At 71.8% G+C, this 91,929-nt stretch carries 74 protein-coding genes, 1 tRNA gene and 1 pseudogene (1 of these 76 only partly in view); 33 read left to right on the forward strand and 43 right to left on the reverse strand.

Features of this window, described 5'->3' with window-relative positions; genetic code table 11:
* From ACIP82_RS14465 to metH, 3 genes are all read right to left on the reverse strand, one after another.
* Positions 1-1,019 carry the 5' portion of an ABC transporter substrate-binding protein gene (locus ACIP82_RS14465; RefSeq protein ID WP_363608786.1) on the reverse strand. 592 nt of this gene lie to the left of the window's left edge, so 1,019 of the gene's 1,611 nt are visible here — the first part of the coding sequence; the start codon lies at positions 1,017-1,019; its stop codon lies beyond the left edge, outside the window.
* Positions 1,020-1,378: 359 nt separating this feature from the next.
* A complete protein-coding gene (locus ACIP82_RS14470; RefSeq protein WP_363608787.1) occupies positions 1,379-2,077 on the reverse strand; it encodes an HAD family phosphatase in 699 nt (232 codons plus the stop codon).
* 144 nt (positions 2,078-2,221) lie between these two features.
* Positions 2,222-5,725, reverse strand: coding sequence for a methionine synthase (gene metH, locus ACIP82_RS14475; RefSeq protein ID WP_400653616.1), 3,504 nt, complete (start codon positions 5,723-5,725; stop codon positions 2,222-2,224).
* A 258-nt stretch (positions 5,726-5,983) separates the two neighbouring features.
* Here metH and ACIP82_RS14480 point away from each other — a divergent pair, with 258 nt between their 5' ends.
* The 3 genes from ACIP82_RS14480 to ACIP82_RS14490 all read left to right on the forward strand — a co-directional run bounded on the left by ACIP82_RS14480 (position 5,984) and on the right by ACIP82_RS14490 (position 9,146).
* Entirely contained in the window at positions 5,984-6,958 is a 975-nt protein-coding gene (locus ACIP82_RS14480) for a hypothetical protein (RefSeq protein WP_400653617.1), read from the forward strand.
* A gap of 157 nt (positions 6,959-7,115) precedes the next feature.
* Entirely contained in the window at positions 7,116-7,943 is an 828-nt protein-coding gene (locus ACIP82_RS14485) for an SGNH/GDSL hydrolase family protein (protein WP_400653618.1), read from the forward strand.
* 249 nt (positions 7,944-8,192) lie between these two features.
* Positions 8,193-9,146, forward strand: a complete 954-nt coding sequence (locus ACIP82_RS14490) for a PAC2 family protein (RefSeq protein ID WP_363608795.1) — start codon at positions 8,193-8,195, stop codon at positions 9,144-9,146.
* A 123-nt stretch (positions 9,147-9,269) separates the two neighbouring features.
* Here ACIP82_RS14490 and mshC read toward each other — a convergent pair whose 3' ends face one another.
* The 6 genes from mshC to ACIP82_RS14520 all read right to left on the reverse strand — a co-directional run bounded on the left by mshC (position 9,270) and on the right by ACIP82_RS14520 (position 15,140).
* Positions 9,270-10,499, reverse strand: coding sequence for a cysteine--1-D-myo-inosityl 2-amino-2-deoxy-alpha-D-glucopyranoside ligase (mshC, locus tag ACIP82_RS14495; RefSeq protein WP_363608797.1), 1,230 nt, complete (start codon positions 10,497-10,499; stop codon positions 9,270-9,272).
* 211 nt (positions 10,500-10,710) lie between these two features.
* On the reverse strand, positions 10,711-11,583 hold the full coding sequence (locus tag ACIP82_RS14500; RefSeq protein ID WP_400653619.1) for a carbohydrate-binding protein: 873 nt from the start codon (positions 11,581-11,583) through the stop codon (positions 10,711-10,713).
* A 129-nt stretch (positions 11,584-11,712) separates the two neighbouring features.
* Positions 11,713-12,621: a helix-turn-helix domain-containing protein gene (locus ACIP82_RS14505; RefSeq protein WP_400653620.1), complete on the reverse strand. Its 909-nt coding sequence runs from the start codon at positions 12,619-12,621 to the stop codon at positions 11,713-11,715.
* A gap of 203 nt (positions 12,622-12,824) precedes the next feature.
* Positions 12,825-13,622 (reverse strand): SCO1664 family protein, encoded by a 798-nt coding sequence (locus ACIP82_RS14510; protein ID WP_363608851.1) that lies wholly within the window; start codon positions 13,620-13,622, stop codon positions 12,825-12,827.
* A 44-nt stretch (positions 13,623-13,666) separates the two neighbouring features.
* Positions 13,667-14,242: a DUF3090 domain-containing protein gene (locus tag ACIP82_RS14515; RefSeq protein WP_363608803.1), complete on the reverse strand. Its 576-nt coding sequence runs from the start codon at positions 14,240-14,242 to the stop codon at positions 13,667-13,669.
* 196 nt (positions 14,243-14,438) lie between these two features.
* Positions 14,439-15,140, reverse strand: a complete 702-nt coding sequence (locus tag ACIP82_RS14520) for an MSMEG_4193 family putative phosphomutase (protein WP_400653621.1) — start codon at positions 15,138-15,140, stop codon at positions 14,439-14,441.
* A 133-nt stretch (positions 15,141-15,273) separates the two neighbouring features.
* Here ACIP82_RS14520 and ACIP82_RS14525 point away from each other — a divergent pair, with 133 nt between their 5' ends.
* Positions 15,274-16,266, forward strand: a complete 993-nt coding sequence (locus tag ACIP82_RS14525; RefSeq protein ID WP_363608807.1) for a magnesium and cobalt transport protein CorA — start codon at positions 15,274-15,276, stop codon at positions 16,264-16,266.
* 67 nt (positions 16,267-16,333) lie between these two features.
* Here ACIP82_RS14525 and ACIP82_RS14530 read toward each other — a convergent pair whose 3' ends face one another.
* Positions 16,334-17,380, reverse strand: a complete 1,047-nt coding sequence (locus ACIP82_RS14530) for an LLM class F420-dependent oxidoreductase (protein ID WP_363608809.1) — start codon at positions 17,378-17,380, stop codon at positions 16,334-16,336.
* 221 nt (positions 17,381-17,601) lie between these two features.
* On the opposite strand from ACIP82_RS14530, the gene ACIP82_RS14535 reads away from it, so the two are divergent.
* Together ACIP82_RS14535 and ACIP82_RS14540 are read left to right on the forward strand one after the other, a co-directional pair.
* Positions 17,602-18,582 carry an aldo/keto reductase gene (locus ACIP82_RS14535; protein ID WP_363608811.1) on the forward strand — a complete coding sequence of 327 codons (981 nt, stop codon included), beginning with the start codon at positions 17,602-17,604 and terminating at the stop codon, positions 18,580-18,582.
* A 175-nt stretch (positions 18,583-18,757) separates the two neighbouring features.
* The gene (locus ACIP82_RS14540) at positions 18,758-21,025 is read left to right on the forward strand and encodes an ATP-binding domain-containing protein (RefSeq protein WP_400653622.1); all 2,268 of its coding nucleotides are present in this window, start codon (positions 18,758-18,760) and stop codon (positions 21,023-21,025) included.
* A 488-nt stretch (positions 21,026-21,513) separates the two neighbouring features.
* On the opposite strand, the gene ACIP82_RS14545 is transcribed toward ACIP82_RS14540, so the two are convergent.
* On the reverse strand, positions 21,514-22,119 hold the full coding sequence (locus ACIP82_RS14545; RefSeq protein WP_363608815.1) for a hypothetical protein: 606 nt from the start codon (positions 22,117-22,119) through the stop codon (positions 21,514-21,516).
* A gap of 418 nt (positions 22,120-22,537) precedes the next feature.
* Between ACIP82_RS14545 and ACIP82_RS14550 the strand changes: the two genes are divergently transcribed.
* Complete coding sequence (locus ACIP82_RS14550; RefSeq protein WP_363608817.1) at positions 22,538-22,747, forward strand: DUF5703 family protein; 210 nt, start codon at positions 22,538-22,540, stop codon at positions 22,745-22,747.
* A 243-nt stretch (positions 22,748-22,990) separates the two neighbouring features.
* Here the strand turns inward: ACIP82_RS14550 and ACIP82_RS14555 are convergent, their stop codons facing one another.
* From ACIP82_RS14555 to ACIP82_RS14565, 3 genes are all read right to left on the reverse strand, one after another.
* Complete coding sequence (locus tag ACIP82_RS14555) at positions 22,991-23,884, reverse strand: chaplin (RefSeq protein ID WP_400653623.1); 894 nt, start codon at positions 23,882-23,884, stop codon at positions 22,991-22,993.
* A gap of 295 nt (positions 23,885-24,179) precedes the next feature.
* Positions 24,180-24,422 carry a chaplin gene (locus tag ACIP82_RS14560; RefSeq protein ID WP_400653624.1) on the reverse strand — a complete coding sequence of 81 codons (243 nt, stop codon included), beginning with the start codon at positions 24,420-24,422 and terminating at the stop codon, positions 24,180-24,182.
* Between the two features lie 278 nt (positions 24,423-24,700).
* Complete coding sequence (locus ACIP82_RS14565; protein ID WP_363608823.1) at positions 24,701-26,044, reverse strand: M20/M25/M40 family metallo-hydrolase; 1,344 nt, start codon at positions 26,042-26,044, stop codon at positions 24,701-24,703.
* A 292-nt stretch (positions 26,045-26,336) separates the two neighbouring features.
* Between ACIP82_RS14565 and ACIP82_RS14570 the strand changes: the two genes are divergently transcribed.
* A tRNA-Leu gene (locus ACIP82_RS14570) sits at positions 26,337-26,424 on the forward strand.
* Positions 26,425-26,512: 88 nt separating this feature from the next.
* On the opposite strand, the gene ACIP82_RS14575 is transcribed toward ACIP82_RS14570, so the two are convergent.
* Both ACIP82_RS14575 and ACIP82_RS14580 read right to left on the reverse strand, forming a co-directional pair.
* Positions 26,513-27,793 carry a tyrosine-type recombinase/integrase gene (locus ACIP82_RS14575; protein ID WP_400653625.1) on the reverse strand — a complete coding sequence of 427 codons (1,281 nt, stop codon included), beginning with the start codon at positions 27,791-27,793 and terminating at the stop codon, positions 26,513-26,515.
* 5 nt (positions 27,794-27,798) lie between these two features.
* Positions 27,799-28,365, reverse strand: coding sequence for a hypothetical protein (locus tag ACIP82_RS14580; RefSeq protein ID WP_400653626.1), 567 nt, complete (start codon positions 28,363-28,365; stop codon positions 27,799-27,801).
* 180 nt (positions 28,366-28,545) lie between these two features.
* On the opposite strand from ACIP82_RS14580, the gene ACIP82_RS14585 reads away from it, so the two are divergent.
* The 6 genes from ACIP82_RS14585 (at position 28,546) to ACIP82_RS14610 (ending at position 33,824) form a co-directional block, all read left to right on the forward strand.
* A complete protein-coding gene (locus ACIP82_RS14585) occupies positions 28,546-28,701 on the forward strand; it encodes a helix-turn-helix domain-containing protein (RefSeq protein ID WP_400653627.1) in 156 nt (51 codons plus the stop codon).
* Between the two features lie 921 nt (positions 28,702-29,622).
* Positions 29,623-29,976, forward strand: coding sequence for a hypothetical protein (locus ACIP82_RS14590; protein WP_400653628.1), 354 nt, complete (start codon positions 29,623-29,625; stop codon positions 29,974-29,976).
* A gap of 15 nt (positions 29,977-29,991) precedes the next feature.
* The gene (locus ACIP82_RS14595; protein WP_400653629.1) at positions 29,992-30,252 is read left to right on the forward strand and encodes a hypothetical protein; all 261 of its coding nucleotides are present in this window, start codon (positions 29,992-29,994) and stop codon (positions 30,250-30,252) included.
* Between the two features lie 39 nt (positions 30,253-30,291).
* Positions 30,292-31,200, forward strand: coding sequence for a hypothetical protein (locus ACIP82_RS14600; protein WP_400653630.1), 909 nt, complete (start codon positions 30,292-30,294; stop codon positions 31,198-31,200).
* A 482-nt stretch (positions 31,201-31,682) separates the two neighbouring features.
* Positions 31,683-32,402, forward strand: a complete 720-nt coding sequence (locus ACIP82_RS14605) for a histone-like nucleoid-structuring protein Lsr2 (protein WP_400653631.1) — start codon at positions 31,683-31,685, stop codon at positions 32,400-32,402.
* A gap of 72 nt (positions 32,403-32,474) precedes the next feature.
* Positions 32,475-33,824 carry a DUF3987 domain-containing protein gene (locus ACIP82_RS14610; RefSeq protein ID WP_400653632.1) on the forward strand — a complete coding sequence of 450 codons (1,350 nt, stop codon included), beginning with the start codon at positions 32,475-32,477 and terminating at the stop codon, positions 33,822-33,824.
* A 65-nt stretch (positions 33,825-33,889) separates the two neighbouring features.
* On the opposite strand, the gene ACIP82_RS14615 is transcribed toward ACIP82_RS14610, so the two are convergent.
* Positions 33,890-34,093, reverse strand: a complete 204-nt coding sequence (locus tag ACIP82_RS14615) for a DUF397 domain-containing protein (RefSeq protein ID WP_400653633.1) — start codon at positions 34,091-34,093, stop codon at positions 33,890-33,892.
* The gene (locus ACIP82_RS14620; RefSeq protein ID WP_400653634.1) at positions 34,086-34,919 is read right to left on the reverse strand and encodes a Scr1 family TA system antitoxin-like transcriptional regulator; all 834 of its coding nucleotides are present in this window, start codon (positions 34,917-34,919) and stop codon (positions 34,086-34,088) included. The genes ACIP82_RS14615 and ACIP82_RS14620 overlap by 8 nt, the downstream gene beginning before the upstream one ends.
* 256 nt (positions 34,920-35,175) lie before the next feature.
* Here ACIP82_RS14620 and ACIP82_RS14625 point away from each other — a divergent pair, with 256 nt between their 5' ends.
* From ACIP82_RS14625 to lysS, 4 genes are all read left to right on the forward strand, one after another.
* The gene (locus ACIP82_RS14625; RefSeq protein WP_400653635.1) at positions 35,176-35,508 is read left to right on the forward strand and encodes a hypothetical protein; all 333 of its coding nucleotides are present in this window, start codon (positions 35,176-35,178) and stop codon (positions 35,506-35,508) included.
* A gap of 748 nt (positions 35,509-36,256) precedes the next feature.
* On the forward strand, positions 36,257-36,724 hold the full coding sequence (locus tag ACIP82_RS14630) for an NUDIX domain-containing protein (protein WP_400653636.1): 468 nt from the start codon (positions 36,257-36,259) through the stop codon (positions 36,722-36,724).
* Between the two features lies 1 nt (position 36,725).
* Positions 36,726-37,694, forward strand: a complete 969-nt coding sequence (hemC, locus tag ACIP82_RS14635; protein ID WP_400653637.1) for a hydroxymethylbilane synthase — start codon at positions 36,726-36,728, stop codon at positions 37,692-37,694.
* Positions 37,695-38,634: 940 nt separating this feature from the next.
* Positions 38,635-40,308, forward strand: coding sequence for a lysine--tRNA ligase (lysS, locus tag ACIP82_RS14640; RefSeq protein ID WP_400653638.1), 1,674 nt, complete (start codon positions 38,635-38,637; stop codon positions 40,306-40,308).
* A 439-nt stretch (positions 40,309-40,747) separates the two neighbouring features.
* Here lysS and ACIP82_RS14645 read toward each other — a convergent pair whose 3' ends face one another.
* The 6 genes and pseudogenes from ACIP82_RS14645 to ACIP82_RS14670 form a co-directional block, all read right to left on the reverse strand.
* Positions 40,748-42,025 carry a TIGR02679 family protein gene (locus ACIP82_RS14645; RefSeq protein ID WP_363608825.1) on the reverse strand — a complete coding sequence of 426 codons (1,278 nt, stop codon included), beginning with the start codon at positions 42,023-42,025 and terminating at the stop codon, positions 40,748-40,750.
* A complete protein-coding gene (locus ACIP82_RS14650) occupies positions 42,022-46,254 on the reverse strand; it encodes a TIGR02680 family protein (RefSeq protein ID WP_400653639.1) in 4,233 nt (1,410 codons plus the stop codon). The genes ACIP82_RS14645 and ACIP82_RS14650 overlap by 4 nt, the downstream gene beginning before the upstream one ends.
* Positions 46,251-47,594: a TIGR02678 family protein gene (locus ACIP82_RS14655; RefSeq protein ID WP_363608829.1), complete on the reverse strand. Its 1,344-nt coding sequence runs from the start codon at positions 47,592-47,594 to the stop codon at positions 46,251-46,253. The genes ACIP82_RS14650 and ACIP82_RS14655 overlap by 4 nt, the downstream gene beginning before the upstream one ends.
* Positions 47,594-49,336, reverse strand: a complete 1,743-nt coding sequence (locus ACIP82_RS14660) for a TIGR02677 family protein (protein WP_400653640.1) — start codon at positions 49,334-49,336, stop codon at positions 47,594-47,596. Before ACIP82_RS14660 ends, ACIP82_RS14655 begins: the two co-directional genes overlap by 1 nt.
* Before the next feature lie 133 nt (positions 49,337-49,469).
* A complete protein-coding gene (locus tag ACIP82_RS14665) occupies positions 49,470-52,214 on the reverse strand; it encodes an AAA family ATPase (RefSeq protein ID WP_400653641.1) in 2,745 nt (914 codons plus the stop codon).
* A 70-nt stretch (positions 52,215-52,284) separates the two neighbouring features.
* Positions 52,285-53,394, reverse strand: a pseudogene (locus ACIP82_RS14670) (2-isopropylmalate synthase); the annotation flags it as partial.
* Positions 53,395-53,706: 312 nt separating this feature from the next.
* Here ACIP82_RS14670 and ACIP82_RS14675 point away from each other — a divergent pair.
* The 4 genes from ACIP82_RS14675 to ACIP82_RS14690 all read left to right on the forward strand — a co-directional run bounded on the left by ACIP82_RS14675 (position 53,707) and on the right by ACIP82_RS14690 (position 57,019).
* Complete coding sequence (locus ACIP82_RS14675) at positions 53,707-54,597, forward strand: UbiA family prenyltransferase (protein ID WP_400653642.1); 891 nt, start codon at positions 53,707-53,709, stop codon at positions 54,595-54,597.
* 147 nt (positions 54,598-54,744) lie between these two features.
* Positions 54,745-55,839 (forward strand): sensor histidine kinase, encoded by a 1,095-nt coding sequence (locus ACIP82_RS14680; RefSeq protein WP_363608837.1) that lies wholly within the window; start codon positions 54,745-54,747, stop codon positions 55,837-55,839.
* Entirely contained in the window at positions 55,811-56,512 is a 702-nt protein-coding gene (locus tag ACIP82_RS14685; RefSeq protein ID WP_363608839.1) for a response regulator transcription factor, read from the forward strand. The genes ACIP82_RS14680 and ACIP82_RS14685 overlap by 29 nt, the downstream gene beginning before the upstream one ends.
* 144 nt (positions 56,513-56,656) lie before the next feature.
* Positions 56,657-57,019, forward strand: coding sequence for a zinc ribbon domain-containing protein YjdM (locus ACIP82_RS14690; RefSeq protein ID WP_363608841.1), 363 nt, complete (start codon positions 56,657-56,659; stop codon positions 57,017-57,019).
* A 341-nt stretch (positions 57,020-57,360) separates the two neighbouring features.
* On the opposite strand, the gene ACIP82_RS14695 is transcribed toward ACIP82_RS14690, so the two are convergent.
* The 3 genes from ACIP82_RS14695 to ACIP82_RS14705 all read right to left on the reverse strand — a co-directional run bounded on the left by ACIP82_RS14695 (position 57,361) and on the right by ACIP82_RS14705 (position 60,259).
* Entirely contained in the window at positions 57,361-58,068 is a 708-nt protein-coding gene (locus ACIP82_RS14695; RefSeq protein WP_400653643.1) for a DUF2278 family protein, read from the reverse strand.
* A gap of 214 nt (positions 58,069-58,282) precedes the next feature.
* Positions 58,283-58,975 (reverse strand): TetR family transcriptional regulator, encoded by a 693-nt coding sequence (locus ACIP82_RS14700; RefSeq protein WP_363608853.1) that lies wholly within the window; start codon positions 58,973-58,975, stop codon positions 58,283-58,285.
* Positions 58,976-59,107: 132 nt separating this feature from the next.
* Entirely contained in the window at positions 59,108-60,259 is a 1,152-nt protein-coding gene (locus tag ACIP82_RS14705) for an acyl-CoA dehydrogenase family protein (RefSeq protein ID WP_363608845.1), read from the reverse strand.
* 234 nt (positions 60,260-60,493) lie between these two features.
* On the opposite strand from ACIP82_RS14705, the gene ACIP82_RS14710 reads away from it, so the two are divergent.
* Entirely contained in the window at positions 60,494-60,928 is a 435-nt protein-coding gene (locus tag ACIP82_RS14710; RefSeq protein ID WP_363608847.1) for a hypothetical protein, read from the forward strand.
* Positions 60,929-61,007: 79 nt separating this feature from the next.
* Here the strand turns inward: ACIP82_RS14710 and ACIP82_RS14715 are convergent, their stop codons facing one another.
* Both ACIP82_RS14715 and ACIP82_RS14720 read right to left on the reverse strand, forming a co-directional pair.
* Positions 61,008-61,970, reverse strand: a complete 963-nt coding sequence (locus tag ACIP82_RS14715) for an electron transfer flavoprotein subunit alpha/FixB family protein (RefSeq protein WP_400653644.1) — start codon at positions 61,968-61,970, stop codon at positions 61,008-61,010.
* 83 nt (positions 61,971-62,053) lie between these two features.
* Complete coding sequence (locus ACIP82_RS14720) at positions 62,054-62,839, reverse strand: electron transfer flavoprotein subunit beta/FixA family protein (RefSeq protein ID WP_400653645.1); 786 nt, start codon at positions 62,837-62,839, stop codon at positions 62,054-62,056.
* A gap of 355 nt (positions 62,840-63,194) precedes the next feature.
* On the opposite strand from ACIP82_RS14720, the gene ACIP82_RS14725 reads away from it, so the two are divergent.
* On the forward strand, positions 63,195-64,439 hold the full coding sequence (locus ACIP82_RS14725; protein ID WP_400653646.1) for a hypothetical protein: 1,245 nt from the start codon (positions 63,195-63,197) through the stop codon (positions 64,437-64,439).
* Complete coding sequence (locus ACIP82_RS14730; protein ID WP_363614186.1) at positions 64,436-65,074, forward strand: hypothetical protein; 639 nt, start codon at positions 64,436-64,438, stop codon at positions 65,072-65,074. Before ACIP82_RS14725 ends, ACIP82_RS14730 begins: the two co-directional genes overlap by 4 nt.
* On the opposite strand, the gene ACIP82_RS14735 is transcribed toward ACIP82_RS14730, so the two are convergent.
* A complete protein-coding gene (locus tag ACIP82_RS14735) occupies positions 64,989-67,208 on the reverse strand; it encodes an ATP-binding protein (protein ID WP_400653647.1) in 2,220 nt (739 codons plus the stop codon). The genes ACIP82_RS14730 and ACIP82_RS14735 overlap by 86 nt on opposite strands.
* Before the next feature lie 274 nt (positions 67,209-67,482).
* Between ACIP82_RS14735 and ACIP82_RS14740 the strand changes: the two genes are divergently transcribed.
* Together ACIP82_RS14740 and ACIP82_RS14745 are read left to right on the forward strand one after the other, a co-directional pair.
* The gene (locus ACIP82_RS14740) at positions 67,483-70,689 is read left to right on the forward strand and encodes an AfsR/SARP family transcriptional regulator (protein ID WP_400653648.1); all 3,207 of its coding nucleotides are present in this window, start codon (positions 67,483-67,485) and stop codon (positions 70,687-70,689) included.
* A gap of 131 nt (positions 70,690-70,820) precedes the next feature.
* Positions 70,821-70,985, forward strand: a complete 165-nt coding sequence (locus ACIP82_RS14745; protein WP_400653649.1) for a hypothetical protein — start codon at positions 70,821-70,823, stop codon at positions 70,983-70,985.
* Positions 70,986-71,028: 43 nt separating this feature from the next.
* On the opposite strand, the gene ACIP82_RS14750 is transcribed toward ACIP82_RS14745, so the two are convergent.
* The 4 genes from ACIP82_RS14750 to ACIP82_RS14765 all read right to left on the reverse strand — a co-directional run bounded on the left by ACIP82_RS14750 (position 71,029) and on the right by ACIP82_RS14765 (position 75,097).
* Complete coding sequence (locus tag ACIP82_RS14750) at positions 71,029-71,838, reverse strand: family 1 encapsulin nanocompartment shell protein (RefSeq protein WP_363614178.1); 810 nt, start codon at positions 71,836-71,838, stop codon at positions 71,029-71,031.
* A complete protein-coding gene (locus tag ACIP82_RS14755; RefSeq protein ID WP_400653650.1) occupies positions 71,835-72,953 on the reverse strand; it encodes a Dyp-type peroxidase in 1,119 nt (372 codons plus the stop codon). Before ACIP82_RS14755 ends, ACIP82_RS14750 begins: the two co-directional genes overlap by 4 nt.
* Positions 72,954-73,325: 372 nt before the next feature.
* Positions 73,326-73,988 (reverse strand): FMN reductase, encoded by a 663-nt coding sequence (locus tag ACIP82_RS14760; protein ID WP_400653651.1) that lies wholly within the window; start codon positions 73,986-73,988, stop codon positions 73,326-73,328.
* Positions 73,985-75,097, reverse strand: a complete 1,113-nt coding sequence (locus tag ACIP82_RS14765) for an LLM class flavin-dependent oxidoreductase (RefSeq protein ID WP_400653652.1) — start codon at positions 75,095-75,097, stop codon at positions 73,985-73,987. Before ACIP82_RS14765 ends, ACIP82_RS14760 begins: the two co-directional genes overlap by 4 nt.
* Before the next feature lie 272 nt (positions 75,098-75,369).
* Between ACIP82_RS14765 and ACIP82_RS14770 the strand changes: the two genes are divergently transcribed.
* A complete protein-coding gene (locus ACIP82_RS14770; RefSeq protein WP_363614170.1) occupies positions 75,370-76,131 on the forward strand; it encodes a PP2C family serine/threonine-protein phosphatase in 762 nt (253 codons plus the stop codon).
* Between the two features lie 124 nt (positions 76,132-76,255).
* On the opposite strand, the gene ACIP82_RS14775 is transcribed toward ACIP82_RS14770, so the two are convergent.
* The 3 genes from ACIP82_RS14775 to ACIP82_RS14785 all read right to left on the reverse strand — a co-directional run bounded on the left by ACIP82_RS14775 (position 76,256) and on the right by ACIP82_RS14785 (position 80,499).
* Positions 76,256-78,742 (reverse strand): collagenase, encoded by a 2,487-nt coding sequence (locus tag ACIP82_RS14775; RefSeq protein ID WP_400653664.1) that lies wholly within the window; start codon positions 78,740-78,742, stop codon positions 76,256-76,258.
* A gap of 321 nt (positions 78,743-79,063) precedes the next feature.
* Positions 79,064-79,564: an RNHCP domain-containing protein gene (locus ACIP82_RS14780; RefSeq protein ID WP_363614168.1), complete on the reverse strand. Its 501-nt coding sequence runs from the start codon at positions 79,562-79,564 to the stop codon at positions 79,064-79,066.
* 368 nt (positions 79,565-79,932) lie between these two features.
* Positions 79,933-80,499: a DoxX family membrane protein gene (locus tag ACIP82_RS14785; protein WP_400653653.1), complete on the reverse strand. Its 567-nt coding sequence runs from the start codon at positions 80,497-80,499 to the stop codon at positions 79,933-79,935.
* A gap of 179 nt (positions 80,500-80,678) precedes the next feature.
* On the opposite strand from ACIP82_RS14785, the gene ACIP82_RS14790 reads away from it, so the two are divergent.
* Together ACIP82_RS14790 and ACIP82_RS14795 are read left to right on the forward strand one after the other, a co-directional pair.
* Positions 80,679-81,275, forward strand: coding sequence for a TIGR03086 family metal-binding protein (locus tag ACIP82_RS14790; RefSeq protein ID WP_400653654.1), 597 nt, complete (start codon positions 80,679-80,681; stop codon positions 81,273-81,275).
* Between the two features lie 95 nt (positions 81,276-81,370).
* Positions 81,371-81,832 (forward strand): hemerythrin domain-containing protein, encoded by a 462-nt coding sequence (locus ACIP82_RS14795; protein ID WP_363614162.1) that lies wholly within the window; start codon positions 81,371-81,373, stop codon positions 81,830-81,832.
* 90 nt (positions 81,833-81,922) lie between these two features.
* On the opposite strand, the gene ACIP82_RS14800 is transcribed toward ACIP82_RS14795, so the two are convergent.
* The 6 genes from ACIP82_RS14800 to ACIP82_RS14825 form a co-directional block, all read right to left on the reverse strand.
* A complete protein-coding gene (locus ACIP82_RS14800; RefSeq protein ID WP_400653655.1) occupies positions 81,923-82,711 on the reverse strand; it encodes a VOC family protein in 789 nt (262 codons plus the stop codon).
* A 229-nt stretch (positions 82,712-82,940) separates the two neighbouring features.
* Entirely contained in the window at positions 82,941-83,933 is a 993-nt protein-coding gene (locus ACIP82_RS14805) for a class I SAM-dependent methyltransferase (RefSeq protein WP_400653656.1), read from the reverse strand.
* Between the two features lie 85 nt (positions 83,934-84,018).
* Positions 84,019-85,074, reverse strand: a complete 1,056-nt coding sequence (locus ACIP82_RS14810) for a dipeptide epimerase (RefSeq protein ID WP_400653657.1) — start codon at positions 85,072-85,074, stop codon at positions 84,019-84,021.
* Positions 85,071-86,147, reverse strand: a complete 1,077-nt coding sequence (locus tag ACIP82_RS14815; protein WP_363614154.1) for a pyridoxal-phosphate dependent enzyme — start codon at positions 86,145-86,147, stop codon at positions 85,071-85,073. Before ACIP82_RS14815 ends, ACIP82_RS14810 begins: the two co-directional genes overlap by 4 nt.
* The gene (locus tag ACIP82_RS14820) at positions 86,144-86,965 is read right to left on the reverse strand and encodes a Rossmann-like domain-containing protein (RefSeq protein WP_363614152.1); all 822 of its coding nucleotides are present in this window, start codon (positions 86,963-86,965) and stop codon (positions 86,144-86,146) included. Before ACIP82_RS14820 ends, ACIP82_RS14815 begins: the two co-directional genes overlap by 4 nt.
* Positions 86,962-88,248: an ATP-grasp domain-containing protein gene (locus ACIP82_RS14825; protein WP_363614150.1), complete on the reverse strand. Its 1,287-nt coding sequence runs from the start codon at positions 88,246-88,248 to the stop codon at positions 86,962-86,964. Before ACIP82_RS14825 ends, ACIP82_RS14820 begins: the two co-directional genes overlap by 4 nt.
* A 181-nt stretch (positions 88,249-88,429) precedes the next feature.
* On the opposite strand from ACIP82_RS14825, the gene ACIP82_RS14830 reads away from it, so the two are divergent.
* From ACIP82_RS14830 to ACIP82_RS14840, 3 genes are all read left to right on the forward strand, one after another.
* Positions 88,430-89,014, forward strand: a complete 585-nt coding sequence (locus ACIP82_RS14830) for a GNAT family N-acetyltransferase (RefSeq protein WP_400653658.1) — start codon at positions 88,430-88,432, stop codon at positions 89,012-89,014.
* A gap of 155 nt (positions 89,015-89,169) precedes the next feature.
* A complete protein-coding gene (locus tag ACIP82_RS14835) occupies positions 89,170-89,838 on the forward strand; it encodes a TetR/AcrR family transcriptional regulator (RefSeq protein ID WP_363614148.1) in 669 nt (222 codons plus the stop codon).
* 193 nt (positions 89,839-90,031) lie between these two features.
* A complete protein-coding gene (locus ACIP82_RS14840; protein ID WP_400653659.1) occupies positions 90,032-91,570 on the forward strand; it encodes an MFS transporter in 1,539 nt (512 codons plus the stop codon).
* Positions 91,571-91,929: the final 359 nt, after the last annotated feature.

Consider the following 91,929-nt stretch of genomic DNA (forward strand, 5'->3'; position numbering starts at 1 on the left):
GGGACCATCGAGTACAGCGGCTGGACGGTACGCGCGAAGACGTCGCGGGCGAGCGCCTTGCGGTCGATCAGCTGGGCGGCGGCCTGCCGGACGGCGACGTTGCCGCCGGTCGCGTCCTTGGTGTTGAAGACCAGGTAACGGGTGTCGGTGCTGTCGCCCTCGACGACCTGGAGGTCGGTCTTGCCGCCCTGCTGCTCGGACCGGACCTGGGCCGCGGTGTTGGGCTCCAGGCTGTTGTCGGTCAGGTCGATCTCGCCCTTGTCCAGCGCGTCCTTCAGCTCGCCCGTCTTGTCGAAGTAGCGCAGGGTGAACTTCGTGTTCCGGACCTTGGCGTCGCCGCTGTACTTGTCGTTGGGCGACAGCACGACCTTGCCCGGGATCTTCGGGCCGCCCTCGATGGACATGGTCTCGATCGAGTCGATCTTGTACGGGCCGGAGCCGACCAGCTTGTCGTTGGGCAGCGCCTTGTCGGCCGGGTAGACCTGGTGGTCGACGATGGCGCCGGCCGGGCCGGCCAGTTTGGCCGGGAGCGTGGCATCGGCCTTGGTGAGCTGGAAGACGACCTCGTTGTCGCCCTTGGCCTCGACCGACTTGATCGAGTCCAGCAGCCCGGCCGGGCCGTTCTCCGCGGCGATCTTCCGGGTGCGCTCGATGGAGTACACCACGTCGGCGGCGGTGAGCGGGTGGCCGTTGGAGAACTTCAGCCCGGGGCGCAGGGTGCAGTGGTACTGGACCGCGTCGTTGCCGGTGAACTCGCAGGACTGCGCGGCGTCCGGGCTGGGCGCGCTGGAGGCGGCCGGGTAGGACAGCAGCGACTGGAAGGTGTTGCGCAGCAGCAGCCAGGAGCCCAGGTCGTAGGCGACGGCCGGGTCCAGCGCACTGGTGACCGAGGTGGTGCCCATGGTGATCGCCTTGCCGCCGTCCCCCTTGACCGCTTCGGTGACCGAGCCGCAGCCGGTCACCGAGACGGCGACCAGGCCGGCGCAGCCGAGCACTGCCAGTCGTTCAGCTGAAGTCATCACGGATCGCGTCCTTCTGGGTGCGGTCCGGCCGAGGGGGCCGGTGGCCCGCGATGGGGTGCGCCTCCGGGGTTGCTGAAGGCACGCGGGCCGGGCGCCGTGCCACCGCGGGCAGGACGGGGTTGCCCGTCAGCGGCGGTGGCAGGGCTCGGGGTGGGGAACGAACTGGAGTAGCGTGCCATATCGAACACACCCCACCGATACCCGCACAGGTGACAGTTGGGACACGAGGGGACGGTGCGGGACGGGTCCACCGACGAGTTGTCAGTCAATGACCGTTTTCTCCCCGGACACCCGGGTCGACTGGCCGGTTCCGATCGCTTACCGGCCGGTAAGCCCCATGTGCAATGAGACGACAATCACACTCGCGAGGTGACCAGCGAGCGGAGCAGTTCAAGATCGATGTGCTCCAGCGAGGGCAGCACCAGCCGCCCGGGGGCGGGCTCGATCACCGCCACCGAGGGCACCGCGATCACCGGGCAGCCGGCCGCCTCGGCCGAGCGCACCCCGGTCGGCGCGTCCTCGACCACCACACAGCGGCCCGGCTCCGCGCCGAACCGCCGCGCCGCCTCCAGGTACGGGTCCGGGTACGGCTTGGTGCGCGGCACCTCGTCCCCGGCGACCGTGAAGGCGAAGTGGTGGGCGCCCAGCGACCGCAGCACGATGTCGATGATGTGCCGCTGCGAGGCCGACACCAGGGCGGCCGGAACCCCGTGCGCGGCAAGGGTGTTGAGAAGCCGTTCGGCGCCGGGCATGAGCGGTACGCCGCCCGCCAGCAGATCCACGAAGCGCTGGTTGATCAGGACGGTCAGGTCGGCCGGCGAGAGGTCCACGCCGGTGGCGGCCAGCAGGTAGTCGATCACCCGGGTCATCGGGCCGCCGACCACATGGGCGCGGTCGTTCTCGTCCAGCGCGTAGCCCAGCTCGGCGAAGAGCGAGGCCTCGGCCTGCCACCAGAAGTCCTCGGTGTCCACCAGGGTCCCGTCCATGTCCAGCAGCACCGCCTGCAGGCCCCGGCCGTGGTCGAGGGCGCGGGTGGTGGTGGAGATGGTCGTCATGGCGGGGATCCTTCCGTCCGTGCCCCGGGGCAGGCCCCTGGGGATGGCACGGGCCGGCCCGCTGGTGAGCGGACCGGCCCGTTCAGGATGATCCAGGATACGCCCCGCCCACCCGAAAAGAGCGAACGCTGCGCAGCCTCCGGGTTACCGGGCGTTGAAGTACTTGGCCTCGGGGTGGTGGATCACGATCGCGTCGGTGGACTGCTCCGGGTGCAGCTGGAACTCCTCGGAGAGCACCACGCCGATCCGCTCCGGCCGCAGCAGCTCGGCGATCTTGGCGCGGTCCTCCAGCTCCGGGCAGGCCCCGTAGCCGAGCGAGAACCGGGCGCCCCGGTACTTCAGCGCGAACATGTCCTTGACGTCCTGCGGGTCCTCGCCGGAGAAGCCCAGCTCGTAGCGGACCCGGGCGTGCCAGAACTCGGCCAGCGCCTCGGCCAGCTGCACGGAGAGGCCGTGCAGCTCCAGGTAGTCCCGGTAGGAGTTGTTGGCGAACAGCTCGTTCGCCGCCTCGGAGATCCGGTTGCCCATGGTGACCACCTGCAGGCCCACCACGTCCTTGACGCCCGACTCCTCGGGGCGGAAGAAGTCCGCCAGGCAGAGCCGCCGCCCGCGCCGCTGGCGCGGGAAGGTGAAGCGGGTGCGCTCGCTGCCGTCCTCGTTGAAGACGATCAGGTCGTCGCCCTTGGAGTTGGCCGGGTAGTAGCCGTAGACCACGGCCGCCTCCAGCCAGCCCTCGGTCTGCAGCCGGTCCAGCCACATCCGCAGCCGCGGCCGGCCCTCGGTCTCCACCAGCTCCTCGTACGAGGGCCCTTCGCCGCTGCGCGCCGCCTTGAGGCCCCACTGGCCCTTGAACAGCGCGTCCTCGTCCAGCCAGGAGGCGTAGTCGGCGAACGGCACGCCCTTGACGATCCGGTCGCCCCAGAACGGCGGGGTGGGGACGGTGTTGTCGACGGCGACGTCCGAGCGGACCTGGCCGAGGTTGGTCTCGGGCTCCTCCACGACCTCGGTGCGGGCGTGCCGGCGCTGCTTGAGCTCCGGCAGGGTCGCGCCGGGCACACCGCGCTTGACCGCGATCAGCGCGTCCATCAGCCGCAGGCCCTCGAAGGCGTCCCGGGCGTAGCGGACCTCGCCCTCGTAGATCTCGTGCAGGTCCTGCTCGACGTAGGCGCGGGTGAGCGCGGCGCCGCCGAGGATCACCGGGTAGTCGGCCGCCAGCTTGCGCTGGTTCAGCTCCTCCAGGTTCTCCTTCATGATCACGGTGGACTTCACCAGCAGGCCGGACATCCCGATCACGTCCGCCCGGTGCTCCTGGGCGGCGTCCAGGATCGCCGAGACCGGCTGCTTGATGCCCAGGTTGACCACGTTGTAGCCGTTGTTGGACAGGATGATGTCGACCAGGTTCTTGCCGATGTCGTGGACGTCGCCCTTGACGGTGGCCAGCACGATGGTGCCCTTGCCCTCGTCGTCGGACTTCTCCATGTGCGGCTCCAGGTGGGCCACCGCGGTCTTCATCACCTCGGCGGACTGCAGCACGAACGGCAGCTGCATCTGGCCGGAGCCGAACAGCTCGCCGACCACCTTCATGCCGGCCAGCAGCGTGCTGTTGACGATCTCCAGCGCCGGACGCTCCGTCAGCGCCTCGTCCAGGTCGGTCTCCAGGCCGTTGCGCTCGCCGTCGATGATCCGGCGCTGGAGGCGCTCCTCCAGCGGCAGCGCCGCCAGCTCCTCCGCCTTGGACGCCTTCATCGAGGTCGAGGAGACGCCCTCGAAGAGCTGGAGCAGCTTCTGCAGCGGGTCGTAGCCCTCGCTGCGGCGGTCGTAGACCAGGTCGAGGGCGACCTCGCGCTGGTCCTCGGGGATCCGGGCCATCGGCAGGATCTTGGAGGCGTGCACGATCGCGGAGTCCAGGCCCGCCTCGACGCACTCGTTCAGGAAGACCGAGTTGATCACCATGCGGGCGGCCGGGCTCAGCCCGAAGGAGATGTTGGACAGGCCCAGGGTGGTCTGCACGTCCGGGTGGCGGCGCTTGAGCTCACGGATCGCCTCGATGGTCTCGACGCCGTCCCGGCGGGACTCCTCCTGGCCGGTGCCCAGGGTGAAGGCCAGGCAGTCGACCAGGATCGAGCCCTCGTCGATGCCGTACTCGGTGGTGAGCTGGGCGATCAGCCGCTCGGCGATGGCGACCTTGGTCTCGGCGGTGCGGGCCTGGCCCTCCTCGTCGATGGTGAGGGCGATCAGGCCCGCACCGTGCTCGCGGGCCAGCGAGGCGATCCGCCCGAACCGGGTGTCCGGGCCGTCGCCGTCCTCGTAGTTGACCGAGTTGAGCAGGGCGCGGCCGCCGAGCGCCTCCAGGCCCGCGCGCAGCACGTCCGGCTCGGTGGAGTCCAGCACGATCGGCAGGGTGGAGGCGGTGGCCAGCCGGCCGGCGATCTCCTTCATGTCGGCGACGCCGTCGCGGCCGACGTAGTCCACGCAGAGGTCCAGCAGGTGGGAGCCGTCGCGGATCTGGTCGCGGGCGATCTCCACACAGGCCTGCCAGTCGCCGGCCAGCATCGACTCGCGGAACTTCTTCGAGCCGTTGGCGTTGGTCCGCTCGCCGATCGCCAGGTACGAGGTGTCCTGGCGGAACGGCACCGCCTGGTACAGCGAGGCCGCCGAGGGCTCCGGGCGCGGGTCGCGCGAGGCGATCGGACGGCCCTGGACCCGCTCGACCACCTGGCGCAGGTGCTCGGGCGTGGTGCCGCAGCAGCCGCCGACCAGCGAGAGGCCGTACTCGCGGGTGAAGACGTCGTGCGCCTCGGCCAGCTCGGCCGGGGACAGCGGGTAGTGGGCGCCGTCCTTGCCCAGCACCGGCAGGCCCGCGTTCGGCATGCAGGAGAGGCCGATCTTCGCGTTCTTGGCCAGGTAGCGCAGGTGCTCGCTCATCTCGGCCGGGCCGGTGGCGCAGTTCAGGCCGATGTAGTCCACGCCGAGCGGCTCCAGCGCGGTCAGCGCGGCGCCGATCTCCGAGCCCAGCAGCATGGTGCCGGTGGTCTCCACGGTCACCTGGACCAGCACCGGCAGATCGAGGCCGGCCTCGGCGAGCGCCCGCTTGGAGCCGAGGATGGCGGCCTTGGTCTGGAGCAGGTCCTGGCTGGTCTCCACCAGCAGCGCGTCGGCACCGCCGGCGATCAGGCCGGCCGCGTTCAGCTGGAAACCGTCCCGCAGCGTCTCGTACGGGGCGTGGCCGAGCGTCGGCAGCTTGGTGCCGGGGCCGATCGAGCCGAGCACCCAGCGGACCCGGCCGTCGGTGTGCGCGTCGGCGGCCTCACGGGCGATCCTGGCGCCGGACTCGGACAGCTCGAAGATCCGGTCGGGGATGTCGTACTCGCCGAGCGCCGAGAAGTTGGCGCCGAAGGTGTTGGTCTCCACGCAGTCCACGCCGACCGCGAAGTACGCGTCGTGGACCGAGCGCACGATGTCGGGGCGGGTGACGTTCAGGACTTCGTTGCAGCCTTCCAGGTTCTGGAAGTCCTCCAGGCTCGGGTCCTGCGCCTGGAGCATGGTGCCCATCGCTCCGTCGGCTACCACCACCCGGGTGGCGAGCGCCTCGCGCAGCGCGTTCGCGCGGCTCTGCTGAGTGATGGACGGGTCGGCTGCAGTGGCCATGGGGCTTCTCCCTGGGTGCGACGGCTGTCGGCTTTGCGGCCCCGCTGACTCGGGGACGCACGTGGCCAGGGTATCCGGCCCACGGCGCGAGCCGGTGGGCATTCCGTATCCTGAGCGCTCTGCCGCAAGGGGGGGAGCAACTGCATGGCCAAGTTCCGGACAGGCATTCGGCGGGCGGGAACAATCCTGGGGGTACCGTTCCGGGCCCTCCGGACCAGGTGGCGCGGCTGGTCGCGGTGGCGCAGATCACTCGCGGTGGTGCTGGTCGCGCTGACCGTACCGGTGGCGTCGATCGGCGCGGGGGCGCTGGCCCTGCGGCTGCAGTACACCGGGGACGCCTCCCCCGAGGCCCGCACCCGGGGCCGGGACGCGGTCTGGCTGGGGCACGCCTGGGTGGACGGCCGCAAGACCGAGGAGGACATCACCGCACTCGCCGCCCGGCTCGCCGGCACCGGCATCCGCGACCTGTACGTCCACACCGGCCCGCTGGAGCACGACGGCACGCTGCCGCCGTCCGTCCACCCGAGGGCCCGCTGGTTCACCGACGCCGTGCACCGGGCGATGCCGCGGATCCGGCTGCAGAGCTGGCTCGGCGACGAGGTCAAGCCCGAGAAGGACGCCCTGGACCTGGAGGACGCCGCCACCCGGGACCGGGTCACCGCCTCCGCCCGCCAGGTGCTCGACCTCGGCTTCGACGGGGTGCACTTCGACATGGAGCCGATCCGCCCCGGCTCGGCCGGCTGGCTCTCGCTGCTCGACCAGGTCGGCGAGGTGACCTCCGGGCGCGGCGCGCAGCTGTCGGTCGCCGCCCCGCAGATCGACCCGGTACCCGGGCTGCACACCGCCGGGATCCTGCTCACCGACCACGGCAAGTGGTGGGACCGGGCCTACTTCGCCGAGACCGCCCGCCGGGTCGACCAGATCGCGGTGATGACCTACGACTCCAGCATGCCGACCGAGCCCCTGTTCGGCGGCTACGTCGCCCTGCAGACCGAGCTCGCGCTGGAGGCCACCCCGGAGGACGTGGACCTGCTGATGGGCCTGCCGTTCTTCTGGGAGGACAAGTGGGGCCACTGGGGCAAGGCCGAGACGGTCGACGCCGCCGTGCGCGGCGTCCGGCTCGGCCTCGGCCGGCAGGACCTGCGGCGGCAGAACTTCGGCGTCGCGCTGTACGTGGACTTCGCCGCCACCCCGGAGCACTGGGACTCCTACCGGCGCGGCTGGGTGCGCTGAACCGCGCCCGCCCCGGCCGGCGGTGGATCGTGGCGCCCCCGACCGGGAGGTAGCACCACCAGGGCGGGATGTGGCGATGCGTCATGGTTCGGCTACGATCCGTGCCTGACGGGTCGAGGCGGACCGCGCCCGGCCGTCGGACCCCCGGAGAACCGCCGTGCAGCGCCACCGCCCGCCGGCCGCCCTGGCCGCCGCCCCGCTCCTCGCCCTCTGTGTCGCCGTGCCCGCCCACGCGGCCGACGGGTACACCGTCGACACCCCGCCCCGGTACGCCGCACTGGGCGACTCCTACGCCGCCGGGGTCGCGGCCGGCCCCTACGAACAGGACAGCGGCGACTGCCACCGCAGCGCCCGCGCCTACCCCGCGCTCTGGGCCGCCGACCACGGTGCCACCGACGTCCTGGCCGCCGCGTGCGCCGGGGCCACCACGGCGGACGTCCAGCGCGACCAGCTGCCGAAGGTCGGGGCCGACACCACCGTGGTGACCCTCACCGTCGGCGGCAACGACCTCGGTTTCGCCGACGCCGCCGGGAGCTGCCTGCAGCCGCTCACCACCGACGGCCGCTGCGACAAGGCGCTGGACGAGTCCGAGCGCCGGCTGCGCGAGGAGCTGCCCGACCGGCTCTCCGCCCTCTACGACGGCGTCCGGGCCGCCGCCCCGGCCGCCCGGGTGGTGGTCACCGGCTACCCGCACCTGCTGCGGACCGGCACCACCTGCCTGATCGGCACCGACGCCCGCCGGCAGCGGTTCAACGCGCTCACCGACGGGCTCGATGAGCTGATCAACCGTCAGGCCGAAGCCCGGGGCTTCGCCTTCGCGGACGTCCGGGCACCGTTCGAGGGCCACGGCGTCTGCGCGGGCGCGGGGCGGGAGTGGATCACCGGAATCGTGCTGACCAGGCTCTGGGAGTCCTTCCACCCCACCTCCGAGGGCCAGTCCCTCGGCTATCTCCCGGCCGTCACGGCCGCCACCGGGCCCCGGTAGACACGGCGGCCGGCGGCTGCCGTCGGCGCCCTGCGGATATCCGCTGGATCATGGCGCCCCGCTCCCCCAGACTGTCCCGGTGCCCGGCCGTGCCGCGCATCAAAGCCCGTAGGCTGGGCAGGTAGGGACCATGGAGCGAGGCGTTCCATCGGTGACGAGAGGTTCGACAGTCGGCAGCTGGCCCGTCGGCGCCCCGGCAGGCCAGCCGGGGCGGTGCACGGCCGTCCGCCGACCGGAGGGAGACACTGGGTGATCGAGCTGGAAGATGTTCCCGAGTTGATCGACCCGGTGATGGTCTGCGCCTTCGAGGGCTGGAACGACGCGGGCGACGCCGCCTCCGCGGCTCTGGCACATCTGGACGAGACCTGGGGCGGCAAGGTGTTCGCCGCCCTGGACGCGGAGGACTACTACGACTTCCAGGTCAACCGGCCGACGGTCTGGCTGGACGGCGGCATCCGCCGGATCACCTGGCCCACCACCCGGCTCTCGGTGATCCGGGTGACGGAGCCCAAGACCCGGGACATCGTCCTGGTGCGCGGTATCGAGCCCAGCATGCGCTGGCGCTCGTTCTGCAACGAGCTGCTCGGCTTCGCGCACGAGCTGGGCGCCGAGCTGGTGGTGATCCTGGGCGCGCTGCTCGGCGACACCCCGCACAGCCGCCCGGTGCCGGTCAGCGGGGTGACCTCCGACCCGGAGCTGGCCCGCCGGCTGGACCTGGAGGAGAGCCGCTACGAGGGGCCCACCGGGATCGTCGGGGTGCTGCAGGAGGCCTGCGCGCACGCCGGTGTGCCGGCCGTCACGCTCTGGGCGGCGGTGCCGCACTACGTCGCGCAGCCGCCGAACCCCAAGGCGACCCTGGCGCTGATCAACAAGCTGGAGGACCTGCTGGACCTGCGCATCCCGCCGGGCGAGCTCGGCGAGGACGCCCGGGCCTGGCAGCTCGGCGTGGACCAGCTGGCCGCCGAGGACAGCGAGGTGGCCGAGTACGTCCAGCAGCTGGAGGAGGCGCAGGACACCGCCGAGCTGCCGGAGGCCTCGGGCGACGCGATCGCCCGGGAGTTCGAGCGCTATCTGCGCCGCCGGGAGAACGTCGGCCCGACGGGCGAGAAGCCCATCGCCGGGCACGCGACCACGGCGGAACGGCCGAACGACCCCGAGGCGCCGGGCGCCCGGGAGAGCCAGGACGGCGGCGAGGACGACTGACGCGTCCGCCCGGGTGGACGGGTGGACGGGCTTACGGCATGCCGAAGGGGCGTCAGGACCAGTGGTCCTGACGCCCCTTCGACCGTCGCGGCCGGGCCGCGCCTACGGCTTGTCCGGCACGCCTCAGAGCGCGACGCCGAGCAGGGCGTCCACGGTGCGCGAGACCAGGCCGGGCGCGCCGATGTCCGTCCCGCCCTCGGCGTCCTGGAGGGCGGCCCAGCGGTCGACGGCGGCCAGCGCGGCGGGCGCGTCCAGGTCGTGCGCGAGCGCCTCGCGGACCGCGGCGAGCAGCGCCTCCGCCGGCGGGCCGTCCGGGCGGGAGACCGCCGCGCGCCAGCGGGCCAGGCGCTCCACGGCCTCGTCCAGGGTGCCCTTCGTCCACTCCCAGTCCTCGCGGTAGTGGTGCGAGAGCAGGGCGAGGCGGATCGCCGCCGGGTCGACGCCCTCACGGCGCAGCGCCGAGACGAAGACCAGGTTGCCGCGGGACTTGGACATCTTGTGCCCGTCCAGGCCGACCATGCCGGCGTGCACGTACGCCTTGGCGTACGGGTGGTGGCCTGTGGCGACCTGGGCGTGGGCGGCGCCCATCTCGTGGTGCGGGAAGGAGAGGTCGCTGCCGCCGCCCTGGATGTCGAAGGACATGCCGAGGTAGCGCAGGGCGATGGCGACGCACTCGATGTGCCAGCCGGGGCGGCCGTGGCCGAGCTCGGTGTCCCAGGCGGGCTCGCCCGGGCGGGCGGAGAGCCAGAGCAGGGCGTCGAGCGGGTTGCGCTTGCCCGGGCGGTCCGGGTCGCCGCCGCGTTCGGCGAAGACCGGCCGCATGGCCTCGGGGGTGAGGCCGGAGACCTCGCCGAAGTGCGGGTCGGACTCGACCGAGAAGTAGATGTCGCCGTCCACCTCGTAGGCGGCTCCGCTCGCCAGCAGCTTCTGGACCAGCGGGACGATCCACGGGATCGACTCCACGGCGCCGATGTAGTGGGCCGGCGGGAGCAGCCGCAGGGCGGTCATGTCCTCGCGGAACAGGGCCGTCTCGCGCTCGGCGAGCTCCGTCCAGTCCTGGCCGGTGGCGACGGCGCGCTCCAGCAGCGGGTCGTCCACGTCGGTGACGTTCTGCACGTACAGGACGTCGTGGCCGGCGTCCTTCCACACTCGCTGCGCCAGGTCGAAGGCGTTGTAGGTGGCGGCGTGGCCCATGTGGGTCGCGTCGTAGGGCGTGATGCCGCAGACGTAGATCCGGGCGGTGCCGTCCTGCGGCACGACCTCCCGGATACAGCCCGCTGCGGTGTCGTGGATACGAAGGGGGAGCCCCTGACCAGGCAGGGCGGGAACCTCGGAGGCGGGCCAGGCATGCATGGAACTGACTTTAACCTCGCGAACATTTGAAAGCCTAACCAGTACGCAAGATCGACTGGATTCGCTTCCAGGCGTTGCCTGAGCGCTTCCCGACTGATACGGACCGGCTCTTGACCCGGTCCGAACGGGGCCGTACACCCCGGCGGTGAGCGCCCGGCCGACCCTGCCGCCGACCGGGCGCCCGGCTCCTCGGGGGAGGCGGCCGGAGCCGCTACAGCCGCTTCCAGAGGGCCGGCACGTTCGGCGGCTCCCAGCCGGTGACGGCGGTGTGCCCCTGGAGGCACTGGTAGGAGACGCCGGAGTAGGTGACGCGGTCGCCCGCGCTGTAGAGCGTGCCCACGGTCCAGCTGCCGCCGGGCGGGGTGGTCGGGGGCGTGGTGGGCGTGGTGCTGGGGCCCGGGCTGGTCGGCGGGGTGGTGGGTGTCTGCGGGACGTTCAGGACGAAGTCGTAGGTGCCCTCCTTCGCCGAGCCGACCTGGCGGACGTTCATCAGCAGCCGCGCGTCGTAGATGGTGTCGGTGCTGTTGCGCGGCTCACCCGGGAAGTAGAGCTGGGTGGTGAGCACCGGGCGGCCGGGCGCCTGGAGCTTCACGTGGATGTGCCGGGTGCGGCCCGGGTAGAGGCCGGGGACGATGGTGGTGAGGCTGAACGCGCCCTGGGCGTCGGTGAACTGGTGGCCGCGGAAGGTGAACCCGACGTTGTCGTAGGCGCCGTTGACGTCGGCCTGCCAGAAGTCGAGCAGGACGCCCGCGATCGGCAGGCAGGCCCGGCCGAAGACGTAGCCGCTGACGGTCAGCCGGGTGCCGGGGGTGCTGTTGGTGATCAGCGAGGTCCGCAGCGGGGAGTTGGGCTTGAAGTAGGGGCCCTCGGTCTGCTCGATGGTGGGATCGTCGCCGTCGTGGCAGGCGGGGGTGAGGCCGGGCGCCTCGCCGGTGCCGGCCCGGTCGCGGGCCAGCGCGGCCCCGCCGCCGACCAGTAGCGGGGCGGTGCCGAGCACCGCGGCGGCCCTGAGGACCGTCTTGCGGCTGATCCGGCGGTCGATCAGGCCCTCCGGCCCGGGGGTGGGCTCTTCGGATGCGGGCATGCGCCGACTCCTTCGTGGGGGTGGGACTGGAGATGGGTGGGCGGTCCTTGCCATGGTGGGGGCATGACAAGGACCGGGCCGGCGGTCGCCCGGACTGACCGGGCCGGCCACCGGCGGCCAGCAGTCAACCTACGGGGCGTCCGGGGCCGCGGCGATGGACGCGATCCGGGGATCGTGGTGATTTCCTCCGACCCGGGCCCGGAACTCCCCCGGCGTCATCCCGGTCTCCCGGCGGAAGAAACGGCAGAAGTAGGCCGGATCACCGAAGCCGGCCTCCCGAGCGACCTGACGAATCGTCAAATCGGTGCAGGCCAGCAGCCGTTTGACCTCCAGGGTCTGCTGCTGGCGGATCAGCCGGCCCGGCGTCCGGCCGGTGACCTGCTTGACCAGAGTCTGCAGATGGCCGGGCGAGACGCCCAACTCCTGCGCACAGGAGGCCACCGAGCGCTGCTCCCCGCCCGGCAGACCGATCAACCGGGTGAAGGCGGACGCCAGTTCGGCCGACCGGCCGGGCGCCGCACCGCCCTCGCCGGGGACCGCGGCCCGCAGCGCGCGGACGATCAGGATGTGCAGGCTCGCCCGCAGCACACCCGCGTAACCGGGCGCCCTGGTCCGGTACTCGTGCTCCATGTCGGCCAGCAGCGCGCCGATGGCGCCGGCCTGTTCACCGAGCCGCAGACCGGGCCGGGCGGCCAGGGTGCGCAGCGCGGTGAGGTCCTTCGGCTGCGAGAACAGGAAGTCCTCGTTGAACAGCACGACCTGTCCGGTGAGACCATCCGCGTCCGCCCAGTAGTGCACCTGGCCGGGCGCGATCACGCACAACTGGGGCGGCCGCAGCGGCCGGTGGACCAGGTCGAGCACGTGGGCACCGCGGCCTCCGGTGACGAGGACGATCTCGTAGAAGGAATGCCGGTGGGGGAAGCCCGCGCGGGAGAGCGGGCCGATGGTGTCGAAGCTGCCGATCGCGAAGGGCAGCAGGTGCGGCAGCGGGACCTGGAGACGGTGCATCGGCAGGTCCAGCGTGCGGGTGTCGCTCATCGGCCGGTCCGGTGGGGCGCGGTCGGCGGGTTGGGGGTGGTCCGTCGCTCGTCCATCGGAGCAGTCTGCGGCCGCTCGCGCCACCGGTCCAGACCACTGGGGTGCCGTCCGGCCGGTCGTGCGCCCGGCGGCACCGGCCTGGCCGGGCCCGGGAGATCATGCGCCCGGCGGGACGGGCCGGACCGGGCCCGGGGCACGGGCGGTCAGATCGGCGGCCAGGGGATGGACGGCCACTCCTCGGACGGCAGCGGGTGCCGGCCGGTGCGACGGAGTTCGGCCACCCGGGCGCGGGCGGCGGCGAGTTCGGCCGCGGTCAGGTGCGGGGCGAGCCGCTCGCCGAGGGCACCGTCCAGCTGCTCGGCGAGCCCGGCCAGCACCTCCAGCGCCTCGTCGGGCAGCGGCTGCCCGGCCCAGCCCCAGAGCAGGGTACGCAGCTTGCCCTCGGTGTTGAAGGTGACGCCGTGGTCGATGCCGTAGATCCGGCCGTCGGCGGCGGCGATCAGATGACCGCCCTTGCGGTCGGCGTTGTTGAGGACGGCGTCCAGCACCGCCATCCGGCGCAGCCGCCGGTCGTCGGGGTGGACCAGCAGCGCGGTCCGGCCGTCGCCGACCTCCGCGCGGACGATCGGCAGCCAGCCGGCCTCCGGGCCCCGCGGATCCTGGAGGGCGAGCAGCGGATCGGCGCCCGGGTCCGGCTCGACCCAGAGCTGCACCATGCCCGTCCCGTACGGGCCCTCGCGCAGCACCGTGGGCGGTATCAGCGCCCAGCCGGTGGCGGCGGCGAGCTCGTACGCGGCGACCTCGCGGCCGGCCAGCGTGCCGTCCGGGAAGTCCCAGAGCGGGCGTTCACCGGCGACCGGCTTGTAGACGGCCTGCGCGGTCAGCGAGTCCAGCGTGACGCTGCAGTAGAGCGCCGCGTTGGAGGCGTCGGTGAGCCTGCCGTGGACGGTCAGCTCGCCCTCGCGCAGCAGCAGCAGAGCGGTGGGCACGTCGGCGGCCAGGGCCGCGGCGGCGGCCGGGTCGGCCTCGGGCGGGGTCTCGGTGTTCAGCGCCGGTAACCGTTCGCGCGCGGGCACAGATGGCCCTCCGGGTCGAGCGGCAGGTTGCAGAACGGGCAGGGCTTGCGGCCGGCCGCGACCAGGTCCAGCGCCCGCTTGGCGAACACCCGGGCCATCGCGCCGGAGAGCCGCACCCGCAGCATGTCGGGGCCTTTCTCGTCGTCCTCGAAGACCGCCTCGGCGGCGTCCCCGCCGTCCTCCTCCTCGTCCTCGATCACCGCCTGCGCCTCGACCACCAGGCAGCCGTCGATGCTGTCCCAGGCCAGGGCCATGGTGCCGACCCGGAACTCCTGCTCCAGCGGCAGGTCGAGCGGCGCGGTGTCGAGCAGGTCCTGCGGGGCGGCGGCCGGGATGGCGGCGTCGCCGCCGCTGCGCCGCAGGGCCTCGTCGAGGACCTCCTCGATCCGCTCCGCGAGCGCGGCGACCTGGGTCTTCTCCAGCAGCACGCTGGTGATCCGCCCCCGGGCGCTGGCCTGCAGGTAGAACGCCCGGGCGCCGGGCTGGCCGACGGTGCCGGCCACGAACCGTTCGGGCTGGTCGTAGAAGAAGACCTGACGGGGCACGCTCTCGCTCCGGATCGTGTCGATCGTATGGATCGTTATGACGTCATGGGTTGGGCTGTGGCGGGGCTCGCTAGTCACCCTACGACCTCCCGGCCGGGGCCGGGGAGCCGAGTCGGTGACCGGCGGGTGGCCGGGCGGTGGCGGCCGGGTCGCCGCGGGCGGACCCGGCCACGGCGGGCCGGCCGCGGGACCGGCCTCAGGCGGTGCCGGTGGCGCCGCCGACCACCGCGTCCCCGGCCGGAGTGCCCTGGCCGCCGCCCGTTCCGGGGGCGAGCGAGGAGAGGTCGCCGGTGTCGCCCATTCTCAGCACGAAGGGCCGCTGCGGGGTGTAGCGGATCGCGGTGACCGAGCAGGGCTCGACGCTGATCCGCTGGAAGTGGTCGAGGTGCAGGCCGAGGGCGTCGGCCACCACGGCCTTGATCACGTCGCCGTGCGAGCAGGCGATCCAGACCGCGTCCCCGCCGTGGTCGGCGGCGATCTTCTCGTTCCACTCGCGGACGGCGCTCACCGTACGGTGGCTCAGCTCACGCAGCGACTCCCCGCCGGGGAAGGCGGCCGCGGCAGCGTGGTCCTGGACGGTGCGCCAGAGCGGCTCCCCGGCCAGCTCGGCGAGCGGGCGGCCGGTCCACTCCCCGTAGTGGCACTCGCCGAGGCGGTCGTCCTCGGTGGGCGCGCCCAGCTCGGGCCGGGCGGCGAGCAGCGGCTCCAGGGTCTGCCGGCAGCGGTCCAGCGGGCTGCTGACCGCCCGGGCCAGCGGGATGCCGGCGAGCCGGCCGGCCAGCGCGGCGGCCTGGGCGCGCCCGGTGTCGTCGAGGTCCACCCCGGGCGTCCAACCGGCCAGGATTCCGGCGGTGTTCGCGGTGGAGCGGCCGTGGCGGACGAGCAGCAGGGTGGGCATGGGGCCTAGCGTACGACCTCCCGGCCGGGATCCGCTCCGGGCCCGGACCGGTACGACGGGCGGGGACGGCCGGGGCCGGACCGGTACGACGGCCGGGGCGAGGTGGCCCCACGACGGCCGTGCAGGGGTCAGAATGTCCCGCATGATCGTCCACTGCGCCATCTACCGCGACGGCCTCCGGATCGAGGCGCCCGCCGACCACACCGGCGCCCTGGCCGCCGCGCGGGCGGCCGGCCGGGGCAGCTTCGTCTGGATAGGCCTGTTCGAGCCGACCGCCGAGGAACTCGACCAGGTCAGCAAGGAGTTCTCGCTGCACCCGCTGGCCGTCGAGGACGCCGTCAGCGCGCACCAGCGCCCCAAGATCGAGGCCTACCAGGGCTCGCTGTTCGTGGCGCTCAAGACGCTCGGCTACCACCCCGGCGGGCACGCGGTGACCAGCGGCGAGGTGATGGTCTTCGTCGGCGAGGACTTCGTGATGACGGTCCGCCACGGCACCGACAGCCCGCTCAGCGGCCTGCGGGCCCGTCTGGAGGAGCAGCCTGAGCTGCTGCGGTACGGCCCGAGCGCGGTGCTGCACTCGGTCTGCGACACGGTGGTGGACGGGTACGCCGACGTCGCCACCGGGCTCCAGGCCGACCTGGACGAGCTGGAGGCCGACGTCTTCGCCCCCGGCCGGGTCGGCCGCGACAACGCCGGGCGGATCTACGGCTACAAGCGCCAGCTGATGACGGTCCGCCGGGCCACCGGCCCGCTGCTGGAGCCGATGCTGCGGCTGGAACGCGGCGGGGTGCCGTTCATCACCCCCCGGGCGCTGCCGTACCTGCGGGACGTCGCCGACCACCTGGCCCGGGCCAACGACCAGGTGGACGGCATGGACCGGCTGCTGTCGGACATCCTGAGCGCCAACCTGGCGCAGGTCAGCGTGCAGCAGAACAACGACATGCGGAAGATCTCGGCCTGGGCGGCGCTGGCCGCCGTGCCGACCATGATCGCGGGTGTGTACGGGATGAACTTCGCCGACATGCCCGAGCTGCGCCAGCCCTGGGGGTACCCGGCGGCGCTGTCGCTGATGGTGGCGGTCTGCGTGGTGCTGCACCGGGTGTTCAAGCGGCACGACTGGCTGTAGCGCGCGGCCGGCCGGGCCCGCCCCGAGTCCCCGGGGCGGGCCCCGGCCGGCGCCGGGGCGGTCGGGCTCAGGCCAGCCCGGCGCGCTCCAGGGCCGCGACGCCGGTGCGCAGCGCCGTGATCCGCTCGTCCAGGCCGAACCCGGACGGGGCCAGGGTGAGCGTGGTGACGCCCGCGTCGGCGTAGGCCTGCATCCGGTCCGCGATCCGGGCGGTGTCGCCGATCAGCGAGGTGGCGTCGATCAGGTCGTGCGGGACGGCCGCGGCGGCGCCCGCGTAGTCCTTGGCGAGGTACCTCTGCTGGATCTCGTCCGCCGCCTGCTCGTAGCCCATCCGCCGGGCGAGCTGGTTGTAGAAGTTCTTCTCCTTGCTGCCCATGCCGCCGATGTAGAGCGCGGCGTACGAACGCTGGGCGTCGACGCCCGCGGCGACGTCCTCGCCGACCGCGATGGTGACGGTCGGGCAGAGGTCGAAGCCGTCCAGGCTCTGACCGGTCCTGGCGCGGCCGGCCCGCAGCGGGTCGACGGAGAGCGCGGCGTGCTCGGGCGAGAAGAAGATGCCGAGCCAGCCGTCGGCGATCTCGCCGGTCTGCTCCAGGTTCTTCGGGCCGATCGCGGCGATGTACAGCGGGATGTGCTCGCGCACCGGGTGCACGGTGAGCTTGATCGGCTTGCCGGGCCCGCCGGGCAGCGGCAGCGTCCAGTGGGCGCCCTCGTGGACCAGGCGCTCACGGGACATCGCCTTGCGGATGATCTCGACGTACTCGCGGGTGCGGGCCAGCGGCTTGTCGAACTTCACGCCGTACCAGCCCTCGGAGACCTGCGGCCCGGAGACGCCCAGGCCGAGCCGGAACCGGCCGCCGGAGAGGGTGTCCAGGGTGGCCGCCGTCATCGCGGTCATCGCCGGGGTGCGGGCCGGGATCTGGAAGATGGCCGAGCCGACGTCGATCCGTTCGGTCCTGGCCGCGACGAACGACAGCACGGTGGCGGCGTCCGAGCCGTACGCCTCGGCCGCCCAGCAGACCGAGTAGCCCAGCCGGTCGGCCTCTTCGGCGACCGCGATGTTGTCGGCGTCCATGCCGAGTCCCCAGTAGCCGAGGTTGATGCCCAGTCGCATGTGCCATGCCTTCCAGTCGGGTTGTCCGCGAGGGTAGCCGTGCGCCCGGCGGTCATGCTACTGGCCGGTAGTCGTGGGCCTGGTCACATTCGGGCGAGCCGGGCGAGTAGTGATCGTTCTGCGGGTCGGCCCATCTGTCCGGGCACCGGCCGCTACGCTCAGCCGACGTGGAGAAGCCTCTCCCCACCTGCACGTTTACCGGCCAGTGGAGGGCCCGTCCGATGGAAAAGCGTCACCTCGGCCGTACCGGGCTGCAGGTCTCCCGGCTCGGCCTCGGCACCATGGCCTGGGGCCGCGACACCGACGAGCACGAGGCCGCCGAGCAGCTCAAGGAGTTCGTGGACGCCGGCGGCAACCTGGTCGACACCGCCGATGTGTACGCCGACGGGGGCGCCGAGTACCTGCTCTCCCGGCTCACCGAGAACCTGATCCCCCGCTCCGAGCTGATCATCGCCACCAAGGCGGGCAGCGTCCCGGAGTCCGGCCGCCGCTTCGACGGCTCCCGCGGCCACCTGCTCACCGCCCTGGACGCCTCGCTCCGCCGCCTCGGCACCGACTACGTGGACCTCCTCCAGGTGCACGCCTTCGACCCGGCGACGCCGATGGAGGAGACGCTCAGCGCCCTCGACATCGCCGTGGCCTCCGGGCGCGCCCGGTACGTCGGCGTCTGCGACTACAGCGGCTGGCAGCTCGCCAAGGCCGCCACCTGGCAGCACGCCCACCACGGCCGCACGCCGCTGGCCGGGGCGCAGCTGGAGTACTCGCTGCTCCAGCGGGGCATCGAGCGCGAGGCACTGCCCGCGGCCCGGGACGCGGGCGTGGGCGTGCTCGCCTCCTCGCCGCTCGGGCGGGGCGTGCTCACCGGCAAGTACCGGCACGGCGTGCCGCAGGACTCGCGCGGCGCCTCGCCGTACCTGTCCGGCTTCGTCCAGCCGTACCTCGGGGAGCGCTCGCGGCGGATCGTGGACGCCGTCGCCACCGCCGCCGACGGGCTGGCCAGCAGCCCGCTCGCGGTGGCCCTGGCCTGGGTCCGGGACCGGCCCGGGGTGGCCAGCGCGCTGGTCGGCGCCCGGACGGTGGCGCAACTGCAGGCGGCACTGTCGGTGGAGGCGCTTACGCTTCCGGGTGAGATCCGTGGTGCGCTCGACGACATCTCGTCGCCGGTGCACCGGTACCCGGACCAGGGGTGGACCGAGCTGTAGAACGGCCCGGGTGCGGTCCGCCTGTTCCCGGCCGCTCACCGACCAACTGAATCGACCGATCGACCGACCTGACCGACCGGGCCGCCGCGCGCGGCACGGCCGGCCCGACCACGCCGGCCGCGCCTGCGGCGGAGGCCCGGCGCCAGCAGTGGAGTGACCTTTCTTGGAGCGAACGATGAGTGACACGGAGAACGGCGCTCAGGAGGAGACCTCGGCGGGCGTGGACGGCGGCGACCAGGCGGGCGCGGACCGCGGCGACAAGGCGGCCGCCGTCGCGGCGGTGGCGGCGGCGATCCGGGCGATCGGGGCGACCGGGAAGCAGCAGATCGGCCCGGCGTCCGGAATCCCGGCACCGCAGGCCCCGGCACCGCAGGCCTCCTCCTCGCAGGCCCCGTCCTCGCCGAGCGCGGCGCCGCAGAGCACGGCGGCCCAGGGCACGGCGGCCCAGGGCCCGTCGTCCCCGACTCCGGTGGCGGCGGCCCCGGCCCCGGCCGGTGGAACCGCGCCGGCGGAGGCGGCCGGGCCGACGCCGCCCCGGGCGCACGCCGTGACGGACGAGCAGCGGGCACAGGCCCTGCGGGCCACCGCCGAGGTGCTGACCGCGGGCGGCGCACCCGCCGATCTCGCGTCCGCCGCCGTGGCCGAGTTCGGCGACGGCGCCGCCGAACAGCTGCGTGCCGATCCGTGGGCGGTGCTGTCCCTGCCCGGTGTCCGCCCCGAGCACGCGGACGGCTTCGCCCGCGGCCTGCTCGGCCCCGCCGCCGGCCCTGGCGACCCCCGCCGGGCCCAGGCGCTGGTGCCCTGGCTGCTGGAGCAGTCGGCGCTGCGCGGCCACTCCGCCGTGGAGATCGGCGAGGTCGCGGCCGGGCTCGACCGGCTCGGTCTGCCGGACTCCGCCACCGCGCTGCAGTCGGCGGTGGTGGACGGCCGGGCGATGGCCTTCCAGGAGGAGCTGACCGGGCCCGAGGCGCAGGCCGCCGTCGGCGGCGACGAGGACGACGAACCGCCGACCCGGACGCTGCTCACCCTGGAGCGGCTGGCGCTGGCGGAGGAGAGCCTGGCGGACGGGCTGGTCCGGCTGATGTCCACCTTCGCCCCCGGGGAGGACGTCGACGTCGAGGCGGAGGCGGGCGAGGCGGAGGCGGAGGCGGGCGAGGCAGCGGAGGCCCACGAGGTGGCGGAGGACGCGCCCGAGGAGGGCGCGCCGGAGCCCGTCGCCCCCGGCCCGGCCGCCTGGGAGGCGGCCGCCGAGGCGGCGCCCTCGTCCTCCGCGACCGCCCTGATCCGCGCGGCGGCCGAAAGCGCCCTGGTCACCCACACCGGCGGCGAGGCCGCCCGGGCCGAACCCGCCGCCCTGCTGAACGCCGCCACCGGCCTCGGGCTGCGCGCCTGGGCCGCCACCTGGACCGACCAGGGCCGGGACAGCTTCGCCGCGCTCGTCACCGCGACGGGCGGCACGGCCGACGGCGCGGCCGACCACCCGCCGGTGCCGGTCGCCACCCTGGCCGAGCTGCTCTCCGGGGTGTCCGGCCCCGGCCGCTCCTCGGACGGCGCGCTCGCCCTGGACGTACTCGTCGTCCTGGACGCGCCGCTGCTGGACGTCGAGCTGGCCGCCACCCTGCTGGAGTCGCTGGCCGACGGCACCCGTCTGGTCCTCAGCGGTGACCCGGGTCAGCTCTGGTCGGCCGGCCCGGGCCGCTTCTTCGCCGATCTGCTGGCCGCCCGGGTCTGCCCCTCGACGGCCTCCCGCACCCCGGACTTCGGCCCGATCGGCGAGCTGGTCTCCGGCGTCGGCATCGGTGAACTCCAGCCGGTGGAGGCGCCCGACAAGGAGGTGGTCATCCTGACCGCCAAGGACGGCGGCGAGGCCGTCCATCGCGCCGTCCAGCTGCTCACCGACTCCATTCCGCGCGCGCTCGGCATCCCCGCCGAGCAGGTGGTGCTGCTCACCCCCGGCCACGGCGGCACCGCCGGCACCCGGGCGCTCAACGCCGCCGCGAAGGCCCGGCTCAACCCCGGCCCCGGCCGCTTCGGAGGCTTCGACCCGGGCGACCGGGTGGTCGACTCCCCCGCCCCCGGCATCACCCGCCCGGCCCGGGTGCTCGACGGCGACGCCGCCGGCCTGCACCTGGAGTACGCCGACGGCGCCCGGCGCACCGTCCCGCCCGCGGAGGCCGGCCGGCTGCGGCACGGTTGGGCGCTGACCGTCCACCAGGCGGCCGGCCGCCGCTGGCCGGGCGCCGTGGTCGTGCTGCCCGACGACGCGGCCCAGGCGCTCACCCGGCAGTGGGTCTACACCGCCTTCGGTCGCGGCGAGCGCCATCTCTCCGTGGTCCACGCGGCCGGTCCGGCGCTCCCGCAGGCCGTCGCCGAGCGCCCGGCGCTGCCCCGGACGACCCGCCTGCGCGCGATCCTCGCCGAGAACGCCGCCCAGACGTACTGACCGTCGCTCACCACACCACGGGCGGGGCCCACGCGGGCCCCGCCCGTCGGCATGCCCGCCCCGGATGCGGGCCGGGGCGGGACTGTCGCCGGGGCGGGACTGTCGCCGGGCCGGGGCTCGGGGCTCGGGGCTCGCCATAAAGCAGGCTCATGGCAACGGTGGATCGAACCTTGGACGCATGACCCAGACCGGCGGAGCACTGCGCCGGCTCTGACGCCGCCCGCGTTGCGAAAGAAACGTCCGAAACCACGCGCCCCCGCAGAAACGTTCGGGCACCATCGCGGCCGGCCTCGCCGGTCTGCTCGTCGCCGGAGCTGTCGTCGGCACCGCCCGAGCCGCCGCCGCGTCGCGTGCCTTCCGCTTCGAACGCCTTGTCGGATCCTGGCCGCGCGCTGTCGGACGAACGGCCGGGGGCGGTACCCGGACCTTCCGTCCCGGTACCGCCCCCGACCGTGTGGCAGGCGCAGGCGCACCCGCGCCCGCCCCGGTCAGTCGTCGGGGTCCTCGTCGTCGTAGACCTCGCTGACGTCGAACCGGCAGATCAGCAGCTGCGGGTCGGCGTGCTCGAACGGCTCCGGCAGCCACTCCCCCGGCTCGGTCGGCTCGGCGGCGGCGACCCAGAGCGTCGAATCGGCCTCCTCCAGGCCGAACTCCTCGCTTCGGGCGGCGATCTCGTCCGGCTCGTACTCGCCGAACAGCACACCGATCGCGGCGTTCACCCCGCTCGTCCCGCCCCCGCCCGGGGTCAGCGAGTCGTCCAGCCGCTCGGCCTGGGCGCGCAGCCGCTTCGAGTCGACGATGTGGTAGTCGCGGCGGATCAGCACGCTGATCGCCTCGGGCTGTTCGGGGCCATGGAAGCCGCCCGGGCCCTCGTCACCGGGGACCTCGAAGGGGGTCACCTCGTCGTAGACCTCGTAGAGGAGTTGGTCGTAGGCGATGGCCGCCGTCGCGAGCTGCTCGTAGGCGGCGAACACAGCGGGATCGTCCGCTGCGCTGGGGCTTGACACCGCTTCCAGATGACGGTCGATGGCGGCCTTGACCGCCTCGGCGGCGGCGCGTACCTCGGCAATGGTGGGCTGCGCGGCATCAGACATGGTGCAGACGCTATCTCCCCTCGGCGTCACCACGCACAGCGGTTGTCACCTACACCCGCGATTTCACCGCAACTTCCCCCCTGATGTCCGATCCGCGTGCTTCTGTGCCCGCGCACGCCCTGTGCGAGGGGCGCGAAACGGCACTGCGGGGTCCGCCCGGTGCCGCTTCGCGAGCCGTGTTCCGGGTATCCCGTCAGCAGGAGAAGCAAAGCTGACGAACAGTCAGGCGGGCGGGTGGCCGACGGACGGAAAGCGGCCGGCAGCGGGCCGGCCCACGGACGGCTGCGGGCCCGCTGCGGGCCGACGGGCTCCGGAGGGAGCGCGCGAGGGGCGCGTGGGGAGCGAGGCCGAAAATACCCGGCCGGTTGTCGGAGGCAGGCCGTAGGCTTGCCCGCAGGTGTCCCTCAGGAGGAGCGTTTTGACCCCACCGAAGCCGGTCCGGCAGCCGGAGTACGAGTACCAGTCGCTGCGCATGCCGCGCGGCACCAGCCGCAACGCGGCACGCCAACTGCTCACCGAGCACGCCGAGTACGGGCACTGGGAGCTGGACAGACTACGCCTGTTCCCCGACGGCAGCCGGACGGTGCTGCTGCGGCGGCGGATCATCCGGCAGGTCAGGAGCTGGTGACGGGCGCACCGCCCCGAACCTTTCCCACCCCGGGCACTCCCCCCGGGCGTTCACGGTCTGGGTGTCACTGCCCGGCCGCCCTGCCCCAACCCTTCCGGCCCCGGCCCGTCCGACGCCGACTTCCCAGGTGCCGAGCCCGTCCTGAGGGCTCCCTGAGCATTCACGCGCCCTGCGGCCGTCCGTTCTGTCCGACGGCCGCGGGGCGCGCGACATCGACCGCCGCCTCCGATCGAGGCGCCCGGCTCAGCGCGCGCCGGCGCGGGAACGGCGGTAGAGGACGCCACCACCGAGCAGCAGCGCCAGACCGGCCGCGCCGAGCAGCTCGGTGCTGCCCGCGCCGGTCGCCGCCAGCTGGCCACCACCGGGCGTGGAGCCCTTGGTGACGCCCGAGACCGGAGTCGCCGAGCCGCTCGGGCTACTGGCCGGGGTCGTGCGCGTGCCAGGGGTCACCGGCGGGGTGGGAGTGGGGGTGACCGACCGCGGAGTGGGCGGCGGGGTCTCCCCGGTGGGCGGAGAGGTCGGCGTGCACGGCTGGCCGGGGCAGGGCGTCGGCGAGGGCGAGACGCACTCCTCGGAGCACTCGTGGTGCGGCGGGGCCACCGGGGCACTCACATTGCCGCAGCCGTTGCCGAACGCGGGGTTGCCGACGCCGACCACGTCGACGGTGTTGCCGCAGGCGTTGACCGGGATGTCCACGGGCGCCTGGACGCTGTTCCCGGAGAGCACACCGGGCGAGCCGGCCGCCGTTCCGGAGGCCGACGCCCCGGAGGCGGTCTGGCCGGAGGAGGCCTGGCCCGCGCCCGCGCTGCCCGAACCCGCGTGACCGGAGCCCGCGTTGCCCGAACCCGCGGTGCCCGAACCCGCGTGGCCGGATCCGGCCCCACCGGGGTGCCCGCTGACGTTGGCGCAGTGGTTGCCGTACGCCGGGTTCAGCAGGCCGATCACGTCGACGGTGTTGCCGCAGGCGTTGATCGGCACCTCGATCGGCACCTGCACCGAGTTCCCGGAGGCCACGCCCGGCGAACCGGCCGCGACCCCCTGCGCGTCGGCGCCCGCATAGGCGTAGCCGGCGGCCGAGGCCAGAACGCCACCGGCGGCCACAGCCGTGAGGAGCCCCTTCTTGGCTACATTCCTCATATTTTCCCCTGACATATTGAGACGACAGGACGACCTGCTGAAAGTCGGAATTTCCGAATGGATAGCAAGGTCTCCGCGTGCACACGGAATAACGAAGGTCCGGCGGAGAAGTTGGGAGAAACAAACCTCTTTCACCCGATCGAGGGATGACCCCGACCACCCCTGAGGGAACCCCGCCCGGCCCTGAGCAGGCAAGCGCCCCCGGTGCGGCGTTTCCGCCACCCGGGGGCCGAGCGAGTCGATCCGATGATCAGCCGATCATGCGGTCAATCGGGCGCTCAGAAGCCTGCGCGACTCAGAAGTTGGCGCAGTGGTTGCCGAACGCCGGGTTCAGCACACCGATCACGTCGATGGTGTTGCCGCAGAGGTTCACGGGGATGTGCACCGGGACCTGGATCTGGTTGCCCGAGACGACGCCCGGGGAGCCGGCGGCCACACCGTTGGCGGCGGCGCCACCGTGAGCGGACGCGATACCGGCGGCGGCCAGCACCAGGCCGCCGGTGGCGGCGGCAACGGCGGCGATCTTCTTGACCTTCATCATTCCTCCTGTATGGATAACGCGACCCGTTCGGCGGGCTGCATAGGAGTGAACGAGAGTGTGGCAAACGGGGTACGGAGCGCTCCGCCCATTCACCCGCAACGGTGATTCACCGCACAGATGATCGACCCGAATAGTCAAGCAGAATCGTTTCTGTCGATCTCCTCCTCGCTGTCCCAAATCATTAGCTCGGACAATGCGGTCGGCCCGCCCCCGGCACTCCGGGAACGGGCCGTCCGGTCACTGCGCCCGGCTCGCGCCGGCCCGGCGGACCTCGGTCAGCAGGCGTCGATGAACCGGTCCAGCACCCGAACGCCGAACTTCAGACCGTCCACCGGCACCCGCTCGTCGACACCGTGGAACATCCCCGCGAAGTCCAGCTCCGGCGGCAGCTGGAGCGGCGCGAAGCCGAAGCAGCGGATGCCGAGGTCCTGGAACGACTTGGCGTCCGTGCCGCCGGAGAGGCAGTACGGCACGGCCCGCGCGATCGGGTCCTCCGCCCGCAGCGCGGTCTGCATCGCCTCGACCAGCGCCCCGTCGAAGCTGGTCTCGATCGCCTTGTCCGAGTGCAGGCTCTCGCGCTTCACCCGCGGGCCGAGCACGCTGTCCAGCTCGGCCAGGAACTCCTCCTCGTAGCCGGGCAGGAAGCGCCCGTCCACGTGCGCCGTCGCCTGCCCGGGGATCACGTTCACCTTGTAGCCGGCGCCGAGCATGGTCGGCTGGGCGGTGTTGCGCAGCGTGGTGCCGATCATCTTGGCGATGCCGCCCAGCACCCGCAGCGTCTCGTCCATGTTCTCCGGGTCGAGCTTGACGCCGAGCGCGTCCGACAGCTCGTCCAGGAAAGCCCGGACGGTCTTGGTGATCCGCAGCGGGAAGGTGTGCCGCCCGAGGCGGGCCACCGCCTCGCACAGCTCGGTGATGGCGTTGTCGTCGTTCTCCATCGACCCGTGCCCGGCCCGGCCCTCGACCGTGAGCCGCATCCAGTGCATGCCCTTCTCGGCCGTCTCCACCAGGTACAGCCGGACCTGGTCGTTGACGGTGAAGGAGAAGCCGCCGACCTCGCCGATGCCCTCGGTCACGCCCTCGAACAGGTCCGGGTGCTTGTCCACCAGGTACCGGGCGCCGTACGTGCCGCCCGCCTCCTCGTCCGCGACGAAGGCCAGCACCAGGTCACGCGGGGGCTTGCGGCCGGTGCGCAGGCGGTCGCGGACCACCGCCAGCGTCATCGCGTCCATGTCCTTCATGTCGACCGCGCCGCGCCCCCAGACACAGCCGTCCGCGATCTCGCCCGCGAACGGGTCGTACGTCCAGTCCGCGGCATTGGCCGGCACCACGTCGGTGTGGCCGTGGATCAGCAGACCCGGGCGCGAGCGGTCCTCCCCCTCGATCCGGACGACGGTCGAGGCGCGGCCCTTGGCCGACTCGAAGATCTGCGGTTCGATCCCGAACTCGGCAAGCTGCTCGGCCACGTACTCGGCGGCCTTCCGCTCCCCCGGCCCGGAACCGTCACCGTAGTTGCTGGTGTCGATCCGGATCAGATCGCGGCAGATCCCGGCGACCTCCGACTCGGCCGTCACCTTCGGCGCCGCCGCCCGCTCCGTCGACTCGCTCCGCTCGCTCACGGTCACTCCTCGTCTCTGCCCGCACGGACGCGACAGCGCGCCACCCCCAGGACCTGCACCCAGGTCGTACGAGCACGTCCGCCCATCCTCCCCCAGCCCCCCACCCGGATCCACCCCGCGAAGCCCGCGGACACCTCCCGAAACCCCCTGGTCACACCCCCGCCACACGCCACCACCAGCCCCCGTCACCGGCCCCGCACTCCCACCCCCGGCCGTTTTGGGACCGCCAGCCGATCTTTGCTACAGTTACATCTGTCAGCGCGACCGACAAGGCCGCAAAGACAAACACCCGGTCCGGGTGGCGGAATGGCAGACGCGCTAGCTTGAGGTGCTAGTGCCCTTTATCGGGCGTGGGGGTTCAAGTCCCCCCTCGGACACCAGCTAAGACCCCTGTTTATCAGGGGTTTTTTGCTTTTCTAGGCCGTGGCGTGACCAACCACGTGACCAACAGACCTAGAGATTGCCTGGTCAGACCAGGGACGAGAGGCCGATCCGGCTGGCACTCGAAGCAGCCAGCTTCTTAGCTCCCTCAGCACGACGGCGGCCATAGCGGGACATCGTGTAGCCCGGCGAGTGATGCCGAGCATTGGCAGAGACCTCTACAGGGTTCTCGTGATTGTCGAGATCGTTCGTAATCTTCGACCCCCGCCAGTCATGCAGCCGGAAGTTCTCCGGCAGGTGCAGCCGGTTCCGGGCCGTCCGCCACCGGGCGGACACCTTCTCCGGGTCCTGGGGCCCACCGGCCTTGGCGGCCTTCTGGAGCTTGAACCCGTCCCGGGCGAACACGAGACCGTGATCGACCCACCCGGGCCCGAGAAGGGCTCTCTCCGCGTCCTGCCGGGCCTTCTGCCACTTGAGGACGTTCAGCAGGGCTTGATCAACGTAGATGACCGCGTTGTCGTCTCCGTCCTTCGTGAGCTTCCGCAGCCGGAACGTGTTGCCTTCCTCGACAACCACCCAGGCAAGTTCGATCGAACCCTCGTCCCAATTGATCAGGTCCCACATCCACCCCAGCACCTCACTACGACGGCAGGACGTAGCCGCGTACGACGTCCACAGCGGAGCGTCCCTCAGGCAGTGATGGGTGAGGCCGCCGTCGCAGGCCCGGTTGCCGCACGGCTTCCAGATCTCACCGAGGAAGTGAGACGTCTCCTGATCATTCAGGGTCGGAAAGTCGGGTTCGGCCGCCCTGATCTGGCGCTCGGTCGGAGGGGTGGCCGTCACGGCCGGGTTGACCTTGAGCAGCCGCCGGGGGCCGGTGACGGTCTCGAAGGCCGCCGAGATGGCGTTGTGGATGTGCCGGACGCTCTTCGGCCCCAGGGGCCTACCCCCGTTGGTCTGGCACGGCGTGGTCTCCAGCAGCCGGTAGAGATCGTTCAACCGGTCGTCGGTGACCTCCACGACCTTCTCTGAACCGATGTGGGGCTTGATGTGCAGCCTGACCTTCGGCTCGTATCCCCGCTTGGTGGTGTCCTCTCCCCGATGCTGGCTCAGCCACCGGTCCATGAGGTCGCCGACGGTCATGTCCGAGCGCGGGGTGAGCTCCCCTTCGTCGTGCTCGTTGTGCCACTTGCGAAGCGCCTTCTCCGCCTCGGTCTTGCTGGCGTACTCCCGGCCTATCCAGTACCGCTCCCGCTTACCGGTAGCGGGGTTGAAGTGGAGGGGCGTGCGGACGCCCCAGGTGTTCGGTCGACCCTTGCGGACGATCTCCGTCGGGCTCCCACCGAGCCCGTTACCGCGCTTTGCCACTGGTGCTACCGCTCCTCTCGTTCGTTCTTCCACTCGGCCAGCAGCTCAGATGCTTTGTTCGTGAGCTGCTTCCCGTCCCACAGTCCGAGTGCCTTGGCCCGCTTCACCCGCTCGGACAAGGTCGCCTTGCCGATCCCCAAGCGGTCCGCGAGCCCCTGTTGCGGCGCCGTGGTTCCCGTCGCCCTCATCCGGACCAGTTCGGCCACCAGCAGGGCGTAGTCCAGGTCGGTCCGGCAGCGTGCCGGTACCGGCCACGGCTCGGCCGGCGCCTGGTCCTGCGCCTGGGCCAGCACGGCGCGGGCCTGGGCCTTGATCTCAGCGAAGGGAAGCTGTCGGAGCAGGCTGGCCGGAATGCCGTCCGTCTCCAGAGCCGCGGCCATCCCCTCCTCGACCTCTTCGACGCTGCTGCCCACGGCGAGGTGGATGGTCAGTTCCGAGGGACCGGTGAAGGGCGCGCCGGAGGGGCACCGGGCCTTGACGAGCCACGGCCCGTAGGACCGTGCCCAGACCAGCGAGTCACCCTCGTGATGCCAGCCCGGAGGAAGTCCAGGTTCGTTCGTTTGTGAGGTCATGGCACGACCATAGCTCAAGTCGAACATGCTGCGTCAAGTTCGGAAACGTGTCGGGGATCACTTAATTTGAACTTGCTGCCACATGTTCGGGCATGTTGTTCTGGAAACAGGCCGGACAGCAACGGGCAGAAACGCCGCCCACCGGACCGCAGCAGGGGACAACATTTGAACCGAATCCTCATGACGGTGGACGACGTAGCCAACTACCTTCACAAGCCAAGGAGTTGGGTCTACTCCCAATGGAGAAGTGAAGGCATCCCGTTCCGGAAGGTCGGCCAGTCCCTCCGGTGCCGACCTGGAGACCTGGAGAGGTGGCTGGACCAGCAGGCGCATTAGTTCTTTCGAACCACCCAGACGGCCCCCGAGGCACTTCGGGGGCCGTCTTCATTCCAGGAGAAGAACCTGACCACACCAGCCGTGAAGCGAGTAAAGCTCGTATGCGCGACATGTCGTGAGCCGTACGTCCATGAACGTCCGATTGGTATGCGAGGGCCGAATCCAGCTGCGAATCCAGCCCATCCCCAGTGCCGACGGAGGCGGGAAAACGTGGGCCGCGCGCAGTCGCGGCAGCGCAAGCGGGACGGCCTGCAACCCAAGCGCCGGCCTGACAGGGCGGACGCCCTCGATATCGCCTGGCGCGCCGGGGTCCATACCGAAGACGTCTTGCAGTTCGAAACCCCACCCATGGCCCATGACAGCCGATCCGAACGGGAACGACGTGTTCACCCTGACCTCCGGTACTCCAACAGCGAAGACCGCCGTACGGTCCAGCTGTGGTTCCGGGACGCCAGGGAGGCAAAGACCGGGCCGGAAACGGGCCGGACCAATACCCGGCTGTCAGTGATCGGATCGGCCCGGCCCTGGTGGCATGCAGAGCCCCTGTGCACCCGGGGCCCAGTGCCCGCCATGGAACCGTTCACCATGGGTGCGTCCGTTAATTCTTATAGGTGAGGGAAGTTCTCCCTTGGAGTCAAGACCACTGGGCGGTGGTCCTCTGACGCGGACGAGAGTCCGGGCCCGTTCGAAGTCCAGAGCACGTTGTGAAGATGCTCGAATGCGGCTCTGCGGATACCTGCCTGTGAGACCACAGCACACAACCGGAGAGTGTCCCTATCCCCTGTGAAGTTAAATTCCTGGGGGAAGGGGCCCGTCTTCTCCACGTTGTCCTGTTGTGAGATATAGCCGCCCCTTAAGGCGGCTTACTTCTCTTACTCTCTCTTCTCTCTTGATATTTAGTTCTGACTAGGAGGTGTCGCCATGAGCGACGAACAGACTCTCGCTGGTGATTCCGGTTCTCCGGAGGCAGTGCCGGCTGACCCTGCCCAGGCCATCCGGGCAGAGATTCAGCGCGAGTACGCGGGCAAGCTTGCACTGGCTGAGCTGAGGACCCAGGCCGCCATTGCGGGCGTGACCGTTCTGGCCGAGTACTACGACCCGAACTGCTTCCTTTCCGAGGACGGCACTACGAATACCGAGGCCGTCCATGAGGCGATCGAGAAGGAACGTGCGAATCAGGCAGCCAAGGCCTTTCCGGTTCTTCAGGGCGCCGGATACCACCGTGGAACCGCCCCAAATCCTCCTGCCCCGTCTCTCGATGCCCGTCACCGCTAATCCTCTGGAGTCCTCATGACTGACACTGCTACAAATTCCTGCCCCACAGGCTTCGGCAGCGGGAGCGTTCTGGCGATGATCAGGGACCAGGCCGCCCAGGCTGGCGCTGTATTCCCTGAGGCTGTATTTGAGTTCCTGGATGCCTCCAGGCTGCTCGGCAAGGACGGCCTACCGTCCCCGGAGATCATCAGCGAGGCAATCGCACCATTCCTGAAGGCCGCGGAGCCCCAGCACCCATGGCAGGACTACACCATCCCTGTTCTCCGCAACTCGTAGTCCCTCCCTCTTCAGCACCGCTAATCATTAGGAGTCACTTTGGCACACAGCTACCAGAATCAGCTTTCCGGAACCTTCGTTAGCGAGGAGTGGACGTCTGGCCTTCTCACGCAGTTTGACCCGCTGCTCGTCTGGGGTTCCCGTATCGTCAGTAATCGTTCCTACGAGGGCGATATTCGCCAGCGCGGCGACGCGGTCCACATCAACAGCCTGACCCGCCCGACCGTGGGTGACTACAAGCTCCCTGAGGGCATGACCGCCCAGCGGCCGGAAACGGTGGACCAGCTCCTCCACATCACCGAGGCGAAGTTTCTCCAGCTGCTCGTTGAGAACATCGAGCGGGTGCAGGTGGCCGGGGCTATGGAGTCCCCGATCAACAAGGAAATGGTGCGAGCCCTGGCTCGTGAGGCAGACAGCTTCATGGGTCGTGTGATCGCCGCTGGCGCCACTGCCGTGCCGAATGTCAAGGTGACCGCTGGAAACGCCCCCCAGGCCCTCTACAGTGCCATCCTGGACCTCATGCTGGCCCTGGACAGCAACGACATTCCAGAGGGCCGCTACGTGGTCGTTTCGCCCCGCGTGAAGCGGTACCTGATTGAGCATCCGGCGATTGCCAACGCCGGTGCCTATGGCGAGGCCGGAGCGACCAAGAATGGTGTGGTTGCCCGCCTGGCTGGCTTCACCGTCCTGTCCACCACGGCCATGCCGGCCGGAGTAGACATCGTCGCCGGGCACTCGGATTTCAGCACCTACGCGTCTCAGTTCACGGGCTTCCGTCAGGGCCAGTCGGAGAAGTACCGGGCCGACTACATCGATAATCTCCACCTCTACGGCGGAAAGGTCGTTCGATTCCCTGGACTGGATACGGTGAAGCCGGATCAGACCTTCGATGAGACCAAGCCGTCCAAGGGTATTCTTCGCGCCGCTGTGGACTGGCCTACTTCCTAACCCACTTCCTTCGCGGGCCCTCGCCTTCTCGGCGGGGGCCCGCTTATTTGCTTTGAAAACCGGAACAGTATGTGTCCAGGAGCGACTTTCCGGGCGCCGGGAAGCCAATTAGGGCAAAGAGCACCCATCCAGGGGCCACTTGCAGTCGCTTCGGACCCGAGAAGATGCCTCAGGCGGTGAAACTGGCCCAGATCCGCCCGGATAGCGGCCTGCCGGCCGAAGACTTGAAACCCGTACACGACGAGAGGAACCCACCCCCGGTGGGTCCTCTCTCTTTCGAATAAGGCATTACCCCCTATGTATTTATCATACAGTTACCTAGAAGAAATGTAGTCGTGATGCACACATAGGGCCCTCCTTGGGTTATGGGTGGCAGAATTAAGGCGTTCGCCGGTCGGGCCGGTGGGCGGGAATGGCAGCCGTAAGAAGCAAGGCTCCGGCTGAACCACTGGAACTCACTCCACTAAGGATCGAAAGAACCCATGCGCACGACTGTCCTGGTACCTGTTGAGCGTGTTTTCTGTGATGCCCACCTTGCCAAGGACGGCGGGGAGGAAGAGGCCACGGAGACTCTGACCATCGCCGGTCACGCATGGGATCTGTGCTTGGAGCACGGGGTTGTCTTCACTCGTCACCTGATGGATGCGCTTGGTGTCCCTGGCCAGCCTCAGGCTGCGCCGGTTGCTGTTGCGCCGACCGTAACCGTCGCAGAGGTCGACCACGACCCCGAAGAGGATCACGAGACCGAGGCTGAGCCGGAGGTCCGTCCCACTGTGATGGTGTCCGGCGAGATCCCGGGGTACGAGTGGGACGACGCCAGGGAGGCCGTCCGCCGCATGGGTTACGAGGTTGTGGGGCGGGCAGACAGCAGCACCGTTCTGATCATCTGCGGTGAGGGTGCGGAGCGGGCAACTAAGAAGCTGCAAGACGCAGTTGGGTTCGGCATCCCCTGCTTCGACGCTGCCAGGCCCGGGGCCTTCCGAGACGCAGTGTGCGCCGGAGAGTTCAAGGGTGGTGACCCGCTTCCCGAACCGGTGAGGAAGGACGCTCAGGCGGTACGGGCGGACCGTTCCACGGTCAAGACCGAAGCACAGGCCATACGCGACTGGGCCAAGGCTCAGGGCGTCACGGTGAGCGCCAAGGGCCCCATTCCCTCCTCCGTCCGCCACGCCTACCGCGTGGCCACCAAGCAAGCGGCCTGACCAGCAGCGCGCATCTGGGGTGGCCGGGCCGACCCGGCCACCCGATCCCAACCAGTCTCAGGAGAAGAGAAGTTGAGCACCATCACGTTGTACGGGCCCATCGGCCGGGCCGTCGAAGAGGTGAGCCCGTACGTTGAGTGCGATCCGGTCGGCATCTACGTGGCCGCGCTCAGCATGTGGAGTGCAGCCATCGGCCAGACCGTCAAGGTGTCCAGCCGGGGTAACGCCCGTCCGGCGCTTTTGTGGTCCGCACTGGTCGGAGGTACCGGCAGGGGTAAGGGCACGGCACTGCGGGCTGCTCAGCACATCATGAAGCCTGCCCTTGGCCGCTTCCTTGAGACTCACACCACGTCCGGCATCACGTCCGGTGCAAGCCTCGTGAACTATCTCGCCGAACAGGTGGAAGCCACGGAGGAGACGGAGGCCGGGCGCGACGTCCGGGCCCTGGTGTGTGAGGAAGAGTGGTCCGAAGTACTGCGCAGGGTGAAGCGCGACCCCTCGTTCACGGCCAAGCTACGTAGCGCGTGGGACGGCGCCCCGATCCGCAACACAACCAAGGAAGGCGCACAGGCCGTCGAAGATCCCGCGCTCGTGATGCACACGCACATCACCCCTTCCGACTGGATCAAGTACATCGGTGCCACGGAGGCGGCCGGAGGGTCCTACAACAGGATCATGCCCTTCAGTCTGGGGTCCGTGCCGATGTTGGATGACGACGCGGTCACTCTGCCTGAGGTGGACGGTCGGGACATCACACAGGCCTACTACTGGGCAGCAGGCGACAGGCACGTAATTAGCCTTGGAGACGACGCCCGGCCACTGTGGAAGACCGTCCGCCGGTACGCCCGCGTCATATCGGAGAACCTTCCCGAGGCACAGGCCGTGTACGTCGAGCGGACGGCCGAACAAACGATCCGGGTGGCCGCCTGCCTGGCCGCCTCTGAGCGGTCCGATGTGATCGACCACGCCTGTCTGTCGGCCGCCTTCTCCCTGGTGCGCTACAGCGTCCGGTGCGCGGTGGGGATCACCGGGGTCACAGAGGCGGCCAAGCCCGTCCGCCGGGTGCCGACGCTGGCGGAGAAGGTCCGGGCCCGGATCGAGATGCACGGAGGCAAGGTGAGGTCTTCAGACCTTCTGCCGTACGTGGGTGCCTCCGCTGATGAGGTCAAGGCACTGCCCGGGGTCAAGGTCACTCTCGACCGCTCCGGCCTCGGCCGCCCGGCCACGGTCTACACCCTGACCGAAGAAGAGTCCAGTCACGCTCCGAACAGCCGGCCACGAACCCAGCGTGACGAACGCCCGGCCACCGTGGTCCGCATGGACACCTACCGTCCGGCCAAGGTCAACATCCCTGCCCCGGCTCCGCTGCCCGCACGGACACCGACGTCTGCAACCGAGAACCCGTTCCTCGCACTGCTCTGATCGTTCGAAGCAAAGCAAACCGCCCCGGCCTACAGGTCGGGGCGGTTCTTTCGTTTGGCCGGACCTCAGACGTCGCCGAACTCATCAGCCTGAATGGCAGCCACGAAGGCCGACCAGGCGGCGGCAGGGAACACCAGTGCCGGGCCCTCAGGGTCCTTGGAGTCACGGACGGGGACGGCGCCAGGCAGGCTGGGCGATACCTCGATGCACTGTCCTGCCTGGGCGCTGTAGGAGCTCTTGTACCAAGTGGCGTTGCGTAGATCATCCATGCTCAAAGCCTTTCCGCACGTCTCGAATGAACTCTCGGCTCGCCGCTCGGGGCAACGCCTCGGCCTGGAGGTGATCGTACTCACTGGTCCAGTCCGCCAACGTCTTGGCGTCGCGTTCAAGGAAGCCCCGTCGTTCCGTCTCGCCATAGCCAACGATGGACCTGTTCGACGTGGTCAGCAACGTAATTGGGTGCGCAAACGGCCGGCTCTCCCCCGCCGAGAACGGGCTCACTTGCACCAGGAACCTGGGTTGTGCGGCAAGGGACTCCAGATACTTGAGTTGCGAGATCATGACGTCGCGGCCCCCGATAGGTCGTCGCAACGCTCCCTCATCTATGACCGCTTGGACGAGGGGCGCCGGGTCCTGAACGAGGGACCGTTGCCTGTCGAGCAGCCGCTCGGTTCGTTCGTCAGCCTGCCGTTGAGTCGCAACCCCTCTCAGTACGGGTGCCTCCTGGTAGGCCCGGATGTACTCAGGGGTTTGGAGCAGGCTCGGAACGATGTTGATCTCGAACAAGCGCAGCACCGCGGCTTCCGACTCGTGGCGTAGGTACTCGTCAAAGCCTTCGAACAGGACGCCGTGACCGGCTTCTCGCCACTTGCTCAGAAACTGCTCTCCCGAACCAAACGCTCTGTCAAGTGCTGTTGAGATGCGTTGGTTTGGTTTCCTTCGGCCAATTTCGAGAGCCGAGATGTACGACGACGTGACACCAGCGAGTGCGGCGAGATGCTCCTGAGTCCAACCTCGTTGTTCGCGTGACGTGCGTAGAAGAGCTCCGAACTTGGCGGCCGGGGAGCTCTCCGGATCAAGCTCACGTTTGTTCACAGGGGTTCGCCCTACCAATCAAACAAAGTCGACGAGTTGAACAGATGCAGAGCCTAGAGGACAGTTGGCGCCCCCGGTAGTCATCGCACTACGGAACGGAGCGGACATTGGCACGGCGGAAGAACCCCCCGGAACCCCTCTACGTACCGCAGCTCGGCGAGATCGTTCGTGACATGGCCCACAACGGCATCCACGGTGCCTACATGGCCACCGAGTCCGGGCAGGTCTACCTGCGACCGGAACATGGTGGCATCGAGTGGACGACGAAACCCGCATCGGTTCAACCCGTCTCGGACAAGCCGAAGTTGATCCCCGTCATGGTCCCGTCGAAACCTCGCGGGCGGGGTATCCAGTCGGCCGGCGAGGCCGCATGAACCGCCGGGTGCGCCTGTGGGCGCATCGCATCACTCATCCGGCGGTCAGTGCCCGGATGGCTTGGGGCTTGCACCTTCAGTTCGTCTGGCCTGTGACGGTGTTCAGTCCCAGGCGGCGCCAGATCATCCGTGACGAGCGTGCTCAGATGACCCCCCGGCATCTGAGGCTTCGGGCGGAGTTGGACCGGCAGATCTTCGGGCTCTCGAAGGAGTGACCGCGTGTCGTGGATCAGCGGTGAATCATTCGGTGACGGAGAGCTTGAGCACTGGCTCGAAGACCCCGCCGACCCTCAGGAAGCCCCGAAGAAGCCCCCGGAGACAACGGCCGACGAGTAGGCCGTTCTAGAGCCCTGCGGCCTGCCCTGGGGCTGTGAAGTAGGCAGGCCGCGGGAAGGGGTCTCGTCCGCCATGTGGGCACCCCCGGCATGGCGGGCGGGGCCGTCCAACAGGACCACCCTTCGGGGCCCCCGCCCCGGTCGTCAACCACACCATCAGGAAAGACCAGAATGATGCCCCGGAAGCAGAAGCGAGTCGAAGCCGTTGGTGCCGGGTACGTACCGGTTCCGGACGGCCGACCCGTCTTCGACTCGGATGCCGAGGCGCTGACGCTCGCGGGAGCGCCCGGCTGTGACTGCCCACGTAGGTCCGAGGGCGGGTGCGTTGACGACCTGAAGCTCCCCGCGTTGCTGCGGCTCTACGAGCACCCCGACGGGCGCCGGGGCATCTTCCTCGGACGGCAGCGCACCGGCGACCCGATCAGCGGGTTGGTGCGATGCACCGTCGTGACGTTCCGGGACATCAACTCACAGGGACGGCCAATCTACTGGTCCCTCAAGTGCGCGGGACCGCCTCATATCGAAAACCGCTTCGAGGCGACCCGATCTGACCGCCCGCCACGGGCTCACAGACTCCCGTTCCAGCCGGCGAATTAGGCAAGGGTGGACCTAACAGGAAGGAACCGCTGTGCCCAGGGCCGCACCCGGACACCCCGTTACGTCGTACGTACTGTTCACGGACCCGGCGTCTCGGTTGATGATCGTGCAAGCCGCAGGACTCGACACGTGGCACTTGCCGGGCGGTGTCGTTGAGCCTGGGGAATCCCCGTTGGACGCCGCGTTGCGGGAAACCTGGGAAGAGCTGGGGTTCCGTCCCGACCTCCGGGACGACGACCTGTTCGCCGTGGAGTGGGCGCAAGCCCGTCGCCCTGGCGCTCGTGATCGACTCGTCTTTCTGTGGTCCGGACCGGTGCTCAGCAGTGTCGACACGGATCGCATCTCCCTTCAGGCCCGGGAGCTTTCGGCATGGCGCTGGGCGACCCGCGACGAAGCGAAGGCCCTGCTGCATCCGGCCGTCGCTGCCCGCATCAGGGCGCCCCTTCAGCTTCCTGGCAGCGTTACCTATCGAGAGACACGACACGAAAGGATGGACTGACATGGTCGACTTCCCGGAGCGGACCCTTCGGATCGGAACCCGTAGCTCCCCGCTCGCTCTCACTCAGACCGACATGGTGATTGCCGCTCTGCGGCAGTACGAGCCGGAACTTCAAACTGAGGTGGTACCGGTCACGACCGAAGCCGACAAGTGGCAGGGGGACCTTGCCCAGCTCGGCGGCAAGGGGCTCTATGTCCGCGAGATCGACACCATGCTTCAGCGTGGCGACATCGACGCGGCGGTGCACTGCGTCAAGGACGTGCCGGGCGATGTGCCGTTGCCCAGGGGACTCATCTTCGCCGCGTACATGGAGCGGCCGGATGTCCGAGATGTGTTGCTCTTCCCGGAGGGTTCCGAGCACACGTCGCTTGCCGACCTTCCGCCCGGCGCAATCATCCTGTCTTCGGCGGTCCGCCGAAAGGCGCAGGTCCTCCGGGCCCGCCCCGACCTCAAGGTCGTCAGGGTGCGTGGCGCGATCGGCAGCCGACTCGAAAAGCTGGACGGGAAGAAGAAGCTCGACGGCGTGAAGCCGGACGGCATGATCCTGGCCGTGGCCGGTCTCGCCCGCCTGGGCATCGAGCGCCCCGGCTACGTGCTGAGCATGGACGAGATGTTGCCGCCCGTCGGTGCCGGTGTTCTCGGTCTGGAGTGCAGGCAGGACGACCACGCCGTTGGTGCGCTGCTGGAACAGGTCAACCACAAGCAGACGCAGCAGGAAGTGACGGCCGAACGCGTCATGCTCCACGGGCTCCGTGGACACTGCAACAGCCCGATCGCCGGGTACTGCACCACCGAGGGAGACGGGCAGCTCTCCCTTCGTGGCATGGTCTTCGACCGCGAGGGTTCGAAGTTCGCCAACGTGATGGTCTGGGACGAGCACCAGGGAGACCCGGCCGTCCTCGGCGCCCGGGCGTGCGCCGAACTCCTCCGACAGGGAGCGCGGGACATCATCGGGGGCATCCCGCACTGACGGCTGTGACCTTCACACTGCCTGCAAGAGGCGACGCCCGCCGTGACCAACGCATGACCAACAGCGGTCCCTAACAGCCGGAAACGGGCAGGAAGCATGGGTAGGGACGGCCGTCAACCAGACGCCGTGTCATGCATGTTTCCGCAGGTCAGAACTAACAAACGCTGGTGCCCGAGAGGAGAGTTCAAGTCCCCCCTCGGACACCAGCAAGGCCCCTGTTTATCAGGGGCCTTTTGCTTTTCCTGGCTGCGGCGTGACCACCCGCGCGACCAACCGCCCGGCGAATCCCCTGTGAGACCGGGGCAGACAGGTCAACCCTGCCAGCATTGCTCGCGACCGGCTTTCCGGCCCCGTCCTCACGACAGTGCCCGCACCGGGCCATCGTGTAGCCCGGCGAGCAATGCCGAACGTTCGCCGACACCTCCCAGCCGCAGATGTCTCTCGGACCCACGCCATCAGGTCGAAGTCCTCGGCTTCATCGGCCAGCTCGCGCACCCCGGCGCAAGAGGCCTTGGCCGCGGTGGACCTGTCGGCGTTCACCGCCTTGCGGAGGAGCCGCGCGAAGGGTGCCGACGTCCCAACCCGCCACGGTCTCGACGATCCGGGCGTCCTGTCAGAGCGCCTCCTCGACCCGCACCTGCCCGAGACATGCAGAGCATCGTTCTCCGGAGTTGTACCGGCTCAACAGCGCCCGGCACCCCCCGCAGTGGCGTCCACTCATCTCGGCCACCACCCAACCCCCTTCGGAACGAATCTTGCTCAGGCCGGCATGCCACCGCCTTGCGGGTCATGCGTTCCGCTCGGGAACTCCAATTATGTTGCTGCTGACAGATTCTGACGGCCAGAATGGTCAAGAGCCGTCCGAGTGGCGGGCGGTTCGCCGAACCCCTGGCAGCCCGTATTCTTCTGGTTGTTCATGCAGCACATATCGACAGGAGGCATGACAGTGGCCGGCGTCAAGCAGGGCGATTGGGTGGTCGGTGCAGCGGACCAGGTCGTCGCCGAGGGCAAACGCCGCGGCCCTGGTACGCCCCTGGTGTGCGCCTCCGGGATCAGCCCGTCAGGCCCGATCCACCTGGGCAACCTGCGGGAGATCATGGTTCCGCACTTCGTCGCCGATGAGATCCGACGGCGCGGGTTGGAGTGCGAGCACATTCTCTCGTGGGACGACTACGACCGGCTCCGCAAGGTCCCGGCGGGTCTTCCGGCCTCGTTCGCCGAGCACATCGGGCGGCCCCTGACGGCCGTGCCGGACCCCTGCGGTGAGCACGAGAACTGGGCGGAACACTTCAAGAGTCCGTTCCGGGCAGCGCTCGCGGACCTAGGCGTCGAAGTCACCGAGATCAGCCAGACGCAGATGTACACCTCAGGCGCCTATCGCGAGCAGATCCTGCACGCGATGCGGAACCGGGAGAAGATCGATGCCGTCCTCGGCCGCTACCGCACCAAGCAGGCGCAGGCCGCAGAAGCCGAGGTGGACGAGGACGAAAGCGACGAGGGAGCCACCGACAGTGGTTACTACCCGTACAAGCCGTACTGCGCGGCATGCGGGCGGGACACCACGGCCATCAGCTCCTTCGACGAGGACAGCACCGAGATCCGCTACACCTGCCAGTGCGGCCACAGCGACGGCTCCGCGCTCTCCGAGGGCAATGGCGGCAAGCTGGTCTGGAAGGTCGACTGGCCGATGCGCTGGGCGCACGAAGGCGTCACCTTCGAGGCCGGCGGGGTCGACCACTCCTCCCCCGGTTCAAGCTTCACCGTCGGCTCCCAGCTGGTGCGGGAGGTCTTCAGCGGCCATCCCCCCACCTACCTCGGATACTCCTTCGTCGGCATCAGCGGTGCCGCCAAGCTGAGCGGATCGGCCGGCGGTGCTCCGACGCCCACCAACGCCCTGCAGATCCTCGAAGCACCGCTGCTTCGGTGGCTGTACGCCCGGCGGAAGCCGAACCAGGCGATCACCGTGGCCTTCGATCAGGAGGTCAACCGGCTGTACGACGAGTGGGACGCACTCGGTCGTAAGGCCGCCGCCGGGCAAGCCGAGCCGACGGAACTGGCGGTGAGGGAGCGGTCGATCGGTTCCGCGACTCGGACACTGCCTACCACCGAGTTGGTCCTGCCGTTCCGGACACTCGCCTCGGTGGTGGACATCACCACCGGCGACGAGGAGCAGACGCTCCGCATCCTCCGGGACTTCGCTGCGGAGACGCCGCTGGCAGACCTGGACCAGGCCCGACCTCGGCTCGACCGCGCACAGGCCTGGGTGACCGGCTATGTTCCGGCCGAAGAGCGCACGCAGGTTCGGACAGAGCCCGACCTCGCGAGGCTGGAGCAGTTGTCGCCGGCCGAACGCGAGGCGCTGAAGCTCCTGATCGACGGGCTGGACGAGCACTGGTCACTGCCCGGGCTGACTGCCCTCGTCTACGGGGTGCCGAAGCTGCAGGCCGGCCTGGAGCTGGACGTACCCGCGACGCCGGAACTGAAGACGGCTCAGCGTGCGCTCTTCTCGTTGCTGTACACGCTGCTGGTCGGGCGGGACACCGGTCCGCGGCTTCCCACGCTCCTGCTGGCCCTCGGCGCGGAACGCATCAGGTCGCTGCTGACCGTCGCATGATTCGATGGGGCGGGGTCCGACATGGCCCCGCCCCGTCTCCACTCGCTCCTACGCCACAGTGCCGGGGGACCGGCGGAGGCCGGTGAGGCTGAGGATCTCGTCTGCTACGGCCCGGGCGCTGCGTTCTGCGGTCTCCAGGTGCGTCGCGAAGAGGGGCTCGGAGAGAGCGGCAAGGCAGCGTTCGACCTGCAGGCCCTCCCAGCTGAGTTCACCCCACTTGTCCGGGCCTTCGCCCCGGGCGCGGAGGCGGTCCCGGATGGTTGCGGCGTCGGCGAGCAGGGTGAAGTGGTGTACCTCTTGGCCCTGTTCGCGCAGCGTCCCGACAACCTGGGCGAAGACGGTAGTGCGGCATCACCTCTGGGGCATCGCTGGTCGACTACCTCGCCGAGCAGGTGGAGGCCACGGAGGAGACAGAGGCCGGACGGGCTGTCAGGTCAGGTCAGGTCAGGTCGTCGAGGAGCAGGTGCAGGGCGGACTCCTCGTGCAGGGCGGTGCCGAGGGTGGTCATCGCGGGAGCGAGGGAGTGGTCCCAGGTCGCGGGCACGGGTGGGCCGGACAGTGGGAGGGGCGGGCTGCCCTGGGCGCGGGTGTGGGCGGCGAGGTGGGTGTAGTCGGCGGCGGTCATGCGCCAGGGGTGGGCGCGGTAGCGCTGGATGAGGCGGTTGGCGAGGGCGATGCCCGGCCAGTCGAAGTCTCCGTGGTAGGCGAGTTCGCAGCCGGCGGCGGCGAGCGCGTCGAGGAGTTCGAGGACGACGGTGGCCGCGCTCCCGGAGGTGCAGACCAGTGGTGCCGTGCGGGCGGCGTCGGCGGCGGCTTCGACGACCCGCGGGTTCTCGCAGATGTGGATCCGCGTGCCCGGTGCGGGTGCGGGGTCGAGGGAGCGGAGTTCCCGCAGGGTGAGGTGGGTCTCGGTGTGGTGGTCCGCCCGCTCGCGCAGGGCCCGTTCGCGCCAGCCGTTGGAGACGGGGCGCAGGCCGTAGGTGAGGACGGTGCTGGACACCTCGTCGGGCGAGACGGACACGAGGCGCCAGAGGGAGCGGCGGCTCGGGGCGTCGGGGGGCGGCGGTTCGTCGTGAGCGAGAGCGATGCCACGCAGGACGAACCGGGAGAGCAGGGTGTCGTCGTCGAGACCGTGTGCGGTGCCGGTGACGAGGGAGGCGAGTTCGCCTCGCCCGCGGGGCTGGTCCGCGGCGTCCCCGCCGGTCAGGAGCAGACCCAGGACGTGGATCGCCTGCCGGAGGAGGTCCTTGGCGTCCTCGTGCCCGAGACGGCCCGGGGTGCCGCCGCGGCGGATGTCGGTCAGCCAGCGGTCCGCCCACTCCTGGCCGGCGAGGGGGGAGGAGGCCAGCGTGCCCGCCGCCGACTCCCAGAGGTCGGCGCGCTGCGCGTGGACGGTGGCGCGGGCGGCGCGACGGTCGGTGAGGGGGCCGCCGAGTTCGCCGGCCGCGTGAACCAGGCCGCACTGGGCCGCCGTGACGCGCAGGCGGGTGTCCAGGTCGGCGAGCCGTACGGTGGCCTCGGTGCGGGTGACCGGACGGCCGAGCAGCAGGGAGAGCGCCTCGCGTTCCGACGGGTCGAGCCCGGTGAGGCGGATGCTTCCGGTGGCCTGGAGGCCGTTGCGTTCCAGCCGGGCGCGGACGGCGGCCCACAGCCGCGCGAGGCCGGGCCTCGACAGCCAGTCCCTCACCTCCGCGGGCAGCGCGCGGGGGCTGTTCACACGTCCACCAGTCGGCGGCTGCGGCCGTTCCAGGTGTAGTGGAGGGTCGCGACGCCCCGGTGGTGCGGGTCCCGCAGGCATTCGTAGATGTGCAGGGACGGCACGTCGGGCCAGTTGCCCATCAGCCGCTCGCTGGTGAGGACGAAGTCCAGGTCGAGGTCGACGAGGATGCGGCCGAGCCGGGCGTGGGTCGGCTCGTCGACCTTGGCGAAGGCGTCGTCGAGCAGTATGAGGCGCGGGGCCTGGGGGGCCGACTCCGCGAGGGTGGTGAAGTGGGCCGCCGCCGCGGCGAACAGCACCAGATAGGACAGGACGCGCTGCTCGCCCTGGCTCAGGCCGGTGCGCCCGGTGAACTTGCGTCTGCGGACGGCCGCGGAGTCGTCGATGACCCACGGCTGGAAGGTGAACCAGGAGCGGTAGTCGAGCGCGGTCCGCAGGTGGGCGGCGTACCCGGCGGCGGGGTCGGCCCGGCGGGCGTCCTCGATGCGCCGCTGAAGCACCTCGCGCAGTTGCTCGGACTGCTCACGGGTCCGCAGACCGGACGGGCCGCGCAGCAGTTCCACCGCCGCCCGGACGTCGGCGTCCACGGTGTCGGCCAGCCGCCAGTCGAGTTCGACGCCGAGGCCGTGCGAGGTGCGGACCGAACGAAGGGTGTCGTTCAGGGCGTTGACGAGGGCTCCGGCGGCCAGCACCTGGCTGGAGAGGTTGTCGCCGAGCTCTCCGGTGAGGAAGCGCTGGAAGACGTCGCGTTCGCGCTCGGTGAGCCGGGCCCGGGCCTCGCTCGCCTGCGCGGCGATGCGTTCACCGACCAGCGCGACGTCGTGCTGCCCCGTGTCGTCGACGAGGCGGCAGACCTTGACTCCGTCGGGTTCCTCCAGCGCGGCGTCGTAGCCGCCGGCGAGTTGGTCGCGCAGGTCGTTGAAGCGGTTGAGCAGCGTGGTGTCCGAGATGTCGCGTCGTTCGGGATCGAGTGAGCCGCGGAGGTGGTCGAGGAGTCCGCGCAGCGCCTTGAGCCGGGTGCGCGCGTCGTCGTGTGCCGGGTCGGGTGTCGTCAGTTCGGCGGTGCGGTCGGCCAGGCCGGCGCCGCGCAGGACTTCGGGGGCCGCGAGCGCGGTGCGCAGTTCCCGGCCGCGGTGGATCACGGCCGTCTCCTGGGTCGCGAGGTCGCTGCGGCGGACGTGTTCGTCCTGTTCGGCCCGCACCCGCTCGTCGTGGAGGTCCGCCGCTTTGGCCTCGGCCCTGGGCAGTTGGTCGGCGGCGGCCACGAGGCGGCGGCGGATCGTGTCCTCGGCAGCGAGGAGCTGTTGTTCGGAGGCGCCGACGGTCTCCTCGAGCGTGCGGATCTCGCGCCGGGCCTCGGTCAGGTCGGCACGGCGCCCCGCATAGGCGGAGTCCGCGGCCGAGCGACGGGTACGGGCTTCTTCGAAGCCGTCGCGTTCCGCCCGGTGGTCGGTCACGGTCCGCGCCGCGGCGAGGAGGTCGCGGCGCAGGCGCACCGTGCCGGCCGTCAGGTCGCGGAGGGCGTCGCGCACGGTGTCCAGCAGGGCCGGGTCGACCGGCAGGGCGTGTGCGGTGGCGGTCGCCTCGGCTTGCCGCCGGGCCGCCACGCTCGCGGCCCGGGCCTCGGCCGCCTTCGTCGCCGCCCTGGCCGTGGCCTGGACGAGAACGTCCTCGGCGAGTTCGGCCGCGGCCAGGTGGGCCCAGGCATCGGTGAGCGGCCGGGTTCGCGGCAGGTCACGGAGGGCGGTCGTCAGCGCGCCGAGCCGTTCCGACAGCTCGTTGAGGCGGGCTTCCTCCTCGGCCAGCGCGTCCTGTGCGGCCGCGATGCGGTCGGCGAGTTCGGCGATGTGCCGGCGGCGGGTGGCGGCCCGCTGCTCCGCGCCGACGTACTCGGCCCGCGCCTTCGTGTACGCGCCCTGTGCGACGCCGAGCCGCCACCGGCCGTCGGGGCTGATCGCGCTGTGAGCGGTCGCGTCGAAGGGCGTGCCGGCCGGTACCAGGTGGATGGAGGCCAGCAGGGCCTCGATCCGGCCGGCCGTCACGGCGCTGCCGGGTGCGACGACCGGGCGCAGCGCCGCGGCGAGGGTCGGCCCTTCGGTGACCTCGGCGCCGGGGCGGAGCAGGGTGTCCTGGGTGAGCGGGTCGAGCAGGGCGCCCTCGGCGGTGATCCAGGCGTCGAGAAGCCCGCCGGCTTCGAGTGCCGCCTCCAGTCCGGCCTGGTCCGGTGCGGTCAGGCCGTCCGCGAAGTCGACGGCCCGGTACAGCGGTGCTCCGGTCGGCCCGGACCGGGCGGAGCCCCGGTGCGCGGGGCGCGGCGGTTCCGGGTCCGTCCGCTGTTCCCACTCGCGCTTCTCACGGACCAGGGCGTCGAGCGTGAGGGACAGGTTGTGAACCCGGGGGGTCGTCCGGTCGCGTTCCCCCGCGAGCCTGTCCAGGACGGGGTTGACGCTCCGCTCGGCGGTCTGTGCCACGTCCTCCCAGACCTCGGCGGGGAGCGCGCGGTCGGCGAAGGACCCGTCGCCGGACCCGTCGCTGGACTCATCGCGCGCGACCACCGCGCGGACATCGTCCAGAGGCACCCCGGCCAGGCGCTCCAGGCGCTCCGCCCAGGCGGAGACCTGCGCCGCGTACCCGTCGCCGGCTGCGAGCACCGCCCGGCGGCGCTGCCCGGCCCGCTCGGTGGCCTGCTCGGCCTGCTCGCCCAGGCGTTCGCGTTCCACATCCGCGTCGCGCGCCGCGACGGCGGCGTTACGGGACTCGGCCAGCAGACCGGCGAGCTCGCCGACCGTTCTCATCCTGGCCTTGGCGACCGGTTCCGCGGCCGCCAGCGACGCGTCCCACCGCCGCAGCTCCCCTGCCAGCGCCACCGTGTCGTACGCCGCCACCCGGTCCCGGCCGACCGGATGGGCGACGCCGTCGGGATCGAGGATCTCCTCCTCGCCGGCGGGTGTGAGGACGACCGGCGGGACCGCGGCCGGCTCTCCCAGGTGAGCCGGACCGATGCCGGACCTCTCCGCCGCGTCGCGCAGCTCCCGGTGTGACTCGCCCAGTCGGCGCAGCCCGGTGCCGACCCGTTCCGCTCCGGCGGACACGGCGGCGCCGGCGGCATGCTCCCCTTCGTGGGCCACCCGCAGCATCTCGAACGCCGTCCAGGCCGCGACGCGCACGGCCTCCACCGTCCGGCGGCGCTCGCCGAGTTCCTGCAGGCTGCGGTAGCCGGTGCTCTGGCGCAGGGCGGCGAGGTCGGCCCTGGCCTCCTCCTGCTCCGTGCGCAGCTGGTTCCGGATCTCCGTGGCCGCGGTCTCCTCGGCCCTCAGCCCGCCGACGAGTTGAGCCGCTTCGCCGGCCGCTCTACGCCGGGCGGCGAGGGTGTCCAGCTCACTGTCGACGGCGCCGGCACGCCGGCGCAGCACCCCGTGCAGGTAGCCCCGGTAGCCGCCGAGGAAGTGCCGCAGCGCGGCGTCGGTCTTCTCCAGCCGTCCGAGGTCGTCGCGGACGCTGTCGAGGTCGTCGAGGTTGCGGGCGACCTTCTCGACCACGTCCTCGTCGAGTGCGGGGAGGGTCTCGCTGAGGACGGTGACCAGGCCGCCGGACTCGATGCGGTCGCCGATCGTGGGGCGGCGGAGCCGGTGGAGCAGCTGGGTGAGGTTGCGGTAGCGCGCGCTGTCGGTGAGGCCGAAGAGGTCCCGGGCCACTCTCGCCCGGTGGTCGGCGGGCCGTTCCAGGACGTTCTCCGCGCCGACGGCGGCGCGCAGCCGGTCGAGCGGCAGCGGCTGCCCGGCCTCGGCGAGGAGCAGTTCCTCGCCCACGCGTCGGGTGGTGGTGAAGAAGTGCGGCTTGGCGGTGCCGGTGGATTTCGAGGCGCGGACGGCGGCACCGACGGTGAGGAACCGCTCGGTGCCCTCGTCGTCGGTGCGGCGGAACTCGACCCACAGATAACCCATGCGGTTGGTCTGTTCGAAGCCGTCGAGCATCAGCCAGGCGAGGGTGGTGCGGCCCGTTCCGGTGGCGTCCAGGGCCCGGGCGTCGCCGTCGAGGAGATAGGGCAGCAGCATCTCCAGGGCTTTGGACTTCCCTGCGCCGTTCTTGCCGCGCAGCAGCAGCCGTCCGTCGCCGAAGCGGAACTCCTGTTCGTCGTACTGCCAGACGTTGCGGATGCCGGCCCGGTGCAGCCGGAAGCGGTGGGTGGCGTGGTCGTGCGGTGCGGCGGGCGCGGACTGGCGGCTCACGAGGTCGGGTCTTCCTGAATCGGTGCTGTCTTCGGGCCGGTGCCGGCCGGCGGGCGTTCGGTCTGCCGGACCGAGACGGTTGTGGCGTAGCGTGCGGCCGCGGCGAGCAGCACCTGGCCGCCGGCGGGGTGGCCGCGTGCGGCCAGTACCTCCGTGACGGGTCTGCCGTCCGACGAGCCGGTCCCGTAGTCCTCCGGGACTCCGTGGCCGTCGGAGCGGAGCGGGCCCGCGGGAGCGACCAGCCGCATCCGGGTGAGCAGGTCGAGCGCGTCGGCGCGCAGTGCGGCCGGGTCGTCCAGGTAGCCGCGCTGCCAGTTGCCGCGCCGCCCGTACTCCTCGATCAGATCGCGGAGGATCTCGTCGGGGAGCCCCGGCGGGATGGGCACGCCGATGGCCAGCCGGCCGCCGACGGCCGGGTGGCCGGCGTGCTCGGGCCGGAGGTGGCGGACGAGCCGTTCCACGAGCAGGAGCGCGGCCTGGGCGACCGTCCCGGTGCCGGGGAAGGGGAGGTCCGTCAACTCGTCGTCCGCGTCGACCAGGGCGACTCCTTCGGCCCGGATCTCGGCCTCCAGGCCCAGCAGTTCGGAGAAGGCCTGTGCCTCCCTGCGCTGTCGGGTGCGGAGCCACTCGCGCTCACCGTCGGTGAGATCGTCGAGGTAGACGACCGGTGTCTCGACCAGGCGCCGCCGCACATAGGTGCGTGGTCCGCCGAACCCGGGATCGGCGGCGCGCCGGATCAGGTCGGCGCCGTCGCGGCTGCGCGCCAGCGGGCCGGCGGTGATCGACCTCGCGATCTCGCGGTCCACCGTCAGCAGTGCCTCGCCCCCGAGCTCCTCCGTCACCGACCCGACGCTGCCCTCGGTCTCGGTCAGCACGCCCCAGTCGACCAGTTGTCGCAGCGCGGCGGCGAGAGTCCGCTTCTCGGCCTGCCGGCCGGTGTCGGCGAGTTCCAGGCCCGCGTCCACCGCTGCCGCGCGCAGGTCCGCCACCAGGTGCGACAGCAGGATCTGCTCGGGTGCGGTCACCAGGACCGCGAGGGCGAGGGTGAGGTAGGCGTAGGTGCGGGGGGTGAACGGCGTACCGGTGGAACGGACCAGGCGGTGGCCGGCTCCGGGGCCGAGCCCGGCTTTGAACAGGCGGGCGAACGAGGCCTCCACCAGCAGCCGGTATCCCAGCACCTGTTGGAAGCGCTGGGAGAGCCAGTCCGCGTGCCGCCGGATCAGGGGGAAGGTGTCGGAGTGGGGTCCGTCGGCCGTCACCAGCGGGTGAGCGAGGAGCAGCCGGGCGGCGGCCCGGCGCTCGGCGGCCAGGGCGACATCGTGTGCGGAGGGCAGGACCATCAGGCGCCCACCTCCGCCGCGGCGGTCGGCCGGGCTGCGTCCGGGAAGGCGGGACCCGGCAGGGCGGAGCCCGGGAAGGCGGGGCCCGGCAGGGCGGGAACGCCGTACCCGGTGACCGCGATCTCCAGATCGTCCACCGTCAGATCGCCGTCCACGGAGTACAGCACCGAAGCGGCGCCGGTGACCCGCCGGGCGGTCAGCCCGATGTCCAGTTCGGCGTCGCCCGCGGAGATGTCGTCCAGTGCGAAGTCGGGCGCCCCACCGGCTCCGTGAACGGATCGGCGCAGCTGGGCGTTGCCGAGGGCGGAGGCCAGCAGCTCCAGCAGCAGCGCCATCGCGGCGGCCGTCAGCCGGACCTGCCCGAACCGGCCGGAGGCGCTGCGCAGTTCGTCGGCCGCGGCCTGCCGGGCGGCCGCCCGGGCCTGGGCCTCCTCCAGCAGACGCCGCTTCTGCGCGGAGTGGTCCTCGACGGCGGCGGTACGGCCGCGCTGGGCACGGCTCCCCCGCTCGCGCAGGGCCACCGGCACGTCGGCGACCGGCCCGCTCCACCAGCTGACGTAGGCGGGCACGGCCCCGTCCGGGTCCGGTGCCACCCCCAGGTGGCGGGCCCCGTAGAGGCCGAACGCGGCGACCGCGAGATCGTGCGCGCCGTCCGGGTCGGCGGCGTCGAACCAGGCCGCGAGCCGGAGCAGGTCCCGGCGCCTCGACATCTCTCCCGACGCCGAGCGCAGCATGCGCTTGGCATTGGCCAGGAGGGACTGAAGGGCCCGGAGCGTGGCGTCCCGGAGCTGGTCGACCTGGCTGCCCTGGCCGTCGGCGGCGACGAACCAGCCGCGCAGGCCTTCCCAGTCCGCGAGCTCCCGCCCGCGACTGCGCTGGACCTTCGTCGCCGCCGGCCCCGGGGCTCCGGACGGTCCCGGGGCTCCGGACTGGCCCGACGGGAGCCCGGTCAGGCCGACCGCGTGCTCGTCGATCCGCTGGAGCAGCCCCGGCAGAGCGGGCCAGAGCTCCGCCAGGCTCGCCGCGATCCTCGGTGACCGGAAGGACACGTCCTCGGTGATGGCCTCCACGTAGTCGAGCAGCAGGCCCTTGAATCCCTGGTACTCGCCTCCGTCCAGGTCGTAGCGGGTCAGCACCTGACCGAGGTACGCGTAGAAGTCCCGTACGGACTCGGCGAACTCCGCGAACTGCACGAACAGGGTGCTGACCTGCTCCAGCGCCTCCTGCGGATCGGCCCCGCCCGGCCGCCGCACGGCGGAGACGAGCTCGCGCAGCCCCCGGTCCACCAGTGCGAGCAGCTCACTGCTCACCTCACGGGCGGCATCCGCTCCCGCGAGCACCTCGTCGGCGTCCCGCTGTACCCGCTCGCCGAGCTTCGAGAGCTGGTACCGCGCCCGCGAGCGCTGGTACTCGGTGATGCTGGCCGCCTTGACGGCGTGCGTGCTGCGCAGCAGGTTGCCCCACTTCACCAGCTGTTCCAGCCTGGCGGTGACCGTCTCGGAGTCGAGCGGCCCGGTCGGGGCGCCGTCCGCCGCGAGCTTGGTCAGGACGTCCGGGACCGCCAGATCGGCGAGCAGGGTGGAGCAGAACACCCGCATGACCGCCACGTACTCCTGGCGCTCGGGCGCGCTCAGATAGGCGTACGCGGTCAGACGCTGCCAGAGCCGGTCCTCGTCGGCCCCGCCCTCCGGCGGCACCGCACCGTCTGAGTGACTCCGTGGCTGGTGGGACTGCTGCTCCATGCGGGTGAGGGTAGCCTCTGACGCCGACGATTCGGGCCCGACCGATGGAATCGGACGCATTCCAGCGGAGCCGAGCTCCGCCGGAACACCCCGGTCCGGCCCTTGGGTCCCGCTGTCCGACCCTGCCGGGAGGTCAGCCGGCCCGGGTCAGCGAGCCCATCGCCGTGGGCAGGTCGCCCCGCGAGCTGACCCGCAACTTCCGGTAGGCGCGGGTCAGATGCTGTTCCACGGTGCTCACCGTGACGTACAGCCGCTTGGCGATCTCCCGGTTGGTGTGGCCGTGGGCGGCCAGCTCGGCGACCCGGCGCTCGGCGTCGCTGAGCACCGCGTCGGCCACGGCCGGGGCGCTCTCCCGGACCGGCCGGTCGCCACCGCTCCAGCCGAACTCCACGCCCAGCAGCCGGGTGAGCGGCCGGGCCTGGCACTCCTCGGCCAGCATCCAGGCGCGGCGGGCGGTGAGCCTGGCCCGGCGCAGCTCACCCAGGTCGTGGTAGGCCCTGGCCAGGTCGGCGAGCGCCCGGGCGAGCTCGTACCGGTCGCCGGCTTCTTGCAGGATGTCCGCGGCCTTGCGCAACAGGGCCGGGCGCTGGCGCAGTTCACAGGTGGCGGCAAACTGACGCATCGTCACACCACGGGCCCGCGGCTCGGACTGGCCGAACATCGTGAGCTGCTCCTCCAGCAGGCGGCGGGCCTCCTCGCGGTCGCCCAGCTGCAGCATCGCCTCGGCGGCCTCACCGCGCCAGGCGACCAGGCCGGGCACGTCCAGTCCCCACTGGCCCATCAGGTCGCCGCAGGCGAGGAAGTCCCCGAGCGCGGCGTTCAGGTCCCCGGTGGACAGCTCGTACCGGCCGCGGGCCTGGAGGTAGTGGAGACCGTAGCGGCTCTGCAGCATCGCCTCCGGGACGGGCAGGTTGAGCTGGTCGGCGGCCTCGTCGTAGCGGCCCATCGCGGTCAGCGCGGTCAGCAGGCTGGCCAGCGAACCGCCGACCGCCACACCCCAGCTGCCGGCCGGGATGATCTCCAGCGCCTGCCGGGCGTGCCGCTCGGCGCCGGGCAGGTCGCCCTGCCGGACGCTGATCTCGGCCCGGATGGTCGCCAGCCGCGCCTGGCGGCCCGGGGACTGGCGGGAGATCGCCTCCGCGATCAGGCCGTCGCACCAGGGCGCGGCCCGGTCGGCGCGGTCGCCGTAGGTCAGCGCGAGCAGCGCCGACTCGACGGTGTCCATGCCCATCTCGTCCAGCCGGGAGGTGCGCAGGATCCGCTCGGCCTCGGCGACCACCTGCTCGGACGGGCCGCTGCTGAGCACCGAGTCCAGCGCGGTGGCCGCCTCCAGCCGCCGGCTGACCGCGGTGAACGGCCTCGGGCGCGGGCCGGGAGCCTCCTCGGCGGACGGCACATAGGCCAGGAACGGCGCGTACCAGCAGCGCAGCCACGACCGGGTGGTCCGCAGCTCGGCCGCGGTCTCCGGGTCGTGCCGCCCGTTCTCCAGGCCGAGTCTGGACAGCACGTCCCTGGCGTCCTCGAAACGGCCGTGCCACAGCAGGGCCTTGGCGAGCACCAGGCCGTCACTGGGGCGCAGGTGGCCGCGGTGCAGGGCGTTGGTGAGCTCGGCGAGGTGCGGGGTCGGGGCGCTCGGGTTGATCCGCCACTCGGCGCGGACCAGGGCGGTCCTGATCCGGGCCAGCCGGGGCTCGTCCTGGCAGACCCGGCAGGCCAGCCGCAGGTACTCGACGGCCTGGCCGACCCGGCCCTCGGCCAGCGCCAGCATGGCGGCCTCCTCCAGCACCGGGACGGTCCAGGGCTCCTCGACCCGCCCCGAGGCCAGCAGATGCTCGGCCGTCGCGGCCGCGGCGCCCCCGTTCGCGTACAGCAGTTCGGCGGCCCCGCGGTGCAGTTCGGACCGGCGCCCGGGGTCCGCGTCGAGCAGGACGGCGGTCCGCGCGACCGGGTGCCGGAAGTCGCCGGAGTGCAGCAGGCCGCACGCCTCCAGCTCGCGCAGACCGCCCGCCACCTCCGCGCCGTCCAGGCCGAGCATCCGGCCGACCCCGCCCGGGGCGCCGAGCACGGCGAGGCCCTGCGCGAGCGGGAGCAGCCCGGGGGCGCTCCGGTGCAGCAGGCTGCGGACCGCCTGCCCGTAGCCGTCGGCGACGGTCAGCGCGTCGTCGGCGGCGCCGGCCCGCACCGCGGCGAGCTGGCCGTCGAGCAGGGCGGTGAGCAGCAGCGGGTTGCCACCGCTGATCCGGTGGCACTCGGCGGCGAGCCGGTCGGCGGCCTCCCGGCCGAGCCGCTCGGCGACCAGCCGGTCCACGCCGCCGGGGGTGAGCAGCGGCAGGACCAGGCTGTGGCACCCGGGGCGGCGCAGCAGCTCCAGGTGGAACTCGGCGGTGCGGTGGGCGGCCTGGCCGGAACGGCCGAGGACGATCATGATCCGGGAGCGGCCCAGCCGGCGGGTCAGGTAGGAGAGGCAGGCCAGCGAGTCCGGGTCGGCGTGCTGGACGTCGTCCACCACCAGGGCGAGCGGCCGGCGCTCGGCCAGGTCGAGCAGCAGTGCGCTCAGGTCCCGGGCGGCCGAATGCCGTCCGTCCACATCGGCGGCGAGCAGCTCACGGACGGTGGCCCGCTGCTCGGCCGGCACCGGCGCACCGCGCAGCAGCTGACCCAGTACGCCGAGCGGGAGGCCGGCCTCGGCGGCCGACCCGACCGCGGTCAGCGGCAGCGCGCCCGCCTCGGCCGCCTGCTCGACGAACTCGTCCAGCAGTGCGCTCGTGCCGGTGGCCGCCGGGCCGCTCACCACGGCGATCCGGCCCCGGCCCCCGACCGCCTCGACCAGCAGGCCGGCCAGGAAGGCCAGTTGCTCATCGCGTTCGACCAGCATCATTGCTCAGGCTTCCTCTCGTACGTCTGTGGGGCGGGGTGGCCGGTCAGCGGTGCTCGGCGGCGGCCGGGCCGGGGCCCGCGGTCCGGGCCGGGTCGGGTTCGGCGGCGGCGGCCTCGGCCTCGGCCTCCAGCGCGGCGAACCCCTTCCCGATGGCGTCCTGGTGCGAGCCGGAGAAGGCGGCGTGCACCAGTTCGCCGCCGTAGGGGTGGCGGCGGGAGACCGGCAGCCCGGAGCAGTGCTCGACGGTCCGGCGTATCCGGTCGATGTCGGAGAAGTCGATGCCCGGGTCGATGCCCCGGGTCAGCAGGTTCAGGCCGAGGGTGACCAGGCAGACGTTGCCGGCCCGCTCCCCACCGCCGAACAGGCAGCCCTCGACCCGCTTCGCCCCGCCCAGCAGGGCCAGTTCGGTGGCGGCCACCCCGGTGCCCCGGTCGTTGTGCGGGTGGATCGAGAGGCAGCGGTACTCGGGGCGGGAGAGGTTGCGGTCCAGCCACTCGATCTGGTCGGCGAACACGTGCGGCATCGAACGCTCCACCGTGGCCGGGAAGTTCAGCACGATCTCGCGGCCCGGGCCGGGCTCCCAGAGGTCCATCACCGCCTCGCAGACCTCGACCACGAACTCCGGCTCGGTCTCGTTGAACAGCTCCGGGGAGTACTGGTAACCGACCTCGCAGCCGGCCGGCAGCCGCTCGGTGTACCGCATCATCGACCGGGTGCCGCGGACGGCGAGGTCGACGCACTCCTGCCGGCCGATCCCGAAGACGAGGTCGCGGAAGACCGGCGCGGTGGCGTTGTACACGTGGACGGTGGCGCCGCGGGCGCCGCGCAGGCTCTTGACGGTACGTTCGATCAGTTCGTCGCGGGCCGGCACCAGCACCGAGATGCGGACGTCCTCGGGTATCCGGTCCTGATCGATCAGCAGTCTGACGAAGTCGTACTCGTCCTGGCTCGCGACCGGGAAGCCGACCTCGATCTCCTTGTACCCCAGGTCCACCAGGAGTTCGAACATGGCAAGCTTGAGAGCCGGTGTCATCGGGCGGACCAGGGCCTGGTTCCCGTCCCGCAGGTCCGTGGAGAGCCAGCGCGGCGACGCGGTGAGGGTTCGGTCCGGCCAGGTGCGGTCGGGCAGGGTCATCGGAACGAACGCCTGGTAGCGCCGGGGCAGCCGGTCAGCCTTCACAGTCTGATTCCCTTCACAACTGTTTCCGTTGCGGGCATGCGGGAAGTACCGGGCCGGTTGCGGCCGACCCTGCCATGCTCACGCTAGAGAGCCGCCGGAGCCCCGGACAACGGTGTGGAGAGCGCTGTCGGTCCATCCGCACCGGAGGGATGAGCAGAGGGGTATCGAAGGGAGTACTGGCCGGGCCACCCTCGGGCCACTCCTCCTCGACGCCCGGACCACCTGCGGTGCGGCTGCCCATACTCGGAACGGGAAGACGACTTCCCGTCGCCGACGACGACGGGGCACGACAGGGCCTTTGAGGGGAAACCGGTGGCGACACATATCCGAGAGACCGTCTGGAACTGCCTCCGTGAGGCCCGCCCGGCGGTGCAACTGGCCTTCCTGCTGCGCTACCTGGCCGGCGCCGTGCTCGGCGATCCGAGTGGCTTCCCGCACCTGGGCCGGGTGGCGGTCGGCGCGTCGGGCTGGTGCCTGGCCACCACCGCGGTCTACCTCTTCAACGGCGTGGCCGACCGCCCCGAGGACATCCGCAACGGCTCCACCCGGCCGATCGCCGACGGCCGCCTGCCGGCCCGCACCGCGACAGCCGCGGCCGTCCTGCTCTCAACGGCCGGGCTGGGCTGCTCCTTCACCCTCGGGCCGGGCCCGGGCGTGCTCGCCGCACTGTACCTGCTGCTCGGCTACGCCTACTCGGGCCCGCCGTTCCCGCTGAAGAAGACGTACTACACCTGTACCGCGACCGGCCTGGCCGCCGGACTGGCCACCTATCTGGCCGGCTTCCTGGCCGGCGGGCACGGGCTGGACGACTCGCTGCTGGTGTTCGCCGGGATGATGACGCTGTGGATGGGCGGAGTCGGCGGGGTGGCCAAGGAGTTCTCCGACATCGAGGGCGATCGCAACGCCGGGCGGCTGACCTGGCCGATCGCCTTCGGGGTGGCCGGCGCGACCCGGCTGCTGCGGCTGCTCGCGGTGGGCGTGGCACTGGCCTTCGGGGCGTTCGCGGGGCTGTACTCCACCGGGCTGCTCTGGTGCGCGGTGACGGTGCTGGCCGGCGCCGTCGGAGTGCTGGCGACCAGTGGGGGGCTGCGCGACCACGGCGGGCGTCCGCAGCGCCGCCGGCCGTACGTGGCCTTCATGTGGACCCAGCACGCTACCCATTTGGTCCTCGGTCTCACCATTCTGGCCAAACCCTTGAGTTAGTTGAAGATTCGAACACGCTCGACCGGCAAGGGCCACTGGCTGAATCCATGTTCATGCCCCCGAATTTCCATGGGGTTCTGGTATCTTGACCCCGCTTGGCCAAGGCGACACGGGGGCCGGCACGTGACCGGTTTGGAGAAGGCAGCCTTGACGACTCGCCAACAGGTGGCGGACCTGATCGAACAGCGCACGCCCGAGATAGTCGAGGCCTACGAGACCGAGCTCCGGGCGGTCGGCAATGCCATCGCGCAGAACCCGGTCTCACTGAACCAGGCCCTGGTCAACGCCCGGCAGATCATCGCCGACGTGGTCAACAGCCTGCGCGCGGGGCAGGTCGAGGTCGACCAGACGTACAAGCTGCTGGCCTGGGACATCGGCGCGACGCGGGCGGCGGACGGGGTGCACCCCCGGGAGTCCGTCCAGGCCTCCTCGGTCTTCTTCCACGCGGCGCTCTCCACGATATTCAGCCATCTGCCGCAGGGGCCGCGGCCGCTGGACACCTTCACCCTGATCACCCTGGCGCTGGAACGCAGCATCACCCTGCGGATCCGCGAGTCGGTGGTCGCGTACACCGGCTTACTCGTCGACAAGATCCACGAGGCGCAGCTCGACGAGCGGCGCCGGATCGCCCGTGAGCTCCACGACCGGATCGGGCACGGGATGAGCGTGACCCACCGTCAGCTGGAGCTCTACACGCTCTACCTGGACAAGCAGCCGGACCGGGCGAGCGTCAAGCTGGCCACCGCCCAGCAGGCCATCCAGGAGTCGATGCACCACCTGCGCGCGGTCACCTCCGACCTGCACACCCACCAGCCGCTGAAGAGCCTGGAAAAGGCCCTGCTCAGCGACCTGGAGTCGGTGGACTCCGACGAGGTGACGGCCCGGCTCAGGGTGAACGGGGACGAGGCCTGGGCCCCGCCGGAGGTGCTCGACGAGGTGTTCCTGATCCTCCGCGAGGGCGTCCGCAACGCCCTGCGCCACGCCAGGGCCACAGTGCTGCTGGTGAACGTCGAGATCACCCCCAACGAGCTCCGGGCCTCGGTGGAGGACGACGGCTGCGGCCTGCCGCAGGAGCGACCGGCCGACGCCGGCGTCGGCCTGTCCTCGATGCGCGAGCGGGCCGAACTGCTCGGCGGCCGGCTGCTGGTCAACGGCCGTCCGAGCAACGGCACCAGGGTGGATCTCTCGGTACCTCTCAAAGGACGGCTCCTCGATGAACCCGCGCGACGCCAGAGCTGCTGACTCCGCGGCCGCCGTCACCCGCGTCGCCCTGGTCGACGACCACGCGCTGGTCCGCGAGGGGGTGCGCGAGATCCTGGAGTCGCAGGACGACATGGTGGTGGTGAGCGAGGCCGCCAACAGCGGCGACGCGATCGCCCAGGTCGCCCGGCACCGGCCGGACGTCGTCCTGCTGGACGTCGAACTCCCCGACGGCGAACCGACCGACACGGTGACCAGGATGCGGGCGCTCTCGCCGTCCTCGCAGATCATCATGCTGTCCATGTACGACGGCCCGCAGTTGCTCCGGCGGCTCATCAACGCCGGTATCCGGGGCTACCTGCTGAAGAGCGTGGACGGCCAGGAGCTGCTCGCGGCGGTCCGCAGCGTCCACCGCGGCTCGGACCGGATGGTCCTGGCCGTCTCCCGGGAGAGCCTGGCCCAGATGCAGGGCGTCACGGAGAGTGTGCTGTCCGCCCGGGAGCTGGAGATCCTGGAGCTGGTCGCGCGGGCGCTGAGCAACGGCCAGATCTCCACCCGGCTGGTGATCACCGAAGCCACCGTCAAGCGCCATCTGCGCAACATCTTCGTCAAACTGGGTGCGGTCTCCCGGATCGACGCGGTGAACAAGGCGATCGGCGCCTCGCTGATCGCCCCTCCGCACGACCAGTCCTGCCATCGCCACCGGGCGGGCTGAGCGCGGGCGGCCGGGGCATGGCGGAATTCGAGGCCGAGGGCGGCTTCGACGACCACGAAGCGTTTCCCCCGTACCCGCCGTCATCTGCGATTGCCACCTGCCCACGCGGCGGGGCCCTTGCCGGGGTTCGGATATTCTGGACGAATGAGCGAGAACCCGCCCCCGTGCCCGAAGTGCTCCAGTGAGTACACCTACGAGATGAACGCTCTGCTGGTCTGCCCGGAGTGCGGCAATGAGTGGGTGCCCGCCGGAGGTGGCGACGCGGGTGACGCCACCGGCTCCGGGGATCGGGTGATCAAGGACGCCGTCGGCAATGTGCTGAACGACGGCGACACCGTGACCGTCGTCAAGGCCCTCAAGGTCAAGGGCAGCCCTTCGGGGATCAAAGCCGGCACCAAGGTACGGAATATCCGTCTGGTCGACGGTGTCGACGGCCACGACATCGACTGCAGGATCGAAGGATTCGGGCCCATGCAGCTCAAGTCGAGTGTGGTCAAGAAGGCCTGATCCATTCGGCCGTCATGAAATGCGGGTAAGGAGCCGTCCTGGCCCGCATTTTTGCATTGCGGGCGATCGCCACGGCATTGCGGGCGGGGGGCGACCCGAAAACCGCGGTCGCGCGGGTCGGCGGCGGGGGTGTGACGGGCCGGGGGGCCGGTGCGGACCGGGCGGGGCCCGGGTCGGGGTGCGGTGAAGGGGGGCCGGGCGGGGGCGCCGGCGGCGGGGGGGGGGGTTGCCCCGACGGTTCGGGCGGTTACCGGTTGTGGTCACGGGACGAGACTGCCCCGCCCGTTCCGGGTGAATGCGGGGCTCACCCGGATGAGTGATCGGGGCGGGGCGGTCCCGGTTCAGTGGGTGCGGGTGGGGTGTTTCGGGCCGGTCGGGTGGGGCACGGTCGCCGGGAGGGCGTGGCCGGTGGTGTCGTCGGTGCGCCAGGCCTGGGACTGGAAGGCGAGGAAGACCGCGACCCAGCGGTTCTCGGCGGGCAGGTGAATCAGCAGGCCGCCGTCCTGGTAGACACCGTCGTCGGAGCGGAAGCGGCCGCTGTTGCCCTGGTTCAGGTGGATGTCGTGGACGCCGTTGCCGGGCAGGAAGCCGAACACCTTGTCGGGGACCCCGGGTTCGGGCCCGAAGCGCTGGCCGAACAGGTAGACGGCGGCGGCCGGATCGTGGATCGCGCGCTGCACATGGCGGTCGAGCAGGTCGGCGAGGTCGTTGTCGGCGCCCGGCCGGTCGGGCGGCAGGACGCGCAGGCCGGCCGGGTCGAAGAGCCCGCCGCGGACGAAGTCCAGGGCGGCGGTGCCCGGTTTCGGGGGGAGGCCGGTCCAGCCGCTGCCGGCCGCCGGGAGCAGCGCGGTGACCGGGTGCCGGAAGTCGTCCACGGCGATGTAAAGCAGGTCCGAAGGGGACTGCTGCGACTGGACGTTGACCGCCGCCCGGTAGTGCGTGCCGTGCGCGTCGCGGAGGTGGATCTGGTAGTGCGGGGTGTCGGTGGCGCCCTCGCGGCGCCGGTCGACGGCGGTGGCGGCGAGCACGCCGTAGTTCTTGATGGGCATCGATGAGGTCCTTCGGCCGGTCAGGTGGGCGAGCCCCTCCGTTATCCCGTACCGGCCGCCGCCGGTACGGGCGAATCGACAGATGTTCATCCGGCGTACGCCGCAAGGGATTTCCGGAGCGGTCGGCGAACAGGGCCAGGCCGTCGGGCGGGAGGGCGGGCGGACGAAGGCGCCCGGCCCACCCCGAGGGGCCGGGCGCCGCGCCGCGTACCTGCTACGGCTGGATCCGGTGGGACTCCCCCAGCGCGCCCTCGATGCCCTGCACCATCCGCCAGAGCGGCGCGCGCCGGCTGGCGACCAGCACCACCACGTCGTCCTGCTCCGCGTCGCCGTCGGGCGCGCCCTCGGTGGACCGGTCGCTCCAGGTGCCGGTGACGAAGGCCATCGCCGCGTCCACCTCGGCGATCCAGTCGCTCTCGCCGCCCGAGCGCAGCCAGGTCCGCAGCGCGTGGTTGTGCGCCGAGACCACGGCGGCCGCGATCACGTCGGCCCGCAGCGCGCCGTCCGGGCGCTCGGCGAAGCGGCCGCGCAGGTAGTGCGCGAGCGTGTGCTCGTACCGCCAGACCACCGACAGCTCGTACGCGCGCAGGCCGGGCACCTTGCGGGTGAGCCGGTAGCGCTGGACCGAGAAGGACGGCTGCTCGGCGTACATCCGCAGGACGAGGCGGGCGGCGTCGCAGGCGTGCTTGACCGGGTCCTCCTCGCCGCTGCCGGACTCCAGGAACTCCGTCATCTCGGCGAGGCTGCGCTCGTGGTCGGGGAAGACCACGTCCTCCTTGGCCGGGAAGTAGCGGAAGAAGGAGCGCCGGCCGACCCCGGCGAGCGAGACGATGTCGTCGATGGTGGTCTGCTCGAAGCCGCGTTCCAGGAAGAGCTCGAAGGCTGCGGCAACGAGCGCCTCGCGCATCGCCGGCTTCGACGGCCCGTCGTTCATGGGCTGGTCCTGTTCTTCCTTCTCGCTCATTCCCGGGAACATAGCATCGGCTTTTCCGCCCGGTCGGACCGCGGCACCCGGTGGCCGGGCGGCGCCGCCCCAGGGCTACGGGAGGTTGCGGGCCATGACGATCCGCTGGATCTGGTTGGTGCCCTCGTAGATCTGCGTGATCTTCGCGTCCCGCATCATCCGCTCCACCGGGTAGTCCCGCGTGTACCCGTACCCGCCCAGCAGCTGCACCGCGTCCGTGGTGATCTCCATCGCCGCGTCCGACGCGAAGCACTTCGCCGCCGCCCCGAAGAACGTCAGATCGCCGTCCCCGCGCTGCGACCGCGCCGCCGCCGCGTAGGTCAGCTGCCGCGCCGCCTCCAGCTTCATCGCCATGTCCGCCAGCATGAACTGCACGCCCTGGAAGTCACCGATCGGCTTCCCGAACTGCCGGCGCTCCGCCACGTACCCCTTCGCGTAGTCCAGCGCCCCCTGCGCGATCCCCAGCGCCTGCGCCGCGATCGTCACCCGGGTGTGGTCCAGCGTCCGCATCGCCGTCGCGAACCCCGTCCCCTCCGCACCGATCATCCGATCCGCCGGGATCCGCACATTGTCGAAGTACACCTCACGCGTCGGGGACCCCTTGATCCCCAGCTTCCGCTCCGGCGCACCGAACGACACCCCCTCGTCGCCCTTCTCCACCACGAACGCCGAGATCCCCTTCGACCGCAGCTCCGGGTCGGTCACCGCCATCACCGTGTAGAACTCCGACACGCCCGCGTTGGTGATCCACCGCTTCACCCCGTTCAGCACCCAGGAGTCCCCGTCCCGCACCGCCCGCGTGCGCATCCCCGCCGCGTCCGAGCCCGCCTCCGGCTCCGACAGGCAGTACGAGAACATCCCCTCCCCCCGCGCCAGCGCCCCCAGGTACTTCGTCTTCAGCTCCTCCGAGCCCGACAGCTGCACCGGCATCGAACCCAGCTTGTTCACCGCCGGGATCAGCGACGACGAGGCACACACCCGCGCCACCTCCTCGATCACGATCACCGTCGCCAGCGCGTCCGCCCCCGCGCCCCCGTACTCCTCCGGCACGTGCACCGCGTGCAGATCGTTCGCCCGCAGCGCCTCCAGTGCCTCCTGCGGGAACCGCCCCTGCTCGTCCACCTCCGCCGCGAACGGCGCGATCTTCGCCTCGGCCAGCGAACGCACCGCCTCACGGAGCATCCCGTGCTCCTCGGAGATCCGGAAGAGGTCGAAGTCCTGGGTCATGATCGGCACTCCTGTTTCACGACGGCACTCAGTACCCTTCATTATGCATGTGTGCAGCAAAAAGGGAACTCAGTGCCTTCACAGGGCGGCACTGAGTTCCCTATTCTTTTTCTGCGGTACGCGGGCCGTACAGCGGGTGTACAGCGCCGCCGTCGTGCGGACTCCAGAGCCGGGCCGCCCCCGGCCGCACCGCGCCGCAGCGGAAAGCCCAGTCCGAGCGCAGGGAGAGACAGCGTGGTCCACTCAGCCATCGACACCGACACCGGGAGCACCCCGCTGTACTTCCAGCGCTGCACGTGGTGCCGCAACCCCACCTTCCAGCGGCTGCTCTGCCCGACCTGCGGCTCCACCGACCTGAGGCTGGAGCGGAGCGAGGGCACCGGGGTGGTGCGCAGCTGCGCGGTCGAGCAGGCGCGGACGCCGCTGGCCCGGCAGAAGTCGCTGATCAGGATGAACGAGGGCTTCGACGTCTGGTACATCGTCGGCGGGCTGCGCAGCACCGTTCCGGTGGGCACCCGGGTCCGGCTGACGCCCTCGGCCGGCTCCGACCACCCCGAACTGACCCTGCTGCCGCAGGAGGAGGCCGTACCGGCACAGCCCGCCGAGCCGCGCCCGCTGCCACCGAACCAGGGCGGTTTCACCCAGCATCTGGCGGCGTACGCGGAGTAGAGCCGGCCCGGCCTGTACGGCGGAGGGCGTGGCACCGGGTACCCGGTGCCACGCCCTCCGCCGTACGAGCCGGGGCGGGTCAGCCCTTGCGGGCCTTCACCTCGCCGGTGAGCTGCGGGAGGACGGCGAAGAGGTCGCCGACCACGCCGTAGTCCGCCAGCTCGAAGATCGGGGCCTCCGGGTCCTTGTTGACGGCCACGATGGTCTTCGAGGTCTGCATGCCGGCCCGGTGCTGGATGGCGCCCGAGATGCCGTTGGCGACGTACAGCTGCGGCGAGACCTGCTTGCCGGTCTGGCCGACCTGGTTGCTGTGCGGGTACCAGCCGGCGTCCACGGCGGCGCGCGAGGCGCCGACGGCCGCGCCGAGCGCGTCCGCGAGCTCCTCGACCACGCCGAAGCCCTCGGCGGCACCGACGCCGCGGCCGCCGGAGACCACGATGGCGGCCTCGGTCAGCTCCGGGCGGCCGGTGGAGACCCGCGGGGTGCGCGAGGTCACGGTGGCGGCGTTGCCGGTGAACGCGACGGTGACGTTCTCCACCGCGCCGGCCGCCGGAGCCGTCTCGGGGGCCACCGCGTTCGGCTTGACCGTGATCACCGGCACGCCGTGGCTGACGCGCGAGTCCACGGTGTACGAGGCGGCGAACACCGACTGGGTGGCGACCGGACCGTTGTCGCCGGCCCGCAGGTCGACGGCGTCGGTGATGAGGCCGGAGCCGAGGCGCAGGGCGACGCGGGCGGCGACCTCCTTGCCCTCGCCGGAGGAGGTGACCAGGACGGCCGCGGCCTCCGCGCCCTTGGCGATCTGGGCCAGCGCGTCCACCTTGGGGACGACCAGCTGGTCGGTGAACTCGGCGCCGTCGGCGACGTACACCTTCGCCGCGCCGTACTCGCCGGCCTTCGCGGCGATCTCGGCGGCGGCCGCACCGGCACCGAGGACGACGGCCGACGGCTCACCGATCCGGCGGGCCAGGGTCAGCAGTTCGAGGGCCGGCTTACGGACCACACCGTCGGCGTGGTCCACCAGGACGAGAATCTCAGCCATTGCGCTATGTCTCCGTACGTGGGTGGTGGGAAGGCTGGGTGGGGGCCGGGTGGAACCGGCTCAGACGGCTCGGGTGCGCCGGCTCAGATGAACTTCTGCGCGGCGAGGTACCCGGCGAGCGCCTTGCCGCCCTCACCCTCGTCCTTGACGACCGTGCCCGCGGTCCGCGCCGGACGCGCAGCCACCGACTCCACCGCCGTCCACGCACCCCCCAGACCGACCTCGCCCGCCCCGATCCCCAGATCATCCAGATCCAGCGACTCCACCGGCTTCTTCTTCGCCGCCATGATCCCCTTGAACGACGGATACCGCGCCTCACCCGACTGGTCCGTCACCGACACCACCGCCGGCAGCGCCGCCTCCACCAGCTCCGTCGCCGCGTCACCGTCCCGACGCCCCCGCACCACACCACCCGCGACCGACACCTCCGACAACAGCGTCACCTGCGGCACCCCCAGCCGCTCCGCCAGCAGCGCCGGCAGCACACCCATCGCCCCGTCCGTCGACGCCATCCCCCCGATCACCAGATCGAACCCCGTCCGCTCCAGCGCCTTCGCCAGCACCGCCGACGTCCCCATCACATCCGAACCGTGAACACCCTCGTCGTTCACGTGCACGGCCCGGTCCGCACCCATCGACAACGCCTTGCGCAACGCGTCCTTCGCATCGTCCGGCCCCACCGTCAGCACCGTCACCCCGGCACCCTCGTTCGCCTCCGCGATCCGCAGCGCCTGCTCCACCCCGTACTCGTCCAGCTCCGACAGAAGGCCGTCCACGCCCTCCCGGTCGGTGGTGTGATCCTCCGCGAAACGACGGTCCCCCGTCGCATCCGGCACGTACTTCACACAGACAACGATCCTCAAGCTCATGAGCGGTTCTCCTGTAACGGGTGCACTGGTCCATGGCCTCAGGTCATGCCCAGGGTACTGAGTGCCAAGTCCGGCCCGGCCGCACCCTGCGAGCAGCAAGCGCCGCCTGGACCGGCATGCCGTGTCGGCTCTCTTCGACTGACGTCAGAGGCTTCACCGAGAGAATACGGCACTCAGTACCCCGCGTAAAGGAACTCAGTACCCTTCGCCCGTCGTCGAGAGGCCCGCAGCCGCGCGGCAAGGTTTCCGCAAGCACCGTCCAGAACGCGGCATGGAATCCGCCAGACCTCGCGGGCACACCCCCGGCGGGGCAACCGATCGGAGGCCCCGACCGGGATCAAGGAGGGGGAACGAGATGACCTTGGTGCACGGGGAACAGCACACGACGGTCGGCGGTGGCCGGCGATGGGCGACGCTGCCGGGCTGCAAGGAGGTGCTGGTGGTCGCGCAGACCGCCGTGTACGCCCAGCGGCTCCACGACATCTACACCCTGCTCGGCGCGGACCTGCGGATCCACGTGACGTTCACGGTGGCGCCGCACGCGTTCAACGGGGGCGCCGAGACGCACATCCGGCTGCTCGGCGGCACCGTGCTGCCGTGGGAGGAGGCCGTCCGGCGCGAGTTCGACCTGGTACTGGCCGCCGGCTCGCAGGGGCTGGAGCAGCTGCACGGGCCGCTGGTCCGGCTGCCGCACGGCGCGCGGCACATCAAGCTGTCCCGCACGCCCGGCCCCGGCGGCGAGCGCACCGCCAGCGGACTCGGGCCGGAGTACGTCGTCTGGAAGGGCCGGGTGGTCCCGGAGTCGTACGCGCTGGCGCACCAGGACGACCTCGCCGAGCTGGCCCGCGGCTGCCCGGAGGCGCTGCCGGTCGCCGAGGTCGTCGGCGACGCCTGCTACGACCGGATCGCCGCCGCCCTGCCCGCGCGGGAGCGCCACCGGGCGGCGCTGGGGCTGCGGCCCGACGAGAAGCTGGTGCTGGTCTGCTCCACCTGGGGATCGGGCTCGCTGTTCACCCGGCTCGACGCGGTACTGCCCCGGCTGGCGGCGGAACTTCCCCGGCACGGCTACCGGACGGCCCTGCTCGTCCACCCCAACGTGGCCGCCGCGCACAGCCCCTGGCAGGTCCGTTCGTGGGCCATGGCCACCGCGCGGGGAGCGGTCACGGTGATCCCGCCGGAGGCGGACTGGCGGCCGCTGCTGGTCGCCGCCGACTTCATCATCGGCGACCACGGCTCGGTGACCCTCTACGGCGCGATGACCGGAGCGCCGATCCTGCTGGCCCAGTACCCGTACCGGGACGTCAACCCGCGCTCGCCGGGCGCGCTGCTGGCCCGCACCGCGCCCGCGCTCGACCCCACCCACCCGCTGACCGGCCAACTCGCCTACGCGGCCGCGCAGTACCGCCCCGAGGAGTACGCCGCCATCGCCGACGGGATCACCTCCGAGCCCGGCCGGTTCGACCGCAACATGCGACGGCTGCTCTACCGCGTGGTCGGCCTCGGCCAGCCCGCCCACGAACCTGAGCCCCCGGCGCTGCCGCTGCCGGCCCCACTCGACGGCCCGCCGGCACCGGTGCCGCTCGCCTCCGGGCGGGCATGACGGTGGCCGCACTGCACACGGTGCGCCTCACCCCGGCCGACGGTCTGGTGCCGTCGGCCGGGCTCCCCGCCACGCTGTTCGAGGCCCGGATCCACTCCCCCGCCGGCGCCTGCCACGGTCTGCTGACCAGCTGCCTGCCACCGGACCCGGGCGCCGACCAGCCCCGGCGCGCCTTCGTGGACGAGCACCTCGCGCTCGACCTCACCGGGCCGGACGCCGCCCGGTGGCGCCACCACGCCGACGTCCTCCACCTCGGCACGGCCACCCCGGAGGGCGCGCTGGAACAGCTGACCGAGGCGCTGCGCACCCACCCCGGCTGCGCGGTGGTCACCGCCGACTGCGGTGCCGGGACGGTACTCGTCCTCGCCCGCACCGGCGGACGGCTGGCGATGCGTCTGCGGGACGGCACGAGCGGCCCGCGCTCGTCCTGGCAGCGGCTGGCCATCGGCTCGCTCGCGCACGCCTGGCTCGCGGCGGGCCGCGGGCTGGCCGAACTCACCGGCATGGCCACCTCGGCCTACTACTCCTACGAGTTGCTCGACACCTGCCTCAGCCGTCCGCCGCGTGCGGCCCATCGGAGTCATCAGAGCCATCAGGGTCGCCGGGACCGCCGGGATCGCCCGGGCGGGGGGTGAGGCCCGGACCGTCGTCCAGCGCACCGATGCGGCCGGCCAGTCTGGCCGCATCGGGCGCGCCGAGCTCCCGGTAACCGGTCAACGACGCCTGGAACCGGGCCCTCGCCTCGGCCGTCCGGCCCCTCAACCGCTCCAGCTCGCCGGAGAGTTCCAGCACCCGCGCCTCCCAGAGGCGCGCGCGTCCGGCCCGGAACCCGTCGAGCGCCTGCGCGAAGCAGCGCTCGGCGGGCCCGTACGCGCCGAGCGCGCTGTGCGCCTGCCCGAGGAACGCGAGCGCGCGGGCCGCCTCGTACGCGTCCGGGATCTCGGCCAGCTCCCGATGGGCTGTGGTGATGATGCCGACGGCCTCCTCCGCACGCCCTGCGGCGAGCAGGACGTCGCCGAGACTCAGCCGGGCCAGCGCGGCGCCCCGCACCAGGCCCTTCGCCGCCCGAATCCCGGCGGCCTCGTCGAGGCAACCGGCCGCCTCGGCCAGTCGGCCCGCCGTCCGGTGGGTCTGGCCCAGGCCGTACAGCGCGTCCGCCTCCGCGAGGGGGGCGGCCGAGCACCGCGCCAGTTCGAGCGCCTCGGCGAACCAGTCGGCGGCCTCCTCGTCCTCCCGGGCGTTGCGCAGCCCGTGGCCGCCCGAGGTGAGCAGCCGCAGCTCGCCCGCCCGGTGGCCGGCCGCGCGGGCGGCGGCCAGACCGGTCCGGTGCGCCTCCACCCAGAGCCGCGCCGGGCGTAAGCGCAGGAACAACGGCCACATGGCGTCGGCCAGTTGCCAGGCCGTGGCGTGCCGACCGGTCTCGGCGGCCCAGCGCAGCGCGGCCATCAGCCGGTCGCGTTCGACGTCCAGCCAGCCGAGCGCCTCGGCCTCGTCCTCGAACACCCTTGCCGGGCGGGCCGGTTGACCCGCGTAGTCGCGGGGCAGCGTGCGGTGGCTGGGGCTGATGAGCTCCTCGGCGGCGGTGGCGGACGCCAGGTACCAGTCGAGGACGCGGTCTGCGGCCGTCCGGCCGGGCGGACCGTCGCGCAGGGGCTCGCCGCAGGCCCGGGCGTGCAGCTTCACCAGGTCGTGGAAGCGGAAGCAGCCGTCGCTCAGCTCCTCCAGGAGATGGACATCCATCAGCCCGTCGAGCAGCCGATCCGCCTCGGGCGCCCGCAGGTCGCCGGCCACACAGGCCACCTCCAGGGTGAACTCGGCGAACGGCAGCAGCCCCAGCAGGCCGTAGAGCCGGGCCGCGTCCGCCTCCAGCACCTCGAAGGACGCGTCCAGGACGTTGCGCACGGTCTCCCCCTCCACGTCGAGTGTCGCCAGCCGATCCGCATCCTGCCCCAGCGCCCGCGCGGTGACCGCGAGCCGCTGGACCGGGCGCGCCGCGATCCGGGCGGCCGCCAGGCAGATCGCGAGGGGCAGGTCCGCGCAGCGTTCCACCACCTCGGCCGCGGCCGCCTGTTCGGCGGCCACCCGGCCTTCGCCCACCCGTTGGGCGAGGATCTGCGCGGACGCGGCGCGCGCCAGCAGCCCCAGCGGGTGGAACACCGCGCCGTCTATCCCCAGCCCGGTCAGCCGGCGGCGGCTCGTCACCACGACCACCGCGTGCTCCGAACCCGGCAGCAGCGGGCGGACCTGCGCGGCCGTGGACGCGTTGTCGAGCAGCACCGCGATCCGGCGATCCGCCGCCACGGACCGCCACAGCGCCACGCCCTCCGCCAGGTTCCCCGGCACCGGACCGACCCCGAACGCCCGCAGGAACCCGCCCAGCGCCTCCACCGGATCCACCGGCCCGCCCGGGGCATGCCCGCGCAGATCCGCGTACAGTTGTCCGTCCGGAAACCGCCCGGACAGCCCGCGCAGCCACTGCGCGGCCAGCGCCGTCTTCCCCACCCCGGCCGGCCCGGTCACCACCACCGTCACATCCGCCGCCGCGGGCTCCGCGACCGACACCCCCAACGACTCGTCCAGCGCCGCGAGATCACCCTCCCGGCCGACCAGCCGTCTGGGCACCGGCGGGAGTTGCCGCGGCACGGGAAGCGCGGGCGCGTGCAGGTGAACCCCGCCGTGGATGGCCCCGGCCTGCACCACGGTCCCGGTGACGCGGGCGTCCTCGATCGAGTTCCGCTGGACCGACGCCGGAAGATCCGCCTCACTCACCGGCGGCCCCCGCCGCCCGCGTTCGCCGTTGGTGCCATTGGTGCCGTTGGTGCCATCGGTTTCCCCCGCCCGCAGACCAAAGCATCCGAGTGGTGGCGCCGTTGAGTTGATCAATTACCGTACAGCCACTACCACATGAATCACAGTCATATCGAGAATTCGTTGGAAGCGCTACTCCCGGAACAGGCCCAGTGCTATAGCCCGAGCCCCCGGAGACATGCGATGCTCACCTGCGACACGGCAAGCTGGTAGCCAACCGGCGGGGGGCGTCGAATTGGAGTTCCATCTCCTTGGTTCAGTTGAACTGTCGGTGAACGGGAGGGTGTTGCCGCCTGGTCCGGGCAAGCAGCGCCTCCTGCTGGCGGCCTTGGCGCTGGATGTCGGCAAGCCGCTGTCCCATGAATCACTTGCGTACCGCCTTTGGGGTGAAGACCCACCTCCAAGCGCGGTTGGCAGCCTCTACAGCCATGTGTCACGCCTTCGGGGCAATCTCCTCAGGGCCACCGAGGGCAAAGGACTGGACCACCCGGGTGAGGCCGCCGAAATAGACACCCAATCGCACACGTACGTACTCAGGGTGGACCCCCAGCTGATCGACTGGCACCGCTATACCGACCTCTCCCGCCGGGCCCGCACCCTCGCCGACAACGGCGAGGACACCCAGGCCCGCACCGTGCTGAGCCGCGCCGAGGAGCTGTGGCGCGGCGAGCCACTGGCCGGCCTCCCCGGCTCGTGGGCCCAGGCCACCCGCACCACCATGACCGATCAGCGCCTGGCCACCACCCTCCTGCGCGTCGAGGTCGAACTGCGCCTCGGCCGCTTCAGCGACCTGGTCCCCGAGCTCACCGCCCTCCGCGAACAGCGCCCCACCGACGAACGCCTCGCCGGCCACCTGATGACCGCCCTCTACGGCTCCGGCCGCCAGGCCGAGGCACTCGGCGTCTACCCCGCGGTCGTCCGCCTCCTACGCGCCGAACTCGGCACCGCCCCCGGCCCGGAGCTGAACCGGCTCCACGAGCTTGTTCTCCGGGTTGCACCGGTCACCGAACTGCTCGCGAGACCCCGGCCGTCATCGGACAGGTCCACCGCAGAGCCTCCGCACAGTCCCTCCAATCTCCCTGCCCGCCAAAGGCTCGTCGGCCGGGAGGCGGAACTCCGGCATCTGCTGTCCAACCACTCGGCGCACACCGACGGCGGAGGAGTCCTCACGGTCGAGTCCATCTCCGGCATGGCCGGGGTCGGAAAGACGGTCGTCGCCCTGAACGTGGCACACCTCCTTCGCAGCAGCTTTCCCGACGGCCAGTTCTACCTGGGCCTGCGTGCACACGCCGGTTCACAACGACCGCTCACATCGGACGCTGTCTCGACCTCGCTGTTGCGCCTCCTGGGAGTGCCGGCCGCATCGATCCCCCTGGAATCGGACGAGCTCGGAGCCCTCTGCCGAACGCTCCTGTCGGAACGGCGCGCCGTGCTCGTCCTCGACGACGCGAGCAGCCCAGAGCAGATCCGCCCGGTCCTGCCCGACTCCCCGTCGTCCCTGATAATCGTCACCAGTCGCCGGCGCCTCGCCGAGCTTCCCGGAGCCCGGCCACTCTTCCTCGACGTATTACTGGTCGATGACGCCGTCGAGTTCTTCAGCGGACTGGTAGGGGCCGAGAGAGCCGATAGCCGCGACAAGGTTGTTGACGTGGTCCATCAGTGTGGACTGCTCCCTCTGGCCATCGAGTTGGCCGCGAGCCGCTTCAAGGCCCGACCCTCCTGGTCCCTTGACCATCTGATCCACCGCCTCTCCCGCAAGACGGGACGTCTCGACGAGATCAGAGACAGTTCCGCAACCATCGCCTCGGCCTTCGAGCTGTCGTACCTGTCACTGCCCGACGAGCACCGCGAGGCGTTCCGCAGGCTCGGGCTGCATCCCGGGCCGGACTTCGGGGTGCACACCGCAGCCGCCCTCATCGGGCAGTCCCCCGACCGAACGGATCAGATCCTCGAACACCTCATGTTCCACCACCTCATTCAAGAGCGGTCTCCTGAGCGCTACCAGTTCCACGACCTGATCCGCGAGTACGCAGCCTTCCTCGCCGAACAGGAGGAGAGCGCCGAATCCCGGGACGCCTCGATCCGCCGTCTACTCGGCCTCACGATCCACGCGACCGATCGCGCCGACCGCCTGCTCCACCCGCATCGCCCGCGACTCAGTTATCCAACACCCGATCAATTTGCTTATTCCACAGAAGTGCTGTTCAGATTCGAACTCGATGACCCGGCCTGCGCCCGAACCTGGTTGGAGACCGAACACGCTTCCCTCACCGCCCTTGAGGAACACGCACGACAGCTCGGCCTTCCGGAGGCGAGCGCGTGGCTGGCACACCTCCTCGCGGCCCACCTCGACACCCAAGGACACTGGGCCGAGGCGCGGCAGATGCAGGTGCCCGCGGTGCTGCACTGGCGGACCACCGGGAACGCCCGCCATGAGGCATGGGCACTGATCGACCTGGGCACGACACTCATTCACGCGTCCCGCTACGCGGAGGCGTGGGAGGTCCTGAAACACGCGCTCTCCGTCGCACGGAGCGTCGCCGACATCAACGCCACCGCCGAGACGCTGGGCAAGATCGGGGAACTGTACTGGAACCAGGGCGATCTTGCGTCCGCCCTGGCCGTTCAGCAGGACGCAATGAACGAGAGAAAGGAGGGCCGGGACCACTGGAACACGGCACGCTTTCTGAGCAATATCGGCGTCATCCATCTCTGCATGGGTAATTACCGAGCAGCCCTCGCGGCCTTCACCGACGCTCTTCCCCACGCCCAATCTTTTCCTGATTTAAGCCTCGAGTTCAAAATCCTCAACAACATGGGCGAACTTCATCTAGGAATGCGTGACCGGAAGTCCGCACAGCGCGCATTCGAGCAGATCCTCAGGATGGGTCAGGGCGAAATATCTCGCACGGACCTCGCCACGGTCAAGATCAACTTGGCCGCCACCCTCGACCTTCCACAGGAGTTCGACCGGGCCATGTCGCTGTGCCACGAGGCCCTCGCCACGTTCCGTGAACTCAAGAGCCCTCGAAACGAAGCCGACGCACACAACGAACTCGGCGCCATCCTGAGCTCCGTCGGCCACCACAGTCAAGCGAAGGCACACCACAGCAAGGCGCTTGAACTCGTCCAGTCGGTCGGCGCGGCACGCGAGGAAACCCGCGCACTCCGAGGACTCGGCGAGGCCGAGCACGGGCTCGGACTCATCGAACGGGCCATGGAGCACCTCAAGGCCGCCGCCGCGCTCGCACAGGAACTCCAGGCCCGCGAGGAGGAAGTCCGGGCATGGGAGGCCCTGGCCGAGATCCAGGTGCACACCGCGCAGACCGAAGACGCCCGGGCCTCGATTCAGCGTGCTCTTGATCTTCTTCAGGCAATTGAAGTGACAGATCCGATCACTCTCGGACGCCTAACGATCATGCTGGAGTCCCTGGGGGAATAATTTCGATCACTTTCGCTGCGAAGATCCTTTTCCCTGTTCTAGTGATCCCAATCTGGTCGTCCACCTCTATGATTCACTCGAACGACCACCGCACCACTAGAACGTTAGGCTCCTTCATGCTCAAGTCGGCTTTGGCTACGCTCACGATCCTGCTCGCCTTCGGATCGCTGGGCGCCCTCGGCTCGCCCCTCCTCGACCCGCCCGCCCACCAGCATCAGACTGTGGTCGGCGACGAATCCACAAGGCTCACCGCCCACCAGCCGCTCTGGGCGATAGTGGACGCACGAGGGGTCTAGCCAGCACCTTCGAGCGCCGACCGGCTGACCAGCCGGTCGGCGCTCACGTGTTCGTGGCGCTTCCCAGGGCGACGGCGGCCTCTCCCGTGTGCATGAGGAAGGTCAGCGATGCCTGGAGGTAGAGCTGGATCGTCTCGGCGTCGTGGGAGAGGTAGCCGACCGATACGTCCTGGCCGAGGACGAGTTCGAAGTCGCCGCCGCGGGTGGAGAGCAGGAAGGCGCCCTCGATGGCGGGGGCCCAGATGATGTCGCCGTCGAGGAGGCGGGCGATGTGGTTGTGGACCGGGTAGCCGTGGTCGCTGGTTTCGTTGACGGCGGTGAAGGTGTCGGCGCCCAGGAGGAGTGAGTAGGGGCCGCCCACCCCGGCGAGGCGCAGGGCGGTCAGGGCCCGGCTTACGGCGTTCGGGAACTCGCGGACATCCTCGGGGAGTTGGATGGGCGGGTTGGTGGCGCCGACGCGGATTCCCTCGATTCCGGCGGCGCGGTAGCCCTCGAAGACGGCGCGGTCCTCGGCGAGGGCGATCGCACGCGCCGCGTCCTTGACGGGCTGCCAGTCGGCGTCCCGGGCTCCGCGCTCGACGGAGTCGACGGCGGAGCGGGCGACGGTGAAGGGGACGCGCAGCTCGACCAGGGGCTGGGCGTCGCGGGAGTGCGCGAGGACGCCGTTCGCCGGTGGGCTGATGCCGGTCAGGTGGCCGGTGCCCACGGCGGCGAGGGTGGTGCCGTCCGGGCCCCGCAGATCGACCACACGGCGGCCGGCGATGTGGAGCTTGAAGGTCTGTCGCGCCTCCTCCTCGATCTCCTCCCAGGCCGCGGCGGAGATGGGGGCGAGGTCCCGGTGCAGGTTGTTCATGGTGCGGAGATCCCTTTCAGGCTGCCGATGCCCAACGAGCCGTCGGCGGTACGGAGAACGGTGCTGAGCGCGGTGCGCGGGGTCGCGGGAACAGCGGCGGAAGCAGCGGCGGGAAGAGCGGCGGGCGCGGGCGGCGGGGAGTCGAGGAAGCCTGCGGTCGGGACGAAGAAGAGCGACCCGGTGACGGCGGTGGAGAAGTCCAGGATGCGGTCGTGCCGGCCGGGCTCCCGGCCGGCGAAGATGTTCCGCAGCATCTCCTCGGTCACCTCGGGGGTACGCGAGTAGCCGATGAAGTAGGTGCCGAACTCCCCTCCCCCGCCGAAGGATCCGAACGGCATGTTGAAGCGCATGATCTGGCGCTCCTCCCCGTCCGGTCCGGTGACCGTCGTCAGGGCGACATGCGAGTCGGGGGGCTTCACCTCGTCGTCCATCTCGATGTCGGCCAGCTTGGTGCGGCCGATCGCCCGTTCCTGCTGTTCCACCGGGAGGGCGTTCCAGGCGGCGAGGTCGTGCAGGTACTTCTGGACGATGACGTAGCTGCCGCCGGTGAACGCCTCGTCCTCGGCCCCGATGACGACGGCGGTCTCGGCGGCCCGGCCTTCGGGGTTCTCCGTCCCGTCGACGAACCCCATGAGGTCCCGGTCGTCGAAGTAGCGGAAGCCCTGTACGGAGTCGACCACGGTGGCCGCGCCGGCGAGCCGCTCGGTGAGTTGGCTCGCCAGCTCGAAGCAGAGGTCCATCCGGGAGGCGCGCAGGTGCAGCAGCAGATCGCCGGGGGTGGCCGGGGCCCGGTGGCGGGCGCCGGTCACCTCCTGGAAGGGATGCAGTCCGGCGGGTCTGGGGCCGCTGAACAGGCGGTCCCAGACGTCGGAGCCGATGCCGGTGACGCAGGTCAGCCCGCCCTCCGGGGCCCGGAACCCGACCGACCGGCGCAGGCCGGCCAGGTCGGGCAGCAGGTCTCGGACCGCCTGTTCACCACCCGGGTCCACGGTGAGCACCAGGAAGACCGCCGCACTGGTGAGCGGGGTGAGCACGGCTTGGGGTTGCACCGACGACGCAGACGGCGCGGACGGTGGAGACGGCTGGGGCGGTGCGGCGGACGGTTCGGGCGGCATCACGGGCTCCAGGACGGCAGGACAAGGCGACAGGACGGGGAGACGGCGATCGGACAGCCCTCAGGCCGTCCGTGCGGCCTCCCCCTCGGCGCGGTGGTCGGCGAAGATCGGCCCCCTTGATCCAGGGGGCGGGCCGGCGGCCCGATGAAGACGTGCCGGGCCAGCGGAAAGCTGATCATGTATACGATTACATCGCATAGTGGACATTTAGGCGCAGCCAACACGCACCCGAATGGCCCTCGGCGAACGCTCCGTCCGGTGCGGGCCATTCGGAGCAGCGGGGTCACGGAGCCACGGGGTGCACACGGGGCCCGTGCCCGGGTACGCGGAAGGGGCGGGCCGAAGCCCGCCCCTCGTCCAGCCCGCGCGCCCTCAGACCCGCAGGGCCGCGAGCTGCTCGGCGAACGGCACCACGGCCTCCGCGCCGGCCGACCGCGCGGCAGCCGCCCGACCGGCCCCCGGCCGGTCCGCGCCGGCCGGAGCGGGGCGGGCCAGCAGGGCCGCCAGCTCGCCCGCCGCGCGGTCGATCCGGGCCGGGAGGCCGCCGGTGTGACGGTCCCCCGCAGCGCCCCAGTCGTCGGTGGCCGCGTACACCGCAGTCGGCACGACGACCGACCGCAGATAGCCGAACAGCGGCCGCACGGCGTGCTCCAGGGCCAGCGAGTGCCGGGGGGTGCCGCCGGTGGCGGCGATCAGCACGGGCTTGCCCGCGAGGGCGTCGTGGTCGATCACGTCGAAGAAGGACTTGAACAGGCCGCTGTAGGAGGCGGTGAAGATCGGCGTGACGGCGATCAGCCCGTCCGCCGCCGTCACCGCCTCGATCGCCCCGCGCAGCGCGGCCCCGGGGAAGCCGGTCACGAAGTTGTGGGCGATGTCGGTGGCGAGGTCGCGCAGTTCGATCACCGTGACGTCGACACCGGTTGCGGCGCCGTCGAGTTGCCGGACCGTCGACTCGGCCAGCCGGTCGGCCAGCAGCCGCGTCGAGGACGGCTTGCTGAGCCCGGCGCTGACCACCACCAGCCTGAGCGTGCTCACTTTGCCACCTCCGTCGTCTCCTCCTGCTGCCGCGCGGCGAGTTCGGCCGCCACCCGGGCCGCGTGGGTGGGACCGTCCGGGACGCCGGCCGGCCGCCCCTTGGCGAACTCCGCCCGCAGCACCGGGACGACCTCCTCGCCGAGCAGGTCCAGTTGCTCCAGCACGGTCTTCAGCGGCAGTCCGGCGTGGTCCATCAGGAACAGCTGGCGCTGGTAGTCGCCGAACGACTCGCGGAAGGTGAGCGTCTTCTCGATGACCTCCTGCGGGCTGCCGACGGTGAGCGGGGTCTGCTCGGTGAACTCCTCCAGCGAGGGCCCGTGCCCGTACACCGGGGCGTTGTCGAAGTACGGCCGGAACTCCCGCATCGCGTCCTGCGAGTTCTTCCGCATGAACACCTGCCCGCCGAGGCCCACGTACGCCTGCTCGGCCGTGCCGTGGCCGTAGTGGGCGTAACGCTCGCGGTAGAGGTCGACCAGCTTCTGGAAGTGCTCCTTGGGCCAGAAGATGTTGTTCGCGAAGAAGCCGTCGCCGTAGTAGGCGGCCTGTTCGGCGATCTCGGGGCTGCGGATGGAGCCGTGCCAGACGAACGGCGGGACGCCGTCCAGCGGGCGCGGGGTGGCGGTGAAGGACTGCAGCGGGGTGCGGAAGCGGCCCTGCCAGTCCACCACCTCTTCGCGCCAGAGCTGGTGCAGCAGCGCGTAGTTCTCGATCGCGAGCGGGATGCCCTGCCGGATGTCCTTGCCGAACCACGGGTACACCGGCCCGGTGTTGCCGCGGCCCATCATCAGGTCCACCCGGCCCTCCGCGAGGTGCTGGAGCATCGCGTAGTCCTCGGCGATCTTCACCGGGTCGTTGGTGGTGATCAGGGTGGTCGAGGTGGAGAGGATGATGCGGTCGGTCTGCGCGGCTATGTAGCCGAGCATGGTCGTCGGCGAGGACGGGACGAACGGCGGGTTGTGGTGCTCGCCGGTGGCGAACACGTCCAGGCCGACCTCCTCGGCCTTGCGGGCGATGGCCACCATCGCCTTGATCCGCTCGTGCTCGGTCGGGGTACGGCCGGTGGTGGGGTCAGGGGTGACGTCGCCGACGGTGAAGATTCCGAACTGCATGCTGCTCACCACACTCCAGGTGGGCCCGGGCTTCAGGACCCGATCGTCAAAGTTTCAACCATCTTAGCACCGGCCCGCCCGCCGTTGTTCCCGGCCTCCCCCGAACCGCCGTCCGCTCCGACACGGCGGGCGCGGAGGCGGCCAGGGCGGCGCCGATCCGGCGCGGGGCACACAGACCGTGGACCCCGGTGCCCGGGCCGCCGAGCCCGTGGCGCGCGACAATGGGGGGTGCCGGGACGGCCGGCCCGGGTATCCGGAAGGGCGGCGAGCCGATGACGGCCTATATCGCGGTGAGCGCGCTGAGCCATGAGGGCCTGGTGCGGGAGCACAACGAGGACAGCCTGACGGTCGGGCCGTGGACACTCTGCGCCACCGTGACCACCAACCCGCAGACACTGTTGTTCCCGCTCGGCCCGCCCTGCGTGGTGGCGGTGGCGGACGGCCTGGGCGGACACCCCGGCGGCGAGGTGGCGAGTGCGCTGGTGGCCCGCCGGCTGGCGACCGCCGGGCCCGGACTGGACGGCGAGGAGGCCGTCCGGGAGGGGCTGCAGTCCTGCAACCGGGCGGTGTACGCCGCCGCGGCCGGTGAGCCGGAGCTCGCCGCGATGGGGACGACCGTCGCCGGTGTGGTGCTGCTGCCGGACCAGGCGGTGGTCTTCAACGTGGGCGACAGCCGGGTCTACCGGATCGCCGGGGACGGGCTGCGCCGGCTCAGCGTGGACGACAGCCCGCCGCTGCCGCCCGGGCGGCGCACCACCTCGGTGGTCACCCAGACGCTGGGCGGATCGCTCGGCCTGACCTTCGTCGAACCGCATGTGCGCAGCGCGCCGCTGGCGGTCGGCGACCGCTATCTGGTGTGCAGCGACGGGCTGACCGACCCGCTGCCGGAGGAGGAGCTGTCCGAGGTGCTGACGCGGCCCTACGAGGGCTCCGAACGGGCCGACGGGCGGGCCGCGTTCGAGCTCTGGCGGGCGGCGATCGAGGCGGGCGGACCGGACAACATCACGCTGGCGCTGGTGCGGATCGGCGAGTGAACGGGCGGCCGGCCCGGCAGCCGGGCGGCCCCGGCGGGGCGCTGGACGCGCTCCGCCGGGGCCGCCGTCGGCCTTGACCGGTCGGGGTCGCTCGTAGCCGGCCGGGCCTGCCCGGGGTCGCCGGTCAGAACTCGGTCGTGATGCTCACCCCGCCGAAGCCCTGCTGCGCGTAGAGGCTGATGAACACCGCACCGGCCGGCGGGTCGGTCACGGTGAGGGTCTCGCCGTTGCCCGCGCTGACGGAGCGCGCGGTGTAGGCGTTGGTGTACGCCCAGCCGCCGCTGTTGTAGTAGAGGTCGGCATTGCCGGTGCCCCCACTGCTGGTGATCTTCAGCTGCCGGGTGCCGGCCGGGACGTACAGGTAGAAGTGCGCGTAGTTGCCGGTGGTGGCCGCCGCGTTGCTACGACGGCAGTTGCGGTCGAGCTGGCGGGTGTCCGAGCCGGTGCACTCGGACAGGCCCGCGACGGTCACGGTGCGGCTGGTGGTAGCCGTGGCACCCTTGTCGTCCGTCACGGTGAGGGTGACGGTGTAACTGCCGGGCGCGGCGTACGTCTTCGACGGGTTGGCGGCGGTGGAGGTGGTGCCGTCACCGAAGTTCCAGGCGCGGGCGGCGATGGTGCCGTCCGCGTCGGTGGAGCCGTCGGTGAAGGTGGCGGTCAGCCCGCTGACGGCGGCGGTGAAGGCGGCCGTGGGCGGCTGGTTGCCGGGCGGGTTGGTGGTGCCGCCGCAGGCGCCGTTGGCGCAGGCGGTCAGCCAGGCGTCGAAGTCGGCGTCGTAGCGGGTGCCGATGGTGCCGGTCAGGTAGGCGCGGGCGCCGTTCCAGTCGCCCGTACGGTACTTGGCGAGCACGGCGTCCAGGTCGGAGCGGTGCTTCTCCAGCATGTAGCGGACGGCGAGGTAGCCCCAGCGGTAGACCCGCTCGGTGTCGGCGTTGTTGTAGGTGGTGTCGAACAGGGTGCTGAGGCTGTAGGTGTGCCGGGCCGCGGCGGCGATCGCCGCGTCGTAGTCGACCTTTCGGTACGAGTAGGAGACGTACTCGGCGAAGCCCTCGACCCACCAGACGGTCGGGGTCGTCATGCCGGCGTCGAAGTCGCCGTACATGTCGAACCGGCCGTCGAGGTAGTGGGTGTACTCGTGGTTGAGGTTCCAGATCTGGAAGTTCGGGCGCACCCGGTCGTCCTCGTAGGCGAGGAAGCGCGGCAGGTTGCCGGCCGTGGCCGGGTCGCCCTCCAGGTACATGCCGCCGTTGTTGGTGTCGATGCCGTAGATGATGGCGGCGAACACCCCGTAGTCGAAGGAGGAGTGGAAGACCACGACCTCGATGGCGGTGTTCTTGTCGTTCGCCACCGGACCGTTGTCGCGGGCCACCGTGTGGAAGTAGGCGTCCTGGCCGGTCAGGCTGGTGCAGGCACTGGTGAGCTGGGTGCTGTTCAGCGCCTGGGCGAGGATGCGGATGCTCGGGCTGCAGGTGTAGGAGACCGTGAGGTTGGCGGCCTTGAGGCGGTTCGCGGCGTCGCAGGTGCCGTAGTAGGCGCAGTTGCCGGCGTCGTACGCGTCGGCCATCTCCGCGACGGCGGCCCACTGGTAGGCGGTGCGGCCGGAGACCGAGGCCTGGGCGGCCAGGGCCCGGTCCAGCGGGCGGACCTTGGCCTGGAGCGGCGCGTACTGGAGGAAGCGGCCGAGCTCACGGGCCGCGTTGTAGACCAGCGAGCCGTAGTCGCCGCCGAGTTGGTCGTTGTTGGTGACGGCGAAGCTGTACATCGTGTCGAGCACGCTGGGGTCGGACTGAACGGCGCTCACGAACGCGGCGTTCTGGTGGCCGCGCCACAGGACGGTGTAGACGCTGTTGACGGCGTTGGCCATGCCGCTCGGGTTGTAGGTGGCGCTGTTGTAGTCGGTCAGGAGCCGCTTGACCACGTAGATGTAGCGGGCGTTCTCCTGCGCGCTGTCGATCAGCGTGACGGCCTCGCCCAGGATCGCGGCGTTGGCCGGGCTGACGTCCCGGGAGTGCGAGGCGGCGAAGAACGCGTCGAGCGCGCTGCGGATCGCGGTCTGCAGGGCAGACCCGTAGGTGCCGACGGCAGCGGGGTTGTACCACTGCACGTAGTAGCCCGCCCGCAGGTAGAGCACCAACTGCTCGACGGAGGTGGTGTTGTCGCCGGGGTACGAACCCGCCGCGTCACGCAGGGCGTAGGCCACGGTGGCCATCTGGGCCTCGCGGAACGCGCCGTACGCGTCGGTGCCGGTGAGACCGAACAGCTCGTTGACGCAGTCCAGATCGACGGACTTGATCTGCTGGACGAGGGCGCTGCCGGTACGGCTGGTGAAGTCCCCGACATTGCAGGGCTGTTCGGCGGCGGGCGCGCTCCGGCCGGTGGCCTTGGCGGCCTGCTGCTCACCGCCGCGCCGGTCCGGGGTGAGCGCGAGCGGGGCCCGCTCGCGCGCCGGGACGGGCTTGTTGTCACTGTGGCCGTCACGGACGGCACCGAGGCCGGGCTGCGGGGCCGGGTCGGTGGGAGCGGCAGCGGCGCTGCCGGACTGCGGCGAGGCCGGGACGGGGGTGGCCTGGCTGCGCGGGGCGAACAGGCCGAGCGCCAGGAAGAACGCCATGGCGATCGTCAACAGCCTTGCTATCTGAGGTAGTTGTAGGCGTCGTGCGGTACTCACGTGGGGGCCTCCGGGCCATCTTCGACCGCGTGGGGGCGCGGCCGTACAGGGGTGAGGACCGTTGCGGCGGAGCCCAGGGGGTGGCTCTGTCGCGCACACGGTGGGGAGTGTGACATGTACCATGGCATACATCACATGACCGTGGAAGGCCCCTGACGGCAAGAGACCGGGCCGAACCCGGGAGGTGCCGACGAACGGCCGCCGCGACGAGGCGTCAGCCGTCGTCACGGCGGCCGTCAAAGGCCCGGCGGAAACCCGCCGGAGCTACAGCCCGGCCAACCGCTCCAGTGGGAACGGAGGTTGGGCCAACGGCCGGGTCGCCATCCGCAGCAGGAGCAGCGGGCTGTCGTCACCGGCCGTCCGGTTGGCGCTCAACTCGTCGCAGGCGGTGCAGCGATGGATGATGACCCACTCGCCGCCACCGCGCACGGAGATCGAGATCGGCTCCATCCGGGCCCGGCAGCCCGACGCCCGGTCGCCGGGGACGCGGTCGTCGAGGTGCAGGCTGTAGAGGCAGTTCGGGCAGTGGTTGCGGTGCGCCGTGCCGGGTGCGCGCATCGACACGTCGAGGCGGCAGTGCCGGCAGCGGAACGACTCGGCGGCCCGCTCGGGCCCCGGGCCGGCCGCCGGCTCCTGCGGGTCGTAACGGCGGGACCGGGCGTACGCGCGGAACTCGGCGTACTCGGAGTACTCGGCGCGACCGGCGTCGCCGGTGGGGCGTTCGGTGCGGCTACGGGGGTGTGGCGGTCGGTGTCGTCGGGACACGTCGGGGGCTCCCTGCGGGATGCGGGCGGACTGGGCGGCTCGGAAGAACAGAGCGCGGTCCGGCCACCCCGGGGTGGCGTCGCGGGCCGTCGGCCACAGGCCTCGGACGCGCGGCGAAGGCCCTCAGCCGAGCCGGGCGGGTGCCGGGCCGGACGGTGCGGGCTCCACCAGGGGTGCACGGAGAGCGCTCGCTGTCAGCCGGGGCACAAACCCACCACTTTCACCACATCGCCGGGGCCCGCCGCTCGCACACGGCAGGGGCTGCCGGTCGGACGACCGGCAGCCCCTACTCAAACCCGGCGGCCCGACCGGGTGCAAGCGGATTTCCGGCTCGCACCGGGGCCGGGCGGGTCACCCGCGCGGAGCGGTCACTTCCGCAGCAGCAGGATGACGCCGGCGGTGGCCAGGCCCACCACGACGGCGGCGGCGCCGTACGCCAGCCGGTGCGCGCGGAGCACGGGCAGGAAGCGGTCCACGGCGTAGCGGCCGGGACCGGTCAGGGCGAGCGCGGCGGCACCCGCGGTGAGCAGCAGCTCGTACTCGTTGCCCTTGGGGGCGAAGAAGCCGCCGCCCCAGGTGACGGCGATCGCGTTGACCATGGTGCCGAGGATCGCGGCGGCGGCCAGCGGGGTGAGCAGGCCGGCCGCGAGGGCGAGCCCGCCCAGGGTCTCGGTCAGACCGGCGACAACGGCCATGGCGTTGCCCGCCGGGTAGCCGCTCATGGTGAAGAACTGACCGGTGCCGTCGAGGCCGCCGCCGCCGAACCAGCCGAACAGCTTCTGGCTGCCGTGCGCGGCCATGGTCAGGCCGAGGGCGAGGCGCAGCAACAGGAGGCCGGCGTCATAGGCGTGCGGGGAGGTCGTCGCGGGTGCGGGGGCGGCCCGGCCCGGGAGGACGGTGGTGGGGGCGGTCGTGCTCGGGCTGGTGCTCGGCATGCGCGTCTCCATCAATCGGGGTCAGTCGGGGCGATGAGGGTTGGTCGCGGTCACCTGGTTCGGATGTAGTTCAAATTCGAACCGCCGCCATTCGACGGTACCTGGAAGTTCGAATTTGAACAACACGGTCTCCGGCCCGCGGGTCGCGGACCGGCCGGAACCCGGGGCAGGGTGGAGGCATGGCTCATCGCAGCGAACAGAAACCGCCCGAACGGTCCGGCACGCCGTACGCCGAGGCCCTGGCCGCGTTCGGCGACCGGGTCCGGCTGGTCACCCCTCGCCAGTGGGACGCGCCGACGCCGTGCGCCGACTGGTCCGTCCGGGATCTCGTCAACCACCTCACCGGCGAACAGCTCTGGGTGCCCGAGCTGCTGATGGGTTCGACCATCGCCGAGGTCGGCGGCCGCTTCGACGGCGACGTGCTCGGCGACGACCCGGTCGCCGCCTGGACGGCCGCCGCCGACGCCGCCCGTGAGGCCTTCGCGGTACCGGGCGCCACCGAGCTGACCGTCCACCTGTCGTACGGCGACGTCTCCGCGCAGTACTACCTGGACCAGCTCACCTCGGACGCCGTCGTGCACACCTGGGACCTCGCCGAGGGCATCCGCCGCCGCACCCGGCTGCCGGCCGGCCTGGTGGAGTTCGCGCTCGGCGAGTTCACCGGGTACGGGAACCTCTCCGGCAGCGGCCTGTTCGACCCGCCGCTGCGGGTGCCGGCCGGCGCCGGCCCGCAGGCCCGTCTGCTCGCCCTCACCGGGCGGCGTGACCGGCCCTGACCTGCGGTTTTCCCGGACCGGCTGCCCGGCGTGGCGCGCGACGCCGGATACTGGAGGTGTCGGGGGGCCAGCACCGGACGAAAGGCGGGTGCGCCATGAGCCGCAGGCCGGACATCCTCGGCGAGTTCACCGCCGACCACCGGGCCGTGACGGAACTGCTCGACCGGGCCGAGGCTGCCCCGGACGGCGCGGCCGAGCGCGGCGAGCTGCTCGTCGCCCTGACCGACCTGCTGTTCAGCCACTGCGCCGCCGAGGAGGAGTACCTCTTCCCCGCCGTTCAGCACGACGTGCCGGACGGTGGGGCACTGGTGTTCACCAGCATCCACGACCACCTCGCGATCGGGCAGTACCTCGTCGACCTCCAGGGCCTGGGCCCCGGCGACCCGGCCTTCGGCGCGCTGTTCCGGGGGCTGGCCGACACCGTCCGCCGGCATCTGGCCGCGGAGGAGAAGCGGCTGTTCCCCGCCGCCCGCAAGGCGCTGCCCGCCGAGGCCCGGGCCGAGCTCGGCGAGCGGCTGCGGGCGGAACGGACGGCGGTCACCGAGGCCGGACCGTAGCGGGCGGCGGCCTGCGGGCCGGGGGACACCGCCCGGAGCATGCCCGCGCCCGCCGGGGCGGTGCCCCGGCGGGCGCGGACCCGGGCCGGCTCAGTTCTTGAGGCTGATCACCGCGAACCGTCCGCCCTCCGGGTCCTGGAGGCGGGCCACCCGCCCGTACGGCGAGTCGAAGGCAGGCCCGATCACCGAGCCACCGAGCGCCTCCGCCTGGGCCAGCGCCGCGTCGGCGTCCGGCACCGAGAAGAACACCTCCCAGTGCGGCGGCATGCCGGCCGGGCCGCCCGACTGCTCCTTGGCCAGGGCCGCGACGCTGTACCCCTCGGTGCGCAGCACCACCCGGTCGTGCTCCCACCGCACCTCGAAGCGCTCGGGGTCGCGGCCGTCCCAGCGGAACACCTCGCCGTAGAAGAGCGCCGCCGCGAAGGGGTCGGGCGTGCGCAGTTCGATCCAGACCGGTGCGCCCGGCAGCTCCAGCCGGCGGGCCCGGCCCGGCAGTCCCTCCCAGATCCCGAACACCGCCCCCGCCGGGTCCGCGGCCAGGACCACCCGGCCGGCGTCGAAGGCCAGCGGGCCCACCGCCAGGGTCGCCCCGCGCTCGCGGACCGCGTCGGCGGCGGCGTCGGCGCTCTCCGTTCCGAAGTAGCTGGTCCACGCCACCGGCATGCCCCAGCCACTGCCCGTGACCCCCAGCCCGGCCACCGCCTCGTCGCCGACCACCGCGTGCACATACGGCCCGAAGCGGTCCGGCGCGGGCTCGAACTTCCAGCCGAGCAGCGGGCCGTAGAACGCTGTCGCCACTTCGAGATCGCGCGCCATCAGGCTCACCCAGCACGGAACGGCCGCCACACAGCGCACCTTGGCGGTCTCACGGCTGCTCATCGCGAACCTCCTCGACGCCCGGCCGCCGGGGCCGTCCCGGCTCCCACGGCCAACGGACCGCCCGGGCGCTTTCAGCCTAGGGCTTGTCTGACAGTTCGCGTCGCATCAGCGCGCGGCGCTGGGCGCCCGGCTGGGCGTGCCGCCGGAGCGGCCTCGTACTGGACGTACTCGGTCGATTCGGCGGTGCGTCCGGGCGGGATGCCCGGCGTCGTGCGCGCGGCGGGAATGGTCAGACAAGCCCCAGAGGGCGAGGCGGGCCCGGCGCGGCACGGCACGCAGGTGGGACCGGCCGGTGCGGCGAGCTCGGCGCCTCAGAGCTCCGGGGTCTCCCGGAAGCCGTGGTGGCCGGCGCCCGGGGCGGTGGGGGCGGGCCGGCCGTGGCCGGGGTGGCGGCGGTGCTCGCGGCGGGGTCGAGGGAGAGGTGGGCGGCCGGGCCGGCGCCGTGGTCGAGCCGGGCGACGAGGTGGAGGCGGTCGTCGTCGGCCGTGCCGGCGGGCCGGTCGCCCTCGGACCAGGGTGGTTCGGTGCGCGGGCCTGGCCGGTCGTAGAGGGCGAGGACGGTGAAACCGTTGGCGGCGAGCAGGTAGCGGAGCTCCTGGGGGAAGAGCAGCCGCCAGGCGGAGTGCTGCTCGACCGGTGCGCCGCCGTCGGTGGTCCAGATCCTGGTGCGGCGCAGGAGTTGGGCGGCATGGTCGATCCACAGCGTGGTGTGCGAGGTGTGGGTGACGCCGTCCCGGGTGACGGTGTCGGTGCGCGGGGCGTCGAGGAGTTCGGTACGGCCGAGGAAGAAGGCGCCGTTGCGCATCTCGGCCACCAGCAGTCCGCCGGGCCGCAGGTGGTGGCGGAGCCGGCCGAGCAGGGCGTCGAGGTCGTGGTTGGTGTGGCAGTAGAGCAGGGCGCTGTCCAGGCAGAGCGCGGCGTCGAAGCGGCCGTCGAGGCTGAAGTCCCGCATGTCGCCGACGTGGTAGTCCGGACCGGGGTGGCGGCGGCGGGCGTACCGGATCATCGCCTCGGAGCTGTCCAGGCCGGTGACCCTGCGGCGGGCGGTGCGGTGCAGCCAGCCGGCGTCGCGGCCGGTGCCGCAGCCGAGGTCGAGCACGTCCGGCCCGGCGCCGTGGTCGCGGAGTACCGACTCGGCCCACCGGGCGGCCGTGAACTCCGCGTCGGGGAAGCGCAGTTCGTACAGCTCGGGGGTGTCGGTGAGCAGGTTGCGGCCGGTCATCGGGCCTCGCAGGGAGTGGGCGGACGGGGGCGTGGCCGAGGCGGACGGCCGGGGAGCGGACGGGCGGGCGGGCGCCGCGGCGCCCTCATGACCCGGCCTCCGGATCGGCGGGCCGGACACCGAGGCCGGCCCGGGCGGCGGTGCGGACGGTGCCGTCGGCGCCGCCGATGCCCCGCCAGGGGTCGTGGGCGAGCAGCAGGTGCCCGTCCAGGTCCACCCAGCGGGCGCGGTCGGCCAGGTGGACGGCCGGGGCGATGCCGAGCGAGCTGGCGACGAGGCAACCGAGCATGAGGTCGGTGCCGCTGCCCCGGAGGGCGGCCTGGATGCGCAGCACCTCGTGGACGCCGCCGCACTTGGCGAGCTTGAGGTTGACGCCGTGGACCCGCCCGGCGAGGCGGACGGCGTCCTCGTAGCCGACGGCGTCCTCGTCGGCGATCACCGGCAGCGGGGAGCGTTCGGCGACTCCGGCGAGCGCGTCGGGGTCGCCGGGGGCGATCGGCTGCTCGACGGCCTCGACACCGGCGTCGGCGAAGGCGGCCAGGAGCCGGTCGGCCTGGTCGGGTGTCCAGGCGCCGTTGGGGTCGAGCAGCAGCCGGGCGCCGGGGGCGGCCTCGCGGACGGCCCGGACGCGGGCGAGGTCGGCCGCGGGGTCCGCGGAACCGGCCTTGATCTTGAGGACGGTGAAGCCGGCGGCGGCGAGCTCCCCGGCCCGGGCGGCGGCGCGGGCGGCGGGCTGGATGCCGATGGTGCGGGCGGTGGCGGCGGCCACCGGGCCCGCCCGGCCCAGGAGCCGGTGGACGGGGGCGCCGGCCCGGCGGCCGGCCAGGTCGAGCAGGGCGGCCTCGACGGCGGCCAGCACACCGGCCGGCAGCCCCTTGAACGGTGCCGCCCCGCGCCGGAGTTCGGCGATCGCCTGCTCCGGGTCCGGGATTCGTTCGAGGTCCGCGCGCAGGGCCTCGACCTCGCGCAGGATGCGGGAGGTGGGCAGCCGGAGGTAGTCGCTGCTGACGACCTCGCCGTGGCCGGTGAGGCCGTCGTGGCGCAGGGCGAGCCGGACGGCGTCGCGCTGGGCCGTCACCGAACGGGAGATCCGCAGCGGCTCGGCGAGGTGGAGCCGGACGGTGTGGACGGCGAGCCTCATCGGGCCCCCTCGCGGTGGCGCGCGCGGTCGGTGCGGCAGCGGGCCCAGCCGGTGGCCTCGGCGGCGGCGGGGTGCGGGAGTTCGGTCGGGCGCGGGGCGGCGCGGTCGGGGTCCAGACCGTGCCGGTGACAGAACCCGTCGTCGTAGACGGTGCCCAGGTAGCGGTGCGGGCCGTCGGGGAAGACGGTGGCGACGACCTCGCCGGGGCGTGTGCGGGCGGCCCAGGCGGCGACCAGGGCGACGGCCCCGGTGCTCCAGCCGCCGCTGACGAAGTTGCCGCGGGCGAGGCGGCGGCAGGCGTCCACGGCCTCGGCCGGGCCGACCCAGTGGATCTCGTCGAAGGCCTGGTGGGCGACGTTGCGCGGATGGATGGAGCTGCCGAGGCCGCGCATCAGCCGGGGGCGGGCGGGCTGGCCGAAGATGGTGGAGCCGACGGAGTCCACGCCGATGATCCGCAGCTCCGGCCAGCGGCGGCGCAGCGGTTCGGCGAGCCCGGCGCTGTGGCCGCCGGTGCCGACGCTGCACACCAGCACGTCCAGGTGGTCGAGTTCGGCGGTGATCTCCTGCGCCATGGCATGGTAACCGGCCGCGTTGTCGGGGTTGTTGTACTGGTCGGGCCAGTAGGCGTCGGGCAGCCGGCCGAGGACGGTACGCAGCCGGGCGAGCCGGGCGGCCTGCCAGCCGCCGTGCCGGGCGGGCCGCTCGACGAGCTCCAGCCGGGCGCCGTAGGAGCGCAGCAACTGGCGCATGGACGGTTCGAGTTCGGCGTCGCCGACCAGCACCACGGGGTGGCCGAAGGCCTGTCCGGCGAAGGCGAGGCCGATGCCGAGGGTGCCGGAGGTGGACTCCACCACCGTGGCGCCGGGCCGCAGTTCGCCGCGGGCGTGGGCGCCGCGGAGCATCGCGACGGCTGAGCGGGCCTTCATGCCGCCGGCTCCGAGGCCCTCCAGTTTGGCCCAGAAGCCGGGGTGGGGGTGCGGCAGCGGGGTGCTGATCCGGGCGAGCGGGGTGCGGCCGAGCAGCGGCAGCAGGTCGGGGTTGCCGAGGCCGGCCGTGGCGAGCAGGGTGGTCATCGGGCGCCACCGCCGTACAGGTGGAGGACGGTGGGCCCGCCGTCGAGCCAGAAGAAGGGGTACGGTTCGGCGCTGACGGCGCTGACGCCGTCGCCGAGCAGCCGGGGCAGCACGGCGCTGCCGGTCTGGGCGAACAGCACCAGCGGGGCGCCGGTGGCCCGGGCGTGCGCGAGCAGCGGGTCGAGCGTGCCGTTGCCGAGGGTCATGCCGGAGGCGAGGACGGCGTCGCAGTCGCCGAGCCGGGCCAGGGCGTCGGTGTGCACCGGCTCGCCCCATTCGGTGGTGCCACCCTTGAGGTCGCACGGGACGTACTCGACGCCCTGCGAACGCAGCTGTTCCAGCAGGGAGTTGACGACTCCGACGACGAGCACCCGGCGCACCCCGGGCGGGAGCAGGCCGATGACGGCGCGGGCCCGGGCGCGGGACTTCGTCAGCGAACCGCCGGCCGGCAGGGCGACCGGGCGGGCGCCGTGGGCGGGGGTGTGCGGACGGCAGTGCATCAGGTAGGCGTCGAGGGCGGCGACCCGGACGGGGGTGAGGGGGTGGTCGAGCAGTTCGGCGACGTCGGCGCCGACGCAGTCGGTGAGCGCGTCGGCGGGCAGCTCACCGGGTTCGACGGCGCAGGAGCCGACGGCGGCGCCGAGCCGCAGGCTGAGCACCTCGTTGCGGTAGCCGTGGGCGCGGCCGGCGTGCCGGACGGCCTGCGTGGTGCCGAAGGCGAGGGCGATCCGCTGTCCGGCCGGGTCGGGCCCGTACACGCCGGCCCGGACCTGGGCGGCGATCCGGTCCAGCGCGGGGGCGGGGGCGGTGGTCGTCACGCGGGCACCGCCCGCTCCTCGGCCCGGCCGGCGTAGCGGGGGGTGAGGCCGGAGAGCAGCCGTTCGGCCTCGCGGCGGGCGCCGGCACCCTCGGGGTCGGCGGTCATCACATGGCCGAGGTACTCGTTGTTGCTGGTGGCGGGCCGGACGTCGCGGCCCGGCCCGGCGAGGGAGAGCTCCACGACGGCCGGGTCGCGGCGCACCGCCGCCTCGCCGTCGAAGCCGTCCAGCAGACCGGCCCGCCCCTCCCCCGGCACCAGGAAGGCGATCGCGGCACTGGCGACGCCGGTGGGGCGGGCGGTGAGGTCGGGCCGGCCGCCGAGGGCGACGTCCACGCAGGCGGCGGCCAGGTCGATGCCGGTGACGCGGCGGACGAGTTCGGTGATCCGGTTCCCGGCCGGGCGCGGGTTGACCTCGACCACCCGGGGCCCGGCCGGGGTGAGCTTGATCTCGGTGTGCGCGACGACCTGGTCCAGCCCGAGCGCGGCCAGCGCGGCGACGGCCGTCCGGGCGGCGGCCCCGGCATCGGCGGGGTCGAGCGCGGCGGGGAACATGTGGCCGGTCTCGATGAAGGCGGGCGCGCCGCCGACGCTCTTGTCGGTGACCCCGACCACATGGGTGGCGCCGTCGGCGGAGACGGTCTCGACGCTGACCTCGGGCCCGGTGAGCAACTCCTCCAGCAGGGCGACGGGGGCCCGGCGCTGGCCGCGCGCGTTGACCGGGAACGCCTCCAGGGCGGTGAGCGCGACGGCGAGCTCCCGCTCGTCGACGACCTCGCGGACCAGCATGCCGGCGCACAGGTCCACCGGCTTGACCACCAGCGGGAAGCCGATCTCCCGGGCGGCGGCGAGGGCCTCCCCCCGGTCGGCGCAGAGCGCGTACGCGGGCCCGGGCACCCCGGCCGCGCCGAGCGCGCGACGGGTGAGGTCCTTGCGGCAGGCGGCGGTGACGGCCTCGGGCGCCGGCCCGGGGAGCCCGAGGTGCCGGGCGACCAGCGCGACCGTGGGCAGGTAGTAGTCGCAGGAGGAGAGCACGCCGTCGAAGCCGAGCACGCCGTGCAGCCGCTCGGCGTACGGGAGCAGGGCGGCCGGGTCGTTGGTGTCGGCGGTGAGGACGTTCTCGGCGGCGAGCAGCGGGTGCGGCGCCCCGGCCGGGGTGGCGCGCAGATAGTGGTGCAGGTCCCGGGTGAGGAAGGTGAACCGGTGACCGCCCTCTCCCAGCGCCCTGGGCAGCAGAGTGCTCATGGAGCCGACCCAGCTCTCGATCATCAGCAGATGCGCCACGGATCTCCCTCTCGACGGGTGCGGCAGGCCGGCCCGGCATGCCGAGGGAGAACATAACGGGATCCATTTTCATTTTCAACACGGTTCGGACGCGGCGTCAGATGACATCCGTTTTCATGTAGTCTGCCGCGCGTCGACCCCCTCCACCTGCCCGTCCACTCCCTTTCGGAGTTATCTGATGATGCGTCATGTCGATTACGAGATCAGGCCGGCACTGCCCTCGGACGTCCCGGGCGCCCGTCGGCTGATCCTCGACACGTTCTACCGGGAGTTCGGCTACGGCTACGTCCCGGACTGGCACGCCGACGTGGTCGACCTCCAGGGGTACTACCTGGACCACCCCCGCCACGCGCTGCTGGTGGCCGTCCACCGCGAGGAGGTGGTCGCCACCACGGCGCTGCACTCCACCGGGCCCGCCCACCCACCGCACCCGCGCGCCCTCGCCGAGCGCTACCCCGACGGCACCACCGCCCAGCTCGTCCGGGTGTACGTCCGGGCCGAGCACCGCCGGCACGGACTGGCCCGCGAACTCGTCCGACAGGCCTGCGAGTTCGCCGCCGCCGAGGGCGGGTACGAGCGGCTCTACCTGCACACCAACACCAGGATCCCGGGCGCCGAGCCGTTCTGGCGCAGCCTGGCCGAGGAGGTCCACGACGCCCGCCCGACCGGCGAGCACGGGCCCGGCGTGGCCACCGTCCACTTCGAGATCCCGCTGCGCCGCCCGATGGCGGCCGGGGGCGGGGCGGTACAGCGGGTGACGGTCTGAACCGGACGACCGGAGCACACCCCGGCCACCCGGTCGGAGAGATGTGACACAGGTCACGCCCGCAGGTGAAATTTCCGGGGAGTGAATCCCCGTTTGGTCCTTCATAGAGGAAAGCGGGGAGGATTTCCCCGGTACTCTGATGGAGGAGCATCGCCGTGAGCACCGCAGCAGCCGCCGAGCAGGTCCGCGCCGTGGAGCCCGTTCGCGCACCCAAGCTGCGCGCGGACGCGTCCCGCAACCGTGAGCGGATCGTCCTGGCGGCCCGTGACGCTTTCGTCGAACACGGCGCGGACGCGCCACTGGACGAGATCGCGAAGCGGGCGGGCGTCGGCAACGCCACGCTGTACCGGAACTTCCCGGACCGCGCGGCGCTGATCCGTGAGGTGGCGCTGCTCGTCAAAAACCGTATCCTGGCCATCGCCGAGACGGCGACGGCGGAGGGCGACGGCCCGTTCGACGCTCTCCAGCGGTTCGCCCACGCGACGGTCGAGGAGAAGGTCGGCGCGCTGTGCCCGCTACTCACCAACCGGGTCGACCCGTTCGACCCGGCCCTGGTCGAGGCCCGCGAGCGTCTGACGGCTGCCGTCGGCAGCATGATGGACCGCGCCCGCGAGGCGGGCGAGCTGCGCCCCGACGTCGACCACGGTGACCTGTTCATCGCGATGAGCCAGCTCACCCGGCCGCTGCCGGACATCTCCTGCCACCTGCTCAACGACTTCGTGCACCGGCACCTGCAGCTGTTCCTGGACGGCCTGCGGGCGCCCGCCCGCTCCACCCTGCCCGGCCGGGCCGCGACCTTCGAGGACTTCAAGCCGCACCACTGACAGCCCCAGCACCACGATCACGGCGACTCCGGCGCCGGCCCACCGGAGACCGACCACCACAGCGCGCCGCGAGGACGCGCCGACAGCGGCCGGTCGGCACCTCCGGCCCCGCCGCGCCCTCGCACGCCATCCGTCCTGATCCGCACGTCATCCGTCCGATCCGTACGCCACGCACCGTGAAGCGAGTACCCCCATGCCCAAAACCGACTCCACACCGCCGACGCAGGCCGCGTCACAGCCCGATCCGAGGCGCTGGAAGGCCCTGATCTTCATCGGCCTCGCCCAGCTGATGGTCGTCCTCGACGCCACCATCGTGAACATCGCCCTGCCGTCCGCGCAGAAGGACCTCGGCATCACCGACGGCAACCGCCAGTGGGTCATCACGGCCTACGCGCTCGCCTTCGGCGGCCTGCTGCTGTTCGGCGGCCGGATAGCCGACCTGTGGGGCCGCAAGCGGACCTTCGTGGTCGGCCTGACCGGCTTCGCCCTCGCCTCCGCGCTGGGCGGCGCCGCCGCCAACACCGCGATGCTGCTCGGCGCCCGCGCCCTCCAGGGCGTGTTCGGCGCGCTGCTCGCACCGGCCGCGCTCTCGCTGCTCGCGGTGATGTTCACCGAGGCCAAGGAGCGCGCCAAGGCGTTCGGCATCTACGGCGCCATCGCGGGCGGCGGCGGCGCGATCGGCCTGATCCTCGGCGGTCTGCTGACCGAGTACCTGAACTGGCGCTGGACCTTCTTCGTCAACATCCCGTTCGCCATCGTCGCCGCCGTCGGCGCCGTCCTGGTGATCCGCGAGCCCTCCGAGGGCCGCAACCGCAACCGTCTGGACATCCCCGGGGTACTGCTGGTCACCACCGGCCTGGTCGCCCTGGTCTACGCCTTCACCCGGGCCGAGTCGGACGGCTGGAGCTCCGGCGTGACGATCGGCCTGTTCATCGCCGCCGGTGTCCTGCTGGCCGCGTTCGTCGTCGTCGAGCGGGTCGTCAAGGCGCCGCTGCTGCCGCTGCGGGTCGTCCTGGACCGCAACCGCGGCGGGGTCTACCTGTCGCTCGGCCTGGCCGTGATCGGCATGTTCGGCCTGTTCCTCTTCCTGACCTACTACCTGCAGATCGTGCTCGGTTACAGCCCGGTGCTGACCGGTGTGGCCTTCCTGCCGATGGTGGCGGGCATGATCACCGGCTCGACCCAGATCGGCGCCCGGCTGATGACCCGGGTCCCCGCGCGCTTCCTGATGGCGCCCGGCTTCCTGGTCGCCTCGATCGGCATGCTGCTCCTCACCCAGATCGACCTCGACACCTCCTACCCGGCGCTGATCCTGCCCGGCCTGATCCTGATGGGCCTCGGCATGGGCACCGCCTTCATGCCGGCCATGAGCCTGGCCACGCACGGCGTCCAGCCGCGCGACGCGGGCGTGGCGTCCGCCATGGTCAACACCTCCCAGCAGGTCGGCGGCGCCATCGGCACCGCGCTGCTGAACACCATCGCGGCCAGCGCCACGGCCACCTGGCTGGCCGCGCACGCCGGTGCCGCGACGTCCCCGGCCGCGGCCCAGGCGGCACAGTTCCAGGGCATGGTGCACGGCTTCTCGACCGCGATCTGGTGGTCCTTCGGCATCCTGCTGACGGCCGCCGCGATCGCCTTCGTCCTGGTCAACGCCGGGCGCCCCGACGGCGCGACGACCGGTTCGGCCACGGGCGAGGAGGACAGCAACCAGGTGCCGGTGCTGGTGCACTGACCCCTGGAGGTACTCGGGCGCGAAGCGGCCCGTCCGGTGTTGCGACGTCGCGACACCGGACGGGCCGCTCGGCGTTTCACGGCCCCCGGCCCCCTCTCCGGCTCCCCCGCCCTCCGGCTCCGTCCCGGGAACGACCCCCGGCTAGAAACGGGGATCATCCCCCGTTTATGGTGGTGACAGCTCGAAACGGGGAATGATCCCCGCTTCTCTTGGAGTGAGGTGCGTGGAAATGACCCGGAATCAGCCTCCTGGACGCGGCCGACGGGCCGCTGACTGGACGGACGGCCGGCTGGGGATCTACTCCCTGGCCAGGGCCAACCTCCGCAAGATCTTCCCGGACCACTGGTCCTTCATGCTGG

The organism is Kitasatospora sp. NPDC088548 (genome assembly GCF_044753005.1).
In the GTDB taxonomy this organism is placed as follows: Bacteria; Actinomycetota; Actinomycetes; order Streptomycetales; family Streptomycetaceae; genus Kitasatospora.

What these genes read in the sequence shown, in the direction of transcription:
- ACIP82_RS14470 (WP_363608787.1), bottom strand. Translation starts at nt 2,077, where the DNA reads ATGACGACCATCTCCACCACCACCCGCGCCCTCGACCACGGCCGGGGC.
- metH (WP_400653616.1), bottom strand. Translation starts at nt 5,725, where the DNA reads ATGGCCACTGCAGCCGACCCGTCCATCACTCAGCAGAGCCGCGCGAAC.
- mshC (WP_363608797.1), bottom strand. Translation starts at nt 10,499, where the DNA reads ATGCATGCCTGGCCCGCCTCCGAGGTTCCCGCCCTGCCTGGTCAGGGG.
- ACIP82_RS14500 (WP_400653619.1), bottom strand. Translation starts at nt 11,583, where the DNA reads ATGCCCGCATCCGAAGAGCCCACCCCCGGGCCGGAGGGCCTGATCGAC.
- ACIP82_RS14505 (WP_400653620.1), bottom strand. Translation starts at nt 12,621, where the DNA reads ATGAGCGACACCCGCACGCTGGACCTGCCGATGCACCGTCTCCAGGTC.
- ACIP82_RS14520 (WP_400653621.1), bottom strand. Translation starts at nt 15,140, where the DNA reads ATGCCCACCCTGCTGCTCGTCCGCCACGGCCGCTCCACCGCGAACACC.
- ACIP82_RS14525 (WP_363608807.1), top strand. Translation starts at nt 15,274, where the DNA reads ATGTCCCGCATGATCGTCCACTGCGCCATCTACCGCGACGGCCTCCGG.
- ACIP82_RS14530 (WP_363608809.1), bottom strand. Translation starts at nt 17,380, where the DNA reads ATGCGACTGGGCATCAACCTCGGCTACTGGGGACTCGGCATGGACGCC.
- ACIP82_RS14535 (WP_363608811.1), top strand. Translation starts at nt 17,602, where the DNA reads ATGGAAAAGCGTCACCTCGGCCGTACCGGGCTGCAGGTCTCCCGGCTC.
- ACIP82_RS14540 (WP_400653622.1), top strand. Translation starts at nt 18,758, where the DNA reads ATGAGTGACACGGAGAACGGCGCTCAGGAGGAGACCTCGGCGGGCGTG.
- ACIP82_RS14545 (WP_363608815.1), bottom strand. Translation starts at nt 22,119, where the DNA reads ATGTCTGATGCCGCGCAGCCCACCATTGCCGAGGTACGCGCCGCCGCC.
- ACIP82_RS14555 (WP_400653623.1), bottom strand. Translation starts at nt 23,884, where the DNA reads ATGAGGAATGTAGCCAAGAAGGGGCTCCTCACGGCTGTGGCCGCCGGT.
- ACIP82_RS14560 (WP_400653624.1), bottom strand. Translation starts at nt 24,422, where the DNA reads ATGAAGGTCAAGAAGATCGCCGCCGTTGCCGCCGCCACCGGCGGCCTG.
- ACIP82_RS14580 (WP_400653626.1), bottom strand. Translation starts at nt 28,365, where the DNA reads ATGACCTCACAAACGAACGAACCTGGACTTCCTCCGGGCTGGCATCAC.
- ACIP82_RS14585 (WP_400653627.1), top strand. Translation starts at nt 28,546, where the DNA reads ATGACGGTGGACGACGTAGCCAACTACCTTCACAAGCCAAGGAGTTGG.
- ACIP82_RS14590 (WP_400653628.1), top strand. Translation starts at nt 29,623, where the DNA reads ATGAGCGACGAACAGACTCTCGCTGGTGATTCCGGTTCTCCGGAGGCA.
- ACIP82_RS14595 (WP_400653629.1), top strand. Translation starts at nt 29,992, where the DNA reads ATGACTGACACTGCTACAAATTCCTGCCCCACAGGCTTCGGCAGCGGG.
- ACIP82_RS14605 (WP_400653631.1), top strand. Translation starts at nt 31,683, where the DNA reads ATGCGCACGACTGTCCTGGTACCTGTTGAGCGTGTTTTCTGTGATGCC.
- ACIP82_RS14615 (WP_400653633.1), bottom strand. Translation starts at nt 34,093, where the DNA reads ATGGATGATCTACGCAACGCCACTTGGTACAAGAGCTCCTACAGCGCC.
- hemC (WP_400653637.1), top strand. Translation starts at nt 36,726, where the DNA reads ATGGTCGACTTCCCGGAGCGGACCCTTCGGATCGGAACCCGTAGCTCC.
- lysS (WP_400653638.1), top strand. Translation starts at nt 38,635, where the DNA reads ATGACAGTGGCCGGCGTCAAGCAGGGCGATTGGGTGGTCGGTGCAGCG.
- ACIP82_RS14655 (WP_363608829.1), bottom strand. Translation starts at nt 47,594, where the DNA reads ATGGTCCTGCCCTCCGCACACGATGTCGCCCTGGCCGCCGAGCGCCGG.
- ACIP82_RS14660 (WP_400653640.1), bottom strand. Translation starts at nt 49,336, where the DNA reads ATGGAGCAGCAGTCCCACCAGCCACGGAGTCACTCAGACGGTGCGGTG.
- ACIP82_RS14665 (WP_400653641.1), bottom strand. Translation starts at nt 52,214, where the DNA reads ATGATGCTGGTCGAACGCGATGAGCAACTGGCCTTCCTGGCCGGCCTG.
- ACIP82_RS14685 (WP_363608839.1), top strand. Translation starts at nt 55,811, where the DNA reads ATGAACCCGCGCGACGCCAGAGCTGCTGACTCCGCGGCCGCCGTCACC.
- ACIP82_RS14690 (WP_363608841.1), top strand. Translation starts at nt 56,657, where the DNA reads ATGAGCGAGAACCCGCCCCCGTGCCCGAAGTGCTCCAGTGAGTACACC.
- ACIP82_RS14695 (WP_400653643.1), bottom strand. Translation starts at nt 58,068, where the DNA reads ATGCCCATCAAGAACTACGGCGTGCTCGCCGCCACCGCCGTCGACCGG.
- ACIP82_RS14700 (WP_363608853.1), bottom strand. Translation starts at nt 58,975, where the DNA reads ATGCGCGAGGCGCTCGTTGCCGCAGCCTTCGAGCTCTTCCTGGAACGC.
- ACIP82_RS14705 (WP_363608845.1), bottom strand. Translation starts at nt 60,259, where the DNA reads ATGACCCAGGACTTCGACCTCTTCCGGATCTCCGAGGAGCACGGGATG.
- ACIP82_RS14715 (WP_400653644.1), bottom strand. Translation starts at nt 61,970, where the DNA reads ATGGCTGAGATTCTCGTCCTGGTGGACCACGCCGACGGTGTGGTCCGT.
- ACIP82_RS14720 (WP_400653645.1), bottom strand. Translation starts at nt 62,839, where the DNA reads ATGAGCTTGAGGATCGTTGTCTGTGTGAAGTACGTGCCGGATGCGACG.
- ACIP82_RS14725 (WP_400653646.1), top strand. Translation starts at nt 63,195, where the DNA reads ATGACCTTGGTGCACGGGGAACAGCACACGACGGTCGGCGGTGGCCGG.
- ACIP82_RS14730 (WP_363614186.1), top strand. Translation starts at nt 64,436, where the DNA reads ATGACGGTGGCCGCACTGCACACGGTGCGCCTCACCCCGGCCGACGGT.
- ACIP82_RS14750 (WP_363614178.1), bottom strand. Translation starts at nt 71,838, where the DNA reads ATGAACAACCTGCACCGGGACCTCGCCCCCATCTCCGCCGCGGCCTGG.
- ACIP82_RS14755 (WP_400653650.1), bottom strand. Translation starts at nt 72,953, where the DNA reads ATGCCGCCCGAACCGTCCGCCGCACCGCCCCAGCCGTCTCCACCGTCC.
- ACIP82_RS14765 (WP_400653652.1), bottom strand. Translation starts at nt 75,097, where the DNA reads ATGCAGTTCGGAATCTTCACCGTCGGCGACGTCACCCCTGACCCCACC.
- ACIP82_RS14770 (WP_363614170.1), top strand. Translation starts at nt 75,370, where the DNA reads ATGACGGCCTATATCGCGGTGAGCGCGCTGAGCCATGAGGGCCTGGTG.
- ACIP82_RS14775 (WP_400653664.1), bottom strand. Translation starts at nt 78,742, where the DNA reads ATGGCGTTCTTCCTGGCGCTCGGCCTGTTCGCCCCGCGCAGCCAGGCC.
- ACIP82_RS14785 (WP_400653653.1), bottom strand. Translation starts at nt 80,499, where the DNA reads ATGCCGAGCACCAGCCCGAGCACGACCGCCCCCACCACCGTCCTCCCG.
- ACIP82_RS14790 (WP_400653654.1), top strand. Translation starts at nt 80,679, where the DNA reads ATGGCTCATCGCAGCGAACAGAAACCGCCCGAACGGTCCGGCACGCCG.
- ACIP82_RS14795 (WP_363614162.1), top strand. Translation starts at nt 81,371, where the DNA reads ATGAGCCGCAGGCCGGACATCCTCGGCGAGTTCACCGCCGACCACCGG.
- ACIP82_RS14800 (WP_400653655.1), bottom strand. Translation starts at nt 82,711, where the DNA reads ATGAGCAGCCGTGAGACCGCCAAGGTGCGCTGTGTGGCGGCCGTTCCG.
- ACIP82_RS14805 (WP_400653656.1), bottom strand. Translation starts at nt 83,933, where the DNA reads ATGACCGGCCGCAACCTGCTCACCGACACCCCCGAGCTGTACGAACTG.
- ACIP82_RS14810 (WP_400653657.1), bottom strand. Translation starts at nt 85,074, where the DNA reads ATGAGGCTCGCCGTCCACACCGTCCGGCTCCACCTCGCCGAGCCGCTG.
- ACIP82_RS14815 (WP_363614154.1), bottom strand. Translation starts at nt 86,147, where the DNA reads ATGACCACCCTGCTCGCCACGGCCGGCCTCGGCAACCCCGACCTGCTG.
- ACIP82_RS14830 (WP_400653658.1), top strand. Translation starts at nt 88,430, where the DNA reads ATGCGTCATGTCGATTACGAGATCAGGCCGGCACTGCCCTCGGACGTC.
- ACIP82_RS14840 (WP_400653659.1), top strand. Translation starts at nt 90,032, where the DNA reads ATGCCCAAAACCGACTCCACACCGCCGACGCAGGCCGCGTCACAGCCC.